Annotated in this window: 79 protein-coding genes, 1 pseudogene and 1 riboswitch (1 of these 81 cut by a window edge); of the genes and pseudogenes, 24 read left to right on the forward strand and 56 right to left on the reverse strand. The window is 72.9% G+C overall.

Annotated elements, in window-relative coordinates:
• The 9 genes from ACZ49B_RS11815 to ACZ49B_RS11855 all read right to left on the reverse strand — a co-directional run.
• Positions 1-12,306: the 5' portion of a type I polyketide synthase gene (locus ACZ49B_RS11815; RefSeq protein ID WP_468303733.1), read on the reverse strand. It extends 3,411 nt beyond the left edge of the window; only the first 12,306 of its 15,717 coding nucleotides appear in the window; its start codon is at positions 12,304-12,306; its stop codon lies beyond the left edge, outside the window.
• A gap of 43 nt (positions 12,307-12,349) precedes the next feature.
• The gene (locus ACZ49B_RS11820; RefSeq protein ID WP_468303736.1) at positions 12,350-13,546 is read right to left on the reverse strand and encodes a cytochrome P450; all 1,197 of its coding nucleotides are present in this window, start codon (positions 13,544-13,546) and stop codon (positions 12,350-12,352) included.
• A 44-nt stretch (positions 13,547-13,590) separates the two neighbouring features.
• Positions 13,591-14,217 carry an FMN-dependent NADH-azoreductase gene (locus ACZ49B_RS11825; protein WP_468303738.1) on the reverse strand — a complete coding sequence of 209 codons (627 nt, stop codon included), beginning with the start codon at positions 14,215-14,217 and terminating at the stop codon, positions 13,591-13,593.
• Between the two features lie 262 nt (positions 14,218-14,479).
• Positions 14,480-15,472 carry a Gfo/Idh/MocA family protein gene (locus tag ACZ49B_RS11830; protein ID WP_468303742.1) on the reverse strand — a complete coding sequence of 331 codons (993 nt, stop codon included), beginning with the start codon at positions 15,470-15,472 and terminating at the stop codon, positions 14,480-14,482.
• Positions 15,469-16,455 (reverse strand): Gfo/Idh/MocA family protein, encoded by a 987-nt coding sequence (locus tag ACZ49B_RS11835; RefSeq protein ID WP_468303745.1) that lies wholly within the window; start codon positions 16,453-16,455, stop codon positions 15,469-15,471. Before ACZ49B_RS11835 ends, ACZ49B_RS11830 begins: the two co-directional genes overlap by 4 nt.
• Positions 16,456-16,671: 216 nt before the next feature.
• Positions 16,672-17,322 carry a thymidine kinase gene (locus tag ACZ49B_RS11840; protein WP_468303747.1) on the reverse strand — a complete coding sequence of 217 codons (651 nt, stop codon included), beginning with the start codon at positions 17,320-17,322 and terminating at the stop codon, positions 16,672-16,674.
• 56 nt (positions 17,323-17,378) lie between these two features.
• Positions 17,379-18,581, reverse strand: coding sequence for an alkaline phosphatase family protein (locus ACZ49B_RS11845; protein ID WP_468303750.1), 1,203 nt, complete (start codon positions 18,579-18,581; stop codon positions 17,379-17,381).
• A complete protein-coding gene (locus tag ACZ49B_RS11850; RefSeq protein ID WP_468303753.1) occupies positions 18,581-19,186 on the reverse strand; it encodes a DUF5998 family protein in 606 nt (201 codons plus the stop codon). The genes ACZ49B_RS11845 and ACZ49B_RS11850 overlap by 1 nt, the downstream gene beginning before the upstream one ends.
• A gap of 62 nt (positions 19,187-19,248) precedes the next feature.
• A complete protein-coding gene (locus tag ACZ49B_RS11855) occupies positions 19,249-22,131 on the reverse strand; it encodes a bifunctional acetate--CoA ligase family protein/GNAT family N-acetyltransferase (protein WP_468303756.1) in 2,883 nt (960 codons plus the stop codon).
• Positions 22,132-22,315: 184 nt separating this feature from the next.
• Here ACZ49B_RS11855 and ACZ49B_RS11860 point away from each other — a divergent pair, with 184 nt between their 5' ends.
• A complete protein-coding gene (locus ACZ49B_RS11860; RefSeq protein WP_266635998.1) occupies positions 22,316-22,597 on the forward strand; it encodes an HPr family phosphocarrier protein in 282 nt (93 codons plus the stop codon).
• Between the two features lie 178 nt (positions 22,598-22,775).
• On the opposite strand, the gene ACZ49B_RS11865 is transcribed toward ACZ49B_RS11860, so the two are convergent.
• The 4 genes from ACZ49B_RS11865 to ACZ49B_RS11880 form a co-directional block, all read right to left on the reverse strand.
• Complete coding sequence (locus tag ACZ49B_RS11865; protein WP_468303759.1) at positions 22,776-23,441, reverse strand: GntR family transcriptional regulator; 666 nt, start codon at positions 23,439-23,441, stop codon at positions 22,776-22,778.
• Between the two features lie 199 nt (positions 23,442-23,640).
• Positions 23,641-24,435 (reverse strand): M23 family metallopeptidase, encoded by a 795-nt coding sequence (locus ACZ49B_RS11870; protein ID WP_468303761.1) that lies wholly within the window; start codon positions 24,433-24,435, stop codon positions 23,641-23,643.
• A 13-nt stretch (positions 24,436-24,448) separates the two neighbouring features.
• Positions 24,449-24,607: riboswitch (cyclic di-AMP (ydaO/yuaA leader) on the reverse strand.
• Positions 24,608-24,791: 184 nt separating this feature from the next.
• A complete protein-coding gene (locus ACZ49B_RS11875; protein WP_468303976.1) occupies positions 24,792-26,159 on the reverse strand; it encodes a M16 family metallopeptidase in 1,368 nt (455 codons plus the stop codon).
• 20 nt (positions 26,160-26,179) lie between these two features.
• Positions 26,180-27,529: a M16 family metallopeptidase gene (locus tag ACZ49B_RS11880; protein ID WP_468303763.1), complete on the reverse strand. Its 1,350-nt coding sequence runs from the start codon at positions 27,527-27,529 to the stop codon at positions 26,180-26,182.
• 235 nt (positions 27,530-27,764) lie between these two features.
• Between ACZ49B_RS11880 and ACZ49B_RS11885 the strand changes: the two genes are divergently transcribed.
• Positions 27,765-30,221, forward strand: coding sequence for a DNA gyrase/topoisomerase IV subunit A (locus ACZ49B_RS11885; RefSeq protein ID WP_468303766.1), 2,457 nt, complete (start codon positions 27,765-27,767; stop codon positions 30,219-30,221).
• A 102-nt stretch (positions 30,222-30,323) separates the two neighbouring features.
• Positions 30,324-32,405 carry a restriction endonuclease gene (locus ACZ49B_RS11890; RefSeq protein WP_468303769.1) on the forward strand — a complete coding sequence of 694 codons (2,082 nt, stop codon included), beginning with the start codon at positions 30,324-30,326 and terminating at the stop codon, positions 32,403-32,405.
• Here ACZ49B_RS11890 and ACZ49B_RS11895 read toward each other — a convergent pair whose 3' ends face one another.
• Complete coding sequence (locus ACZ49B_RS11895; RefSeq protein ID WP_468303979.1) at positions 32,406-33,560, reverse strand: CobW family GTP-binding protein; 1,155 nt, start codon at positions 33,558-33,560, stop codon at positions 32,406-32,408.
• 80 nt (positions 33,561-33,640) lie between these two features.
• Positions 33,641-34,807: a citrate synthase/methylcitrate synthase gene (locus tag ACZ49B_RS11900; RefSeq protein ID WP_468303772.1), complete on the reverse strand. Its 1,167-nt coding sequence runs from the start codon at positions 34,805-34,807 to the stop codon at positions 33,641-33,643.
• Between the two features lie 55 nt (positions 34,808-34,862).
• Here ACZ49B_RS11900 and ACZ49B_RS11905 point away from each other — a divergent pair, with 55 nt between their 5' ends.
• From ACZ49B_RS11905 to ACZ49B_RS11915, 3 genes are all read left to right on the forward strand, one after another.
• Complete coding sequence (locus ACZ49B_RS11905; protein WP_468303775.1) at positions 34,863-36,104, forward strand: citrate synthase; 1,242 nt, start codon at positions 34,863-34,865, stop codon at positions 36,102-36,104.
• Between the two features lie 131 nt (positions 36,105-36,235).
• Complete coding sequence (locus ACZ49B_RS11910; RefSeq protein WP_468303778.1) at positions 36,236-37,837, forward strand: sensor histidine kinase; 1,602 nt, start codon at positions 36,236-36,238, stop codon at positions 37,835-37,837.
• Positions 37,834-38,541 (forward strand): DUF7342 family protein, encoded by a 708-nt coding sequence (locus ACZ49B_RS11915; RefSeq protein ID WP_468303780.1) that lies wholly within the window; start codon positions 37,834-37,836, stop codon positions 38,539-38,541. Before ACZ49B_RS11910 ends, ACZ49B_RS11915 begins: the two co-directional genes overlap by 4 nt.
• 18 nt (positions 38,542-38,559) lie before the next feature.
• Here the strand turns inward: ACZ49B_RS11915 and ACZ49B_RS11920 are convergent, their stop codons facing one another.
• The 3 genes from ACZ49B_RS11920 to ACZ49B_RS11930 all read right to left on the reverse strand — a co-directional run bounded on the left by ACZ49B_RS11920 (position 38,560) and on the right by ACZ49B_RS11930 (position 42,899).
• Positions 38,560-40,152: a solute symporter family protein gene (locus tag ACZ49B_RS11920; protein WP_468303783.1), complete on the reverse strand. Its 1,593-nt coding sequence runs from the start codon at positions 40,150-40,152 to the stop codon at positions 38,560-38,562.
• Complete coding sequence (locus ACZ49B_RS11925; protein WP_468303786.1) at positions 40,149-40,640, reverse strand: DUF485 domain-containing protein; 492 nt, start codon at positions 40,638-40,640, stop codon at positions 40,149-40,151. Before ACZ49B_RS11925 ends, ACZ49B_RS11920 begins: the two co-directional genes overlap by 4 nt.
• Positions 40,641-40,778: 138 nt before the next feature.
• Entirely contained in the window at positions 40,779-42,899 is a 2,121-nt protein-coding gene (locus tag ACZ49B_RS11930; RefSeq protein ID WP_468303789.1) for a DNA gyrase/topoisomerase IV subunit B, read from the reverse strand.
• Positions 42,900-43,343: 444 nt separating this feature from the next.
• Between ACZ49B_RS11930 and ACZ49B_RS11935 the strand changes: the two genes are divergently transcribed.
• Positions 43,344-43,577: a DUF7455 domain-containing protein gene (locus ACZ49B_RS11935; protein ID WP_030154305.1), complete on the forward strand. Its 234-nt coding sequence runs from the start codon at positions 43,344-43,346 to the stop codon at positions 43,575-43,577.
• A 133-nt stretch (positions 43,578-43,710) separates the two neighbouring features.
• Here ACZ49B_RS11935 and ACZ49B_RS11940 read toward each other — a convergent pair whose 3' ends face one another.
• From ACZ49B_RS11940 to ACZ49B_RS11975, 8 genes are all read right to left on the reverse strand, one after another.
• Positions 43,711-44,694 carry a serine protease gene (locus ACZ49B_RS11940; RefSeq protein ID WP_468303792.1) on the reverse strand — a complete coding sequence of 328 codons (984 nt, stop codon included), beginning with the start codon at positions 44,692-44,694 and terminating at the stop codon, positions 43,711-43,713.
• 101 nt (positions 44,695-44,795) lie between these two features.
• The gene (locus ACZ49B_RS11945; protein ID WP_468303795.1) at positions 44,796-46,370 is read right to left on the reverse strand and encodes an RNA polymerase sigma factor; all 1,575 of its coding nucleotides are present in this window, start codon (positions 46,368-46,370) and stop codon (positions 44,796-44,798) included.
• 656 nt (positions 46,371-47,026) lie between these two features.
• A complete protein-coding gene (locus ACZ49B_RS11950) occupies positions 47,027-47,968 on the reverse strand; it encodes a FadR/GntR family transcriptional regulator (protein WP_468303797.1) in 942 nt (313 codons plus the stop codon).
• Between the two features lie 151 nt (positions 47,969-48,119).
• Positions 48,120-49,925: an ATP-binding cassette domain-containing protein gene (locus ACZ49B_RS11955; protein ID WP_468303800.1), complete on the reverse strand. Its 1,806-nt coding sequence runs from the start codon at positions 49,923-49,925 to the stop codon at positions 48,120-48,122.
• Between the two features lie 192 nt (positions 49,926-50,117).
• Positions 50,118-50,864, reverse strand: a complete 747-nt coding sequence (locus tag ACZ49B_RS11960; protein ID WP_468303803.1) for an NUDIX hydrolase — start codon at positions 50,862-50,864, stop codon at positions 50,118-50,120.
• 104 nt (positions 50,865-50,968) lie between these two features.
• On the reverse strand, positions 50,969-52,936 hold the full coding sequence (locus tag ACZ49B_RS11965; RefSeq protein ID WP_468303806.1) for a glycogen debranching N-terminal domain-containing protein: 1,968 nt from the start codon (positions 52,934-52,936) through the stop codon (positions 50,969-50,971).
• Between the two features lie 275 nt (positions 52,937-53,211).
• A complete protein-coding gene (locus ACZ49B_RS11970; RefSeq protein ID WP_468303807.1) occupies positions 53,212-54,474 on the reverse strand; it encodes a DUF4192 domain-containing protein in 1,263 nt (420 codons plus the stop codon).
• Between the two features lie 299 nt (positions 54,475-54,773).
• Positions 54,774-56,933 (reverse strand): RecQ family ATP-dependent DNA helicase, encoded by a 2,160-nt coding sequence (locus ACZ49B_RS11975; RefSeq protein WP_468303809.1) that lies wholly within the window; start codon positions 56,931-56,933, stop codon positions 54,774-54,776.
• Between the two features lie 419 nt (positions 56,934-57,352).
• Between ACZ49B_RS11975 and ACZ49B_RS11980 the strand changes: the two genes are divergently transcribed.
• Entirely contained in the window at positions 57,353-57,982 is a 630-nt protein-coding gene (locus tag ACZ49B_RS11980) for a hypothetical protein (RefSeq protein WP_468303812.1), read from the forward strand.
• A 144-nt stretch (positions 57,983-58,126) separates the two neighbouring features.
• Here the strand turns inward: ACZ49B_RS11980 and ACZ49B_RS11985 are convergent, their stop codons facing one another.
• The 3 genes from ACZ49B_RS11985 to ACZ49B_RS11995 all read right to left on the reverse strand — a co-directional run bounded on the left by ACZ49B_RS11985 (position 58,127) and on the right by ACZ49B_RS11995 (position 60,228).
• Positions 58,127-58,786: a hypothetical protein gene (locus tag ACZ49B_RS11985; RefSeq protein WP_468303814.1), complete on the reverse strand. Its 660-nt coding sequence runs from the start codon at positions 58,784-58,786 to the stop codon at positions 58,127-58,129.
• Between the two features lie 59 nt (positions 58,787-58,845).
• Positions 58,846-59,556, reverse strand: a complete 711-nt coding sequence (locus ACZ49B_RS11990) for a ribonuclease HII (RefSeq protein WP_468303817.1) — start codon at positions 59,554-59,556, stop codon at positions 58,846-58,848.
• A 69-nt stretch (positions 59,557-59,625) separates the two neighbouring features.
• Complete coding sequence (locus ACZ49B_RS11995) at positions 59,626-60,228, reverse strand: TetR/AcrR family transcriptional regulator (RefSeq protein WP_468303819.1); 603 nt, start codon at positions 60,226-60,228, stop codon at positions 59,626-59,628.
• Between the two features lie 141 nt (positions 60,229-60,369).
• On the opposite strand from ACZ49B_RS11995, the gene ACZ49B_RS12000 reads away from it, so the two are divergent.
• Positions 60,370-61,923: an MFS transporter gene (locus tag ACZ49B_RS12000; protein WP_468303821.1), complete on the forward strand. Its 1,554-nt coding sequence runs from the start codon at positions 60,370-60,372 to the stop codon at positions 61,921-61,923.
• Between the two features lie 104 nt (positions 61,924-62,027).
• On the opposite strand, the gene ACZ49B_RS12005 is transcribed toward ACZ49B_RS12000, so the two are convergent.
• From ACZ49B_RS12005 to ACZ49B_RS12025, 5 genes are all read right to left on the reverse strand, one after another.
• Complete coding sequence (locus tag ACZ49B_RS12005) at positions 62,028-63,737, reverse strand: DUF4153 domain-containing protein (RefSeq protein WP_468303824.1); 1,710 nt, start codon at positions 63,735-63,737, stop codon at positions 62,028-62,030.
• 234 nt (positions 63,738-63,971) lie between these two features.
• Positions 63,972-64,889 carry an ADP-ribosylglycohydrolase family protein gene (locus ACZ49B_RS12010; RefSeq protein ID WP_468303826.1) on the reverse strand — a complete coding sequence of 306 codons (918 nt, stop codon included), beginning with the start codon at positions 64,887-64,889 and terminating at the stop codon, positions 63,972-63,974.
• A gap of 11 nt (positions 64,890-64,900) precedes the next feature.
• A complete protein-coding gene (locus tag ACZ49B_RS12015) occupies positions 64,901-65,560 on the reverse strand; it encodes a histidine phosphatase family protein (protein ID WP_468303828.1) in 660 nt (219 codons plus the stop codon).
• 73 nt (positions 65,561-65,633) lie between these two features.
• Positions 65,634-66,239 carry a YdbC family protein gene (locus ACZ49B_RS12020; RefSeq protein WP_053787769.1) on the reverse strand — a complete coding sequence of 202 codons (606 nt, stop codon included), beginning with the start codon at positions 66,237-66,239 and terminating at the stop codon, positions 65,634-65,636.
• A 32-nt stretch (positions 66,240-66,271) separates the two neighbouring features.
• Complete coding sequence (locus ACZ49B_RS12025; protein ID WP_468303832.1) at positions 66,272-67,111, reverse strand: arylamine N-acetyltransferase family protein; 840 nt, start codon at positions 67,109-67,111, stop codon at positions 66,272-66,274.
• Positions 67,112-67,183: 72 nt separating this feature from the next.
• Here ACZ49B_RS12025 and ACZ49B_RS12030 point away from each other — a divergent pair, with 72 nt between their 5' ends.
• Positions 67,184-68,143, forward strand: a complete 960-nt coding sequence (locus tag ACZ49B_RS12030; RefSeq protein ID WP_468303834.1) for a DUF1152 domain-containing protein — start codon at positions 67,184-67,186, stop codon at positions 68,141-68,143.
• Between the two features lie 44 nt (positions 68,144-68,187).
• Here the strand turns inward: ACZ49B_RS12030 and ACZ49B_RS12035 are convergent, their stop codons facing one another.
• Positions 68,188-68,910 (reverse strand): nitroreductase family protein, encoded by a 723-nt coding sequence (locus ACZ49B_RS12035; RefSeq protein ID WP_468303837.1) that lies wholly within the window; start codon positions 68,908-68,910, stop codon positions 68,188-68,190.
• A 68-nt stretch (positions 68,911-68,978) separates the two neighbouring features.
• On the opposite strand from ACZ49B_RS12035, the gene ACZ49B_RS12040 reads away from it, so the two are divergent.
• A complete protein-coding gene (locus ACZ49B_RS12040) occupies positions 68,979-69,374 on the forward strand; it encodes a winged helix-turn-helix transcriptional regulator (RefSeq protein WP_468303840.1) in 396 nt (131 codons plus the stop codon).
• A gap of 102 nt (positions 69,375-69,476) precedes the next feature.
• Here the strand turns inward: ACZ49B_RS12040 and ACZ49B_RS12045 are convergent, their stop codons facing one another.
• A complete protein-coding gene (locus ACZ49B_RS12045) occupies positions 69,477-72,365 on the reverse strand; it encodes a vitamin B12-dependent ribonucleotide reductase (RefSeq protein WP_468303842.1) in 2,889 nt (962 codons plus the stop codon).
• A 129-nt stretch (positions 72,366-72,494) separates the two neighbouring features.
• Entirely contained in the window at positions 72,495-73,007 is a 513-nt protein-coding gene (gene nrdR, locus ACZ49B_RS12050) for a transcriptional regulator NrdR (RefSeq protein ID WP_468303845.1), read from the reverse strand.
• A 469-nt stretch (positions 73,008-73,476) separates the two neighbouring features.
• On the opposite strand from nrdR, the gene lexA reads away from it, so the two are divergent.
• The gene (gene lexA / locus ACZ49B_RS12055) at positions 73,477-74,268 is read left to right on the forward strand and encodes a transcriptional repressor LexA (protein WP_030301390.1); all 792 of its coding nucleotides are present in this window, start codon (positions 73,477-73,479) and stop codon (positions 74,266-74,268) included.
• 153 nt (positions 74,269-74,421) lie between these two features.
• Here the strand turns inward: lexA and ACZ49B_RS12060 are convergent, their stop codons facing one another.
• From ACZ49B_RS12060 to ACZ49B_RS12080, 5 genes are all read right to left on the reverse strand, one after another.
• Positions 74,422-76,392, reverse strand: a complete 1,971-nt coding sequence (locus ACZ49B_RS12060) for an ATP-dependent DNA helicase (protein ID WP_468303848.1) — start codon at positions 76,390-76,392, stop codon at positions 74,422-74,424.
• Positions 76,393-76,444: 52 nt separating this feature from the next.
• Positions 76,445-78,334 carry an IucA/IucC family protein gene (locus ACZ49B_RS12065; RefSeq protein ID WP_468303850.1) on the reverse strand — a complete coding sequence of 630 codons (1,890 nt, stop codon included), beginning with the start codon at positions 78,332-78,334 and terminating at the stop codon, positions 76,445-76,447.
• A 95-nt stretch (positions 78,335-78,429) separates the two neighbouring features.
• Positions 78,430-79,149, reverse strand: coding sequence for a GNAT family N-acetyltransferase (locus tag ACZ49B_RS12070; protein ID WP_468303853.1), 720 nt, complete (start codon positions 79,147-79,149; stop codon positions 78,430-78,432).
• 6 nt (positions 79,150-79,155) lie between these two features.
• Entirely contained in the window at positions 79,156-81,126 is a 1,971-nt protein-coding gene (locus tag ACZ49B_RS12075) for an IucA/IucC family protein (protein ID WP_468303982.1), read from the reverse strand.
• A 3,172-nt stretch (positions 81,127-84,298) separates the two neighbouring features.
• Entirely contained in the window at positions 84,299-85,735 is a 1,437-nt protein-coding gene (locus ACZ49B_RS12080; protein WP_468303856.1) for a diaminobutyrate--2-oxoglutarate transaminase family protein, read from the reverse strand.
• Between the two features lie 251 nt (positions 85,736-85,986).
• Here ACZ49B_RS12080 and ACZ49B_RS12085 point away from each other — a divergent pair, with 251 nt between their 5' ends.
• Positions 85,987-87,162, forward strand: a complete 1,176-nt coding sequence (locus tag ACZ49B_RS12085) for a trypsin-like serine peptidase (RefSeq protein ID WP_468303858.1) — start codon at positions 85,987-85,989, stop codon at positions 87,160-87,162.
• Between the two features lie 82 nt (positions 87,163-87,244).
• Here ACZ49B_RS12085 and hflX read toward each other — a convergent pair whose 3' ends face one another.
• The 6 genes from hflX to miaA form a co-directional block, all read right to left on the reverse strand.
• Positions 87,245-88,750: a GTPase HflX gene (hflX, locus tag ACZ49B_RS12090; RefSeq protein ID WP_468303861.1), complete on the reverse strand. Its 1,506-nt coding sequence runs from the start codon at positions 88,748-88,750 to the stop codon at positions 87,245-87,247.
• 141 nt (positions 88,751-88,891) lie between these two features.
• Positions 88,892-90,337 carry a M1 family metallopeptidase gene (locus tag ACZ49B_RS12095; protein WP_468303863.1) on the reverse strand — a complete coding sequence of 482 codons (1,446 nt, stop codon included), beginning with the start codon at positions 90,335-90,337 and terminating at the stop codon, positions 88,892-88,894.
• A 348-nt stretch (positions 90,338-90,685) separates the two neighbouring features.
• Entirely contained in the window at positions 90,686-92,815 is a 2,130-nt protein-coding gene (locus ACZ49B_RS12100) for a RelA/SpoT family protein (protein WP_468303866.1), read from the reverse strand.
• Between the two features lie 140 nt (positions 92,816-92,955).
• Positions 92,956-93,831, reverse strand: a complete 876-nt coding sequence (gene dapF, locus ACZ49B_RS12105; protein WP_468303869.1) for a diaminopimelate epimerase — start codon at positions 93,829-93,831, stop codon at positions 92,956-92,958.
• Positions 93,832-93,901: 70 nt separating this feature from the next.
• Positions 93,902-94,438, reverse strand: a complete 537-nt coding sequence (locus tag ACZ49B_RS12110; protein ID WP_468303872.1) for a hypothetical protein — start codon at positions 94,436-94,438, stop codon at positions 93,902-93,904.
• Positions 94,439-94,569: 131 nt separating this feature from the next.
• Positions 94,570-95,508 (reverse strand): tRNA (adenosine(37)-N6)-dimethylallyltransferase MiaA, encoded by a 939-nt coding sequence (gene miaA, locus ACZ49B_RS12115; RefSeq protein ID WP_468303873.1) that lies wholly within the window; start codon positions 95,506-95,508, stop codon positions 94,570-94,572.
• 242 nt (positions 95,509-95,750) lie between these two features.
• Between miaA and ACZ49B_RS12120 the strand changes: the two genes are divergently transcribed.
• Complete coding sequence (locus ACZ49B_RS12120; protein ID WP_468303876.1) at positions 95,751-95,900, forward strand: gliding motility protein; 150 nt, start codon at positions 95,751-95,753, stop codon at positions 95,898-95,900.
• A 23-nt stretch (positions 95,901-95,923) separates the two neighbouring features.
• A complete protein-coding gene (locus tag ACZ49B_RS12125) occupies positions 95,924-96,169 on the forward strand; it encodes an antitoxin (protein WP_468303879.1) in 246 nt (81 codons plus the stop codon).
• A gap of 61 nt (positions 96,170-96,230) precedes the next feature.
• On the opposite strand, the gene ACZ49B_RS12130 is transcribed toward ACZ49B_RS12125, so the two are convergent.
• The 3 genes from ACZ49B_RS12130 to ACZ49B_RS12140 form a co-directional block, all read right to left on the reverse strand.
• Positions 96,231-96,938, reverse strand: coding sequence for a class III extradiol dioxygenase subunit B-like domain-containing protein (locus ACZ49B_RS12130; protein ID WP_468303882.1), 708 nt, complete (start codon positions 96,936-96,938; stop codon positions 96,231-96,233).
• A gap of 155 nt (positions 96,939-97,093) precedes the next feature.
• Positions 97,094-98,620, reverse strand: coding sequence for a tRNA (N6-isopentenyl adenosine(37)-C2)-methylthiotransferase MiaB (gene miaB, locus ACZ49B_RS12135; protein ID WP_468303884.1), 1,527 nt, complete (start codon positions 98,618-98,620; stop codon positions 97,094-97,096).
• Positions 98,617-99,249 carry a maleylpyruvate isomerase family mycothiol-dependent enzyme gene (locus tag ACZ49B_RS12140; RefSeq protein ID WP_468303887.1) on the reverse strand — a complete coding sequence of 211 codons (633 nt, stop codon included), beginning with the start codon at positions 99,247-99,249 and terminating at the stop codon, positions 98,617-98,619. Before ACZ49B_RS12140 ends, miaB begins: the two co-directional genes overlap by 4 nt.
• A gap of 71 nt (positions 99,250-99,320) precedes the next feature.
• On the opposite strand from ACZ49B_RS12140, the gene ACZ49B_RS12145 reads away from it, so the two are divergent.
• Positions 99,321-100,277: a LysR family transcriptional regulator gene (locus ACZ49B_RS12145; RefSeq protein ID WP_468303889.1), complete on the forward strand. Its 957-nt coding sequence runs from the start codon at positions 99,321-99,323 to the stop codon at positions 100,275-100,277.
• 32 nt (positions 100,278-100,309) lie between these two features.
• The gene (locus tag ACZ49B_RS12150) at positions 100,310-101,305 is read left to right on the forward strand and encodes a TAXI family TRAP transporter solute-binding subunit (RefSeq protein ID WP_468303891.1); all 996 of its coding nucleotides are present in this window, start codon (positions 100,310-100,312) and stop codon (positions 101,303-101,305) included.
• Between the two features lie 21 nt (positions 101,306-101,326).
• Here the strand turns inward: ACZ49B_RS12150 and ACZ49B_RS12155 are convergent, their stop codons facing one another.
• From ACZ49B_RS12155 to ACZ49B_RS12165, 3 genes and pseudogenes are all read right to left on the reverse strand, one after another.
• Positions 101,327-102,325 (reverse strand): ROK family protein, encoded by a 999-nt coding sequence (locus ACZ49B_RS12155; protein ID WP_468303893.1) that lies wholly within the window; start codon positions 102,323-102,325, stop codon positions 101,327-101,329.
• A gap of 27 nt (positions 102,326-102,352) precedes the next feature.
• Positions 102,353-103,423 (reverse strand): LacI family DNA-binding transcriptional regulator, encoded by a 1,071-nt coding sequence (locus ACZ49B_RS12160; RefSeq protein ID WP_468303895.1) that lies wholly within the window; start codon positions 103,421-103,423, stop codon positions 102,353-102,355.
• 437 nt (positions 103,424-103,860) lie between these two features.
• Positions 103,861-105,195: pseudogene (locus ACZ49B_RS12165) on the reverse strand (NEW3 domain-containing protein); the annotation flags it as partial.
• A 148-nt stretch (positions 105,196-105,343) separates the two neighbouring features.
• Between ACZ49B_RS12165 and ACZ49B_RS12170 the strand changes: the two are divergent.
• Both ACZ49B_RS12170 and ACZ49B_RS12175 read left to right on the forward strand, forming a co-directional pair.
• Positions 105,344-106,609: a glycoside hydrolase 5 family protein gene (locus ACZ49B_RS12170; RefSeq protein ID WP_468303897.1), complete on the forward strand. Its 1,266-nt coding sequence runs from the start codon at positions 105,344-105,346 to the stop codon at positions 106,607-106,609.
• A 103-nt stretch (positions 106,610-106,712) separates the two neighbouring features.
• Positions 106,713-108,830, forward strand: a complete 2,118-nt coding sequence (locus tag ACZ49B_RS12175; RefSeq protein WP_468303984.1) for an endo-beta-N-acetylglucosaminidase — start codon at positions 106,713-106,715, stop codon at positions 108,828-108,830.
• A 33-nt stretch (positions 108,831-108,863) separates the two neighbouring features.
• On the opposite strand, the gene ACZ49B_RS12180 is transcribed toward ACZ49B_RS12175, so the two are convergent.
• Together ACZ49B_RS12180 and ACZ49B_RS12185 are read right to left on the reverse strand one after the other, a co-directional pair.
• A complete protein-coding gene (locus ACZ49B_RS12180) occupies positions 108,864-110,276 on the reverse strand; it encodes a sensor histidine kinase (protein WP_468303899.1) in 1,413 nt (470 codons plus the stop codon).
• A 12-nt stretch (positions 110,277-110,288) separates the two neighbouring features.
• The gene (locus ACZ49B_RS12185; protein ID WP_266636142.1) at positions 110,289-110,993 is read right to left on the reverse strand and encodes a response regulator transcription factor; all 705 of its coding nucleotides are present in this window, start codon (positions 110,991-110,993) and stop codon (positions 110,289-110,291) included.
• 276 nt (positions 110,994-111,269) lie between these two features.
• Between ACZ49B_RS12185 and ACZ49B_RS12190 the strand changes: the two genes are divergently transcribed.
• From ACZ49B_RS12190 to ACZ49B_RS12210, 5 genes are all read left to right on the forward strand, one after another.
• Positions 111,270-112,055 carry an amino acid ABC transporter ATP-binding protein gene (locus tag ACZ49B_RS12190; RefSeq protein WP_468303902.1) on the forward strand — a complete coding sequence of 262 codons (786 nt, stop codon included), beginning with the start codon at positions 111,270-111,272 and terminating at the stop codon, positions 112,053-112,055.
• Between the two features lie 87 nt (positions 112,056-112,142).
• On the forward strand, positions 112,143-112,994 hold the full coding sequence (locus tag ACZ49B_RS12195) for a glutamate ABC transporter substrate-binding protein (protein WP_468303904.1): 852 nt from the start codon (positions 112,143-112,145) through the stop codon (positions 112,992-112,994).
• Between the two features lie 80 nt (positions 112,995-113,074).
• Positions 113,075-113,749 (forward strand): amino acid ABC transporter permease, encoded by a 675-nt coding sequence (locus ACZ49B_RS12200; protein ID WP_468303906.1) that lies wholly within the window; start codon positions 113,075-113,077, stop codon positions 113,747-113,749.
• The gene (locus ACZ49B_RS12205; RefSeq protein WP_468303908.1) at positions 113,746-114,639 is read left to right on the forward strand and encodes an amino acid ABC transporter permease; all 894 of its coding nucleotides are present in this window, start codon (positions 113,746-113,748) and stop codon (positions 114,637-114,639) included. The genes ACZ49B_RS12200 and ACZ49B_RS12205 overlap by 4 nt, the downstream gene beginning before the upstream one ends.
• A gap of 424 nt (positions 114,640-115,063) precedes the next feature.
• Positions 115,064-115,231, forward strand: coding sequence for a hypothetical protein (locus tag ACZ49B_RS12210; RefSeq protein WP_468303910.1), 168 nt, complete (start codon positions 115,064-115,066; stop codon positions 115,229-115,231).
• The last annotated feature ends 112 nt before the right edge of the window (positions 115,232-115,343 follow it).

Below are 115,343 nucleotides of genomic sequence, written 5' to 3' on the forward strand. Positions count from 1 at the left end.
GCCCGCCAGCGGCATCCCTTCAGCGCCCTCGACGAACGACGCCAGCCGCCCGGCCTGGCCGGCCAGGGAACCGGCGCTCCGCGCCGACACCACCAACGGCACCACACCCGCAGACGCCGGCACCTCCTGCGGCTCTGCCGCGGGCGCCTCCTCCAGGATCAGGTGCGCATTCGTCCCGCTGGCCCCGAACGAGGAGACCGCGGCCCGGCGCGGATGGCCGTTACGGGTCCACTCCCGGGCCTCGGTCAGCAGCTCCACCGCACCCGCGGACCAGTCCACCTGGGTGGTGGGCTCGTCCACATGGAGCGTGGCGGGCATGACGCCGTGCTGCATGGCCATGACCATCTTGACCACACCGGCCACACCCGCAGCCGCCTGCGCATGGCCGATGTTCGACTTCAGCGAGCCCAGCCAGAGCGGCTGCTGCGGATCCCGGTCCCGCCCGTACGTGGCCAGCAGCGCCTGCGCCTCGATCGGGTCGCCCAGGGCCGTACCGGTCCCGTGGGCCTCCACGATGTCGACGTCCGCCGGAGCGAGTCCCGCCGTGTCCAGCGCCCGGCGGATCACCCGCTGCTGCGAGGGGCCGTTCGGCGCGGTCAGGCCGTTGGAAGCACCGTCCTGGTTGACGGCGCTGCCGCGCAGCACCGCGAGCACCCGGTGCCCGCGCTCCCGCGCCACCGACAGCCGCTCCAGTACGACGACACCGACGCCCTCGGCCCAGCCCGTGCCGTCCGCAGCCGAGGAGAACGCCTTGCACCGGCCGTCGGCGGACAGGCCGCGCTGCCGCGAGAACTCCATGAAGGCGTCCGGACTGGCCATGACCGTCGCGCCGCCGGCGAGCGCCATCGAGCACTCGCCCTGCCGCAGCGACTGTGCGGCCAGGTGAATGGCCACCAGCGACGACGAGCACGCCGTGTCCACCGTGACCGCCGGGCCCTCGAAGCCGAACACGTACGACACGCGGCCCGAGGCCACGCTCGCCGCCGTACCCGTCATGAGGTAGCCCTGGACGTCCTCGGGCACCTGGTGGAGCCGGGTCACGTAGTCGTGGTGGACGATTCCGGTGAAGACGCCGATGTCACTGCCCTTGGCGGACTGCGGGTCGATGCCCGCCCGCTCCAGCGCCTCCCAGGAGGTCTCCAGCAGCAGTCGCTGCTGCGGGTCCATCGCCAGCGCCTCACGCGGGGAGATCCCGAAGAGCCCGGCGTCGAACTGCGCGGCCTCGTGCAGGAACCCGCCCGAGCGCGTGTAGCTGGTACCCGGGTGCGCCGGGTCCGGGTGGTAGAGCCCCTCGAGGTCCCAGCCGCGGTCCAGCGGGAAGCCGGACACCGCGTCCCGCTGCTCCACCACGAGCTTCCACAGCTCCTCGGGGCTGTCCGCCCCGCCCGGCAGCCGGGTGCTCATGGCGACGATCGCGATCGGCTCGTCGGAGACGGAGACCGCCGCCGTGGCCGGGGCGGGCGCCGCCTGCTCGCCGAGCAGTTCGCCGCGCAGGTGGGCGGCGAGGAGGGTGAGCGTCGGATAGTCGAAGACCAGCGTGCTGGGCAGGTCCACCCCGGTGAAGTCGCGCAGGCGGTTGCAGAGCTTGACCGCGCTGAGGGAGTCGAACCCGAGGCTCTTGAAGGACTGCTCCTCGTCGAACCCGTCCGACGCGCGGTGGCCGAGCACGAACGCCGTGCTCTGCTGGACCAGGTCCATCACCACACGCTGCTGCTCCGCGGCCGACAGCCCGGCCAGCCGGCCGGCGATCGCATCGCCGGCGCCTTCGCTGCGCGACACCACGCGCCGGGTGAGGGCGCCGGAAGGCTCCTGCTCTTCGACGGCCGAGGTGCCCGGCCCGTCCGCGGTGACCGGCGCTTCGGCGCCGTCCGCGGGCGGGGTGTCCAGGGTCAACGGGCCCAGGACCGCGACCGGTTCGCCGGCCGGGTCCGCGAGCTCCAGCAGATGGCGGCCGTCCGGCGCCGGCGTGATCCGCAGCCGCAGCGAGGCGGCGCCTTCCGCGTACACGGCCAGGCCGTCGCAGACGGACAGGTCCGCGGTGCTACGGGCGTCCAGGACGCGCAGTGCGGTGTCGAGGAGCACCGGGTGGAGGGTGAACTCGGCTGCTTCGTCGGCCAGTTCGGCCGGAAGTGCGATCTCCGCGAAGGTCCGTCCGTCCTGCTGCCACGCGCGGTGCGCCCCCGGGAGGAGTGCGTCGCCGTCTGCCGGCAGCGGCCAGTCCCGCAGGTCGAACGCCGGCTGCGGCATTCCGGGGACCAGCACGGCGCGTGCGTGGCACGTCCAGGGCCCTTGCTCCGGGTCGAGGGGCCGGCCGTGGACGGCGGCCCGGCGGCGCCCGTCGGGACCCGGGGCGTCGACCGACACCCGCACCTGGGTGTGGCCGTGCTCCGGCACCGTCAGAGGCGCCTCGACGACGACCCCTTCGAGGCTTCCGCAGTCCACCTCGTTGCCGGCCCTGACGATCATCTCCAGGAGCGCGGCGGCCGGAACCCGGGTGGCGCCGTCCGTCGCCGCCGCGCCGGGGAGCCAGCCGCGGCTGCGCGGCGACAGCCGCCCGGTCAGTACGACGCCGCTTCCGCCGTCGTCGTCCGGCAGCTCGATGACGGTGCCGAGCAGCGGGTGCCCGGCGCCGGCGGTGCCGAGGGCTTCCGCGCCGCCCTTCGCCGTTTCGTCGGCTTCGACCCAGTACCGCTGGTGCTGGAACGCGTACGTGGGCAGGTCCGCCCCGGCCGCCGTGGCGGGCCGGCCGAGAACGGCCGTCCAGTCCACGGCCACACCGCGTACGTGCAGCTCCGCGAGGGCGGTCAGGACGCCGGCGGGCTCCGCGCCGTCCTTGCGCAGGGTGGCGATGCAGCTCTGCTCCCGGTCGCCGAGCGAGCCGAGCGCCATCGCGGCGAGGATCCCTCCGGGGCCCAGCTCGAGGAACGTCGTCGCTCCGAGGTCGCTCAGCGAGATGACGGCATCACTGAACCGCACCGCGTTCCGCGCCTCGTCGACCCAGTACTCGGGGGTGCAGAGCTGCCCCTCCCGGACGGGTTCGCCGGTCAGCGTGGAGACGAAGGGAAGGGCGCCCGGCTGGAACGACAGGCCCTCCAGGACCGTGCGGAACTCGTCGAGCACGGGCTCCATGAGCGGGGAGTGGAAGGCGTGGCTGACCGGCAGCCTGCGCGTCTTGTGGCCGCGGCCGGCCAGTTCGTCGGCGACGGCGAGCACGGCGTCCCCGGCGCCGGAGAGCACCAGCGAGTCGGGGCTGTTCACCGCCGCGACGCAGACCACACCGTCGGCCCGGGCCAGCAGCGGGGCGACGTCGGCCTCGGTCGCCTGGACGGCGACCATCGCGCCGCCTTCGGGCAGGGACTGCATCAACCGGCCGCGGGCGGCGATCAGTCGGCCCGCTTCGGCCAGTCCCAGTACTCCGGAGACGTGCGCGGCCGTGATCTCTCCGATCGAGTGGCCCGCGACGAGATCCGGTCGCACCCCCCAGGACTCGAAGAGCCGGAACAGCGCGGTCTCCAGGGCGAACAGGGCGCCCTGCGTGTACATGGTCTGGTCGAGCAGTTGGCTGTCGGGCGATCCCGGCGCGGCGAACACCACGTCGCGCAGCGGGCGCGCCGCGTACTCGTGCAGGTGCTCTTCCACGGCGGCGCAGGCGGCGGCGAAGGCCTCACGGAAGACCGGGTAGGCCTGGGCGAGTTCGCGGCCCATGCCGGCCCACTGGCTGCCCTGGCCGGTGAAGAGGACGGCCAGCTTGCCCGTGGTCGGGGTGCCGGAGAAGACGGCGGGGACCGCTTCGCCACGCCCGAAGGCGCTCAGGTCGGCGGAGAGCCGTTCCCCGTCGGACGCCAGGACGACGGCCCGGTGGTCGAGTTGGGCACGCGTGGTGGCGAGCGCGTGGGCGGCGTCCGTCAGGCGTACGTCGGGCCGGGCGTCGAAGAACCGGGCGAGCCGGTCGGCCTGGCCGCGCAGTCCGGCCGGCGTCCGCGCCGAGACGGGCACCGGTACGAGGGCGCCGGCCGGCTCGGGGCCGGGCTCCGGCGCGGTGGCCGGCGGCTGGTCGGGGGCCTCTTCGATGACGACGTGCGCGTTGGTGCCGCCGATGCCGAAGGAGGACACGCCGGCCCGGCGGGGCCGGCCGCTGCGCGGCCAGTCGCGGGCCTCGGTCAGCAGTTCCACCGCGCCCGCGGACCAGTCGACGTGGGACGACGGACGGTCCACGTGCAGCGTCCTGGGGAGGACGCCGTGCCGCATGGCCATGACCATCTTGATCACGCCTGCGACGCCTGCCGCCCCCTGGGTGTGCCCGATGTTCGACTTCACGGACCCCAGCCACAGCGGCCGGTCGGCCTCCCGGTCCTGGCCGTAGGTCGCCAGGAGCGCGTCCGCCTCGATCGGGTCACCGAGCGTCGTACCCGTGCCGTGCGCCTCCACGGCGTCCACGTCCGAGGTGCCGAGGCCCGCGTGGGCCAAGGCCTTGCGGATCACCCGCTGCTGCGCCGGACCGTTCGGGGCCGTCAGACCGTTCGAGGCGCCGTCCTGGTTCACCGCGGACCCCCGGACCACGGCCAGCACCTGGTGGCCCCGGCGACGGGCGTCCGACAGCCGCTCCACGAGCAGCAGCCCCGCGCCCTCGGACCAGCCGGTGCCGTCCGCGCCGTCCGCGAACGCCTTGCACCGGCCGTCGGGGGCCAGTCCGCGCTGCCGGGAGAACTCGACGAAGGTCTCCACGGTGCCCATCACCATCACGCCGCCGGCCAGCGCCATGGAGCACTCGCCCCGGTTCAGCGCCTGCGCCGCCAGGTGCAGTGCCACCAGGGAGGAGGAGCACGCCGTGTCGACCGTGAGGGCGGGGCCCTCGAAGCCGAAGTGGTAGGCGATGCGGCCGGAGGTGACGCTGCCCGAGCCGCCGGTGAGGCGGAACCCCTCGACACCGGAGGCCTGGTGCATCCGCACGCTGTAGTCGTGGCTGTTGACCCCGACGAAGACGCCGACGTCCTCCCCGGCCAGCGTGGTCGGGTCGATCGCGGCCCGTTCGAAGGCCTCCCACGACGTCTCGAGCAGCAGTCGCTGCTGCGGGTCCATCGCCAGCGCCTCGTTCGGCGAGATGCCGAAGAACGCGGCGTCGAACCCGGCGGCGTCGTCGAGGAACGCCCCGTGGCGCACGTACGTGGTGCCGGCGTGGTCGGGATCGGCGTTGAAGACCCGCTCGGTGTCCCAGCCGCGGTCGTCGGGGAACTCGCTGACGACGTCGACGCCGTCGGCCACGATCCGCCAGAGGTCCTCCGGGCTGTGCACGCCGGCCGGGAAGCGGCAGGCCATCGCCACGATCGCGATGGGCTCGTCGGTCGTCCCGGCGGGCGCCTCGGGCTCGGCCGGACGGTGCGGCGTACCGCCGAAGAGCTTGGCGCGCAGGCGCTCGGCGAGCGCCGTCGGCTTCGGATAGTCGAAGATCATCGCCGGGGAGAGGGTCAGCCCGGTCGCGATCGCCAGCCGGTTGCGCAGCTCCACTGCGGTCAGCGAGTCGAATCCGGCCTCCTTGAAGGTCCGGGTCGCGTGGACGGCCTCGGCAGTGCTGTGCCCGAGCACCTCGGCGGCGTGCCGCCGGACCAGTTCGAGCAGGGCCTCGGTCTGCTCGGCATCGCCCAGACCGGCGAGGCGCTCCTTCAGCGACGCGGGCCCGGACGGAGCGGCGGCCCGGGCCGCCGGCCGCGGCGACGGGGCCAGACCCCGCAGCAGCGGCGGGACCGGAGCCTCGGCTGCGGCCGCCCGCAGGGCGGACACGTCGAACTTCGCCGCCACCAGCGTGCCGGCGGTGCCCGCGTCGGCGGCCAGGGCTGCGTCGAGCAGGGCCATTCCCTCGCTCGCGGAGAGCCCGCTCATGCCGATGCGCCGGTTGCGGCGCAGGTCTGCGGCGCCCAGGTGCTCGGTCATGCCGCTGACCGTCGCCCAGTAGCCCCAGGCGAGGGAGACGGCGGGCAGACCGAGACCGCGGCGCCGGTGCGCCAGCGCGTCCAGGTAGGCGTTGGCCGCGGCGTAGTTGGCCTGCCCGGGGTTGCCCAGCACGCCCGCCGCCGAGGAGAACAGCACGAACGCGGCGAGGTCCAGGTCCCGGGTGAGCTCGTGCAGGTGGAGCGCCGCGTCCGCCTTGGGCCGCAGTACGGTGTCGACGCGGTCCGGGGTCAGCTCGGTGAGCACCCCGTCGTCCAGGACACCGGCGGAGTGCACGACGGCGGTGAGCGGGTGCTCGGCCGGTATCGCCCGCAGGAGGGCCTCGAGCTGGGCCCGGTCCGCCGTGTCGCAGGCGGCGATGGTGACGGACGCGCCCAGCGCGGTCAGCTCGTCGTGGAGCTCCGGGGCATGGCCGCGGCGGCCCGCCAGGACCAGGTGCCGGATGCCGTACGCGGTGACCAGGTGCCGTGCGGTCATCGCACCCAGCGTTCCGGTGCCGCCGGTGATCAGTACGGTGCCGTCGGTGTCCAGCGGTCGCGGGTGCCGGCCGGCTTCGGCCGGCGACCCGTCCTGCGCGAGGGGCACGCGGACCAGCCGCGGCACCTCCGCCACGCCCTCCCGCAGCCTCAGCTGCGGTTCGCCGCTCAGTACGACGGCCGGCAGAGCGGACCGGGAGCCGTCGTCGAGGTCCGCGAGGACGATCCGGTCCGGATGCTCCGACTGCGCCGAGCGGACCAGGCCCCACACCGCGGCCGCGTCGGGCTCGGCGCAGTCCCCGGTGACCACGGCCAGCCGGGTTTCCGCCAGGACGGGTTCCGCGAGCCAGGCCTGGAGCACGGCCAGCGCCGCGTTGACCGATGCGCGGGGGTCGGCCGCCGCGCTCACGGCCCCGGCCTCGTACAGCAGGACGTCGGGATTCGACGTGGCCGACCGGGCGGAGGCGGCGACGTCCTCGCCGGTCGCGACGGTCAGGATGTCGAGGGAGCGGTCCTGGGCGGGAAGCGCACACTGCGTCCACTCGACGCGGAACAGGGCGTCGTGCGGCAACGCGCCCGCGATCCCTGCCTGTTCGGGGGAGAACGGAGTTCCGCGCACCGCCTCGACGGTCATGACGGGCTGCCCCGTCGGGTCGGTCAGCTGCAGACCGGTTCCCTCGGCCGAGGTCCCGCCCGGGCGCACCTGCAGAGCGGCGGCGCCGGAGGCCAGCAGGGACACCCCGGTCCACACGGACGGGAGCATGCCGGCGGGGACGACGGTACGGACGGCGGCGTCCAGCAGCGCGGGGTGTACCCCGTAACGGCCCGCGTCGCGCAGAGCGGCGTCGTCCAGGGCGACTTCGGTGACGGACCGCCCGTCGCTCGCGGGGGTCACGGTGGCGCCGGCCGGAGCCAGCGTGCCGTGCGCGTGCCGCGTCCACTGCGCGTCCAGAGGGGCGTCCGCGGCGCGGGAGAAGATCTCCACCGACCGCCGTCCCGTCTCGTCGGGCCCGCCGACGATCACCTGGATGCTGCGGCCGCCCCGCTGGGGCAGCACCACCGGCATGTCGACCGTCAGTACGTCGAGTACGGGAGCGGCGGCCAGGTCGCCGAGCCGGATGGACAGCTCGACCAGGGCCGCGTTCGGCACCACGACGGCGTCGGAAACCTGGTGGTCCACGAGCCAGGGCTGCGACCGGAGCGACCAGCTCGACGTAGCCATGAGGCCCGCCGAGTTCGGCATGCCGACGACCGCGCCCACCAGGGGGTGATCGGCGCCGGCGAGTCCCAGCGAGGCCGCGTCGGTCGCCGAAGCGGCCGTCCGGAGCCAGTAGTGCTGGTGCTCGAAGGCGTACGTCGGCAGGTCCACGTGGGCGGAGGCTGCCCCGGCGGGCAGGACCCCGCTCCAGTCCACGGCCACACCGCGGACGAAGAGCTCGGCCATCGAGGCGAACAGCCGCCGCAGACCGCCGTCTTCGCGGCGCAGCGAGCCGGTCACCACCACATCGGCGTGGCCGGCATCGACGCTCTCGGTGATCGGCTGGACCAGCACCGGGTGGGCGCTGACCTCGACGAACACCCCGTGGCCCTGCGCCAGCAGCTCGGCCACGGCCGGGCCGAAGCCCACCTGGCCCCGCAGGTTCCGGTACCAGTACGCGCCGTCGAGGACGTCGGCGTCCTCCACCCAGGTGCCGGTCACGGTGGAGTAGAACGGCACCTTCGGGGCCTGGGCGCTGACCCCGGCCAGCGTTTCGGCGAGCGTGTCGCGGATCGCTTCCACGTGCCGGGTGTGCGAGGCGTAGTCCACCGCGACCCGGCGCACTCGGACGCCCTCACCGGACAGCGCTTCGAGCGCCTCGTCCAGCGCCTCGGCGTCTCCGGCGATGACCACGGAGGACGGGCCGTTGACCGCCGCGACCTCGACCCGGTCCGCCCACGGCACCAGCCGTACGAGCGCCTCGTCCACGCCCAGCGCGACCGAAGCCATGCCGCCGCGGCCGGCCAGCTCCTCGGCGATGGCCTGGCTGCGCAGGGCCACCACGCGCGCCGCGTCCTCCAGCGACAGCGCACCTGCGACGCAAGCCGCGGCGATCTCGCCCTGCGAGTGGCCGAGCACCGCGTCCGGCTCCACGCCCACCGACGACCACACCGCCGCCAGGCCGACCATCACCGCGAAGCTCGCCGGCTGGAGCACGTCGACCCGCTCGATGAGCTCGGGCTCGGCCTCGCCGCGCAGCACCTCGATCAGGGACCAGTCGATCCACGGTTCCAGCGCGGCAGCACACTCTGCGATCCGCGCCGCGAACACCGGCGAGGAGGCCATGAGTTCACGACCCATGCCCGCCCACTGCGAGCCCTGGCCCGGGAACACCCACACGACCTTGCCCGGCGTACCCGAACCGCTCACCACACCGGGCGCGCTCTCACCGCGCGCCAGCGCCTGCAGACCGGCCAGCGCCTCCTCGTGCGAACCCGCGACCACCACCGCGCGCTCGCCATGCACCGTACGGCCCGAGACCAGCGCCCCGGCGACCTCCGCCGGCGACACCCCCTCGGTGCTCTCCACGAAGGACGCCAGCCGCCCGGCCTGGCCCGCGAGCGAACCTGCGCTTCGCGCCGACACCACCAACGGCACCACACCCGCAGACACCGACGGCTGCGGCGCCTCTTCCGCGGGCGCTTCCTCCAGGATGAGGTGCGCATTCGTCCCGCTGACGCCGAACGACGACACACCGGCCCGGCGCGGCCGGCCGTTCTGCGGCCACTCCCGCGCCTCGGTCAGCAGCTCCACCGCACCCGCGGACCAGTCGACCTGGGGGGTGGGCGCGTCCACGTGCAGGGTCGCCGGCAGCACCCCGTGCCGCAGCGCCTGCACCATCTTGATCACACCGGCCACACCCGCAGCCGCCTGCGTGTGACCGATGTTCGACTTGAGCGAGCCGAGCCACAGCGGCTGTTCCGCGTCACGGCCCTGGCCGTAGGTGGCCAGCAGCGCCTGCGCCTCGATCGGGTCGCCCAGGGCCGTACCGGTCCCGTGGGCCTCCACCACGTCCACATCCGCCGAGACCAGGCCGGCACCGGCCAGCGCCCTGCGGATCACCCGCTGCTGCGACAGCCCGTTCGGCGCGGTCAGGCCGTTGGACGCGCCGTCCTGGTTCACCGCACTGCCCCGCAGCACCGCCAGCACCCGGTGCCCGCGCTCCCTCGCCACCGACAGCCGCTCCAGTACGACCACGCCGACGCCCTCGGCCCAGCCGGTGCCGTCGGCCGCCGAGGCGAACGCCTTGCACCGGCCGTCGGCGGCCAGGGCCCGCTGCCGGGAGAACTCCACGAAGTGGTCGGGGGTCGCCATGACCGACACACCGCCGGCGAGCGCCATCGAGCACTCGCCCTGCCGCAGCGCCTGCGCGGCCAGGTGCATCGCCACGAGGGACGAGGAACACGCCGTGTCCACCGTGACCGCCGGCCCTTCGAGGCCGAGCACGTACGACACGCGGCCCGAGGCCACACTCGTCGCCGAACCGGTGGTCGCGAAGCCTTCCAGCTCCGGCGCCACCGCAGCGGCGCCGGTCCCGTATCCCTGGCCGAACAGCCCGGAGAACACGCCGACGTCGGAGCCCTTCAGCGAGACCGGGTCGACACCCGCCCGCTCCAGCGCCTCCCACGAGGCCTCCAGCAGCAGCCGCTGCTGCGGATCCATCGCCAGCGCCTCACGCGGCGAGATCCCGAAGAACCCCGCGTCGAAGAGCCCTGCCTCGTGCAGGAAACCACCCTGATCCGTGTACGAGGTACCCGTACGGCCGGGGTCCGGGTCGAACAGGCCGTCCAGATCCCAGCCGCGGTCCTCGGGGAAGGCCGACAGGGCGTCCCGGCCCTCGGAGACCAAGCGCCACAGGTCCTCCGGCCCCGCCACGCCACCCGGCAGACGGCACGACATGCCCACGATGGCGATCGGCTCATCGGGGTCGGCCGCCGTGACCGACTCGGTCACCGGCCCGGTGATCCCGAGGGCCTCGGCCCGTATGCGGCCTGCCAGCGCCACCGGAGTGGGGTGGTCGAAGACGACGGTGGTGGACAGCGCCAACCCGGTGCTCTCCACCAGCCGGTTGCGCAGGGCGACGACGGCCATCGAGGTGAAGCCGAGGTCGCGGAAGGCCCGACCGGACGGGATGGAATCCGGGCCCGGCTTCTGCAGCACGACGGCGGCCTGCGTACGGACCAGGTCTTCCAGCAGGGCCAGCTGCGCGCGCTCCTCCAGACCGGACAACCGGTCACGCAGCGCTGCCGCGACGGTCGCGTCGGGCCGGCGGCCCATGAGCGCGTCGTGGTGTCCGATCGCCTCGTACCGCAGCCGGCTCGGCTGATCGGCCAGCATGCGACGCTTGATCTTGCCGGACGCGGTCCTGGGGATGGCGTCGACCTCGTGGACCTGCTCCGGCACCTTGTACGCGGAGAGCTGCTCGCGGCACCGGTCGATCAGCGTCGCGGTGTCGAAGCCGGAGGGGCCGGGGACCACGTACGCGACCGGAACCTCCCCGAGCGTCTCGTGCGGTACGCCGGCCACCGCCGCGTCGGCGACGCCCTCGACGGTGCGCAGGACCGCCTCGATCTCCTCGGGGTGGATGTTCTCGCCGCCGCGGATGACGAGTTCCTTGATCCGGCCGCAGATGGAGAAGTAGCCGGCGTCGTCCCGCCGGGCCAGGTCTCCGGTCCGGTACCAGCCGTCCTGCATAGCCGCGGCGGTCGCCTCAGGGCTGTTGTGGTAGCCGACCATGACGTTCGGTCCGCTGACCCACACCTCGCCCTCCTGTCCGGCGGGCACGTCGAGCCCGGTGTCGGGGTTGACGATGCGGACGCCGACGCCCGGCACGGGCAGGCCGCAGGAGCCGTCGACCCGGGCGCCGTCCGGCGGGTTGATGGTGATGGCCCCGCACGTCTCGGTGCTGCCGTAGGCGTCGACCAGCGGGACGCCGAAGATCTCCTCGAAGTCGCGGCGCAGCCGGGATCCGGTGACCGCTCCGCCGACCAGACCGATCCGCAGGTCGGGGGCGGAGAAACCGTTCTGCTGGGCGGCCGTCACCAGGTGGTGGTACGTGGTGGGAACGCCGGCCAGGAACGTCGAACCGTCCTCGCGCAGTGCCCCGATCACGTCCTCAGCGGAACTGCCGTCCATGAGCCGGGCCGTGGCGCCCACCACGGTGACGGACAGGACGCACGCGATGTGCGAGAGGCTGTGGAACAGCGGGAGGGGCCAGAGCACCCGGTCCTGGTCCGTCAGTCCCGGGATCGGCACGTAGCAAGAGGCGACGGACCAGAGGCAGTTGCGCTGCGTCGACAGGACACCCTTGGGGCGGCCGGTCGTCCCGGACGTGTAGAACATCCAGGCCACGTCGTCGAGGCCGAGGTCGTCGCGGGCGGGCACGGCCGGCTCGCGGACGGCGAGTTGGTCGTACGCGTGGGCTCCCACCCCCTCCGGGACGTCGCCGGTCACCAGCAGGGTGATGTCGGGCGCCACGGCCGGTGAACGCCGGAACCTTTCCGCCTGCACGGAATCGGTGATGACCACCGTGGCCCCGCTGTCGGCCAGCAGGTACTCCAGCTCGGCCAGGGCCGAAGCGGGGTTGAGCGGTACCCCGACGCCCGCGACCCGAACGACCGCGAGGTAACTCTCCACGGTGGACACCGTGTTGCCGAGGCAGATGGCCACCCGGTCCCCGCGCCGGACGCCCAGGCCCGCCAGATGTCCGGCGAGCCGGCGCGTCCGCGCCTCCAGGTCGCCGTAGGTGACCGCTCGCCGGTCATCCTGGAAGGCCACCTTGCGGGGGAAACGGGTCGCGTTCTCCAGGAGTGCGACAGGGAGTGGCTTGACGAGATCGGTGCGCACTGTGCCGCAGGTCCTTTCGGAGAAAATCAGAGAAGAAGAGAGCTCACCAGGAGACGGGCAGGCTCTTTACCGCGAAGACGGAGCCCTTGAGCCGGAGCGGTACCTCATCGACCGCAACGGCCAACCGCAGTTCGGGGAACGCCTGGAGGAGGGCCGACAGACCGGCCCGCAGTTCGACGCGCGCCAGGTTCTGGCCGAGGCACTGGTGGATGCCGAAGCCGAACGCCACGTGGCCCGAGGTGTCGCGATCGATGTCCAGCTGCGCAGGGCATCCGAATTTGGCCGGGTCGCGGTTGGCCGCAGGCAGCGACACCGTGACGGTGTCCCCCTTCTTGACCAGCTGCCCGTCCAGCTCGATGTCCTCCAACGCAGTGCGGTACATCTCGTACTGGTTGATGGTGATGTAGCGCAGGAGCTCCTCGATGGCGGCGTCGAGCTTCGACGGGTCCGCGCGGAGGGCCGCCAGCTGATCCGTGTGGTGCAGGAGGGCGAAGACCCCGACGGCCAGCGCGTTCTCCGTGGTCTCGTAGCCCGCGAACAGCAGGAGGGTGACGATGTTGCACACCTCTTCGGTGGTCAACTCCCCGTCGGCGACGAGCCGGCTGATGAGATCGTCTCCGGGCTCCTTCCGCTTTCCTTCCACCACCTCGACGATGAACGGCGTCAGCTGCGCGAAGGCGGCTCCGACCTGTTCCTGCGTCGAGTCCGGGTCGTGCAGGACGGCCGGTGCGTGGGCGTAGCGGTCACGCTCTTCGTAGGGCAGGCCGACCATTTCGGACAGCACCCTCAGGACCAGCGGCTCCGCGAAGCTCGCCACGAGGTCCACGGGGCCGCCGTGCTCGCGCATCACGGCGATCTGCTCGGCGGCCACGGCCTCGACGCGCGACGTCAGCCGGCTCGCCCGACGGGCCGTGAACTCGGCCGTCAGCAGGCGCCGGTACCGGGTGTGGTTGGGCGGGTCCATGTGGATGAACATCCCCGGGATCTCCGGAGAGGAGCCGACGGCCGGCTCTCCGAAACGCGTCACCGGGAAGTGGAAGTTCTCGAGGTTGTGGCTGAACCTCGGGTCGCTGAGGACCTTGCGCACCAGCTCGTGACTGCTGGCGATCCAGCCGACGTGCCCGTCGGGGTACACCATGCGCGCGAGCGGACGTTCTTCGCGCAGGGAATCGAATATGGCAGGGGGATCGAACGGATGGGTCCGGTCCCAATGCTCCTCGAAGGAAATTGCGTCGCTCATGGAGTCCTTCTCAATCGAGACTGCACATCGGAAAGGGGCCGGAGTTACTGGGCCAGCTTTCCGAGAGTGTCGTACGCGTTCGCCAGGGATGCTTCGGCAAGCGGCTTGAGATGCGCCATCTGCGGTGCGGCTGCCGCCATGGTGAATTCGGCCGTCACGAAGGTCAGGTCCTCGCCGAGACCGATCGCCTCCATGATCGCCTTCAGATAAGACCGCTGGAAGTCGTGCCCCTCACGCGGCGTTCCCGGCGCGTACGAACCACCCCTGGAAAGGATCGCCACGACCGTCTTCCCACTGAGCGGACCGGACTGCCCGGGCCGGACCATGTGGGCCGGGTGAACGACACGGTCCAGCCACGACTTCAGGGTCGAGGGGACCGAGAGGTTGTGCATGGGAACACCGAGGACCAGCACGGACGCCTCGAGCAGCTCATGGGTGATCGCCGCGGTGAGCTCCTGCTCCTCCGCACTCTGACCGTGGTCGCCGTCCGGGTAGACGAGGGCCTGGTGCACGGGATGCGTGATGTGCGGAATCGGCTGGGCCGAGACGTCGCGATAAACATAGCCACCACCAGGGTGGTTGTTACGCCACTCTTCAGCGAAATAGGCCGACAGCTGCCTCGATACGGATTCGCCACCGACACTCGAGTCAATGTGCAGGAGGTGTGACATGCGGACGTCCCCTTAGCGATCGGGAAATGTACGTCTACACATCCCGCGACATTTTCGATTCATCGCGAGGGTGCAGCCTTGATCTCTCACGCCAGACTAGGTCGGGGCCCTGCGGCAAAACATCCCTCAGGCTGGTAGGGCCGGTAGGCGGCGCCGGAGAATGGGCGAAGCTCCTGGTGAGCGGTGTCACGACCGAGGTCCACCGTTTCTCCAGGAGCTTCGCTTACGGCTGTGTCCGAGACGCAGTCGAGGTCGCTGCGCCTCAGCCGACGGGCGCTGCCAGATCGACGGGCCGGCCGGTGTGCGCCGACGCGCGGGCCGCCTGGATGATCCGCTGCGTACGCAGGGCGGCTGCGCCGTCCGGGCCGGCTGCGCGTCCCTCGCCGACGGCGGCGACGAACTCGCCGAGCATGACCGCGTACAGGTCGCTCCCGCCTGCTTCCCACCGTTCCCCGGACGTGGCGACGTCGAACCCGGCGAGCAGCCGCGGGCGGGCATGGAACTCCACGCTCGCCCGGTCACCGACGAAGCTCATCATCGGTCCGTCCACGGCCGACGGGTGCGCTGACACGCTCCGGCTGCAGTCGATGGATGCGACCGTCCCGCTCGGATAGCGCACCGTGACGAGTGCCGCGCTCTCGGCGCCCGGCTCTGCGCCGAGGAGGCTGTTCGACTGTGCGTACACCTGCTCCGCCGGTTCCCCGCCGAGCACCGCGTCCACCATGTCGAGCAGGAAGGCGGCGCTCGTACCCAGCGCTCCGCCGTCCTCCCGCCCCCCGGTCGCCGGGGTGTTGTACGCCCCGTGAACGGTCGTCAGCTTGCCGATGGCCTCACCGCCGGCGAGCCCTTCGCGCACGGCGGTGAAGGCCGGACTGAAGCAGGCCGGTGACACCAGGGTCAGCCGCACCCCCGCGTCCTCGCAGGCGCGCACCATGGCCCGGGCGTCGGCCTCTTCGGCGGCCAGCGGCTGCTCGCACAACACGTGCGCACCGGCCTCGGCCGCCCGCTCGACCAGTTCCCGGCGGTGGTCGATCCCGCTCGTGACCACGACGGCCTCGGGGCGCAGCGCGAACACCTCGTCCCAGCTGCCCGCGTACGTCGTGTCGAGCTGCCGGGCCACGGCCCGGCCCCGGGCCGGATCATCCGGCGAACCGTCGGGGTCCGCGATGACCAGGTCGACGCCGGGCATGTCGTGCAGCAGCCGGGCGTACGTCGCAGCGCGCTCGTGGGCGAAGGACAACACGGCGACCTTCATGCGGAGGCCCCCTTCACGGTCAGTTCCACGGCCCGCCCGGTCCATGCGGACTCCGCGGCGGCCTGGGTGATACGGATGGCGGCCAGCGCGTCGCGCGGTCCCAGTCGGGGCTCGGGACCGCCCAGGAACCCCTGGGCGAACTCGCGGATCTCGGAGACGAACGGCTTCTCCCCGAAGTGCCCGAAGTGCGCGGCCGCATCGCCGAACACCCGGATCTCCTGGGGCCATTCGGAGTCGTAGTGCACCGTCCCGCCCGTGCCCGAGACGCGGTAGGTGAGCCGGAAGGGGGGTTGCGGCGTAGCCGTCCACCGGCACACGACCTGGCTGAGCGCGCCACTGGCGTGGGTGAGGACGACGGTTCCGACGCCGACGGCCCCGGTCGGGGCCGGTGCGGCGATGTCCCCCTGGTAGGAGGCGTGCACCCGTACGACGTCCCCGAAGACCCAGTAGGCGATGTCGGCGCCGTGGAGCAGCTGGTCGGTCAGGATCCCGCCCGAACGTGCGGACGCGTGGCCGGTCCAGGGCCGCGGGTGGTAGCCCGCGACGGTGAACCGGGCGACCGTGCCCGTGCCCAGGCTGCCTGCCGCCACCAGCTCGTGGAGCCGGGCGTACGCCGGGGCGAACCGTACGTTGTGGGTCGGATAGAGCCGTACGCCGGCTTGCTCGGCCGCGGCGACGATCTCCTCGGCCTCGGCCGTGCTGGCCGCCAGCGGCTTCTCGCACACCACCCCCACGCCCGCGGCGATGGCGGTCATGGCGATGTCGTAGTGGCTGTCCGTCGGCGTGCAGATGTCCACGGCGTCCGCGCCGTCCAGCGCTTCGTCCAGGGAACCGACGGCCTTGGCGCCGAATTCGCTCGCGAGTTCCTCGGCGCGTCCGTCGGTGGAGTAGACGCGCACGGACGCCCCGACCGTGGTCCACGCATCCAGGTGGAAGCGTGCTATCAGTCCTGCGCCGATCAGTGCTACTTCAAGTTGCCGCATGGCATCCCCAGCCCTTTTTCCCGCTGCCGACCGTCAAGTGAAGCCTTCGGATGGCGTGCTGCTGCGGACGGCCAACAGGAAGGTCACTCCCGGCACGGCTGCCGACGCCCTGCACGTCTGAAGCCTGATCAGTCTCGCGCGCACCGCCGCCCGGGGACCATCACCAACGTGGGTAGTCCCAGCCGGGGCCCGGCCGGACCGCCTTCCGGCGTGCGGTCAGCCGTGGTTGACGGGGAGGACGTCCGGGGAGAGGGCGCCGGCATGAGCGGCGGCGCTGGTCATGCGGCGGCGGTGGTGGCGGCGGCAGAGGACCTCGTAGCCGATCTCCCCGGCCGGCCGGTTCACGTCACCGACGACGACCTGGGCACCCTCGACCACCATCTCCCCGTCCACCGTACGGGCGTTGTGGGTGGCGCGGGCGCCGCACCAGCACAGGGCCTCGACCTGGAGCTGCTCGATCCGGTCGGCCAGCTCGATCAGGCGCTGCGAGCCCGGGAAGAGCTTCGTACGGAAGTCGGTCGTGATGCCGAAGGCGAACACGTCCATTTCGAGGTCGTCGACGATGCGGGCGAGCTGGTCGATCTGCTCCGGAGCGAGGAACTGGGCCTCGTCCACGATCACGTAGTCGGCCTTGCCGCCCTTGGACAGCTGGTTCACCAGGTACGCGTACAGGTCCATGCCCTCGGTCGCCTCGACGGCCTCCGTCACCAGGCCGAGGCGCGAGGACAGCTTGCCCTCCCCCGCCCGGTCGTCCCGCGTGAAGATCACGCCTTGGAGCCCGCGGGCAGACCGGTTGTGCCCGATCTGGAGAGCCAGGGTGCTCTTTCCGCAGTCCATCGTTCCGGAGAAGAACACCAGCTCGGGCATGGGAAGTACGGGACCTTTCGGAGCGTTGGCGGCAGGGGCGGAGGAAGGGGGGTCGGTCAGGTGCGGATCTCGAGCAGCGGGACGAGCTGCTCGGCCGCGGTCATGGAGCCGTGCATGCCGACGAGGGCGGACTCGTTGGGCTCGTTGCGCGAGGCGGTGATGGCCGCATCGGCCTGGGCGGCCGCGACCACGTCGCCGATCCGGCCCAGCACGCGCTCGTCGCACTCCCCCGGCACGCCGAACCAGCCCAGTTCCAGGGCCTCTTCGCGGCTCGCGATCCAGAACCGGTCGCCCAGCACCTCGCGCCACACCGTCAGGACGTCGGCCTCGGCGCCCGGTACGGCGTACACGTGCCGGGCCCGGCCCTCGCCGCCGAGCAGGGCCACGCCCGCGCCCAGCTCCCAGTCCTCGTCGTAGTCGATACGGGAGTCCTCGTCGAACGGGACGTCCACCATGCCGTGGTCGGCGGTCACGTACAGCGCGGTCCGCGGCGGGAGTTGCTCGGCGAGCCGCTGCACCAGGCGGTCGACGTACATCAGCTGGCCGCGCCACGCGTCGGAGTTCACGCCGTGCCGGTGTCCGGCCCCGTCGAGCTCGCTGAAGTACGTGTACACCAGCGAGCGGTCGCCGGCCGCGAGGCGTTCGGCCGCGAGGTCCATCCGCTCCTCGCCGGTCATCCGGCCGAGGAAGGTGCCGCCGCTCAGCGCGATCTTGGTGAGCGGGGTGGTCTGGAACGCGGGCGAGGACACCTGCGCCGTGGCCACCCCCGCCTTGTCGGCCTGCTGGAAGACGGTCGGGTACGGCTGCCAGGGCTTCGGCTGGGTCCAGGGGTACCAGCGGAGCTGGTTCATCAGCTCGCCGGTGGCCGGGTTCCTCACCGCGTAGCCGGGCAGGCCGTGCCGCGCGGGCGGCAGGCCCGTGCCGACGGAGGCCAGCGAGGTGGCGGTGGTCGCCGGGAAGCCCGCCGTTATCGGCCGGCCGGTGCCTCCGCGCGAGGTGCCGAGGAGGGAGGTCAGGTACGGGGCCTCGTCCGGGTGGGCCTTGATCTGCTCCCAGCCCATGCCGTCGACCAGGAACACGCAGTTCCGGTCGGCCGGCGTCAGCTCGGGGATCGCGGCGGTGAACCCGGGGACGCCCTGGCCGGCCACGAGGGTCGGCAGCAGATCGGCGAGCGAGCCGGTGCCGTACTCCGGAACGGGGGCGCCGGCGAGGTCCAGCAGCTCCGGCTCGTCCCAGTTCGACGGTGCGGAGTAGGCCATCAGCGGGCGGAGGTGGAGGTGGCTGCCGTTGCTTCGCTGAGTGCCTGCGCGAAGACGAGGGTCTGGCGGACCGCCTCCGGGCCGTCGCCGGCCTCGCTGACGCGCAGGCTCAGGTCGTCGGCGGTGGAGTTGCCGGTGTAGCCGTGGTCGGAGTCGCAGTTCGGGTCGCCGCAGGCGGCGGGCTCCAGGTCGATCCGCGAGACCGCGCCCCAGCCGATGGTCAGGACGACCTCGCGGGGCAGGGTGCCGGGGGTGTAGGACTCGGGGTTGGCGACGACGCGGCTGAGCACCACGGAGGAGATCGCGCCGATCTTGACCGACTCGGTGGAGGTGGTCGCGTACGGGGAGGGGGACCCGGCGTCGGCGGCCTGCTCGTCGGTGTGGCTCACGATGAAGCGGTTCCCGGTCAGGACCAGGACGGTGACGTGCCGGCGCACCTCGTTGGCGTCGAAGGTCGTCTCCTGGTGGACCAGGTACGACGAGATCGGCTCGCCGCCGACCGCGGCCTCCACGGCCTCGGCCACGAGGGCCGGGTAGTAGCCGCTGCGCTCGATCGCCGTGCGCAGCCCCTGGGTCGTCGTACCGGATTTCGCCATGGGGTCCATCCTAAGGCCCGCACGGGGCACCCCGGGCGCCTGAGGTCCGGACGACAGGCCCGCGCACCCGCTCAGTAGCTGGGCAGTGTCCGGGGGCCGAGATCGGTGCGGGCGGGCGGGTGGGCCACGCGGACCGTGGCGCTGAGGACGGAGAGGCCCTCCGTGGCGACGACGACGGGCTCGAGGGTGACTCCCACCACTTCGGGATGGTCGTCCACGAGCCGGGACAGCCGCAGCAGGAGCTCCTCGAGAGCGGGGGTGTCCACGGGGTCGCTCCCGCGCCAGCCGAAGAGGAGGGGGGCGGTCCGGATGGACCGGATCAGCCCGGCGGCGTCCCGGTCGGTGGCGGGGACGAGCCGGTGGGCGGTGTCGCCGAGCAGCTCGGAGGCGACGCCGGCGAGCCCGAAGGAGAGGACGGCGCCGGCTGCGGGGTCGATGACGGACCGCACGACGGTGTCGACCCCGCGGGGCACCATGGCCTGGACGACGGGGAGCAGCTCGCCGGGCGTCCCGAGGAGCTCGGTGAGCTCCTCGTACGAGCGGCGCAGGTCGGCCTCGGTCGCGAGGTCGAGGCGTACGCCGCCGAGGTCCGCGCGGTGGCGCAGGTGCGGGGCGGTGGTCTTGAGGGCGACGGGGTAGCCCAGGGTCCGGGCGGCCACGACCGCGTCGTCCGCGGTGGGCGCGGGCAGGGTGGGGAGCAACCGGATCCCGTACCGGGCGAGCAGCGCGGCGGCGTCGGCCTCGGTGAGGGTGAGGACGGCGTCGCCGGCGCCGTCCAGGAGGTCGGCGAGCTGCGCGGCGGCTCCGGCCTCGTCGATGTCCTCGTACTCGGGCACCTGCCCGGCCTCGGCGTTGGCCCGCCGCCACTGCCCGTACCGGACGGCCTCGGCGACGGCCCGTACGGCCCGCTCGGCGGCCGGATACGCCGGAATCCGCACCTCGATTCCGGCCGCGTCGACGCCCCCGCTGTCACCGCCGGCCCCACCGGCCTCCGCACTCGCACCGCCAGCCCCGCCCGCACCCTCAGCCCCGCCGGCGTTGGAGGCGCGGGGGCGCGGGGGCAGCGCCCCCGGAAGCGGCGCCGCACCGGACGAATCCGGCCGCACGGAGGCGGGCCCGGGCAGGCCCCCCGCCGCGGACAGGGCGTCGACGAGCTCCGCCAGCTCCACGTGCACCACCGCCACCGGCTTGCCGGGATGCCCGGCCACCGCGTCCCGAAGGGCCTCGGCCAGGTCGTCCTGCGGCTCCTGCTCGTTCACCCACGGGATGACCGTGACGATCACCGCATCGTTCTCTGCGGAGCCCAGCGCCGCGCCCAGCGCCTCCCCGAAGTCCTCCGGCGTCGCCGCCGTGGTCAGGTCCAGCGGGGCCGCCGGCCGCAGCCCCTGCGTGAGGCAGGCGTCGTACGTGAGGACGCCCAGCGACTCCGAGTTCCCGAGGATCGCCACGCGCGGCCCGGCCGGCAGCGGCTGCGAGGCCAGCAGCAGCCCGACGTCCACCAGCTCCGTCACGGTGTCGACGCGGATCACCCCTGCCTGCCGCAGCAGCGCCGAGACCGTGGTGTCCGGGAGCCTGGTCCCGGGGACCACGTGGCCGGCCGGGGTGTGGCGGCCGCCCTTCGCGACCACCACCGGCTTCACCGCTGCCGTCCGCCGCGCGAGACGCGTGAACTTCCGCGGGTTGCCCAGGGTTTCGAGGTACATCAGCGCGACGTCGGTGGCCTCGTCCTCGTACCAGTACTGCAGGATGTCGTTGCCGGAGACGTCCGCCCGGTTGCCCGCCGAGACGAAGGACGACAGCCCTTCGCCCCGCCGCAGCAGTGCGGAGAGCAGCGAGATGCCGATCGCCCCGGACTGGGTGAACAGCCCGATGCGGCCCCGGATCGGCGCGGGCGCCGGGGTGAGGGAGGCGTTGAGCCCGACCTCCGGCGCGGTGTTGATCACGCCGTACGCGTTCGGCCCGATCAGCCGCATCCCGTACGAGCGCACCTGGCGCACCAGTTCGCGCTGCCGGTCGAGCCCGGCCGCGCCGCTCTCCCCGTAGCCGGCGGACAGCACCACCAGCCCCTGCACCCCGTGCTCGCCGCACGCGGCCACGGCCTCGGGGACGCGCTCGGCGGGGACCGCGATCACCGCGAGGTCGACCGGGGCGTCGACGTCACCGAGCGCGCGGTAGGCCCGGACGCCCTCCAGCAGGTCGGTGGTGGCGGCCTCGTTCACGGCGTAGAGGTGGCCCTGGAAGCCGCAGTCGCGCAGGTTCCGCAGGGCCGCCGCGCCGACTCCCCCGCCGGAGCGGCTGACTCCGATCACCGCCACCGAGCCGGGGGCCAGCAGCCGCTGCACGGAGCGGGCCTCGGCGCGCTGCTCGCGGGCGCGCTGCACGGCCAGGGACTCGGCGGTGGGTTCGAGGTCGAGGGTGAGGTGGACGGAGCCGTCCTCGAAGCTGCGCTTCTGCTGGTAGCCGACGTCGGTGAAGACCTTGATCATCTTGTTGTTGGCGGGCAGCACCTCGGCCGCGAAGCGGCGGATGCCCCGCTCGCGGGCGACCGCGCCGATGTGTTCGAGGAGGGCGGAGGCGACCCCGCGGCCCTGGTGGGCGTCCTGGACGAGGAAGGCCACCTCGGCCTCGTCGGCGGGGGCGGACGCGGGCCGGCCGTCGGGGCCGATCCGGTCGAAGCGGACGGTGCCGATGAACTCCTCGCCGATGGTCGCCGCGAGGCCGACCCGGTCCACGTAGTCGTGGTGCGTGAAGCGGTGCACGTCGCGGTCGGACAGCCGGGGGTAGGGCGCGAAGAAGCGGTAGTACTTCGACTCGTCGGAGACCTGCTCGTAGAAGCTGACCAGTCGGCCCGCGTCCTCCGTGGTGATGGGCCTGATCCGGGCGGTGCCGCCGTCGCGCAGGACGACGTCCGCTTCCCAGTGGGCCGGGTACGAGGGGTCCGACGGGGTGGTCATGCGGCGATCTTAAGGCCAGGACCGGCCGGACAGCTCCTGCGCGGCGCGTAGGGCAAGCCGGTGCAAACACGTGCAAGCTGGGGTAGGTCGAACGGCGGAGGCTTCGGGCCGAAGGTCGGTCGGAGCATTCGAGGCGTCGTGAGAGACTGGTCTAGACAACCGTAAGAACCTGAAGGGCATCACCATGGCAGAGCGCCGCGTCAACGTCGGGTGGGCCGAGGGCCTGCACGCTCGTCCCGCCTCGATCTTCGTCCGCGCGACGACCGCTTCCGGCGTCCCGGTGACCATCTCGAAGGCCGACGGGAACCCCGTCAACGCCGCGTCCATGCTCGCGGTGCTGGGCCTGGGCGCCCAGGGCGGCGAGGAGATCATCCTCGCGTCCGACGCCGAGGGTGCCGAGGCGGCGCTGGACCGCCTCGCGAAGCTGGTCGCCGAGGGCCTCGAGGAACTTCCCGAGACCGTCTGACCCTTCGGGTTCGCCCCCGGACATGCGTCGAAGCCGCGGCCGCCGGAATTCCGGAGGCCGCGGCTTCCTCGTTTTCGTGAATTCCGTGGATGCACCGGGCGACCGTGAATGCACCACCATTGCACCGCTCATGCGACGCGAATTCAGCCAAGGCTCCCCCATTCATACGCGCTATTTGTTAATGCGGACCGCCCGCCATGTTTACGGCATGTTGCGAAGGCCTCACGCGCAGCCGGTGCGCCCCGGCCGCCCGGTCCGCGTGGACCGCCGTCAGCGCCCGCGCCCGCTCGGCGTCCCCGCGCGCCACCGCGTCCACGATCGCCCCGTGCTCCGCCCAGGACTCCACGGGCCGGGCCGGCGCCTCCACTGCGTACATCCAGGCGACCTTGTGCCGCATCTGCGTGAGCAGCGCGATCAGCCCGGGGCTGCCGGAGGCCTGGGCGAGGGTCTCGTGGAACCAGCCCCCCAGGGACCGCAGGTCCTCCCCCCGGCCCTGCCTGGCCCGCTCCTGACCCAGTCTGACCAGCCCGCGCAGCACCTTGAGGTGGGCCTCGGTGCGTCGACGGGCGGCCCGGGCGGCCGCCAGCGGCTCGAGCAGCATCCGCAGTTCCAGGAGGTCGGCCGCCTCCTGCTCGGTGGGCTCGGCGACGCAGGCGCCCGCATGCCGCCGGGTGGTGACGAAGCCCTCGGACTCCAGGGTCCGCAGCGCCTCGCGGACCGGGACGCGGGAGACCCCGTAGCGCCGCGCCAGCAGCTCCTCGGTCAGCCTGCCGCCCGGCTCGAAGACACCGGAGACGATGTCGTCGCGGATTGCCGTGCATACCGCGTGCGCAGGAATACGCAAGTCCGGACCTCCGCCTATTTCCGACTGCCGACGCCATTGCCGCGACCGCTGGGATCGTAAGGCGACTCTATTGCAACAAGCGATGTTTTCCGAGCGCGGACGGAAATCGCGAATATTTACAGCCACCATGCGGCCACATGCGGCCACAACGCGAAGGCCCCGGCTCGGGGAGCCGGGGCCTTCGGTGAAGTGCTGCGGGTCAGACGTCGACGCCGTGGTTGCGCAGGTACGCGACCGGGTCGATGTCCGAGCCGTACTGGGCGCCGGTACGGGCCTCGAAGTGCAGGTGCGGGCCGCTGGAGTTGCCGGTGGAGCCCGACAGGCCGATCTGCTGGCCCGGGGTGACCTGCTCGCCGACGGAGACGCTCAGCGAGGACATGTGGCCGTACTGGGTGTAGGTGCCGTCGTTGTGCTTGATGACGACGTTGTTGCCGTACGCGCCGCCCCAGCCGGCCTCGACGACGGTGCCGGCGCCGACCGCGTGCACCGAGGTGCCGGAGGCCGCGTGGAAGTCGATGCCGGTGTGGCTGCCGGAGGACCACATGCCGCCGCCCGCGTGCCACTGGGTGCTGACGTAGGAGCCGTCGACGGGGGCGACGAAGGTGTTGAGGCGCTTGCGCTCCGCCTCGCGGGCGGCGCGCTCGGCGGCCTCGCGCTCGGCCTTCGCCTTCTCCTCGGCCTTCTGCTTGGCCTCGGCGGCGCGCGCCTTCGCGTCGGCCTCCGCCTTCGCCTTGGCGGCCGCGGCCTCTGCCGCGTGCTCCTGGGCCTCGGCCTGGGCCTCGATCTGGACCGGGAGGTCCTCGGCCGTCACGACGGCGTTCAGGCCGGTGTCCTCCATGGAGGGGGCCTTGTCCGACGCGGCGAACGCCGGGCCTGCGAGGGAGCCGACGACACCGGTGGTGGCGAGGGCGGCTATGCCGGCGTAACCGGCGGTCTTGCGGCTCAGACGACTGGAACCACGGTGCTTACCGGCGGCACGACTGCCAAACGCCATGAAGGGGTTGATCCTTTCCTTCCTTCTCGCCTACCGGGTTAGCTGACGGGTTCGGAGCAGGAAGGTCTCCTACGGGCCCCCTCTGGCGAGGCGGTCCGATTCACCCCAGGGACACATGTGGGTCCCCGGCTCCCCAGGCTCGCGCCTGACGGGGACTCGGCGATCGCTGCCCGGTGCCGCGGATGCGGCGCGTACAACTGACGGACAGCACGGCCGACGCTAGGCGGATCATCAGTCAATCGCCAAACAGACACGCCTTTTTGTTGCGTACGCCACACCGCATACAAGCAACCTCTCCACTAAACAGACAAAAGGGGCTCCGGTGGACAAGCCACCGGAGCCCCTTGGGATGTCCGTCAGTTGGTGACGACGGTGACCTCGCCGATCCCGAGCGCCCGCACCGGCGCCTCGATCTGCGACGCGTCGCCCACCAGGACGGTGACCAGGCGGTCCACCGGGAAGGCGGCCAGGACGGCCGAAGTCGCCTCCACCGTGCCCGTTTGGGCCAGCTGTGCGTACAACCGGGCCTGGTAGTCGTCCGGGAGCTCCTGCTCGACCTGGTCGGCGAGCGTGCCGGCCACGGCCGCGGCCGTCTCGAACTTCAGCGGGGCCACCCCCACCAAGTTCTGTACCGCCACGTCCCGTTCGGCGTCGGTCAGCCCGCCGTCCGCGAGGGTGCGGAGCACCTTCCAGAGGTCGTCGAGCGCCGGGCCGGTGTTGGGGGTGTCCACGGAGCCGCTGATGGCGAGCATCGAGGCGCCCTTGCCGTCGGCGGTGGAGCGCAGCACTTGGCCGAAGGCGCGCACGCCGTACGTGTAGCCCTTCTCCTCGCGCAGCACCTTGTCCAGGCGCGAGGTGAGGGTGCCGCCCAGGCAGTACGTGCCGAGCACCTGCGCCGCCCAGACCCGTTCGTGCCGGTCCGGCCCGATCCGGCCGATCAGGAGCTGCGTCTGCACCGCCCCGGGCCGGTCCACGATGACCACGCGGCCGGCGTCGTCGGCGGTCACCGGCGGCACCGGCAGCGCCTCGGCGAAGTTGCCGGTCCAGGTGCCCAGGGTGTCCGCCAGTACGGCGTCCAGGTCGATGCCGGTCAGGTCGCCGACGACCACCGCGGTGGCGGTGGCGGGGCGTACGTGGGCCTCGAAGAAGGCGCGTACGGCCGCCGAGTCGATCCGGGCGACCGTCTCCTCGGTGCCCTGGCGCGGGCGGGACATCCGCAGCGTGGCCGGGAAGAGCTGCTTGGAGAGCTCCTTGGCGGCGCGGCGCTGCGGGTTGGCCAGCTCGTGCGGGATCTCGTCGAGCCGGTTGCGCACCAGGCGGTCGACCTCGCTGTCGGCGAAGGCGGGCGCGCGCAGCGCCTCGGCCAGAAGGCCCATCGCCTTGGCCAGCCGGGAGGCCGGGACCTCCAGGGAGACCCGCACTCCCGGGTGGTCGGCGTGCGCGTCGAGCGTGGCGCCGCAGCGCTCCAGCTCGGCCGCGAACTCCTCGGCGGAGTGCTTGTCGGTGCCCTCGGACAGCGCGCGGGCCATGATGGTCGCCACGCCGTCCAGGCCCTGGGGCTCGGCGTCCAGCGGGGCGGCGAGGTTGACCTCGACGGCGACGACCTGCTGGCCCGGCCGGTGGCAGCGCAGCACGGTCAGGCCGTTGGGCAGCGAGCCCCGCTCGGGGGCCGGGAAGGCCCACGGCCGGGCCTCGCCGGCCTGCGGCTGCGGGTGGAAGGTCATCGTGACGGCTGCGGTGTCGCTCACTGCTCCGCCCCTTCGTTCTCGTCGTTCTCGTCGGCCCCGTCGGCCTCTGCCGGGAGCGGCTCGTACACCAGCACCGCGCGGTTGTCGGGGCGCAGTCGGGCCGCGGCCACGGCCTGCACCTCCTCGGCGGTGATGTCGAGGACCCGCTGGACGGCGCTGAGGGCCAGCTGCGGGTCGCCGAACAGCACGGCGAAGCGGCAGAGTTCGTCGGCGCGGCCGGCCACCGTGCTCAGCCGGTCCAGCCACTCGCGCTCCAGCTGCGCCTGGGCGCGCTCCATCTCCTCGGCCGTGGGGCCCTCGGCGGCGAACCGCGCGAGCTCCTCGTCGACGGCCGCCTCGATGTCGGGCACCTCGACCCCGCTGGAGGTCTTCACGTCCAGCCAGCCCAGCGAGGGCGCGCCGGCGAGCCGCAGCATGCCGAAGCCGGCCGCGACGGCCGTCTGGTCGCGGCGTACCAGGCGGTTGTGGAGCCGGGAGGACTCGCCGCCGCCCAGGACGGTGAGCGCCACGTCGGCGGCGTCGCACTCGCGGGTGCCGTCGTGCGGGAGCCGGTAGGCGGCCATCAGCGCGCGGGCCGGAACCTCCTCGACGATCTCCTCGCGCAGCTGGCGGCCCATGATCTCGGGCAGCGTGCCGTCGCGCGGCGGCTGCTTGCCGTCGTGCCCGGGGATGGTGCCGAAGTACTTCTCGATCCAGGCGAGCGTCTGCTCGGGGTCGATGTCGCCGACGACCGACAGCACCGCGTTGTTGGGTGCGTAGTTCGTACGGAAGAAGGCGCGGGCGTCTTCGAGGGAGGCCGCGTCCAGGTCGGCCATGGAGCCGATCGGGGTGTGGTGGTACGGGTGGCCCTCGGGGTACGCCAGGGCGGTCAGCTTCTCGAAGGCCGTGCCGTACGGGACGTTGTCGTACCGCTGGCGGCGCTCGTTCTTGACGACGTCGCGCTGGTTCTCCATGGACTCGTCGTCCAGGGCGGCCAGCAGCGAGCCCATCCGGTCCGCCTCGAGCCAGAGCGCGAGCTCCAGCTGGTGGGCCGGCATGGTCTCGAAGTAGTTGGTGCGCTCGAAGCTGGTCGTGCCGTTGAGCGAACCCCCGGCGCCCTGGACGAGCTCGAAGTGGCCGTTGCCGGGTACGCTCGCCGAGCCCTGGAACATCAGGTGCTCGAAGAGGTGAGCCAGACCGGTTCGCCCCTTGACTTCATGGCGCGAGCCGACGTCGTACCAGAGGCAGACCGCGGCGACCGGGGTCAGGTGATCCTCGGAGAGCACCACGCGCAGGCCGTTGGCCAGCCGGTGCTCGGTCGCTGTCAGGCCGCCGGAGCCGGCCTGGGCTGTGGCCGTGTGACCCATGGGCATGTGGTCCCTTCGATCGCGATGCAGAGATTTCCGTCAGACCTGCCACTGTATGCAAGCGCGTCGGGGACCGGAGAAGTTCCCGGCTCAGACCTGGGTCGGAGTCGGCGTTGTCGGTGCCTCGGGCCACAATGGTCCGCGACAACCCCCGTCAGCCCCTGTCACACCACCCGCCAGACCACCCGCAAGACCCCCAGCACACCTTCATTCTTGGTTAAGGAGCCGCGCAGCGATGGCCCGCCGCAGCACGAAGACCCCGCCGCCGGAGGATTTCGAGGAGAAGATCCTCGACATCGACGTCGTCGACGAAATGCAGGGCTCCTTCCTCGAGTACGCGTACTCGGTGATCTACTCCCGCGCCCTGCCCGACGCCCGCGACGGCATGAAGCCGGTGCACCGGCGCATCGTCTACCAGATGAACGAGATGGGCCTGCGCCCCGACCGCGGCTACGTGAAGTGCGCCCGCGTCGTCGGCGAGGTCATGGGCAAGCTGCACCCGCACGGTGACGCGTCGATCTACGACGCCCTCGTGCGCATGGCCCAGCCCTTCTCGATGCGGCTGCCGCTGGTCGACGGCCACGGCAACTTCGGCTCGCTCGGCAACGACGACCCGCCGGCCGCGATGCGTTACACCGAGTGCAAGATGGCGGACGCCACGTCACTGATGACGGAGTCGATCGACGAGGACACCGTCGACTTCACCGCCAACTACGACGGCCAGGAGCGGGAGCCCGTCGCGCTGCCCGCGGCGTACCCGAACCTGCTGGTGAACGGCGCCTCCGGGATCGCGGTCGGCATGGCCACCAACATGCCCCCGCACAACCTGGGCGAGGTCATCGCGGCCGCCCGCCACCTGATCCGCTACCCGCAGGCGGACCTGGAGGCGCTGATGCGCTTCGTGCCGGGTCCCGACCTGCCCACGGGCGGCCGGATCGTGGGCCTCTCGGGGATCAAGGACGCCTACGAGAACGGCCGCGGAACGTTCAAGATCCGCGCCACGGTGGCCGTGGAGAACGTGACGGCCCGCCGCAAGGGCCTGGTCGTCACGGAACTGCCCTTCACGGTCGGCCCCGAGAAGGTCATCGCGAAGATCAAGGACCTGGTCGGCTCCAAGAAGCTCCAGGGCATCGCGGACGTCAAGGACCTCACGGACCGCGCGCACGGCCTGCGCCTGGTCATCGAGATCAAGAACGGCTTCCACCCGGAGGCCGTGCTCGAGCAGCTGTACAAGCTGACGCCGATGGAGGAGTCCTTCGGCATCAACAACGTCGCGCTGGTCGACGGCCAGCCGCTGACGCTCGGCCTCAAGGAGCTGCTCGAGGTCTACCTCGACCACCGCTTCGAGGTCGTGCGGCGGCGCAGCGAGTTCCGCCGCGGCAAGCGGCGCGACCGGCTGCACCTCGTCGAGGGCCTGCTGGTGGCCCTGATCGACATCGACGAGGTCATCCGGATCATCCGGGACAGCGACAACTCGGCGCAGGCGAAGGAGCGGCTCGTCGAGCACTTCTCGCTGAGCGAGATCCAGACCCAGTACATCCTGGACACCCCGCTGCGCCGGCTCACCCGCTTCGACCGGATCGAGCTGGAGTCCGAGCGCGACCGCCTCACCGGCGAGATCGACGAGCTGACCGGGATCCTCGACTCCGACACGGAGCTGCGCAAGCTGGTCTCCACGGAACTGGCCGCGGTCGCGAAGAAGTTCGGCACCGAGCGGCGTACGGTCCTGCTGGAGTCGGCCGGTACGCAGGTCGGGGCGGTTCCGCTGGAGGTCGCGGACGACCCGTGCCGGGTGCTGCTGTCCTCGACGGGCCTGCTGGCGCGCACCGTGACCGGCGAAGCGCTGCCGGAGGAGGAGGGCGGCGCCCGCGCCAAGCACGACCTGATCGTCTCGCAGGTCGCCGCCACCGCCCGGGCCGATGTCGGCGTGGTCACCTCGTACGGGCGCCTGCTGCGGCTGTCGGTGATCGACCTGCCGCAGCTGCCCGACACCCACACCGCGCCGAACCTGGCGGGCGGCGCCCCGGTCGCGGAGTTCCTCTCCGGGCTGGAGGCGGACGAGAAGGTGATCTGCCTGACCTCGCTGGACGAGTCCTCGCAGGGCCTGGCCCTGGGCACCGAGCAGGGCGTGGTCAAGCGGGTCGTGCCGGACTACCCGGCGAACAAGGAGGAGCTGGAGGTCATCACCCTCAAGGAGGGCGACCGGATCGTCGGCGCGGTCGAACTGCGCACGGGCGAGGAGGACCTGGTCTTCCTCACCGACGACGCCCAGCTGCTGCGCTACCCGGCGGGTCAGGTGCGCCCGCAGGGCCGCCCGGCGGGCGGCATGGCGGGCATCAAGCTCGCCGACAACGCCAAGGTGATCCACTTCTCGGCGGTGGACCCCGCGCGGGACGCCGTGGTGTTCACGGTGGCGGGCTCGCACGGGACGCTGGACGACTCGATGCTGTCCGGGAAGCTGACCCCGTTCGACCAGTACCCGCGCAAGGGCCGGGCCACCGGCGGCGTGCGCTGCCAGCGGTTCCTGAAGGGCGAGGACCTGTTGGTGCTGGCCTGGGCCGGCAACGCACCGGTCCGCGCGGCCGCGGCGAACGGCACCCCCGCCGAACTGCCGCCCGTGGACCCGCGCCGCGACGGCTCGGGGGCCGCCCTGCCCGCGGTCGTCGCCGCTCTGGCGGGGGGCGCGCTGTAGGACGTACGGCGGCATTCGGGTGGTGCGACCGGGGGGACGTACCACCCGAATGCCGACTAGTGTTTTCCCGTTGGGGCTTGTGGTGGGGGCGGGGGAAAACTGTTGAGCCGTCAGTCGAACGGGATGATCGGGGACTGGGCCGAGGCTCAGCGCAGGCAGCAGCGGACGCTGGTGATCCAGCAGCGCGAGGCGGAGCGCCGACGGCGGGCGTGGGACCGGGACGTGGCCCGGGGCGAGCGCGAACAGCAGGCCGCCTACCGGCAGCATCGCGAGGCCGAGGCCCGGCGCCGCACGGAGGTCATCGAGGCCGAGGTGGCGGCGCTGCAGAACCTGCTGGTCACGGGCTGCCGGTCGACGGCATTCCGAATGGCCTCGCTCGTGCGGAACGAGGAGCTCGAACCGTTCCGTCCGGGGTCGTTGGCGCAGCCGGTGGCGATACCCCGCATCGAGCAGTTCCTGCAAGAGAGCAGTGGCATGGCGCTGGGTTCCTACCGGCGCGCCGAGGCGGAGCGCGAGGCGCACGCCCAGTACACACGGGCTCATCAGAAGGCGAGAGCGGCGGAGACGCGGCGCCAACAGCAGCTCGCTGAGCACCGGCGGCAGTACGACCGGTGGGCGGCCGAGCAGCTCGCCGGGATCCGCGCGCACAACCACGGGCTGAGCGAGCTGGCCGGAAGGCTGCGCGCGGGCGAGGCCGAGGCCGTGGTGGAGTACTTCTCGGCCGCCCTGTACGCCTCCACGGCCTGGCCCGAGGAGCTGCCGAGGCAGGTCTCGGCCGCGTATGACCCGGCGGCCCGGCAGCTGGTGCTCGACTGGGAGTTGCCCCGCTACGGGGTGGTGCCCGAGGCCAAGTCGGTGCGGTACCTGCCGAGCACGGACCAGGACAAGGAGACCGCCCGCCCCGTCACGCAGCGACGGGCGCTGTACCGGGACCTGCTGGCGCAGTGCGTGCTCCTGGTGGTGCGCGAGCTCTACGCCGCGGACGAGTTCGGCGCGCTGGACTCGGTGGTCGTCAACGGGTTCGTGGACGACCACGATCCGGCGACGGGCCGGGAGGCGCAGATCATCCTCGCCACGGTGTCGGCGGCGCGGTCCGCCTTCGAGGGACTGCGACTGGAGCAGGTCAGCGCGGTGGAGTGTCTGGTGGAGGGTCTGCGCGGGCAGCTGTCGGCGCGACCCGACCAGCTGGCCGCGGTACGGACAGGGCGCCGGCCGGGCGAGGTCGGCGGCGTCGTCAGCCACGGCGGGCAGTCCGGCGACGGGGATGACGAGCCGGACCTCTTCGCGATGGACCCGATCGCCTTCGAGAACCTGGTGGCGGAGCTCTTCCGGGCGATGGGCATGGAGGCGGTGACCACGCAGCGGTCGGGCGACGGCGGGGTGGACGTGGAGGCGCTGGACCCGGCCCCGATCCGGGGCGGGCGGATCGTGGTGCAGGTCAAGCGCTACCGGAACACGGTGCCGCCGACGGCCGTGCGTGATCTGTACGGCACGGTCCAGGACAAGGGGGCGAACAAGGGGGTGCTGGTCACCACCGCGTCCTTCGGACCAACGTCGTACACCTTTGCCAACGGCAAGCCGCTGGAGTTGGTTCCCGGGGCGGACCTCGTCGAGCTGCTCCACCAGCACGGCCTGCGCGGCCGGCTCGGCGGCGGTCCGGCGCAGCGCGCGCCCGAGCCGGAGCCTGCCGCCCCTTCGGCGGACCACAACGTGCTCGGCATGTCATGGTCCGGCCGCGTGGCGCTGGACGTGTGCGCCCTCGTCTGCGCGGGCAACCGGGTGCTGAGCGAAGACCACTTCGTGTTCTTCAACAACCCGCGGACCCCGGACGGTTCGGTACGGGCCCGCACCCACTCGGCCCCCGACAAGGCCGCGTTGGAGGTCTCCTTCGACGCCCTGCCCGAGCCCGCCGACCGGCTGGTCCTCGTGGCCGCGATCGACCCCGAGGTCGATCCGCACGCCGACCTCGCCGGGTTCACCGACGCCCACATCCGCCTGCTGTCCGCCGGCGGCGAGGAACTCGGCCGGCTGGACGTCTCCGACGGGCGCGCCGGCGAAACCGCCCTGGTGCTGGGCTCGTTCCGGCGCCGCTCCAACGGCGACTGGGACTTCGTCATCGGCGGCAAGGGCTACCGCGGCGGCCTCGAGGACCTCCTGCGTGAATACGGCGTCGAGGTCGCCTGATCAATCGGAGTCGGGATCGCCGTACGGCTCGGGGTCGTACGGCTCCGGTTCCGGCACCGGTTCGGCGTCCGGCTGCGCCGGGCGGTCGACGTAGCGGAGCACGCCCCACATGCTCTCCGGGGGCGCGTGCTGCGGGGCCGGTTCGCGGCAGGCCTGCAGCTCGCGGAGCAGGGCCGGGCCGTCCGTCCCGGCGCCGATCAGGACCAGCTGCGTCAGCCGGGCCTCGCCCCGGCCCCAGGGCTGTGGGGCGAACCGGAGGAAGCGGCCGACCGCGTGCACCTCGTAGCGCTCCTCGTGGCCGGGGACGCCGAAGTAGGCATGGCCCTTGATCCGGTACAGCCCGGCCGGCCGCCGGTCGAGGAAGTCGATGAACCGGCGCGGGTTCATGGCCTGCTCGGACACGAACTCCGTGCTCTCGTACACCGTGTGGGCGTGTCCGGTGTGGTCCCCGTGCCCCTCGTGGTGCGCGTCATCGGCGTCGTCGGCACCGCCTGCATCGTCCGCGTCCCTGGCCTGCGCGATCAGGTCCTCGAACGACAGCTGGCCCTGGGTCTCGGTCCACGGGCGGCGGTCGAAGAGCAGCTCCGGGTCGATGCGCCCGTGGTCGGCGGCCACCACCGGCGTCCCGGGGCAGAGCCCGCCCAGCTCGCCCTCGATCCGCGCCCGCTCGGCGGCGTCGACCCGGTCCGTCTTGTTGAGGACCACCAGGTCCGCGACGGCGAGGTGGCGGTCGGTCTCCGGGTGCCGGCCCCGGGTCGCGTCGAACTCCGCCGCGTCCACGACCTGGACCAGCCCGCCGTACCGGATCGCCGGATTCTCGCTGGCCACCAGCATCCGGATCATCTCCTGGGGCTCGGCCAGCCCGCTCGCCTCGATGACGATCACGTCGATCTGATGCACCGGCGCGGAGAGCTTCTCCAGGTACGCGTCGAGCTCGCTGCCGTCGACGGCGCAGCACAGGCAGCCGCCGCCGAGCGAGACCATCGAGTCGCCCACTTGGCCCGCCACGGCCATCGCGTCGATCTCGATCGAGCCGAAGTCGTTGACGACGACCCCGATCCGAGTGCCTCCCCGGTTGCCGAGCAGGTGGTTGAGCAGCGTGGTCTTGCCGGATCCGAGGAACCCGGACAGCACGACGACGGGAATCGGCTGCACGGGCGGCTGTACGGGCTGCTGTGCGGGCGGCTGGACGGGCTGCTGGACGGGCTGACTGCTGTTCACCCCGCCGATCGTAGTCAGCCCGGCACCGGAACCGGCTCCGGCGGGTTCGGGCCGACGTAACGGGCCGCCGGACGGATGATCTTCGAGTCGGCGGCCTGCTCCAGGACGTTCGCGCTCCAGCCGACCACACGGGCCGCGCAGAACGTCGGGGTGAACATCTCGCGCGGCAGCCCGCACAGTTCCATGACCACGCCCGCGTAGAACTCCACGTTGGTGTGCAGCTCCCGCCCCGGCTTGAGCTCGGCGAGGATCTCCTCGACGTGCCGCTCGACCTCGACGGCGAAGTCCACGAGCGGGCCGCCGAACTGCAGCGCGATGTCCCGCAGCATCCGCGAGCGAGGGTCCTCGGTCCGGTACACGGGATGACCGAAGCCCATGACCCGGTCCCCGGCGAGCACCCGCTCGCGGATCCACGGGTCGATGCGGTCCGCCGTCCCGATGGCGTCCAGGGTGTCCAGGGCCCGGCTGGGCGCGCCCCCGTGCAGGGGCCCGGAGAGCGCACCGATCGCCCCGGTGAGGCAGGCTGCCACGTCCGCGCCGGTGGAGGCGATCACGCGGGCGGTGAAGGTCGAGGCGTTGAAGCCGTGGTCGACGGTGGAGATCAGGTACTGCTCGACCGCCCGCGCCTTGACCGGGTCGGGCTCCTGCCCGGTGAGCATGTACAGGTAGTTGGCGGCGTACGGGAGGTCTGCGCGCGGCTCGACCGGCTCCAGGCCCTGCCCCAGCCGGTGCAGCGCGGTGAGCAGGGTCGGTACGGCGGCGCAGGCGGCCAGCGCGTCGGCGGCCCGCCGGGCGGGGTCGAGGTCGTACACCGGGCGGAACCCGGCGGAGGCCCCGAGCAGCGAGAGCGCGGTCCGCAGCCCGGCGAGCGGGCCGGAGAGCACCGTGGCCCGGGCGAGGGCGGGCAGCGCCTCGCGCACGGCGTCGGGCAGTCGGCGCAGCGGGGCGATCTCGGCGGCGAACGCGGCCCGTTCTGCGGCGTCGGCCGGCAGGGCGCCGCGGAACATCAGGTGCCACACGTCCTCGAAGCTGCGGCTCGCTGCGAGCTCGACGGCCGAGTACTGGCGGTAGTGGTAGAAGCCTTCGCGGCCTCGGACGTCACCGAGTTCGGTCTCGGTGACCACGACTCCCGCGAGACCGCGGGGCACATCGACGGTGGTGTTCATGCGTCGACCATCCATGATGGATTGAATCCCTGTCAATATTGATTGAATCAATATATGTAGGGTGGGCGTCATGAACGACCAGGCGGAGGGCGAGCGCCGGATCAGCACCCGGCAGGCGGCGGAACTGCTGGGGGTGAAGCCAGCGACCGTGTACGCGTACGTCAGCCGCGGCCAGCTCACCAGCCGTCGCGACCCGGTCGGCCGCGGCAGCAGCTTCGACGCGCGCGAGGTGGAGGACCTGGCCCGGCGCAGCCGCCGCGAGGCGGCTTCGTCCCCCGGCGCGGAGCTCTCCGTACGCACCTCGCTCACGCTCATCGAGCCCGACCGGTACTACTTCCGGGGCGTGGACGCCGTCGAGCTGGCCTCGCGACACCGCTACGAGGAGGTCGCCGAGTGGCTCTGGACCGGGACGCTGCCGCGCGGGGTACGGTTCACCGCTCCCCCGCAGGCGCTGGCCGCCGCCCGGCGCGCGGTGGCCGCCCTGCCCGAGCACAGCGGCCCGATCGACCGGCTGCGGGTGGCCACCGCGGCCGCCGCCGTGACGGATCCGCTGCGCTTCGACCTGTCCGCGGAGGCCGTCCTGGGGTCCGCGCGCTGCCTGATCCCGACCCTGGTCGGAGCGCTGCCCGAACTGGGACCGTCCGGCTGGCGCGGGGACGGCCGGCTGGCGCGCCAGCTGTGGCCCCGGCTGACGGCGCGTGAGCCGGACCCGGACGCGCTGGCCACGCTGGACCTGGCCCTCGCACTGCTCATCGACCACGATCTGGCCGCCTCGACCCTGGCCGTACGGGTGGCCGCGTCGGCGCGGGCCCATCCGTACGCGGCGGTGTCGGCCGGCCTCGGCGCGCTCGAGGGCCCGCTGCACGGCGCGGCCGGGCGGCTCGCGCACCGGATGCTGGTGGAGGCCCTGGAGCGGGGCGGCGCCGCGCCGGTGGTCGCGGACCATCTGCGGGCGGGACGACGGGTCCCCGGACTCGGGCACCGGCTGTACGAGGGCGAGGACCCGCGGGCGACGGCGCTGTTCGCGCGGCTGGAGAACGTGCCGCAGGCCGGGCCCGCACTGGCGGCCGCCCGGGAGGTCGTCGCCACGACGGCGGCGCGGCGGGGCGGCCTGCACGCCAACGTCGACCTGGCGCTGGCGGTGCTGACGGTGTCCTGCGGGATGCCCGCGGAGGCCGGGGAGACGGTGTTCGCGGTGTCCCGGACCGCGGGCTGGATCGCGCACGCGCTGGAGGAGTACCAGGAGCGGCCGCTCCGGATGCGGCCGAGCGGCCAGTACCAGGGGCCCCGCCCGCCGCAGCCGATGCCGTGAGAGACCGGCGGCCCGCGCCCGCCGGGTGCCGAGCGCCACCGGCCGGCGATGTCCGGGACGGTTGCGTACACATCGGATGTTCCGCTCAGGCCGAAGGCGACCTACGGTTGCTGGTCATGCGGTTCCTCCCCATGAGCGCTCGGCGCCTCGGGCTGCCCAGACGGGCCGTCTCGCAGATCCTGCTGACCCAGCTGGCCATCGCCGCCGGGGTCGCCGTGCTGGCCACCGGGCTCTTCCTGGCCCCGCTCGGCGCGCAGCTCGACGACCAGGCCATGCGGCGCGCCCTGGCCATCGCCCAGAGCGCGGCGGCCGACCCCTCCCTGGCCGCCGACCTCCTCGACTCCGGGCCCACGGCCGACAGCCCCGTACAGGCCTCGGCCGAGCGGATCCGCCGCGCCACGGGCGCCGAGTACGTCGTCGTCATGGATCTGGACGGGATCCGCCGCTCCCACCCCGGCACCGACCGGATCGGCCTGCCCGTCTCCACCGACCCGAGCGACGCCCTCGCGGGCCGCGAGGTCATGGAGATCGACGAGGGGACGCTCGGCCGCTCCGCCCGCGGCAAGGTCCCGCTCCTCGCGGCCGACGGGGAGATCGTCGGCGCCGTCTCCGTCGGCATCGCCTACGACAGCGTCCACGACCGGCTGCTCGGCGCCATCCCGGGCCTGCTCGCCTACGCGGGCGGCGCCCTCGCGGCAGGCGCGCTCGCCGCCTACCTGCTGTCCCGCCGGATCCAGCGGCAGACCCGCGACCTGGCCTTCTCCGACATCGCCGGACTGCTCGCCGAGCGCGAGGCGATGCTGCACTCCATCCGCGAGGGCGTGATCGCCCTCGACCGCGACGGCCGGGTCCGGCTCGTCAACGACGAGGCGGCCCGGCTGCTGGGCCTCGCGCCGGAGACGGCCGCCACCCTCGCCGGGCGCCCGCTGGACGACGTACTGGGCACGGGCCGCACCACCGACGTCCTCGCCGGCCGCGTCACCGGCCGCGACCTGCTCACCGTCCAGGGCCCCCGGGTGCTGGTCGCCAACCGGATGCCCACCGAGGACGGCGGCGCCGTCGCCACCCTGCGCGACCGCACCGAGCTGGAACACCTCGGCCGCGAGCTCGACTCCACCAAGGGCCTGATCGACGCACTGCGCGCACAGGACCACGAGCACGCCAACCGCCTCCACACCCTCCTCGGCCTGCTGGAGCTGGGCCTGCACGAGGAGGCGGTGGAGTTCGTCACCGAGGTCGTCGGGGTGCACCGCACCACCGCCGAACAGGTCACCGAGAAGGTCCACGACCCCCTGCTGGCCGCCCTTCTGGTGGGCAAGGCGACCGTCGCGGCCGAGCGCGGCGTCCCGCTGCGCCTCGCCGACACCACTTTCCTGCCCGACTGCCTCGTCGACCCCGGTGGCCTCGTCACCATCACGGGCAACCTGGTGGACAACGCCCTGGACGCGGCGGCGGGCTCCCCCGCACCCCTGGTCGAGGTCGAGCTGCGCGCCGAAGGCCGTGCGGCGATCCTCCGGGTACGGGACAGCGGGCCCGGCGTCCCGGCAGCCCGCCGCGAGGAGATCTTCACCGAGGGCTGGTCGACCAAGCAGCCCAAGGCCCACCGCGAGCGCGGGCTGGGTCTCGCACTCGTACGCCGCCTCGCGGAGCGGCAGGGCGGCACGGCCCGGGCCGGCGAGGCAGCGGACGGAGGGGCGGAGTTCTCCGTCGTACTCCCGGAGGCCCTGCGATGAACGAGACCCCGATCCACGACATCCACGTATTGGTCGTCGACGACGACATGCGTGTTGCCCGGATCAACGCGGCGTACGTGGCGAAGGTTCCCGGCTTCCGCGTCTGCGCCCAGGCCCACTCGGCGGCCGAGGCACTGGCCTACCTCGACACCCACCCCGTCGACCTGGTCCTCCTCGACCACTACCTCCCGGACGAGAACGGCCTGGACCTGGTCCGCCGGCTGCGCCAGCTCGGCCACCGCACCGACGTGATCATGGTCACGGCCGCCCGCGACCTGGCCACCGTCCAGTCCGCCATGCGCCTCGGCGCCCTCCAGTACCTCGTCAAGCCCTTCACCTTCGCCGGCCTGCGCACCCGGCTGGAGGCGTACGGCTCCCTGCGCCGCACCCTGGAGACGGGCGGCGAGGCCGAACAGGCCGAGGTGGACCGGATCTTCGGCGCCCTCGCCGCGGCCGGCTCCCCGAACGAAATGCCCAAGGGCCACTCCGCCACCACCGCCGAACTGGTCCGCCAGGTCCTGCGCTCCGCCGAGGGCCCGCTCTCCACCCAGCAGATCGCCGACCGCGCCGGCATCAGCCGCCAGACCGCCCAGCGCTACCTGAAGCTCCTGGAGCGCACCGCCCGGGTCACCCTGGCCCTGCGCTACGGCGAGACGGGCCGCCCCGAACACCGCTACTCCTGGCTCCCGTCCGAGGGCGCGTAACCCCGGACGGGAGCGCGCTCAGACGGCCCCGGCGCCGGTCAGGGACCGGACCTCCGTCTCCGCGTGCTTCGCCCCGTCCGGCTCCTCCGCCGAGGTGACCGTGCCCAGCCAGCCGGCCAGGAAGCCCAGCGGGATCGAGACCAGCCCCGGGTTCTGCAGCGGGAAGAACTGGAAGCTCACCCCCGGGAAGAGGGAATCCGGGCTGCCGGACACCACCGGCGACAGGACGACCAGCACCACCGCCGGAATCAGGCCCCCGTACACCGACCAGACGGCGCCCCGCGTGGTGAAGGAACGCCAGAACAGCGAGTACAGCAGCACCGGCAGATTGGCCGAAGCCGACACCGCGAAAGCCAGCCCCACCAAGAACGCCACGTTCAGGTCCTGGGCGAGCAGCCCCAGGGCGATCGCCACCGCCCCGATCCCGACGGCCGCGACCCTGGCCACCGCGACCTCGCTGCGCTGGCGCGCATGGCGGCGCTTGAGCGACGCGTACAGGTCGTGCGCCACCGAGGCCGAGGAGGCCAGCGTGATCCCGGCGACCACGGCCAGGATCGTGGCGAAGGCGATCGCCGCCACGAAGGCGAACAGCACCGCGCCCCCGGTCGAGCCGGCCCCGCCGCCCAGGAAGGCCGCGAGCAGCGGAACCGCCGTGTTCCCCGAGGCGTTGGAAGCCCGCACCGCGTCCGGACCCACCAGCGCGGCCGCCCCGAACCCGAGCACGATGGTCATCAGGTAGAACCCGCCGATCAGCCCGATCGCCCACACCACCGACCGGCGGGCAGCCCGCGCGGTCGGCACCGTGTAGAAGCGCGACAGGATGTGCGGCAGCCCGGCCGTCCCCAGGACCAGCGCGAGGCCGAGGCTCATGAAGTCGAAACGGGCGGTCCAGTCGCCGCCGTACTTGAGCCCCGGGCTCAGGAACCGCTGCCCGTGCCCGCTGCGCTCGGCAGCACTCGTGAGCAGCTGGTCGAAGTTCCCGTGGAAGCGCAGGAGCACGAGCACCGTCAGCGTGACGGCCCCGCCCATGAGCAGCACGGCCTTCACGATCTGGATCCAGGTGGTGGCGCGCATGCCTCCGAAGGACACGTAGACCACCATCAGCGCCCCGACCCCGATCACGGTCAGCGTCCGGGCCGCGGTGCCCGAATCACCGAGCAGCAGGCCCACGAGGCTGCCCGCGCCGACCATCTGTGCGACGAGGTACAGCACCGACACGGTGACGGAGGAGGTGCCGGCGGCGATCCGGACGGGCCGCTCGCTCATCCGGGCCGCGACCACGTCCGCGAGGGTGAAGCGCCCGCAGTTGCGGACGAGTTCGGCGACGAGGAACAGCACGACGAGCCAGGCGACGAGGAAGCCCACCGAGTACAGCAGGCCGTCGTAGCCGAAGAGGGCGATCAGGCCGGAGATGCCCAGGAAGGAGGCGGCGGACATGTAGTCGCCGGCGATGGCGAAACCGTTCTCCAGGGGAGAGAACAGCCGCCCGCCCGCATAGAACTCCTCGGCCGAGCCGTGCCGGTTGCGGCTGACCCAGGTGGTGATGCCCAGGGTGACCGCGATGAAGAGGCTGAACAGGATCAGCGCGAGGGTCTGGTGCTCGGTGGTCACCGGCCGGCCTCCCGGGCCCGCATCCGCTCCTGGCCGCGCTCCTGCTCGAAGACCGTCCAGCGCAGGTCCAGCGCGGCACGGTCGCGGCGCAGCCGAGCGTGCCGGGCGTACGCCCAGGTCAGCAGGAAGGTGCTGAGGAACTGGCCGAGCCCCGCCAGCAGGGCGACGTTGACCGCCCCGAAGACGGGCCGGGCCATGATGCCCGGCGCCATGGTGGCCGCGACCACGTAGGCGACGTACCAGAGGAAGAATCCGGCGGTCGCCGGGACGACGAACCCGCGGTAGCGGCTGCGGACCTCCTGGAAGGCGGCGCTGCGCTGCACTTCGAGGTAGATGTCGGATGCCGCGGGCGCGGCCCGGCCGCCGGCGGCGGGACGCGGGGGCGCCGGGTCCTCGCCCTCGCCCTCCCCCCAGCCGACGGCGAGCGCGTCGTACCAGGGGTCGTCGAGCCGGATCGTTCCGGCATCGGGACCTTCGTGCTTGTCCACCGAACTCTCCTTGTCCGCTGCCGCATTGGCCGCGTGCCCACAAGGATGTGCGGTATGGACGTTTTCCGGACTGGTGTCCCGGTGCTCTTCACTCCAACAGGTGATGGAGCGAAGAGCACCGGTGTGCCGGTGCGCCCGTCAGGCGTCGATGCGCGAGCGGTCCAGGGTCGCCGCGGAGCTCGTGATGAACTCCTTGCGCGGCGCCACCTCGTTGCCCATGAGCAGGTCGAAGACCTGCTCGGCCGAGTCCAGGTCGCCGATGTTGATCCGGCGCAGCGTGCGGTGGCGGGGGTCCATGGTCGTCTCCGCCAGCTGGTCCGCGTCCATCTCGCCGAGACCCTTGTAACGCTGGATCGAATCCTTGTACCGGACGTTCTTGCGCTGGAATTCGAGCAGCGTCTGGCGCAGCTCGTTGTCCGAATACGTGTAGACGTACTTGTCCTGGCCCTTCTTGGGCTGGACGAGTTCGATCCGGTGCAGCGGCGGCACCGCGGCGAACACCCGGCCCGCCTCGACCATCGGCCGCATGTACCGCTGGAAGAGCGTCAGCAGCAGGCAGCGGATGTGCGCGCCGTCGACATCGGCGTCGACGAGTAGGACGATCTTCCCGTAGCGCGCGGCGTCGATGTCGAAGGTACGGCCCGAGCCGGCTCCTATGACCTGGATGATCGCTCCGCACTCGGCGTTCTTGAGCATGTCCGAGACCGACGACTTCTGGACGTTCAGGATCTTGCCGCGGATCGGCAGCAGTGCCTGGAACTCCGAGTTCCGCGCGAGCTTGGCGGTGCCGAGGGCGGAGTCGCCCTCGACGATGAAGAGCTCGCTGCGCTCCACGTCGTCGCTGCGGCAGTCGGCCAGCTTCGCGGGCAGCGAGGAGGTCTCCAGTGCCGTCTTGCGGCGCTGCGCCTCCTTGTGCTGGCGGGCGGCGATCCGGGTCCGGGCGGCCGCGACGATCTTCTCCATCACGGCGCGGGCCTGCTGCTTGTCGTCACGCTTCGTGCTCGTCAGGAAGGCCTTGAGCTCCTTGGCGACCACGGCCGCGACGATCCGGGCGGCCGCAGAGGTGCCGAGCACCTCCTTGGTCTGGCCCTCGAACTGCGGCTCGGCCAGCCGGACGGTGACGACCGCCGTCATGCCCTCCATCGCGTCGTCCTTGACCACGTCGTCCTCGGCGACGCGCAGCAGCTTCGCCGAGCGCAGCACCTCGTTCACGGTCTTGGCGATCGAGCGCTCGAAGCCGGTGATGTGGGTGCCGCCCTTGGGCGTGGCGATGATGTTGACGAAGGACTTGACCTGCGTCTCGTACCCGGTGCCCCAGCGCAGGGCGATGTCCACGCCGAGCTCGCGGGTGACCTCGGTGGGGGTCATGTGGCCGCGCTCGTCGAGGACGGGGACGGTCTCCTTGAAGGTGCCCTGGCCGGTCAGGCGCAGCACGTCGCAGACGGCCTTGTCCTGCGCGAGGTAGTCGCAGAACTCGCTGATGCCCCCGTCGAAGCGGAAGGTCTCCTCGGTCTTGCCGGCCCCGTCGATGGCGCGCTCGTCGCGGACGACGATGGTCAGGCCGGGGACGAGGAAGGCGGTCTGGCGGGCGCGCTGGTACAGCGTCTCCAGCGAGAGCCGGGCGTCCTTGAGGAAGATCTGCCGGTCGGCCCAGTAGCGGACCCGGGTGCCGGTCTTGCCCTTGGCGACCCGCTTGACCTTGCGCAGGCCGTTGGCCGGGTCGAACGGGCTGTCGGGGCCCTGCTCGGTGAACATCCCCGGGACGCCGCGGCGGAAGCTGATCCCGTGGGTGGAGCTGTTGCGGTCCACCTCGACGTCCAGCCGGGCGGAGAGGGCGTTGACCACGGAGGCGCCGACGCCGTGCAGGCCGCCGGAGGCCGCGTACGAGCCACCGCCGAACTTGCCGCCGGCGTGCAGCTTGGTCATGACGACCTCGACGCCGGACAGCCCGGTCTTGGGCTCGACGTCGACGGGGATGCCGCGGCCGTTGTCGCGGACCTCGACCGAGGCGTCCTCGTGGAGGATCACCTCGATGTGGTCGCAGTAGCCGCCCAGGGCCTCGTCGACGGCGTTGTCGATGATCTCCCAGAGGCAGTGCATGAGGCCCCGGGAGTCGGTGGAACCGATATACATGCCGGGGCGCTTGCGGACGGCCTCGAGGCCTTCGAGGACGAGCAGGTGCCGCGCGGTGTAGTTGGAGCCGTCCCGGTCTGCTCCGGACAGCAGTGCGCTGGAAGGCACGGACGTGTCGGCGGTCACGCAGTTCGCTCCTCGCTGAATTTCTTTTTCTGGCCCGTCGGGCGCAGGGTGGCTCGGTTGCCGGTCGAAGGGTACCGAGGCCTGGTAGAGCCGATGCAACGCCACCCTCGCGCTTCATCAGCCTAGTGCAGGGCCGCACGGGTGTTCGATCCCCCGGGGGAGTGAAGCAAACATCACGTTCCCTTCCAGGCATGAACCATTTAGGGTTCGGGCACGTCCTCATGAACAACCGGCACTCACGCCGGGGAGGACGGAACTGCTACAAGCGAACGACTGACAACGCGAAACCGTAAAGCAACGCAATACGGCTCCTTCGCCGCCAACCGGCAGCAGCCGGCCAGCTTCGGAAGGAAGTTTCGAGGAAAAGCCGCGAGCGGGAACGTTTTCGGCCTGGTTGGATGTTGACCCTGGTACGACAGCTCGTCGAGCTAGAGAAGAGGCGACGTGACTACTGTTCTGACACCCGCGACCCCGCTGACGGCCGCTGACCGATGCGACCGTTGCGGCGCCCAGGCATATCTGCGCGTCGTCCTGCTGAGCGGCGGTGAACTGCTGTTCTGCGCCCACCACGGGCGTAAGTTCGAGCCGGAACTCAAGAAGATCGCCGCGGATATACAGGATGAGACCGAGCGGCTCACGTCCGCTCCGACGGCCAATGCCGACACCGAGGACCGCTGACACAGGCCTATACCTCGCATCCGACGAGCCAGGACCGGCCAGGCCGGTCGACGGGCGGCACCTCTGAGACCCAGGGGTGCCGCCCGTCCTCACGTCCGGAGCCCCGCCGGGCTCCGACGGTCCACGGGCTCGCCTAGGGGGTGTCCGCGAAGTCGTGCCGGGCCCCATGCGCTCCCGCGGCCCCCTGCGGCTCCCCCGCCACATGCCCCCGTACGGGTCGTGCAGCCGGTCCGGAGCGCCTTCGGGCACCCCACGCGACGTCCTGGCCGACGCTTTCCCGCTCGGCCGTCTCAGGGGCTGTCACGAAGCCGGTGAGCGGCGCGATCTTCGTGTACACCCCCGGACTGTCGGGGCGCCCGCAGCCCCGCCCCCAGGACACGATCCCGATGAGGCGTCCCTGGGCGACCAGCGGCCCGCCGCTGTCCCCCTGGCAGGCGTCCTTCCCTCCCTCGCGGTGCCCCGCGCACACCATGGACTCCGCCCGGAACTGCCCGTCCGCGTCCCCCGGGTAGGCACGCCGGCAGACCTCGTCCGCCAGGACCGTGACCCGCGCGGCGCGCAGCGCGTACGCATAGTCACCGAATCCGCTGGTGTCACCCCAGCCGTAGACGGCCGCTTCGCCGCCCGCCGCGTAGGCGGGATGCCCGTCCTCGGCCATGGGGAGCACGGAGTGGGCGGGTACGGCCTCCGCGAGCTCCAGCACGGCCAGGTCACCGGCGTTGCTCCGCGTCTCGTAGCCCGGGTTCACCCGGGCCGAGCGGACCGCGATCTCCCGGCCCTCGGCAGCCCGCAGCTGCGTACGCCCGGTGATCACCCGGAAGTCGGGGACGGACTCGATCGGGCCGCCCAGCACCTGGCGGCTTAGGCAGTGGGCCGCGGTCAGCACCTTCGTCGGGCCCACGATGACGCCCCCGCAGAACTGGCCGCCCCGCGTACCCCCGAACCGGTCACGACTGGCGAGGGCCACCACCCATGGGCTGTCGGCCGCCTTCACCGGCTTCCCGCCGATCACCACACCGTCCGCAGCCGCGTGCGGTGCCTGGGCCAGCGGCGCCGCGGCCGCTCCCGCCACCAGGGCCAGCGCGCCCGCCAGAACACGGGAAAAGGGACGACGCATGAGGCCTCCTGACTCTGAGTGTGCATGGCTCCACCCAGAGTGGGACGCCCGGTGGCCGAGCGCACCCGCGCGCGGCCACCGCCGTACGGTCCCCGGCCCGGTCAGTCCAGGTAGTCGCGCAGGACCTGGGAGCGGGACGGGTGGCGCAGCTTCGACATCGTCTTGGACTCGATCTGACGGATGCGCTCGCGCGTGACGCCGTAGACCTTGCCGATCTCGTCGAGGGTCTTCGGCTGTCCGTCGGTGAGGCCGAAGCGCATCGAGACCACACCGGCCTCGCGCTCACTCAGCGTGTCGAGCACCGAGTGCAGCTGCTCCTGCAGGAGCGTGAAGCTCACGGCGTCGGCCGGGACGACCGCCTCGGAGTCCTCGATGAGGTCGCCGAACTCGCTGTCGCCGTCCTCGCCGAGCGGCGTGTGCAGGGAGATCGGCTCGCGGCCGTACTTCTGGACCTCGATGACCTTCTCGGGGGTCATGTCGAGTTCCTTGGCCAGCTCCTCCGGGGTGGGCTCGCGGCCCAGGTCCTGGAGCATCTGGCGCTGCACGCGGGCGAGCTTGTTGATGACCTCGACCATGTGCACCGGGATGCGGATGGTGCGGGCCTGGTCGGCCATGGCGCGCGTGATCGCCTGGCGGATCCACCAGGTCGCGTACGTGGAGAACTTGTAGCCCTTGGTGTAGTCGAACTTCTCGACCGCACGGATCAGACCCAGGTTGCCCTCCTGGATCAGGTCCAGGAAGAGCATGCCGCGGCCGGTGTAGCGCTTGGCCAGGGAGACCACGAGGCGGAGGTTGGCCTCCAGCAGGTGGTTCTTGGCGCGGCGGCCGTCTTCGGCGATGATCTCCAGCTCGCGCTTGAGCTTGGGCGCCAGCTTGTCGGAATTGGCCAGCTTGTCCTCGGCGAACAGGCCCGCCTCGATCCTCTTGGCGAGCTCGACCTCCTGCTCGGCGTTGAGGAGGGGGACCTTGCCGATCTGCTTGAGGTAGTCCTTGACCGGGTCGGCGGTGGCGCCTGCCACGGCGACCTGCTGGGCCGGGGCGTCGTCCTCGTCGTCGGAGATGACGAAGCCCTTGCTCTCGCCGCCGTCCTCTTCTTCCTCGGCCTCCGCCTTGACCCCGCCGGGGCCCTCCTCGGTGGACTCCTCCTCGCCGGCCTCGTCGGCGTCCTTCTTGGAGGCGGTCTTCTTCGCCGCCGTCTTCTTGGCAGCGGTCTTCTTGGCGGGCGCGGCCTTCTTGGCCGCCGTCTTCTTCGCCGCCGTCTTCTTCGCGGCGGGCTCGGCTGCGGGCTCCTCCGCGAGAGCGTCCACGGGCTCCGGGTCCACCGTCTCGGCCGCCGGTGCCGCGGCGGCGACGGTCCGCGCAGCCGTCGTCTTCGCCGCGACGGTCTTGGTGGCCGTCCGCTTGGCCGGGGTCTTCGCTGCGACGCTCTTGCGGGTGGTGCGCTTGGGCGACTCCGCGGCACTGACCATCAGCGTCACACCCTCTTCCTCGAGGATCTGGTTGAGGCTGCGCAGAACATTCTTCCACTGGGTCGCAGGAATCTGGTCAGCCTCGAAGGCCCGACGCACGTCATCGCCGGCGATCTGCCCCTCGGCCTTGCCCCGCTCGATGAGCGCCATCACAGACTCGGAATCGGCGATCTCCGGCGGGAGCGTACGGGATGTGCTGGCCGACACGAACAACCTCTCGGAACGATGGAAACGGCTTCCGACCCCGGCCGGGTGGTGCTGGACCGGAGCCGACGACCACCGACTGGGGATGGGCCGGGGGCGCGGGCAGGGGCCGGGGAGCTGTACAGCACCCGCACGGGCTGCTGTCTTCCCTCCGTCGGCCATCACCTCTCTAGGTCATCGCTTGACCTCGCGGAGTGTTACGCCCAATTCTTCGTGGCCCGAGTCACACCCCGATTGCCCCGATGCCGGTCATACGGTCGTACACACGGGCCGGACGCGGCCGGATGCCGCCGTACGAGGTCGCCGTACGAGGTCGCCGTACGAGGTCGCCGTACGAGGTCGCCGTACGAGGTCGCCGACGGTGGTGCAGGGTCGGCCCCGCAGGGGCCCCTGCCCGCCGGAGGTCGCCGTACGAGGTCGCCGTACGAGGTCGCCGTACGAGGTCGCCGACGGTGGTGCAGGGTCGGCCCCGCCGGGGCCCTGCCCGCCGGCCTGCGGTCGAGGGCCTGCGCATGCCGGTGTCGCCGGGGCGCCTCCCCGGCCTCCACCGGGAGGTACCCCACCGGACTGCGTCCCGGATACCTCCAGGGCGTCGGCGCCACCGCCAACGCCCTCCGGCGGCACGTGCGAGTACTCCCGCGCCGCCGTACGTCCGCCCGTCAGTGCTCGCGCGGGGCGGGGACCACGCGCTCGACCTCCGGGTGCACCATCAGGAGCTGGCGCATGGCGTTCTCGGCACCCGTCGCGTCCCCGGCGGCGAGGGCCTCGACGATCCGCGCGTGGTGCGCGACGCACGCCTCGCTGGGACGGTCGCAGGCGGTGACGGGGCTGCCCGAGACCTGGAGCGCGGAGGAGACGATGCCGGAGAGGTGCTCCAGCATGCGGTTGCCCGCGAGCTGGATGAGGAGCGCGTGGAACTCGTTGTCGGCGCGCGCGAAGGTGATCGCGTCGCCCTGGCCGAGGGCGTGGCCCATGATCTCGACCATGTCGGCGAGGCGCTGCTGGATGTCCGGGCGGCCGTGGCCGGCGGCGAGGCGGGCGGCGAGCGGCTCGATGGTCCAGCGGAGCTCGTTGAGCTCGCGGCGCTGGTCGTCGCGCTGGGGGCCGAATGCGCGCCACTCGATGATGTCGGGGTCGAGCAGGTTCCAGTCGGCGACGGGCCGGACGCGGGTGCCGACGTTGGGGCGGGCGCTGACGAGGCCCTTGGCCTCCAGCACGCGCAGCGATTCGCGGACCACCGTGCGGGAGACCTCGAAGCGCTGGCCGATCTCCTCGGGGACCAGCGGGCGGTCTGCGCCGAGGTCGCCGGAGACGATCATCTGGCCGAGCTGCTGGACGAGTTGGCCGTGCAGTCCGCGGCCGCGGCTGCCTGCCGCGCGGCGGCCGACCCGGCTCAACTCGACGTCGGCTCCGTCCCAGTGGGGCGCTCCGACGCGGTCGGCCCCGGAGGCTTCCGCGTAGGGGTAGCGGTCGAGTTCGCCCGGCCCGGCGAGGCCGGAGTCGGCGTGGCGGGCGGCGGTCATCATGGTGTGCGCAAGGGTACTCACGAATCCTTTGTCGGCCTTGCCTCGATGACCCTTGAGGTCTTTGGTGAAAAGCACACGAAAGGGTGATCGGTGCCACCTACGCAATTGACGACTTATCGTAAAGAACCGGGCCCTTTGCGCGGAGTTGTGGTCCGGTTCACGTGATGTGGACCGGATCGGTCCCGTTGGGACCTCCTCCGGCACCGGAACGATCACGAACGGTCCCTTACCAACGGACGCGGCTGCGCAGTCCTGTGAACCCATAGGCGCACAACAGGACCATCAGCGACAACAGCAGCGCGGCGCCCACGGGTTGGGCCATCACCCGCAAGGCCCCCAGGACCAGTCGGTCCGCCTCCGGGGGCCACTGCGCCCAGGCCAGCCCGCGCAGCCGGGCCGCGAGTCCGCTCGCCGGGTACGCGGAGGGACCGTCCAGCGCCTTGCGGACGAGCGGAACGACCATGACCGGGACGGCGAGCACGGCGGCCAGGCCGGCAGTGGCCGAGCGGAAGACGCCGGAGGCCAACACGCCGGCCCAGGCGCAGCCGATGAGCAGTCCGGCCCAACTCGCGGCCGGGGAGACCCATTCCGCGGGGGTGCGCAGCGGGCCGCGGTCGAAGACGAGCTTCAGGGCGGCCGCGTCGGCGGTGACCGCGAGCGCACCGAACGCCAGGGCGAGACCGGCACTGACGGCCAGTTTGGCGGCGAGCAGGCCCATCCGGCGCGGCACGGTGCCGCGGTCGGCGGCGAGCACGGGGTAGCGGTACTCCTCGCCGAAGGCCAGGGCGCCGAGCAGTCCCGCACCGAGGGCGGCGGGGGGCAGGGGCAGCAGCTCCGGCCAGGCGGCGAGCAGCCGGTTCTGCGGGGTGCCGCCGGCCCGGGCCAGCACCAGGGCGGTGACGGCGGAGACGGCGACGACGACGACCGCGGTGAGGACGGGCATGGCGGTACCGAAGACCCGGCGCAGCTCGTAGCGCAGCGGCCGCAGCGGCCCGCCGACCCGGCGTACCGCCGAGGCCGGGATCCCGCTGCGGGCAGCCGACCGACGGCCGCCCTGGGCGGGCAGGGACCCGGCGTCGGCCGGGGCGGCGTCGCCCGCAGGGTCCGCGCCGGGCTCGGTGCGCGCCTGCGGCACCGGCGGTACGGGCGGGCAGGGCGCCCCGGCGTCCCCGGTCTCGTCGGCGAGCTGGTGGACCAGCACGCCGTGCCGGAACGCCGCTTCGCCGACCTCCGCGCAACTGCTGCCGTACACCGACAGGCGGCTGCCGGACTCCTCGACGATCTCCACCGCACGCTGGGCGTCCCGGGCCTCGCGGCCGAGTACGTCGGCCAGCCGGGCGGCGTGCGGGCTGCGCACGGCGACCCGCGGCCGCAGCCGGGTACGGGCGAAGTCGGCCGCGTCCTGGTCGGCGACGAGCCGGCCCGCCTCGATGCTCACGACCCGGTCCGCGCTGCGGGCGGCCTCCTTCGCGTCGTCGGTGGTGAAGAGCACCGCACCGCCGAGGGAGGCATGACCACGCAGCAGCCCGTGCAGCCAGCCGCGTTCGCGGGGCGAGAGTCCGGCGGCGGGCTCGTCGAGGAGCAGCGTGCAGGGATCGGCGAGCAGCGCAGCGGCCAGCGCCACCCGGCGGTCCATGCCGAGCGAGAGCGAGCCGAGCCGCTGGTCACGCAGGCCCGCGATGCCGACGACCTCCATCATGGTGTCGGCCCGGGAGGCCGGCACCCCGGCGGCGGCGCACAGCATCCGCAGCTGGCCCCGGACGGTGCGCGCCGGATTGCCGGGGACGTCGCCGAGCAGCACGCCGACCTCACGGCCGGGATGCGGGATCCGGTGCAGCGGGCGTCCGCGGAAGTAGGTGACGCCGCGGCCCGGTTCGAGTTCGAGCATGAGCCGCAGCGCGGTGGTCTTGCCCGATCCCGGTTCGCCGAGGAGGGCGGTCACGGTCCCCGGGCGGGCCTCGAAGGTGAGGTCGTCCACGAGGGGCGGGAGGTCTCGACGGGGTTTGCTGGTGAGTCCGATGGCCTGGAGCATCGCTTCTCTCGCGGGGGGTGAGACCGCTCTGCGGCAGCGTGAGTACCGCAAACAAGATAACGCGATATGTCCGATTTTCGGCGCAACCAGGGTGCGTTCGCGGCCGTGTCGGCGACGGCCGGGGGCGCGAGGGCGGGGGTGGCGGGGGCGCGGGTGGGGGGCGCGGGTGGCCGAAGCGCTGGTGGCGGGGCCTCAGACTTCCGGGCGCAGCATGGGCGGGTTGAGCAGGTTCGCCCCGCCGGCCCGGAACAGCTGGGCGGGCCGACCGCCCTGACGGGTCGTCGTCCCTCCGGCCGGCACCAGGAACCCGGGGGTCCCGGTGACCTTGCGGTGGAAGTTGCGGGGGTCGAGAGCCACTCCCCACACGGCCTCGTAGACCCGGCGCAGCTCGCCGACGGTGAAGGCGGGCGGGCAGAACGCGGTGGCCAGCGAGGAGTATTCGATCTTGGAGCGGGCCCGCTCCACGCCGTCGGCGAGGATCCGGGCGTGGTCGAAGGCCAGCCCCGAGGCCGCCTCGTCCTCGACGGCCAGCAGCTCGTCGACGGGGGCCCAGCGCGCACTGTTGGCGTCTCCGCCGGCCCGGGGCGCGGGCAGGTCCGGAGCCAGGACCAGATGCGCGACGCTGACGACACGCATGCGCGGATCCCGCTTCGGATCCCCGTACGTGGCCAGCTGTTCCAGGTGCGCCCCGTTCCCCGCGCCCGGCTCGGCCGGATCGTGGGCACACAGGCCGGTTTCCTCGGAGAGCTCCCTGGCCGCAGCCGCGGCCAGGTCCTCGTCTTCGCGCACGAAGCCGCCGGGCAGGGCCCAGCGTCCCTGGAACGGCTGCTCACCCCGCCGGACGACCAGCGCACAGAGCGCGTGACGCCGCACGGTGAGCACGACCAGGTCGACGGTGACAGCGAAGGGCGGATAGGCCGACGGGTCGTAGGGCGACATGCCGCGATCATAGTCGTCTGCCTGACGATAAACAGAGCTTTCGTGATCCCGACGACAGCCATCGGTGAGCAGGGGGTGTCCGACCCCGGTCCGCCGGACACCACCTAACCGCCCAGTTGGAGCGCATCGGCCGCCTCCTCCACCATCGCGAGCCCGAGCCGACTGATCCGGACGGCGAAGGGTTCCCCCGAGACCCGCAGTCCGGCGAACCGGAGGGCGCCGAGGGGAGCACCGGGCAGCGGGACGAGGGCGACCGTGCCGGCAGGGGCGTCGGGACGGATCCCGGCGAGGGCGGTCAGCGCATGGACCCCGGCGGCCGCCGCCACCGCCGCGGGGCGGCAGGCCGCCGGGTGCGGAAGCGGGGCGCTGCCCACCGTGCGCTGCTCGGCGGCGTACATCTCCGGCAGCCGGTACCCGAAGCTCTCCGCAGCGTCCAGCAGGCCCCGCAGCAGTCCGGCGGCCTCCTTCTCGAAGCCGGCCTGGGCCAGCCCCGCGACCGCCACCGCGCTCTCGTACGCCCGCACCGCGCCCGAGCGGTGGCCGAAGGGGTTGTGGCCCGGCTCCCGGAACGCCATGCTGCGCAGCCCCCATCCGGAATCCATGGCGGGGGCCCCGAGGAGGCGGGCGAGCTGTTCGGTGCGGACCCGGTCCAGCAGCCCCGGCGCGAGCCGGCCGCCGCTCAGCAGGCCGGTGTCCAGGAGGTGGGCGGCGGCCCCCGTCAGGCGGGGCAGCGGCCGCCCGTCGGGGTGCAGGGCCGCCGCGGGCCGTCCGCCGTCCGGGCCGTCGATCCAGAACGCCTCCCGGAAGCGCTGCCGCAGCGCGGCCGCCCGCTCCCGCCACTCCTCGGCGCCGGGCCGCCCGCAGCCGGCGAGCAGGTCGGCCCCGAGCAGCGCGGCCCGGTGTGCGTGAGCCTGGGTCTCGCAGCGACGCGGACCGGGATCGGGATCGGCCAGGAACCCGTCCTGCCCCAGGGCTCCGCGCAGCCAGTCCAGGCACCGCTCGGCCGCGGGGAGGAGCCGGGCCACCTCCTCCTCGGGCAGCCCCCAGCACCGGGCCTCCGCGAGGACCGCCGGGAAGGCGAGGGTCGCCTCGGTGCCGGTGCACCCCGGCGGCAGCTGCGGACCCGCCCCGCGCAGCGGCCCCGGGATCTTCCCGGCGTCGGGGCCGCGGCCGCCGGTCTGGGTCCGGGCGAGGGTGCGCAGGGTGGCCGCTGCGAGCCCGGTCCCGAGCGGCAGCGCCATCCGGGCGGCCCAGAGGGACTCCGCCGGGGCCAGTCCGAGCCGCCACGGCACCCCGGCCGCGGCGAACGCGGCGGCCGGCTCCTCTCGGTCCCGCATCAGCAGCGCGCCGAGGTCCTCGACGCTCGTGCGGAACCAGGCCTCGACCCGCGGGTCGTCGCTCTCGGCCCGGGCGTCGGCCAGGGGATTGGCCACCTGCCCGGCCGGCGCCCGCGCCGTGCGGTCCTGCGTGGTCCGCAGCTCGATGGTGCGGGACTCCCCCGGCCCCAGCTCGAGCTGCCAGCGCAGCAGTCCCGCCGAGGCGAGGGCGTCGTCCGGAGCCGGCTCGGCCGCGGTGACGGCCTGCGCCTCCCCGGTGCTCCAGCGCAGCCCGGCGGCATGCACCCCGGCCGGCAGTTCGGGCCGGGTCCGGCCGGCGGCCACCGCGGCCAGCTCCGCCAGGTCGGTGCCGAGCGCCACCTCCACCGGGACGCGCATCGGCCGGGCCGTGAAACTGCGCAGGGTGATCCGCTCGGTGCCGTCCGCGTGCCGGACCCGTTCCACGCCGATGTCGGGGTCGGGGCCCGCTTCGGCCCCGGTACGGACGGTGGCGGTGAAAGAGGCCCGGTCGGGGCCGAGGCTGCGCCCCTGGACGGCGACCGGGTCCCGGCCGCCGACCCGGAGCACGCAACGGGACAGCAGCCGCCGCCCGGAGCGGTAGATCCCGTCGATCCCCCGTCCGGTCAGCTGGCCGTGTTCCGGTGAGATGACCAGGCAGGGCGCGGCGACGCAGATGACGGCGCCGTGCACGGGCGGCAACTCGGTCCTGCGGGCGGGCGGTACGGAGAGGGCCATGGGTCGCCTTGTCTGGGCTGTCTGCGCTCCGGCCGGTTTCGCTGGGCGGCGGCGCGGCCGGGCCCCCGCCACCCTCCAGCTGAACGCCCCCGCCCCCGCCCGGGTCACGGGCCCCGGGGGCGGCTGCGCCCTGACTGGGCCGTGCCGGTGACGCAGTCGCCGCCGCAGGGCGGTGATCGCGGCGTCCCGGATCCGCCGCACGGGAGTCCCGCCGTCGCGGCCCGGACCCGCACCCCGTCGCCGAGCCCACCCCCCGTTCCGGCCCCGGCCCCGGCTCACTGTTCGCTCCCCGCGGTGCGGCGCGACGCGCGGCGGGGCTGCGTCGCCCGGCGGCCCGGCGGGCGGGTGGTGGCGGCTGCACGCTTGCGGCGGGGTTCCCGGCGCCGCCTCTCCTCCCGCAGGCAGGACCGCAGCCCCTCCGGGTCGATGCCCTCGTTGCAGGCGTGGTGGAGCAGTTGGGCGAAGCGGTACTCGGCATCGGCCCGCAAGGCCAGCGCGAGGGCGATCCGGGCGGTCGGCTCGTCGCCGGTGGACCACGAGACCCAGCCGGCGAGCGTGAGCGGGGCCGCCGCGTGCTCCCCGTAGGCCCCGACGCAGCGGCGGGCCAGCGCCCGCCACAACCGCAGCGCGGGGGCTGCTTCTTCGCCCTCCATCCACTCGGCCGCGACGTCCCGGATCTCGCGGTCCTGGAGGCCGAGGATCACGGTGGCGGCCTCGTCGTGGCCGAGCAGGGCGTCGTCCCACTCGTCGGCTCCGGGGCCGCCCTCGACGGGCGGGGCGAGGGTCATCCGCCGCATCAGGGTGCGGGCCAGCGTGACGGTCTCCGCACCGACCTCCTGCCGGGTGGCCCCGTCGAGGATCTTCGGCACGAGGGCGGCGGCCGCCCGGTCCAGGGCCCGCTCCATCTCCATCGCCACACCGCCGCGCAGCGGTGTCAGCCGGCCCTCGATCTCCCGGAGGGAACCCCGGACCTGGAGCCCGGCGAAGGTGGCCGTCGCCGCCATCACCGAGGTGCCGGTCGCGGCCAGAGGGCTGCCCTCGGCCGGGCAGCACCGCTCGTCGGGGCAGCAGTAGGACCAGTACCGCCCGCCGGAGATGCAGAGCGCCTCCATCACCGGCACGTCGAGCGCACCGCAGGCCAGCCGGATGCGTTGGGCCAGCGGCCGCAGCCGGGTCATCACCCGCTGGCCGCTCTCGCCGTCGGCCGGGTCCTGGCAGAGGAAGACGACGATGCCGTCGGGCTTGTCGCCGCGCCGTTCGCTGCCCCGGACCAGGCAGTCGGCGACCTGCCGGGCGGTGTCCTCCCACTCCGCCGGGGCCGAGGGGATGCCGACGCGGAGCCGGCCGCCGAAGCGCCCGCCCTCGCCGTGCACGGTCACCATGACGAGGGAGTCGGTGGGATGGAAACCGAGCATGTAGGGCAGCGCGTCGGCCAGTTCGGCCGGGCTGCGCAGGGTGATCCGAGGGTCGAGGGCGGGTCCGGACGGGCTGATGGAGGGGCGGTCGGACGGGGTGCGTGATTCGCGGTCGTTCGTCATGCCCCGACGGTCCCGCGGACGATCGGATCCCGAAACCCCTGTGGATAACTGTTGACGGTTCAATATCCACAGGTTCGGGGCGCCATTGGCGCGATGTCGGAACCATCGCGTTGCATGGGTGCATGAACGCAGATCACCGACCCACGCCCGCACCGTCAACTCCGCCCATCGACCGGCCCGGTGTGCGGTGTCGCGGCGCGCCGGGCGCCGCCCTCGCGCAGCACCCGTTCGGCCACGGCGCGCAGCCGGAACGCGATGCGTTCGCCGCCACGCAGGTCGTCTCCGTCCGGTCTGAAACGTCAGCCCGCCGTCGCCAGGATCAGCGGAAGGACCGGCCCGCTGCCCGCCTGGCGCAGCAGGCGCGCGGCGACCGCGAGGGTCCAGCCGGAGTCGGAGTAGTCGTCCACGAGAAGGACGGGCCCGGGCGACTGCGCCAGGGCGGCGGCCAGTTCATCGGATACGGCGAACGTGCCGGACAGCGCCCTGAGGCGCTGGGCGGAGTTGCTGCGGCGTGCTCCGTGCGCGCCGTCCGGTCCGGCGTAGGTCAGGGTGCCCAGGTACGGGAGGCGGCCGATGCTCGCGATCCCTTCCGCGAGGGAGCCGACGAGCTGCGGACGGGTGAGGGACGGCACGGCCACGACGCCCACGGGCCGGGCGGAGGCGTCCGGGACGTCGGGTGCCCAGCCACCCGGAGAGCGCGCCCAGTCGGCGAGGACCGCCACCGCCGCGTGCAGGACGTCGTCGGGGACCGGTCCGTCAGGTGCGTTCTCGGCCAGCAGCGGGCGCAGGCGGTTGCCCCAGCCGATGTCCGAGAGCCGGCCGAGGGCGCGCCCGGTGGAGCACTGCTCGCCGACCGGAATGCGTCCCTTGAGGTTGATGCCCAGTGCGGACATGCCCGTCGGCCACATCCGGCGCGGCTCCACCTCCACCCCCGGGCGGTCCAGCTCCTTCGTCGCCCCGCTCAGCGTCTCCGCCGACACGGAGGAATCGGCCCAGGCGCCCGCGCAGTTGTCGCACCGGCCGCAGGGGGCGGCCCCCTCGTCGTCCAGTTGCCGGCGCAGGAACTCCATCCGACAGCCGGACGTGCCCACGTAGTCGCGCATGGCCTGCTGCTCGGCGGCTCGCTGGCGGGCGACCCATGCGTACCGCTCGGAGTCGTACGTCCACTCCCGGCCGGTGGAGCTCCAGCCGCCCTTCACGCGCTTGACGGCTCCGTCCACGTCGAGCACCTTGAGCATCGTCTCCAGCCGGGTGCGCCGGAGCTCCACCGCCGCTTCCAGGGCCGGTACGGACAGCGGCCGTCCCGCATCGGCGAGGGCCGACAGGGTCTGGCGTACCTGGGCCTCGGGCGGGAAGGCGGTATCGGCGAAGTAGCGCCAGATGGCCTCGTCCTCCTTGCCCGGCAGCAGCAGCACCTCGGCGTGCTCCACACCGCGCCCGGCGCGGCCGACCTGCTGGTAGTAGGCGATCGGCGAGGACGGCGAGCCGAGGTGGATCACGAACCCCAGGTCGGGCTTGTCGAAGCCCATGCCCAGCGCCGACGTCGCGACCAGCGCCTTGACCCGGTTCTCCATCAGGTCGACCTCGGCCTGCAGCCGGTCGGCGTTCTCCGTCTTCCCCGTGTACGAGGCCACCGGGAAGCCGCGCTGCCGCAGGAACGCGGCGGCCTCCTCGGCCGCGGCCACCGTCAGCGTGTAGATGATCCCCGAGCCGGGCAGCTCGTCCAGGTGCTCGGCGAGCCAGGCCAGCCGGTGCGCGGCGTCCGGCAACTGCACCACGCCCAGACGCAGGCTTTCGCGGTCCAGCGGGCCGCGCAGCACCAGGGCCTCGCCGGCGCCCGTTCCCAACTGCTCCGCCACGTCCGCGGTGACACGGGCGTTGGCGGTCGCGGTGGTGGCCAGGACGGGCACACCGGGGGCGAGGTCGCCGAGCATGGCCCGCAGCCGGCGGTAGTCGGGGCGGAAGTCGTGGCCCCAGTCGGAGATGCAGTGCGCCTCGTCGACCACCAGCAGGCCGGTGGTGGCCGCGAGCTTGGGCAGCACTTGCTCGCGGAAGTCCACGGAGTTGAGGCGTTCCGGGCTGACGAGGAGGACGTCGGTCTCGCCGCGCTCGACCTCCTCGTAGATCGTGTCCCACTCCTCCGGGTTGGCCGAGTTGATGGTGCGCGCCTGGATACCGGCCCGCGCCGCCGCCTCGACCTGGTTGCGCATCAGCGCAAGCAGCGGCGAAATGATCACCGTGGGGCCGGATCCGCGCCGTCGCAGCAGGGCGGTGGCGACGAAGTACACCGCCGACTTGCCCCAGCCGGTGCGCTGCACCACCAGGGCCCGCCGGCGCTCCTCCACCAGGGCCGCGACCGCCTGCCACTGGTCCTCCCGCAGCCGCGCCGAGCCTCCCGGCGCGCCCACGAGCTCGGCGAGGACGGCATCGGCTTCGGTGCGGAGCTCCAGGTTGTCCATGCCCCCATGCAACCCGATGGCGCGGACAAACGGCCAATTCACCCAACGTGACGAGCTCGTCGCGGATGGCCAACCCCTCGTACGGCGCGCGCGGGCTCCACCGGGGAGCGCGCCTCCACCAGGCCTGGACCGGGACCCTGGCGCCGCCGTCGACTCTGGCCCGTAGCGAGTGCCTCCACTGGTACTGCGCGGCTTCGGCCGTAGCCGAATGAGTCATCTTCGGTGTGACGGGGCAAGGATATGAACGGCATACCGGCGAATTCCGGTCGGCGGCGCCAATTGCTCGTTGCCGCATGCTCACGGGCCACGCGAGAATTGGAGTGCTCCCGCTCGGCTCGACGGCGCTCTCCTGGGCCGCGCCGCGGCGTGCCCGCACTTCAGCTGTGCCCGTCCGCGGGCGTGTACCCGAAGGGAGGACCGTGACCTTCGGATTCGCCCGGCCCTCGACCACGCCTCTGACACAGGCAGCCGGCGGCGCCAGCCGGCACGGCCGACTGCTGGAACCCGCCGAGTGGACGTCGTCGGACATCCCCCTGCTGCGCAATCCGCGCGAGGTGGTCAGCGGGCTGCACTCCCGGCACGGACCGGTGCCCTCGACGGCGGTGATCGCCGTCCTCGGGCCGGAGGAGCAGCTCGTCGCGAGCGCCTCCTTCGTCCAGCGCTCGGCCTCGGCCGACGGCTGGGAGTACCGCAACGCCCTGCTCTCCGCGCTGCGCCGGGTCATCCCGCACGACCTGCGGCGCCGGACCCCGGTGCGGACGGCGGTCCTGCTGTACTGCCGCGAGGGCGACGAGCGGTGGACCGAGGAGGACGGCGCCTGGATGTGGGGGCTGCGGGACGCCTGCACCCTGCACGGGCTGCGCTGCGGCGCGTACATCACGCTGACCCGCGGCGGCTGGCAGGTGCTGGGCGAAGGCCGGGGCGGCCGGCGGCCCAGTTCCGAATCACGGCGCGAGCGCCTCGGCGACACCGTGGCCGAGTTCCCCGCGGTGTCCCTGCGCACCGGCGGCGGCGCGACCGAGGTCCTGCGCCGTACCGCCGCACGCTGAGCCCGCCGCACCCGTACGCCGGCCCGCCCGCGGGCAGCCCTCACGGCCGCACACCCTGGAGCGGGCGTACGGCAGGTCAGGCCTCGGGCGTCAACGGGGCCGGCTCCGCCGGACACCCCCTCGCCCGCGCCGGGGCACGGGGCGTCAGACGCCCGTGCCCAGCACGGAGTTGATCTGCTGCGGGTCGCCGCACACGATGAGCAGCGCACCGGCCCGCGTCAGCGCGGTCGGCAGGGCGGCGGCGGTCGCCTCGGCCGGTCCGCCGTTGGCCGCGAAGACCACGACGGGACGGCCCGCGGCGCGCTTGGCCTGCGCCGCGTCCGCGTAGAAGACGTCGTCCTCGGCATCATGCAGGGCCCAGTACGCGGCCTCGCCGAAGGACAGCTCGTGAGCGGCCCACGGGTGCGGGTCGCCGGTGGTCAGCACCAGGATGTCGCCGGGCGCGCGCCCGGTGTCGAGCAGCAGGTCGACGGCCTCTTCGGCCGCGTCCAGCGCACCCTCGGCGGAGGCCGGGATCAGCTGGATCTGCGGCACCGCCGCGGAGACGGACGGTGCGGTGGGGGCGGCGGGAACGGGTCCGGGGGTGGCCTGCGGCGCACGCTGGGCGGGCGGGGCGGGCCTTGCGGCACCTCCTGCGCGGCTTGCCGCTGCGGGGGAGGGACCGGGGCGTCCGGGCCGCGGCACGGCGGCGGGACGCGGACCGGGTACGGGGCGGGGGGTCTGCGCGGTGCGGCTCGCAGCCGGCGTGACGCGGGGACCCTGGGCACTCTCGTGAATCTGAGGCTCCTCGGGGGTGAGAGGCATGAGTTGATGTCTATCAAACACCGGTACGAAACGTACCGGCGGGTGGCACGTGGGTGCGATCAGAAATCGAAGCCGAGTTGGCCTCCGTTTTCCAGCTCCACCGACTCCTCGCTGCGGCGCACCTTCTTGAGGTGGCGCCACTTGGGCAGCCCGTCGAGGTACGACCACGAGAGCCGGTGGTACGGGGTGGGCCCCAGCTCCTCGAGCGCGGCCCGGTGCACCGGCGAGGGGTATCCGGCGTTGTCGCCGAAGGCGAACTCCACGCAGCCGCCGCCCTGCTGGCCGAGTTCGGCCATCATGCGGTCGCGCCTGACCTTGGCGATCACCGAGGCCGCCGCGACGGCGACGCAGGACTGGTCGCCCTTGATCACCGTACGAACCCGCCAGGGCGAACCGAGATAGTCGTGCTTGCCGTCGAGGATCACCGCGTCGGGCCGCACGGGCAGCGCCACGAGGGCGCGCTCCGCGGCGAGCCGCAGGGCGGCGGTCATGCCGAGTTCGTCGATCTCCTCCGGGGAGGCGTGCCCCAGGGCGTAGGCGGTGACCCAGGTCTCCAGGACGTCGAGGAGCGCGTCGCGTCGTTTCTGGGTGAGCAGTTTGGAGTCGGTGAGCCCTGCGGGCGGCCGGCGCAGACCGGTGATCGCCGCGCACACGGTGACCGGACCGGCCCAGGCCCCTCGTCCGACTTCGTCGACCCCGGCGATGATCTTGGCGCCGGTGGTTGCACGGAGGGAGCGTTCGACGGTGTGGGTGGGTGCTTCGTACGGCATGGCGCCAGCAAGGGTACGCCGCCCCGAGCCGCCTGCACACCCCGGCCCGGGTGGAGCCGGTACGGCATCTCACGCCCTGAGCAGCGGCACCATCACCTGATCGACCATTTCCGTGATGTCCTGATCCTTCCATTCGCTCCCGCACACCTTCGCGCCGTACATCATCATCGCCGGAATGACGTCGGCGACGAACGGACCGGTCGCATCCGGTCGCACGTCTCCCCGCTCGATCCCCCGCTGGACAAGCTCCCTGATCAACCGGTGGGCGGGCTCGTGCAGCCCCGCCCGGATGACGTCGTGGAACCGCCCCGCATGGGCGTGGTCGCATTCGTGAAGGACGGCACGCAGCGCCTGGCCGGCCCGCGACTCCATCACGTCCCGCATCCGCACACACAACCGGACGAGGTCACCCCGGATCGATCCGTGGTCGGCGATCCCACCGATCGGCGGCAGTCCGGTCCGCAGCACGTCGGCCACCAGGTCCGCCTTCGAGGGCCAGCGCCGGTACACCGCCGCCTTGCCGGTGTGCGCGCAGGCCGCGACGCCCTCCATGGTGAGCGCGTTCCAGCCCACGGTGCTGAGCTGCTCCAACGCCGCTTCGAGAATCGCCCGTTCGAGTTCCGGGCCCCGCCTGCGCCCCGGCGACGTCGCTGACCAGCGCGAACCCACCATCACCTCTACCTCCGACCGACCCACGCGCCCCTCGCACGCGTTTTCAGCCTTAGTGAACGGTTGCGTTCACTATCAAGGGCCTCCTACCGTGGACCCGCAGTGAACGAATGCGTTCACTATTTCACTATGGGGGGTTCCACGGTGAAAGGCTCTCAACTCGCCACGCCCCGGATACCGGGCGCGGCCCGCCGGGAAGGCCGCCCGGGCGTGGCCCTCACGGTCATCGCCGCCTGCCAGCTGATGGTCGTCCTCGACGCGACGATCGTGAACATCGCACTCCCGCACATCCAGACCGCCCTCTCCTTCTCCACCACCGACCTGTCCTGGGTCATCAGCGCGTACACGCTGGCCTTCGGCGGCCTCCTGCTCCTCGGCGGCCGGGCCGGCGACATCCTCGGCCGGCGCCGCGTGTTCCTGACCGGAATCCTGGTCTTCACCCTGGCGTCCCTGCTCGGCGGCTTCGCGCAGGAGCCCTGGCAACTGCTCGCCGCCCGCGCACTGCAGGGGGTCGGCGGCGCGATCGCCTCGCCGACCTCGCTGGCCCTGATCACCACCACGTTCGCCGAAGGACCCGAGCGCAACCGGGCGTTCGGGGTGTTCGCCGCCGTCTCCGCGGGCGGCGGCGCGATCGGCCTGCTGGCCGGCGGGATGCTGACCGAGTGGCTCGACTGGCGCTGGGTGCTCTTCGTCAACGTGCCGATCGGCCTGCTGATCGCCGTGCTCACCCCGCTCTACATCACCGAGTCCGAACGCCACCCGGGCCGGTTCGACATCGCGGGGGCGCTCACGTCCACCGGCGGCATGGCCTCGCTCGTCTACGGGTTCATCCGCGCCTCCGAGGACGGTTGGCGCGACGGGCTCACCCTCGCCTCCTTCGCCGCGGCCGTCGTCCTGCTCGCGCTCTTCGTGGCCATCGAGTCGCGGGCCCACGAGCCGATCATCCCGCTGCGGATGTTCGCCGACCGCAACCGCGCCGGCACCTACCTGATCATGCTCGGCCTCGCCGCCGCGATGTTCGGCATGTTCTTCTTCATCGTCCAGTTCGTCCAGAACGTGCTGGGCTTCTCGCCGATCCAGTCGGGGCTCGGCTTCCTGCCCGTGACCGTCGCGATCGTCACCGCCGCCGGCCTCTCGCAGCGGTTCCTGCCGCGCTTCGGCCCCAAGCCGTTCATGGTCGCCGGATCCGGACTCACCGGCATCGGACTGGCCTGGCTGACCCTCATCCGCACCGACAGCTCGTACGTCTCCGGAGTCCTCGGGCCGATGCTGGTCTTCGGCTTCGGCATGGGCCTGAACTTCGTGACGCTCACCCTCACCGCCGTCTCCGGGGTCGACCAGCGGGAGGCGGGCGCGGCGTCCGGGCTGCTCAACGCCAGCCAGCAGGTCGGCGGCTCACTCGGGCTGTCGATCCTGGTCACCGTCTTCGGCACGGCCAGCCGGAGCGAGGGTGAGAAGCAGGTCCCGGACTTCATGGCCCACGCGGACCCCGATCAGATGGCGGCGTTCAAGGAGACCGGGCGGCTGCCCGACCCCTGGGGTGACCTCGTCCTCACCCAGGGCATCTCCACCGCGTTCATCGCGGCCGTCGCCATGGCCGCGCTCGCCCTGGCCACCGCGCTGCTGGTGATCCGGGTGCGCAAGAGCGACCTGGAGGCCCTCAACGGCGCCGCCGCGGAGGCCGGTCCGGCCGCCTGAGCCCGGTCCGGCGGCCGGAAGCAGTGCCCCGGTCCGGCATACGGAGGCCCGGGCGCGGGGAATTGATCCCGCGCCCGGGCCCTCGTACGACCGCCGCCGGGCGGCTAACCGGTGCGGCTGTGGAAGGTGCCCAGGCTCGAGCAGACCTCGTACGAGGCCTTCACCGGGCGCTCGCGGAGGATCTGCCGGGCCCGGTACTCGCCGAGGCTCATCGCGTACCAGGGCACCCGACCGCTCCTCGACAGCTCGTTGTTGATGCCGCGCAGGGCGCAGGAGCGGCGGGGTTCGGGCAGCCGGTCCAGGGCGGGCACCGCATCCGCCGACAGGGACTGGAAGTACGCCAGGTCGATCTTGCCGTCCTCCTGGAAGCGGGCCACGTTCCTCTCGGCGACCATCCCGTCCGGGGACAGCAGCCCGAACGCCAGGACGGCGGCGGCCGCGCTGCCTGCGACCGCGCGCGGCAGCCGGCGGGTGCCGAACACCCCGGCAGCCATGATCAGTACGATCACCAGCCCGAGCCAGAGCTCCATCGCGGCCACCGACACGCGCAGCCGGGTCAGTCCGTACGCGTCCACGTACAGGTCCATCCGGCGCAGCGCGGAGGCGACCACGACCAGGGTCAGCGCGCACAGCGTGCCCAGCACGACGCGGACGAACCGCCGGTCGCCGGCTCCGGCGCGCGGGGCCCAGCGCAGGGCGAGTGCGATCACGGCGAGGGTGAGCAGGGTGGCCCAGAGCAGCTGCCAGAAGCCCTGGCGGGCGTACTCGGCGTAGGTGAGCCCGGTGCTCTCCAGGACCTTGTCGTAGCCGCCGAACAGGACGGCCAGCTGGACGGCGTTGAAGCCGGCGAACAGCAGGTTGAGCACGACGAGCGGAAGCGCCCATTCGACACGGGAGCGCGGCTTTCCGGGCGCCACCCGGATCCGGTCCCAGCGCGAGGGGGCCGCGGCGGCGCGGGCGGCGGCGAGTGCGAGGAGGGCTCCGAGCAGGAACAGCAGGAAGCGCACCGGGCTGTCGCCGAGGGAGACGTCGGGGGTCAGCCCGTTCAGCAGGTCCGCGAAGGCGGCGTCGGCGGAGGCGAAGAGGGCGCCGAAGAGCACCAGCAGGACCACGGCCACCAGCGCTGCCTTGGCCACGGGCAGCCACCGGCTCCGGTCGACCCCGCTGCCGCGCGAGCGCAGCCCGCTCCAGGCCCAGCGGATCCCGAGCACGGTGGCGTCGACGAAGCCGAGCGGGCTGAGCAGGACGCCGGGCCAGGTGCGGCTGCCGTGCAGGGCCAGGGCGCCGAGCAGGACGGCGGCGAACAGCGCGAGGGTGGACGGCCAGCCGGCGTCGCGGAGCGCCGGTACGGCGAGGAGCGCGATGCAGCCGATCGCCCAGACCAGGGTCCAGGGGCGGGCGGTACGCCGGGCCGCGCGGGCGGCGGCGTACGCGGCGGCGATGGCGGGTACGACGGCGAGCAGCAGGCCGGGGCCCAGGCCGTCGCCGAGGAAGAGGGCCGAGGCGATGCCGGCGACGACGGCGCAGACCAGCACAGCGGTGGGCACGGGTCCGGCCTGCCCCGGCCGCGCGGCTTCGGCCCAGGCGAGCGGCGCGATGGACCACGCCCCGGACTGGGCCCGCTGCTGCCGCACTTGATAGGCCCGCCACGCCTTGGGATCCCACCCGGTCGGCGCAACGCCCGCCGCCGCCCCGCCGGTCGGCCCATGGCCCGGCCCGCCCTTCGGCGGAGCCGGCTGCGCCGGATCGGCAGCCGAGCCTCCGGCCGCGTTCCCGGCCGCGGCGTCGGCCACCGCGTCGGTGTTCTCTGACATCGGGTTCCCCTCCCCTGTCGGCCGCCCCCGTCATCACGACGCAGGCGGCAGCGCGCGGACAGGGTAGGCCCGTGACGTGCGGTTTCAGCCAGGCCGGAGCGGTCCCTGTGGCAGGACCGTGACAATGGCAAAGGGGCGTATCGCCCCCCTGCGGACGCCCGCCACCGATGCCCGCTCCCGCGGCCCGGCCACCAGGCCGCAACGCCACCCGGCCACGGGGCACCGCGCCGTCGGCTAACGCGCCGCCGTCTCCGGCAGCCAGGCCGGCAGGGCCTCCGTACGGGCCAGCCAGGCGGCGGGCAGCACCGCGTCCCCGCGCGCCCCCAGCACCCCGCCGACGATCGCGCAGGTCGTGTCGACGTCGCCGCCCACCTGCGCGGTAGTCCAGAACGCCCGCTCGTAGTCGTCCAGCGACCGTGCCGCCGACCACAGGGCGAACGGCACGGTGTCGTGGGCGCTCGTGCGCCGCCCGCAGCCCAGCACCGCCGCGACCGTGGTCGCGTCGCCGTAGTCCAGCATGTCCCGCGCCCGCCGCAGCCCCGCTCCCACGGCGCTGCGCGGAACCAGCGCGATCACCCCGTCCAGCAGGTCGGCGGCCTTCGGCGGACCGGCCGGAGCCGCCGCCAGTGCGGCCGCCGCGGCGACGGCCATCGCCCCGCACACCGCCTCGCGGTGCTGGTGGGTGGTGTAGGCGGAGATCTCCGCCTGGTGCGTGGCCTGCTCGGGGTCGTCGGCGTACCAGGCGCCCAGCGGCGCGATGCGCATGGCTGCGCCGTTGCCCCACGAGCCCTGCCCGTTGAACAGCTCGGCGGCCAGCGTGCGCCAGTCCTCGCCCTCCCGGACGAGGCGCAGCATCCGGTTCACGGCGGGCCCGTAGCCGCGGTCGAAGTCGTGGTGGTGGGCGAAGGAGCTCGCCAGGGCGTCCTGGTCGATGCGTCCGTGCGCGGCGAGGACGGCGACCACCGAGCAGGCCATCTCGGTGTCGTCGGTCCACTGCCAGGTTTCGGTGCCGGCGGGCAGCTCGCGGCGCTTGAGGAGGGGGTAGTTCACGGGGACGAAGTACTGGGAGCCCAGGGCGTCACCCAGAGCCAGCCCGCGGAGGCTGGCCATGGCGCGTGCGTAGCGCCTTTCGGAGGAGGAGTCAGCGGTCATCCCGCGTCACTTTAGCCGTCCAGGTCATAAGGCTCCGGTGTGGTCCACCGCTCAAATGGGCGGTCCATCCGGTATCGGCCGTCCGGACCCAGCAGAAGCACCCGGAATTCGCCGTTCCCGGGGTTGGAGAGCGCCTCGAACTCGGCCACCGACCAGTGGAACCAGCGCATGCAGAACAGCCGCATGGTCAGACCGTGCGTCACGAGCAGCACGTTCGGCGGATGGTCCGGAGCCTCGAAGCTGCGGTAGAGGCTCTCGAGGAAGGAGCCGACCCGGTCGTACACGTCCGCGCCGGACTCGCCCTGCGCGAAGCGGTAGAAGAAGTGCCCGTACGCGTCGCGGTACGCCTTCTGCAGCCGGACGTCGGCCCGGTCCTGCCAGTTCCCCCAGTCCTGCTCGCGCAGCCTCGGCTCCTCGCGCATCCGGACCCGCCCCGGGTCCAGCCGCAGCTCCCGGAACGTCTGCAGGGTACGGCGGTAGGGGGAGACGTACGCGCTGACGGCTTCGTCGCCGAACAGCTCGCGCAGCCGTACGCCCGCCTCCGCGGCCTCTTCGTGCCCCCGGCGGGTCAGGCGCAGGGCGTGGTCGGGCTCCCGCTCGTACACCGTGTCGTCGGCATTGCCCTCCGATTCCCCGTGCCGGACAAGGACGATGCGCCGTGGTCGTGCCATTCCATGACCCTATTCGGCCACCGGCGGGTCCAGCACCCGGGCACGCCGGTCGGGCCCGCCGATCGTCGTACGGTCATACCGTCCAGGACGATTCGAGGTCGACGACGTCACCGGTGAGGGCTTCCACGTCGGCCTCGGTCTGGGCGCGCAGCGACAGCCGCTCGACCCGTTCCTGACGGTACTTGCCGTGTTCGGCAGCGGCGTGCCACATCGACAGCACGAGGAACTCCCGGCCCGGCGCCTCCCCGAAGAGGCCCCGGATCATTCCGGGCGAGCCGGCCATGGCGGGGTTCCACACCTTCTCCTGCATGAGGGCGAAGTGGTCCACGCGGCCCTCCCGCACCCGGGTGTGGGCCACGCGCACCACGTCCGCGTCGGTGAACCGCGGCTCGAAGCCGGTCTTCACGTCGAAGCGGTGGTCGAAGAGCGTGACCCGGGCGTTGGTGTACGTGCCGGTCTGGGCCGCGGCCAGCCGGTCGTACGACCGGGCCATGAAGGAGTCGTAGAAGGAGCGGCTCTCCCAGAACGCAAAGACATGCGCGACCCCCTGCCTCCCCCGGCTCCAGCCGCCGCCCTGTCCCCGGAATCCCGGCTCGCCAGGCAGCCCCGCCCATTTGCGCTGCCCGCGCTCGAACCCGCGTCGGTCCGTCACCGTGCAGCGAATCCACTTGACCAGCACCGCGCCATCGTACGGGCCCGGCGCGGCCCCGGTCAGTCCATATGGCGGTTGATCCGCGCCAGTTCCTCCGCATCCCGCCCGGACAGCCGAAGCCCGAACTCCCGGTCGAGCAGCGCGAGCAGCTCGTCGGGGGCCACCGACTGCCGCTCGACCCGCCCTTCCGGATACAGGCGGCTGAGCTCCCGCCCCACGAGCGCCCGGCGGACGGGAGCGCCCGGGTGCTGGACGATCACCTGTCCGACGAAGGCGGAGCGGGGGTGGGAAGAGCTGTAGTGGTTGAGCAGGACGTAGTCGACGGGGTAGTAGGGCTGCGGGGAGAACGCGTACAGGTCCCGCCAGGTCCCCTCGCGCAGCATGCACAGCGCGAGGATCCCGTCGCCCTCCTCGCGGACGGCGTACGTCCAGTCCCCCTGCACGACTTCGGCTCCGGGCCGTGCGAGCGGGACGGGCTCGCGCGGGCCCTGGTGGCCGAACCCGGCGTCGCACAGCCAGGGTTCCCCTTCGACGGTGGCGACGAGGACGGCGTGCGTCACCGCGAGCAGGGTGTCCCCCCGGGTGCGGTTGCGGGCGCCGCGCCCGGACACCTCGAAGCCGATCCGCTCCAGGGCAGCGGCCAGCAGCGAGTTCTGCTCGTAGCAGTAGCCGCCGCGGCGGCCGTGCACGAGCTTGTCCTCCAGGGCCTTGACGCCCAGCTCGACGGGGCGGCCGAGCAGCACGTCCAGGTTCTCGAAGGTGATGGCGCCGGTGTGGGCCCGGTGCACTGCGTACAACGTCTCGAGGTCCGGCCGGAGTTCCCCGTCGTCCCCGACGGGCCCGTCGTAGCCTATCCGCGCCAGATAGGCATCGAGATCCAGCTCGTCACCGCTCCACATGTCTCCCCCGCTCCCGCACCCGCTCGTGAAACTCCGGGCACCCGATCGCGCCCGCTGCGCACAATGATCACCATGACGGCCCTGCACACCAACCCGCTCTTCGCCCGGCTCGCCGAAGCCGAGCGCATCCTGATCGCCGGCGCGGGCGGCGGATTCGACATCTACGCCGGCCTCCCGATCGCCCTCTCCCTCCTGCACCAGGGCAAGGAGGTCCACCTGGCGAACCTCTCCTTCAGCGCGCTCGCGGGCCTGCCCGTCGAGGACTGGGCGGCCCCCGACCTCGCCGCCGTCACCCCCGAAACCGCCCCCCACCAGGCCTACTTCCCGGAACGGACGCTGGCCCGCTGGCTCGGGCTGCACGGCTACCCGGCCACGGTGTACGCGTTCCCCCAGGTCGGGGTGCAGCCGCTGCGCGCCGCCTACCGGGCGCTGATCGACCTCCACCGGATCGACGCCGTCGTGCTGGTGGACGGCGGCACGGACATCCTGATGCGCGGCGACGAAGCCGGCCTCGGCACCCCCGAGGAGGACCTGACCAGCGTCGCCGCACTGGCCGCACTCGACGACGTACCCGAACGGCTCGTCGTCTCGGTCGGCTTCGGCGTGGACGCCCACCACGGGGTCAGCCACGCCCTGGTCCTGGAGAACATCGCGGCGCTGGAGCGCGACGGGGCGTACCTGGGCGCGTTCTCGATCCCCCGCGCCACCCGCGAGGGCGCCCTCTTCCTGGACGCGGTGGCCCACGCCCAGGAGAACACCCCGGAGCGGCCCAGCATCGTCAACGGTTCCATCGCCGCTGCCGTCCGCGGCTCGTTCGGCGACGTCCACTTCACCGAGCGGACCCGCGGCAGCGAGCTGTTCGTGAACCCGCTGATGTCCCTGTGCTTCGCCTTCGACCTGCCCGGTCTGGCCGCCCGCTGCCTCTACCTGGACCGCATCGAGGACACCCACCTGATGCGCCAGGTCCACTCCGAGATCGCGGCCTTCCGTGAGGAGACCGTCACCCGCCCGGCCCGCCGCATCCCCCACTGACGGAGGGGACCGGCCCAAGGCCGGTCCCCTCCGTGAGCTACAGGTCAGCTACCTGCGCGGGCTGCGCCCGGTGTACTGGTGGAGATCACTTGTTCCTGTCGTGCGGTATCCCCCGCGCCGCGGGGCCCGTGCGATCCGCGGAAGACGTTGCGCTCCGTGGCACGCCGACCTGGATGGCGCCGTTCCTCCGCCGGGTAGCCGACCGAGACCAACAGGGCGATGGCCAGGTCGTCACGGCCGTCGATCCCGATCACCTTCTTCACTTCGACCTCGTCCCAACCGTTCATGGGCGAGGTCGCCAGGCCCATCTCCGTAGCGGCCAGCATCAGGAACGAGGCCGCGATCACGGCGTCCTTGACCGCGTACTCCCGAAGCAGACCGCGCCGATCGAGATCCTCCTGGAAGGCCCTCGACGCGGCGGAGAACATCGCGATGAACTCGTCGTTCCACGCTCCGCTGCGCCGCGCCTGCTCATAGACGTCGCTGTGGTCATCACGCCAGGACTGCGGCTCGGCGACGAAGACCAGTACGACCGGGGCCTCTTGGGGCTGGGGCTGGCCTCCGGTGGCCCGTGCCAGCCCCGCACGGCCTTCTTCTGCGGACACCACGACGATCGACCGGTCCTGCAGGTTCCAGCTGGTGGGGGCCTCGACCGCGAGATCAAGGAGCGCTTCGAGCGTGCTCGGCGGAATCGGGTCGGGCCGGTAGTGGCGGACGGTGCGGCGGGTGCGGATCGCCTCTGCGACGGACATCGTGTGGCTCGTCATGTCACTCACTATTGGAGAGTGACTCTCCATCGGGAAGAGGGCACCTTTTGGTGCGCTACTCTCCCGGCATGAAGACCACGGTGGAAGCATCCGGACTACCTGCCGACGTCTACTCCGCAAAGTGCCCGACGCGCCAGGTCCTCGACCACATCTCCGGCAAGTGGACGATCCTCGTCGTGGACGCCCTCCTCGAAGGAACCCTGCGGTACACCGACTTGACGCGGCGCATCGAGGGTGTCTCACAGAAGATGCTCACCCAGACGCTGCGCGGCCTGGAGGCCGACGGGTTCGTCACCCGCACCGTGTACCCCACCATCCCGCCGCGGGTCGAATACGACCTCACGGAGCTCGGTCGCAGTCTGGCGGAGCCGATCACTGCACTCCGCCACTGGACCGAAACGCACATCAACGAGATCGTGCGGGCCCGAGCCCGGAGCGCCTCGGCGGCGGCGGAAGCCACCTGAGCAGTTACATCGGAAGCAACGGGCAATGACGCCGACGGGGAGCCGGCATTTCGCCGACTCCCCGCTTAGACCAGGCACTTCATGCCTGGTGGGCGCCTACTTTCAGCTGCAGCCGCTGGTGGAGCCGCAGCCCTCGCAGATGTAGCAGGAGCCTGCGCGCTGCATCTTCGTACCGCACGAGAAGCAGAGCGGGGCGTCGGCGGAGACGCCCAGCTGCATCTCGACCAGTTCGGCGTTGGAGTGCGCCGTCTTCGGGGCCTGGACCTCGGCGACCGCAGCCGGCTTCGGGGGCGCCGGGACGGCGGCCAGCGGCGCCGACTGGGCCAGGGACTCCGTGTCGAGGTCGTCCTCGAGCGGCTCGTACGAGCCGGTGTCCAGGTGGCGCTGACGCTCCTCGGCGGTGTGGATGCCGAGCGCCGAGCGGGTCTCGAAGGGCAGGAAGTCGAGCGCCAGGCGGCGGAAGATGTAGTCGACGATCGACTGCGCCATCCGCACGTCCGGGTCGTCCGTCATGCCGGCCGGCTCGAAGCGCATGTTCGTGAACTTCGAGACGTACGTCTCCAGCGGGACGCCGTACTGCAGACCGACCGAGACGGCGATGGAGAAGGCGTCCATCATGCCCGCGAGGGTCGAACCCTGCTTGGACATCTTCAGGAAGACCTCGCCCAGGCCGTCGTCCGGGTAGGAGTTCGCGGTCATGTAGCCCTCGGCGCCACCGACCGTGAAGGAGGTGGTGATGCCCGGGCGGCCCTTGGGGAGGCGCTTGCGGACCGGACGGTACTCGATGACCTTCTCGACCGCCGCGCGGATGGTGTCCTCCGCCTTGGCGGTGACCTCCTCCTTCTCCTCTTCCTTCTTCTTCGCGGAGAGGGGCTGGCCGACCTTGCAGTTGTCGCGGTAGATCGCGAGCGCCTTGACGCCCATCTTCCACGCCTCGAAGTAGATCTCCTCGATCTCCTCGACACTCGCCGACTCCGGCATGTTGACCGTCTTCGAGATCGCGCCGGAGATCCAGGGCTGGATCGCGGCCATCATCCGAACGTGGCCCATCGGGGAGATGGAACGCTCGCCCATCGCGCAGTCGAAGATCGAGTAGTGCTCGGTCTTCAGACCCGGGGCGTCGACGACCACACCGTGCTCGGCGATGTGGGCGACGATCGCCTCGATCTGCTCCTCCTGGTAGCCCAGGCGGCGCAGGGCCTGCGGGACGGTGCCGTTGACGATCTGCATCGAGCCGCCGCCGACGAGCTTCTTGAACTTGACCAGGGCCAGGTCCGGCTCGACACCGGTGGTGTCGCAGGACATCGCGAGACCGATGGTGCCGGTCGGCGCGAGGACGGAGGCCTGGGAGTTGCGGAAGCCGTTCTTCTCGCCGAGGCGCAGGACGTCCTGCCAGGCCTCGGTGGCCGCGGCCCAGATCGAGTTGTCCAGGTCGTCGGTGCGCGGCGCGACACCGTTGGCGTCGGCGTGCTGCTTCATGACGCGCTTGTGCGCCTCGGCGTTGCGGGCGTAGCCGTCGTACGGGCCGACGATGGCGGCCAGCTCGGCGGAGCGCTTGTAGGCGGTGCCGGTCATCAGCGAGGTGATCGACGCGGCGAGGGTGCGGCCGCCGTCCGAGTCGTACGCGTGGCCGGTCGCCATCAGCAGGGCGCCGAGGTTGGCGTAGCCGATGCCCAGCTGGCGGAAGGCGCGGGTGTTCTCGCCGATCTTCTGCGTCGGGAAGTCCGCGAAGCAGATCGAGATGTCCATCGCGGTGATGACGAGCTCGACGACCTTGGCGAAGCGCTCGGCGTCGAAGGACTGGTTGCCCTTGCCGTCGTCGTTCAGGAACTTCATCAGGTTCAGCGAGGCGAGGTTGCAGGACGTGTTGTCCAGGTGCATGTACTCGCTGCACGGGTTGGACGCGGTGATGCGGCCGGACTCGGGGCAGGTGTGCCAGTTGTTGATCACACCGTCGTACTGGATGCCCGGGTCGGCGCAGGCCCACGCGGCCTCGGCCAGCTTGCGGAAGAGCGCCTTGGCGTCGACCTTCTCGATGACCTCGCCGGTCATGCGGGCGCGCAGGCCGAACTCGGTGCCGTTCTCGACGGCCGTCATGAACTCGTCGTTCACGCGGACGGAGTTGTTGGCGTTCTGGTACTGGACGGACGTGATGTCGTCGCCGCCCAGGTCCATGTCGAAGCCCGCGTCGCGCAGGGCGCGGATCTTCTCCTCTTCCTTCACCTTGGTGGCGATGAAGTCCTCGACGTCCGGGTGGTCCACGTCCAGGACGACCATCTTGGCCGCGCGGCGGGTGGCGCCGCCCGACTTGATCGTTCCAGCGGATGCGTCGGCGCCGCGCATGAAGGAAACCGGGCCGGAGGCGTTGCCACCGGACGAGAGGAGCTCCTTGGAGGAGCGGATGCGGGAGAGGTTCAGGCCGGCGCCGGAGCCGCCCTTGAAGATCATGCCCTCTTCCTTGTACCAGTCGAGGATCGACTCCATGGAGTCGTCGACGGCCAGGATGAAGCAGGCGGAGACCTGCTGCGGCTGGGGCGTGCCGACGTTGAACCACACCGGTGAGTTGAAGCTGAAGATCTGGTGCAGGAGGGCGTAGGTCAGCTCGTGCTCGAAGATCTCCGCGTCGGCGGGGGACGCGAAGTAGTCGTGGTCCTCGCCGGCCTTCGTGTACGTCTTCACGATGCGGTCGATGAGCTGCTTGAGGCCGGTCTCGCGCTGCGGGGTGCCGACCGCCCCGCGGAAGTACTTGCTGGTGACGATGTTGACCGCGTTCACCGACCAGAAGTCGGGGAACTCGACGCCACGCTGCTCGAAGTTCACCGAGCCGTCGCGCCAGTTGGTCATGACGACGTCACGGCGCTCCCAGCTCACCTCGTCGTACGGGTGCACGCCGGGGGTGGTGTGGATGCGCTCGATCCGAAGGCCGCTCTTGGCAGTCTTGGTCCCCTTGGCGCGGGAACCTCGTGCCGAGCTGCTCGCCGTCTCTGTCATGCCGCTTCCTCCCATATGCGGGCAAAAACGCCCTAAAGTGCCAGCGATATTCCGCGGCACGGTCTGTCTTCTATCTACGTTTCTTCGCCTGAGCCCTCCGGGCGGCCGCGCTGCGCTGCGGCCGGCCGGTCAGTCGGCGGCGGAGGCGGGCACCGGGACCGAAGTGGTCCGACGGGGCTCGCACTCTTCGGGGTGAGGCCGTGGCACGCGGAGTTCCGCGATGGCGGTCTCGAAGTCTTCGAGTGTGTCGAACGCCTTGTAAACGGACGCGAACCGGAGGTACGCGACCAGGTCGAGCTCCTGCAACGGGCCGAGTATGGCCAGACCCACGTCATGGGTGGTCAGCTCGGCACTCCCGGTGGCGCGCACCGCCTCCTCGACCCGCTGGCCGAGCTTGGCGAGGGCGTCCTCGGTGACCGGCCGCCCCTGGCACGCTTTGCGCACGCCGGAGATGACCTTGGTACGGCTGAAGGGTTCGGTCACCCCGCTGCGCTTGATCACCATCAGCGAGGCCGTCTCCACCGTCGTGAAACGACGGGAGCAGTCGGGGCACTGACGGCGCCGACGGATCGACGTGCCGTCGTCCGTGGTGCGGCTGTCGACGACGCGGCTGTCGGGGTGCCTGCAGAAGGGGCAGTGCATGGTTCCCTCACCCTCCCTCTTGGCACGACTGAATCACCTCACGAGGCCCCTGAACGACGGGACGGGGTCCCTGTCGGGGGCTCGTGAAGCAGCCACCAGCATATGCGATGCCGAGGGCCTCGACGGACCGAGGACCACAACTTCTGGGCGGCAGCGCACATCCAACCACTAGATCTTGGGTTGTGGTGGATTTGGTTCGTTCCGCGTGTCGTCGAGTCCGCTACCCGGACCCGGGCATTCCCGGTGCCACACTGGGCACGGGACCGGAAGGCGGCGATCCGACCGGGAAGGGTACCGTAAGCAGCGGAGGCGGGATCGAACCCGCGTTCGGCAGACCGATCGTCCATACACCCCTTGATCTGACCACGCTGGACGATCTGCGATTTTTCACTCGAACGTGTGTTTGGCGCAACCTTTCGAAAGCTACTACCGTTGTCCAGCTAGGGAGAACATTTCGAGAGGGGCCGACGTGACCACCACCGCAGACAGTGCCACCATCACTGCCCAGAACCGCTCCCAGAGCCGACTCGAGCCGGTGCATCCCATGAATGACGCAAGCCTGAACCCGGAGGCGGAGCCCGTACGCCCCGCACGATCGCTGCCAGGTCGACCTCCAGGCATCCGCGCCGACAGCTCCGGGCTCACTGACCGGCAGCGGAGGGTCATCGAGGTCATTCGCGATTCGGTGCAGCGTCGGGGCTACCCGCCGTCGATGCGGGAGATCGGCCAGGCGGTCGGCCTGTCCAGCACGTCGTCGGTCGCGCACCAGCTGATGGCCCTCGAGCGCAAGGGCTTCCTGCGCCGGGACCCGCACCGCCCCCGGGCCTACGAGGTCCGCGGATCCGACCAGCCCAGCTCGCAGCCCACGGACACCACCGGCAAGCCCGCCGCCTCGTACGTCCCCCTGGTCGGCCGGATCGCGGCCGGCGGCCCGATCCTCGCCGAGGAGTCGGTGGAGGACGTGTTCCCGCTCCCCCGCCAGCTCGTCGGCGACGGAGAGCTCTTCGTCCTCAAGGTCGTCGGCGACTCGATGATCGAGGCCGCCATCTGCGACGGCGACTGGGTCACGGTCCGTCGCCAGCCCGTCGCGGAGAACGGCGACATCGTGGCCGCGATGCTCGACGGCGAGGCCACCGTCAAGCGCTTCAAGCGCGAGGACGGCCATGTCTGGCTGCTCCCGCACAACGCCGCCTACCAGCCGATCCCCGGCGACGAGGCGACCATCCTCGGCAAGGTCGTCGCGGTACTGCGCCGGGTCTGACCCGCGTCGCTTCCCAGCCAGCCCCCGGGACCCACTGCGCCGGTCCCGGGGGTTGTTTCGTTCTTTGCGGCTGAACCGCCGCCGCTCTCGCGGATGTGGTTGCTCGCCGTTCGGGTTGCTCCATTGATGGTCGCTACTCGTGCTCCCTGAGAACTATTTGCCATCAGCCTGAGCGGCAGCGTCGATCGCGGCCAGCGAGCGGCGGGCCTGGTTGCGGTCCGTGGTGTACCAGAAGTCCGGCAGCGTGGCCCGCAGGAAGGTCCCGTACCGGGCCGTGGCCAGCCGGGGGTCCAGGACCGCGACGACACCCCGGTCGTCGCCGGCCCGTACGAGCCGGCCCGCGCCCTGGGCCATCAGGAGCGCCGCATGCGTGGCCGCGACGGCCATGAAGCCGTTGCCGCCGTGCTCCTCGACCGACTTCTGCCGGGCGCTCATCAGCGGGTCGTCGGGACGCGGGAACGGGATCCGGTCCATGACCACGAGCTGGCAGCTGGGACCGGGCACGTCCACGCCCTGCCAGAGCGACAGCGTTCCGAACAGGCAGGTCTTCGGGTCCGCCGCGAAAGCCTTGATCAGCTCGCCCAGCGTCTCCTCGCCCTGGAGCAGGATCGGGTTGTCCAGCCGCCCGCGCAGCTCCTCGGCGGCGGCCTTGGCGCCCCGCATGGAGGAGAACAGGCCGAGGGTGCGGCCGCCGGCCGCCTCGATCAGCTCGGCGAGCTCGTCCATCATGTCGCCGCGGGTGCCCTCCCGGCCGGGCGTGGCCAGGTGCTTCGCGACGTAGAGGATGCCCTGCTTGGGGTAGTCGAACGGCGAGCCGACGTCCAGGCCCTTCCAGACCGGCGCGTCGTCCCCCTCGACCCCTTCGGGAGACAGGCCCAGCGAGGCGGCGACCCCGTTGAAGTCGCCGCCCAGCTTGAGGGTCGCCGAGGTCAGGACCACCGAGCGGTCCTCGAACAGCTTTTCGCGCAGCAGCCCGGAAACCGACAGCGGGGCGACCCGGAGGGTCGCACCGAAGCGGTCGTGCCGCTCGTACCAGACCACGTCGTACTCGGAGCGCAGCAGGATCCGCTCGGCCACCCCGTGGACGCTCTCCACCGCGGCCAGGGCCTGCTTGCGGACGGCGTCCTCGTCGTGGACGGACTTGTCGCGGGTCGCACCGATCGCCGAGATGACGTTGCGCGCCGCGTCCCGCAGGGCCGCCAGCGCGTAGCCGAGGTCCTCGGGGACCTCCTCCAGCCGGCCCGGCAGGGCCAGCTCCATGACCCGCTCGAAGGACTCGGACGCCGTCTGCAGCGAGTCCGCGGTCTTCTCGTCGACCAGCTTGGCCGCGCGCTTCACGGCGCGGTTGACCTGGCCCGGGGTGAGCTCGCCGGTCGCGACCCCCGTCACCCGGGAGACCAGCTCGTGCGCCTCGTCCACGATCAGCACCTCGTGCTGCGGCAGCACCGGCGCACCCTCGATGGCGTCGATGGCCAGCAGCGCGTGGTTGGTGACGACCACGTCGGCGAGCTTGGCCCGCTCGCGCGCAGCCTCGGCGAAGCACTCGGCGCCGTACGCGCACTTCGTCGCGCCCAGGCACTCCCGGGAGGAGACGGAGATCTGCGACCAGGCCTTGTCCGAGACGCCCGGGGTCAGGTCGTCCCGGTCGCCGGTCTCGGTCTCGTCGGCCCAGTCGCGCAGGCGCAGCAGGTCCTGGCCGAGCTTGCTGGTGGGCGCGGCCGCCTCGAACTGGTCGAAGAGGCCCTCCTCCTCGTCCTGCGGCGCGCCCTCGTGGAGCCGGTGCAGGCACAGGTAGTTGGACCGGCCCTTGAGCATGGCGAACTGCGGGCGGCGGCGGAGCTGCGGATGCAGCGCGTCGACCGTCCGGGGCAGGTCGCGCTCGACCAGCTGCCGCTGGAGGGCGAGGGTGGCGGTGGCGACGACCACGCGCTCGCCGTGCGCGAGGGCCGGCACCAGGTAGCCGAGGGACTTGCCGGTGCCGGTGCCGGCCTGGATGAGCCGGTGCGTGTTGTCGTCGATCGCTTCGGCGACGGCTTCGGCCATGGCCACCTGGCCGGGCCGCTCCGTGCCGCCGACGGCGGAGACGGCGGCGTGCAGCAGGTCGGGGAGGGAGGGCTTCGTCATAGCAATGACAACCCTACGGGGCGCCACCGACAGTGACCGCCACGATGATGGTTCATGGCCGGTACAAGGGGTTGGGCACGGTGCCGTACTCCACCGCGTGAGGCCGGTCGGGGCGGTCGCGGTAGCCGTCCTCGTACAGCCGGTTCCGGTTCAGGCAGAGCCGCCCGATGCGCTCGCCGAGCAGGTCGAAGAGCTCGTAGCGCTCCTTGAGCTCGGGGAAGCGGGCCTGGTGGCGCAGGATCTCCGCCCGTACGAGCGACCAGAACTCCTGCTCCGGGACGCCGAGCCGGTCCTCGCACAGGGCGGAGAGGTAGCGGAAGACTCCGACGAAGAGACCGGAGTGGATGTACTGCGGCAGGAAGTCCGCGGGCTTGTCGCGCAGCGCGGCGCGGACCTCGGCGGGCACGGAGGCGAGCTCGGGCAGCGGCTCGCGGCAGATGTTGACCTCGCCCACGAAGTCCTTGAGGGCGAGGCGGGCGGGGACGTCGCACCCGTCGAAGATCACGGTGGTGTTCTCGCCGTGCGGGGAGAAGACGGTGCCGTAGCGGTAGAGGAAGTGGAGCAGCGGGGGCAGCAGGGCGGCGAAGAGCCGCTGGAGCCAGCGGCCCGGGGTGAGCCCGGAGCGGGCGACGAGCTCGGCGGTGAAGGACCGGCCGCGCGGGTCGACGTGGAGGAGGGAGGCGAGCGTACGGGCCCGCTCACCGGGGGCGAGCCGGCCGGTCAGGGGCTCGCGCCAGATCGCGCCGAGGAGCTCCTTGTACTGGTACGGGGCCTCGGGGAGCTCGTCGTAGACGGGGTGGCGGACGGTGACCGAGGCGACCTCGCCGAGGAGGACCACCCCGCATTCGTCGCGCAGGAAGGGGTCGGCGTCGTGGAGGGACCGGATCCAGGCCGTGACGGCGGGGGCGGCGGCGGACTGGTCGGAGGGCAGGCCGCGCCAGACGAGGGTGTTGAAGACGGAGAGCGGCAGTTTGAGGCTGTGCCGGTCGGGGCGGGAGAGGTTGAGGAAGGTGCGGACCGACTGCTGGGGGATGCGTATGTCGGGGTCGGCGGGGAGCGGCACCAGGGCGCCGGAGGCGAGGGCGGGCGCGAAGAGGGGGAGCACGACCTCGTCCCACTGCCAGGGGTGGACCGGGAGGTAGAGGTAGCCGAGCGGGTCGAGGCCGCGGGCGCGCAGCGTCTGGTCGAAGGCGGCCCGGGTGACGGGGTCGAGTTCCTGGGCGTAGAGCCGCGCGGGGTCCTCCAGGCCGGCGGTGCCGCTGTAGGCCGCGAGCGAGGTGTGGGCGGCGAGCCAGGGCAGCCGCTGGCGGGTACGGGCCTCGGGGGCCCAGGCGGCGGTGTCGGCGGCGGACAGTCCCAGGCGGCCTTTGTTGAGGACGAGCCAGGGGTGGCCGGTCTGGTGGCCTTCGAGCTCGGCGTGGTCGAGATCGGCGAGGACGTCGGCGGTGAGGGCGGTGTGGTCGATGCGGGCGTCGGCGGCGAGGGTGGCGCTGAGCTCGCGGACCAGGTGGCCGAGGGTGGCGCCGTCGAGGCCGAGGAGGGTGCGGGTACGGATCAAGAAGGCGTACGGGTCCGCGAAGGCGGTCGGGGGCTCCGGCGACGGGGGCTCCGGCGACGGGGGCGGCGGGGTGAGGGTGATGGTGTCGGGGGCGACGTGCCAGCTGCCGTACGCGCGGCGGCGGGCCCGGAAGCCGAGGCTGCTGCCGTCGTCGAGGGCCAGCTGCCAGGCGTCGCCGGAGGTGGTGCCCGGGGCCGGGACGGGCCTGACGATCTCCTCGTACGCGAACTCGCCCAGCATCTTGGCGAGCAGCCGGCGGGCGGCGGACTCCCAGGTCGCGCCGTTGAGCTCGGGCGGCGTGCAGGGGTGCTGGGGGGACGGCGGAACGGCGGCGTCCGAAAGGTGGGGGCCGGTGGAGTCGGGGGTGGCGGGGAAATTCGGCACGGGACTCCTCGGGGATCGGGAACTTTGCTGCGCGACGCAGAGTTTTCGAAGGGTGAGGCGTGGAGCGGCGGGATCCGGGGACTTGGGGCGGCAATTCAGATGAGATTGCGCAGCGCCCGCTCCCGGATCATCAAGGCGGCGCGCTTCTCGGGGAGGTCGATCTCCGCGGAACAGCGGAATCCGGAATTGAGAAAGGCTGAGACGGAGGGGGTGTTGCGGATGTCCGGTTCGGCGATCACGCGGGTGCAGCGGGGGCGGTTGTCGAGCACGAGGTTGGCGACGGCGCGCAGCAGGGCGGTGCCCAGACCGCGGCCGCGGTTCGTGCCGTCTCCGATGAGCAGGTGGATACCCGTGTCGTGGGGACGCGCCGGGTAGTGGCGGGAGAGCGGGTCGAGATCGGCCCGGTAGATCTCCCAGTAGCTCATCGGCGTGCCGTCGAGGAGGCCGAGGCAGGGGATGCTGTGGCCGTTCCCGTCGAGCTGGGTCCGCAGGTGGGTGGCGGTGACGGCGGCGGGACCGGCGAGCTCCCAGTAGGCGGCCACCTCGGGGTCGTTCATCCAGCCGGTGAGCAGCGCCAGGTCGCGGCCGAGGCGTACGGGTTCGAGGCGGAAGGCTCCGGCGGGCGTGGGGGCCGGGCCCCATCCGGCCGGGGAGTCGAGGAGTTCGGCCTCGGCGAGCAGGGGCAGCAGCCGGGGGGTGAGCCGTCGTCCGGGGATGCGGGTCCCGAGGGCGGCGGTGGCGATGGCGGTGCCGATTGCCGTGGGGGCGGCGGTGACGGGGGCGAGGGCTGTGGTGGAGGTGTCGGTGGAGGGCATCGGCACTCAATCGTGGAGGGGGTTGGTGAGGGTGACGTAGACGGACTGGGAGTCGACGGGGCCGACGAGTTCGTCGAGGCCGCCCAGGCGGGTGAGCAGGTTCGCCTTGCAGCGCAGGGTGGGTGAGTCGAGCAGCCGCGCGGGGAGCGGTCCGAGTCCGGAGGCCTTGCCGAGGAACCGGCGGAAGGCGGCGAGCAGGACGCGCTCGTCGGCGAGCCGCTGGGATCCGAAGGCGCCGATGAGGCCGAGCACGTTGTTGATGCCGAGGTAGTAGGCGAAGCGTTCGTCGGTGACGGCGTCGGAGACGAAGGTGTCGCTGGCGCTGCCGATACCGGGGAGCCGGCGCTCGAGTTCCGCGCGGTGGGACGCGCGGAAGTAGTAGCCCTGGTTGTCGCGGTAGCGGCCGCCGACCGGCCAGCCGGCCGGGTCGAGGAGGACCAGCGTGTTCTGCTGGTGCGCTTCGAGGGCGATTCCGGCGAGCGCGTCGAAGGCGAGCACCGGCAGGACGACGTGCTCGAGGTAGCGCAGGAACCACTCGGCGGCGACTGCGGAGGTCGTGCGCCCGGTGGTGGCGGCGAGCCGGGAGACGGCCTCGGCGAGTCGGGAGCGCATGGTGGTCCGGCCCGGCCACGGGCGGGGCGCGGTGAGTGCGGCGATGCAGACGGCGTCGTCGTGGGAGCGGAAGGGGTTGTGACGCAGCACGGCGTCGAGTCCGGGGACGGGGGTGCCGTCCGGGGCGTCGACGGCGATCCAGGCGGGGTCGCGCACGATGTCGAAGCCGGGGTGGGCCGCCTGCCACTGTTCCGCGAGGCCGGTGCGGAGCAGCCGGTGCACCTCGACGCCGCGGTGGAGTTCCTTGCGGAGGTTCTCGCGGCGGGAGTTGGTGATGCGCAGGCCCAGGGAGAGCTTGAGCATCGCGGGGGTGCCGGGGCGGTGGACGGTACGGACGGAGGAGGTGGGGTACCAGGGCTCGCCGTACGGGCCCAGGTCGTGCAGGAGCCCGGCGTCGCGGAGGGCGGTGACGGCGGGACGCCGGAGCAGGTCGCCGGCCTGCCAGGGGTGCAGGGGAAGGGGGGTCGTGCCGTCGGGCAGCGGAAGTCCGGGGGCGAGCCGGCCGAGCAGCCGGGCGGCGGAGACGGGGCGGCCGCGTTCGGTCCAGGCGGAGTCGGTGGCGAGGACGGAGGGTTCGACGGCGAGCCAGTGCAGGGGGAAGGAGCCGTGGAGTTCGGGTGAGTAGCGGCGTGCTTCGGTCTCGGAAAGTCCTTCGCGGCTCTTCGGGTCCGGCTGGAGGGGGTGGCCGAGGAGCAGGGACTGTTCGGCGGTGAGGAAAAGGTCCCCGGCGACGGGTTCGGGCGGGGTGGGGCGTTCGCGCCGGTCGGCGATGAACTCGGCGGTGCGGCGCACCGAGTCGGCGACCCGGCCGACGAGGTCCGCGCCGCCGCGGCCGCCGCTGTCGCCCTCGCGGGCGAGCAGTGAGGCGAGGGTGACGGCGTCGACGGCCGGGGCGTGGGCGGGTGCGCCTTCGAGCCGGGCGGGGGCGAAGCGGTGCCAGCCCGCCGGGGACCAGTAGCGGACGGCGACGAGCAGGGCGACGCCGGATGCGGGGAGGGGGATGCGGAGCAGGGTTCCGACGGGCCCGTCGGGACGGCCGATGCCGCTTTCGCGGACCCAGCACCGCAGCAGGTTCTCCACCGCCGCGGCCTCGGCGGCGATGGCCGGGTCGGCGTGGTCCAACAGGTCGGGCAGCATGGCGGGTTCGGGCCCGACCTGCCCGCCGGAGCCGACCCGCGCCCGAAGCGTCCCGTCCTTCTGCCGCGGCACGGTGGGCGTTCCCCCCGGCCCGCCCCTCCCCGAGGCACTACCCTCCGGCTCGGGCTCCGGGACCAACCCCCCAAGGCCTCCGGCACGGCCGCCACTCCGGGGACTACCGGGCCCCTCGAGGCCGTCCGTTCCACCGGCCCCGGGGGTCGGCCACAACATGGGCTGCGGGGCCGGAGCGCTCTCCTCCGGCCCGGGGTCCGAGGTGAACCCGCCAAGGCCGCTGGACGCACCGAGGCCGACCGCTCCGCCCCCACCGTCGGCCTTGGTGGTAGGCCGAGGCGTGGCCTGCGCGGCCGAAGCGGTGCCCTCCGGCCCCGGGTCCGAGGGGAACCCGCCAAGACCGCTGGACGCACCGAAGCCGACCGCTCCGCCTACACCGTCGGCCTTGGTGGTAGGCCGAGGCGTGGCCTGCGCGGCCGAAGCGGGGCCCTCCGGCCCCGGGTCCGAGGGGAACCCGCCAAGACCGCTGGGGACACCGAGGCGGGCCGCTCCGCCCCCACCGTCGGCCTCGGTGGTAGGCCGAGGCGTGGCCTGCGGGGCCGAAGCGGTGCCCTCCGGCAAGGCCTCGTGGGCGGACCGGACAACACCGTCGGCACCGCCCGTCCCCTGGGTGCCACCGGGGACAACGGAACCGCCCATCCCTACGACCTGGTCGGCGCCGCCCCCCTGGCAGCCCGACCCACCAGGGGCACCGAGGCCATGGCCGGCGCCGCCAGTCCCCGGGGCCGGCCATGGGGTGGCCTGCGAGCCCGCGCCCAGGGGGGCTTGTGGGGCCGTGCCGGAGTCCGCCGACTCCGACCACTCCGCCGACTCCGGCGCGTGGCCGCCCTGCGCGGTGGAGCCGTCGCCGCTCCCGGCGGCACCGGGACTGGCGGTCCCTGAGGTCTCGTCGGCCCAGCTCCCACTCGGGCCGTCGGACCCACCGGGGACCCCGGGGCTGCCGGCTCCACCCGGGCCCCTGGTCCCTGGGGCCGGCCATACTGCGGCCTGCAAGGCCGAGTCGGACAGGGTCTGCCGGGCCCGGACGGAGCCCTCCGACTCCACCGGCTCGGGCGCTTGGCTTCCCAGGCTGGTGGCAACGCCGTTCCACGGGACGTCGGGGGCACCGGGGCTGCCCATTCCGGCGGTCCCGTCGGCGCCGCCCGGGAGCGACTTGCCACTGGTCCCGGCCAGACCACCGGAGGCATCGAGGCTTCCGGCCCCGGCGGCCGAAGCAAGCGGGAGCTGCCGGGCCGGGGTGAGGCCCGCCGACTCCGGCTCCTGGGTGGATCCGCCGAGGTGGGTGGCATCGCCCGGGCCGTCCACTGCACCCGTCCCACCAAGGGCACCAGAACCGGGGGGCGGCATCCGATGCGGCTGGGACGTCGAAGCCAACGGGGGCTGGGGGTCCCGGGTCGCCCCCGGCGCCTCCCGCTCCGGCGGGGGCTCGCCGAGGGCGCCGGTGCCTCCGAGCGGGTCGGGCCCGTCCAGGGCGTCGGTCCCGGCAGGGACACCGGACCAGCGCCGCGACCACGGGTGGGCCGGGCCCGACGGCTGCGGCGTGGGCTCTCCGGTGCCGGGAGCCGGCCACACGGTGGGCTTCAGGGACGAGCCCAGCGGCTGCTGGTCCGGTGTCGGGGCAGGACCACCCGGGGCGCCGGTCACAGGAGGCAGCGACCGAAAGGCCTGCGAGGCCGAGCCCACCGTCTCGTGGTCCCGGGCGGAGTCACCGGCCAGGGCGAGCCCGTCCAAGGCGGCAGTGCCAGCAGGTAGCCAGCGGAAGGCCTGCGAGGCCGAACCCTCCGGCTCGTGGTCCGGTGCCGGATCGCCGACCCGGATGGGACCACCTGGGTCACCGGGCGCAAGGGGGAGCTGGCGGGGGGCCTGCAGGGTCGGGCCCGCCGGGTCGTGGTCAGGTGGGGAGTCGGCAGCGGTTCCCGGGAGCAGCCAGCGGGCGGAGCCCGGCTCCGGCTCCGGGGTGGAGCCGGGCTCCGTGCCGCCCGGGCCGGCGGTGGCGGGGGGCCGGTGCGGGGTGGCCTGGGCGGAGCCCGATGACTCCGGCTCCGCCACCGAGCCGCCACGGCTGACCGCGACCGGGCCGGCGGGCCTGCCCGGCCCAGCGGACCCGCCCGGCTCTGCGCGGGTTCCAGGGACGCCAGGCCCGCCCGGGGCGGCGGAGGCGCCAGGCCCACCCGGATCCGCAGGGGCGCCGGGCCGGCCAGAGCTGACGGTGGCGCCCGGCGTACCGAGGGGGGCGGCAGGAGCAGCAGGCCCGCCCGGGTCCGCAGACCTGCCGGGGTCGGCAGGGGCGCCGGGCCTACCCGGGACGACGGAAGCACCGGGCCCGCCCGGACCAGCGGAGGCAGCGGGCCCACCCAGGACGGCAGAGGCGCCAGGCCCGCCCGGATCCGCAGCGGCGCCGGGCCGGACGGGGCTGGCGGTGGCGCCCGGTGTGCCGAGGGGGGCGGCAGGAGCAGCAGGCCCGCCCAGGTCCGCAGACCTACCGGGGTGGGCAGGGGCGCCGGGGCTCCTCGCGGCGGCGGTGCCAGACCCGCCCGGGACGACGGGAGCACCGGGCCCGCCCGGGACAGCGGAGGCGCGCGGCCCGCCCGGGTCCGCAGCCGTAGCGGGCCGGCCCGGGCTGGCGGGGGCAGCGGCGGCAGCGGACCCGCCCGGGACGACGGGGGCGCTGGGGCCGCCCAGGACGGCAGAGGCGCCCGGCCCGCCCAGGACAGCAGAGGCTCCCGGCCCGCCCGGGACGGCGGAGGCGCTGGGGCCGCCCAGGACGGCAGAGGCGCCCGGCCCGCCCAGGACAGCAGAGGCTCCCGGCCCGCCCGGGACGGCGGAGGCGCCGGCTCTGCCCGAGCCGACGGGAGCAGCCGACCCGCCCGGGCCGTTGGGGGAGCCGGGCCCGCCCGGGGCAGCGGAGGCGCACGGCCCACCCGGGTCCCCAGCGGTAGCGGGCCGGCCCGGGCTGGCGGGAGCAGCGGCGGCGGCGGACCCGCCCGGGACGACGGGGGCGCCAAGCCCGTGCGGGACGACGGGGGCACCGGGCCCGCCCGGGCCGGCGGAGGCAGCAGGCCCACCCAGGACGGCAGAGGCGCCCGGCCCACCCGGGACGGCAGAGGCGCCGGCCCTACCCAGGACGGCAGAGGCGCCAGGCGCGCCCGGCCCCGCAGCGGCGGCGGACCCGCCCGCGCCGGCGCCAAGCCCGCCCGGGTCTGCAGGCGCCGCGGGCCGGCCCGGGGTAGCGGCGGCCTGCGGAGCCGCCGACGGGTGGGGGCGTGAGGGGGTGTGCGGGGTGGCGGGGTGGCGGTGCTGCGAGTCGGACATCGCGGGTCCTTGCGGGTCAGTGGAGCCGGCAGGCTGCGGCGGCGGCGGGGATGGCGTCGGCCAGGCGGTCGAGAACGGCGGAGGCCTGTTCGTCGGTGAGGGTCAGCGGAGGCAGCAGGCGGACGACACTGGCGTGGCGGCCGCCGAGTTCGACGATCAGGCCGCGGTTCAGGCACTCCTGACGGACCGCCGCGGCGAGGGCCTGCGCCGCGGCCCCCGTGTCCGGGTCGACGAGTTCGATGCCGATCATCAGACCGCGGCCGCGGACCTCCCCGATGCAGGGATGGTCGGAGCCCAGCCCGCGCAGTGCCGTCAACATCCGCTCGCCCAGGGCCCCGGCGCGCTCGGCGAGACGGTTCTTCCGTACGTACGCCAGGGTCGCGGCCCCGGCCGCCATGGCCAGCTGGTTGCCGCGGAACGTTCCGGCATGCGCCCCGGGGGCCCACACGTCCAGGCCCGACCGGTACACGATCACCGCCAGCGGGAGGCTGCCGCCGATCGCCTTGGACAGGACCATCACGTCCGGCACCACCCCGGCATGGTCGACGCCCCAGAAGGCACCGGTGCGGCCGACGCCCGTCTGCACCTCGTCGGCGATCAGCGGGATCCCCCGGGCCTCGGTGATCTCGCGCATCCGGCGCAGCCACGCGTCCGGGGCCGGGAAGACCCCGCCCTCGCCCTGCACCGGCTCCACGATCATCGCGGCGGGCGTCGGCACCCCGCCCTTGGGGTCGTCCAGCAGGCTCTCCGTCCAACGGGCCCCGAGCCGGGCGCCCTCGGGGCCGCCGACCCCGAACGGGCAGCGGAAGTCCTGCGGGAACGGCAGCCGGGTCACCCGAACGTCCGGGGCTCCGCCCGAGGCACCCAGGGCCCCGGCGGTCATGCCGTGGTAGGCCCCGGTGAAGGCGAGCAGCCCCGGGCGCCCGGTGGCGGTGCGGACCAGCTTGAGCGCGGCCTCCACCGCATCCGTACCGGCGGGCCCGCAGAACTGGATGCGGGCGTCGGCCGCCAGAGCCGGCGGAAGGCAGGCGAACAGCTCCGTGGTGAAGGCGTCCTTGACCGGTGTCGCGAGGTCCAGGACGTGCAGCGGGGCCCCGGAGTCGAGGACGCCCCGCACGGCTTCGAGCACCACCGGGTGGTTGTGCCCCAGCGCGAGGGTGCCGGCGCCGGAGAGGCAGTCCAGGTAGCGCCGCCCGTCCGCACCCTCGATCGTCAGCCCCCGGGCCCGCACGGGGACGATGGGCAGCGAGCGCGCGTACGTCCGGGCGGCGGACTCCCGCAGCGCCTGCCGGCGCAGGATGCCCTCCGCCGTGGCCGGACCGCCGGGTCCCACCGGCCCCGCTGCCCGGCTCCCCTGCGGCGGCACCTGCGCGGCGGCCGCGCCCTGCTCGGTCAAAGCCACGACTGTCGGACCTCCCGCACGGACTGCTCCACCGGATTGCGCCTCGAACATGAACGCTGCTCCCCCATCCCCCGTACGTACCAACGACGGTGGCGGCGGCGGATCACGGGTGGGCCCAAGATCCTTGTCCCGTTCGGAGTTCGGGGCGTCCTTCCGGGACCGGAACCGCGGCCCCGGGCTGTGCCGTCCCCAACGGCAGCGGCATAGTGGGGTGCTGCACTCGGCGGCACGCACCTCGCGTGCCCCGTGCACCTCAACTGCACCGCGTCTCACGCCCAGAATTCACCAGGGGGATTCACGACATGCGACCGAACCGACCGGTCACCGCGATCCTGTGCGCGGCGGCACTCGCCATGACCGCCGCGGCCTGCGGACCCGGCGACGGGGAGGCCGGCGGCGACGCCAAGCCGACCGTGGCGGCGAGCCTCCCGTCCGGAGCCGACGGGATCAAGATCCCGGACCAGCTCAAGGACAAGCTCAAGCAGCACGGCATAGACCTGGAGAAGTGGAAGGGGGGTGCGTGGAAGAACTGGAAGCAGGAGGACTGGCTCCGCGAGGCGGGCGACTACATCAACCCGATCATCGAGGACCTCTGGGACCCGGACCGGATGCGCGAGGCCGACAAGACCCCCCAGCCTCCGGCCGTCGACCAGGACGCCGGCAAGGACCAGGGCGTCACCGACCCGACCCCGGCGCCGGTCCAGGCCAGGGCCGCCAACGCTCCGTACCACACGAGCGTTCCGGTCTCCGGCAAGGTCTTCTTCGACGGCCCCGAGGGCTCCATGGTCTGCTCGGCGACCGTGGTCAAGGACCCGGCCCACCCCGGCAAGTCCAACATGGTCTGGACGGCCGGCCACTGCGTGCACGCGGGCAAGTCCGGCGGCTGGTACCGCAACATCGCCTTCGTCCCGTCGTACAACAACGCGGGCAAGCCGGCGGCGCAGCTCAAGGGCGCCCCGCGCGAGCAGGTGGCCCCGTACGGCGTGTGGTGGAGCGACTGGGCGCAGACCTCGGACCAGTGGATCGCGAGCGGCGGTCCGACCGGTGGCGCGGGCGCCCCGTACGACTTCGCCGTGCTCCACGTGACCCCGGAGAAGCGCACCGGGAAGTCCCTGGAGGAGACCGTGGGGTCGGCGCTCCCGGTGGAGTTCAACGCCCCGGCGGTGCCGAAGGTCGCGAGCATCACGGCGACGGGCTACCCGGCGGCGGCGCCGTTCGACGGCCAGAAGGCCTTCCAGTGCACGGACAAGCCGGGCCGGCTGTCGCTGGCCGCGAGCGCGCCGGTGATGTACCGCATCGGCTGCACGATGACCGGGGGCTCCTCCGGCGGCGGCTGGGTGGCCGCGGGCAGTGACGGCAAGCCGGCGCTGGTGTCGAACACCTCGATCGGCCCCGCCAAGGCGGGCTGGCTGGCCGGACCGCGGCTGGGCCCTGAGGCCAAGGGGATCTTCGACGCCGTGAGCGCCAAGTTCAAGTAGTCCGCACCCACGTACCCACGTGAAGAAACCGAGGGCCCCCTGCATCGCAGGGGGCCCTCGGTTCGTTCTCACCGCGTACGCGTCACCGCTTCGCCGGTACGTACGGCGCCAGGTCCGCCGCCAGTTCCTGGTGGACCCGCACCTTGAGCAGGGTGCCCTCCGGGGTGTGCTCCTCGGAGATCACCTCGCCCTCGGCGTGCGCCCGGGCGACCAGCGAGCCGCGGGTGTACGGCACGAGGGCCTCCACCTCGACCTCGGGCCGCGGCAGTTCGGAGTCGATGAGCCCGAGGAGCTCCTCGATGCCCTGCCCCGTGCGCGCCGAGACGGCGATGGAGTGCCGCTCGATCCGCAGCAGCCGCTGCAGTACGAGCGGATCCGCGGCGTCGGCCTTGTTGATCACCACGATCTCGGGCACGTTGACCGCGCCGACGTCGCGGATGACCTCGCGCACCGCCGCCAGCTGCTCCTCCGGCGCCGGGTGCGAGCCGTCCACGATGTGCAGGATGAGGTCGGAGTCGCCGACCTCCTCCATCGTGGAGCGGAACGCCTCGACCAGGTGGTGGGGCAGGTGCCGGACGAAGCCGACCGTGTCGGCCAGGGTGTAGATCCGGCCGCTGGGCGTCTCGGCCCGGCGCACGGTCGGGTCGAGGGTGGCGAACAGCGCGTTCTCCACCAGTACGCCCGCGCCCGTGAGGCGGTTGAGCAGCGAGGACTTGCCGGCGTTGGTGTAGCCGGCGATGGCGACCGAGGGCACCTTGTTGCGGCGCCGTTCCTGCCGCTTGATGTCGCGGCCGGTCTTCATGTCCGCGATCTCCCGGCGCATCTTCGCCATCTTCTCGCGGATCCGGCGCCGGTCGGTCTCGATCTTGGTCTCACCGGGGCCTCGGGTGGCCATGCCGCCACCGCCGCCGCCACCCATCTGCCGGGACAGCGACGCACCCCAGCCGCGCAGGCGCGGCAGCATGTACTGCATCTGCGCGAGGGCGACCTGCGCCTTGCCCTCTCGGGACTTGGCGTGCTGGGCGAAGATGTCGAGGATCAGGGCGGTCCGGTCGACGACCTTGACCTTGACGACGTCCTCGAGGGCGATGAGCTGGCCAGGGCTGAGCTCGCCGTCGCAGACGACGGTGTCGGCTCCGCTCTCGAGCACGATGTCGCGCAGCTCGCGGGCCTTGCCCGAGCCGATGAAGGTGGCCGGGTCCGGCTTGTCACGGCGCTGGATCACGCCGTCGAGTACGAGGGCGCCCGCCGTCTCGGCGAGGGCGGCGAGCTCCGCGAGGGAGTTCTCGGCGTCCTGCACCGTGCCGGAGGTCCATACGCCCACCAGCACGACGCGCTCGAGGCGCAGCTGCCGGTACTCGACCTCGGTGACGTCTTCGAGCTCGGTGGAGAGGCCGGCCACACGACGCAGCGCCGCGCGCTCGGAGCGCTCGAACTGCTCGCCGTCCCGGTCTCCGTCGACCTCGTGGCTCCAGGCGACGTCCTCTTCCATCAGGGCGTCGGCCCGAAGGCTCTCGGTGAAGCTCTGCGGGTCCGGCACGTCCCGTGCGTCCCGCGCGTCCTGGGAAGGGGAAGAAGAGGAGGTCATTGGATCCTTACGTCGATATCGAATGGGCCGTGGCCACGCGTGAGCGCAACCCTCACACTGTCACGTCCAACGTGTCACATCGCCGGGAGATTCCCCCTGGCGTGCGGCCCTGTCGATGGTGACATGCCCGTTCCCCGCCGGTCACACGCTTTTCGGGCCGCCCCACTCCGGGTGGCCGGGCATCGCCGGGGTCGTCTTCCCGTACAGCCACGGCTTCAGGAAGGCCTCCAGGTCCCGTCCGGCCACGTCCGAGGCGAGGCGTACGAAGTCGTCGGTGCCGGCGGTCCCGTCCCGGTGCTCCGCCACCCAGCGCCGCTCCAGCCGGTCGAAGGCCTTCGCGCCGATCTCCTGCCGCAGGGCGTACAGCACCAGCGCGGCCCCGTCGTAGACCACCGGCCGGAACAGCCCGATCTTCTCTCCGGCGGCGGCGGGCTTCGGCGCGGCCGGGGGCCCGCCGGCCGCCCGCCACTGGTCGGAGCGCTGGTACGCCTCGCGCATGCGCCGCTCCAGGGAGTACTTGCCGAGGCCGTCCGCGTACAGGGCCTCGTACCAGGTGGCGTGCCCCTCGTTGAGCCACAGGTCGGACCAGGTCCGCGGGGTGACGCTGTCGCCGAACCACTGGTGGGCGAGCTCGTGGACCATCACGGCCTCCACGTACCACTCGGGGTAGCCGGCTCCCGAGAACAGGCCGTTCTCGAAGAGCGAGAGGGTCTGCGTCTCCAGCTCGAATCCGGTCTTCGCCCGGGCGATCAGTACGCCGTAGTTCTCGAAGGGGTAGCGGCCGACGCGCTGCTCCATCCACTCGACGTGCCCTGCGGTCTTCTTCAGCCAGGGCTCCAGCCGCTGCCGGTCCGCGGCGGGGACCACGTGGCGCAGTGGCAGCCCGTGCGGACCGGTGCCCGCCACCACAGCGGAGTCGCCGATGGAGACCTGCGCGAGTTCGGTGGCCATCGGGTGCAGGGTCCGGTACGTCCAGGTGGTCGGGCCTGCGGCCCGGGGGGCCGGGAGCGCGCCGGGCACGCCGTTGGCGACGGCGGTGAGACCGGCGGGGGCGGTGATCCGGAAGGTGAAGTACGCCTTGTCCGCCGGGTGGTCGTTGCACGGGAAGACCCGGTGGGCGGCGTCGGCCTGGTTGGCCATGGCCAGGCCGTCGTCGGTGGGCACCCAGCCCCCGTCGGCGATGCCGCGCGGATCGCTGGTGTGCCGGATCGCGATGTGCAGCGGCACGTTGGCCGCGACGGGGCTCGCCGGGGTGAGCACGAGGTCCTCCCCGGCGCTCTCGAACTGCGCCGGCTCGCCGTTGACCTCGGCGGACGCCACCGTTCCGTGGGTGAAGTCCAGGTTGATCCGCTCCAGCGGCTCGAGGGCGCGGGCGTCGATGACGGTGACCGCGTCGAGCGGGCTCTTGTTGTCCTTGTACGTGAAGGACAGGTCGTACGAGAGGACGTCGTACCCGGGGTTCCCGAGCTCGGGGAACAGCGTGTCGCCGATGCCCAGCGGCTTCGGCGGGGGCAGCACGGCGGCGACGAGGGTGAGGGAGGCCGCGGCGAGCAGGGCGGCGCGCAGGCGCGGGGAGGAGAGCTGCATCCCCCACCGCTTACCAGCGCCCGCCGCCCGCCCGGGCACGACGCGCGACGGTTCCACCCGAACGGGACCTTCCGGCGACGCCCCGGCCTAGGGGGTGTCGTCAAAGTAGCGTCGTCCGCCCGTGAGGGCGGGGCCGGCGGGGTCTGGTGCGTGTGATCGCAAGGCGGAGGAGGGAGGCGACGCTCGCGTCGTCGACCGACGACAACGCGGCGAGCGCGCGTGCCGGGCCCCGCCGGCCAGACGAGACTTTGACGACACCCCCTAGGCACGACCCCGGTCCGAGCCTGTCTCGGCCCCGGTCCGGGGCCCCGCTCGGCCTCGGTCCGGGCCGCTCTCCCCCGGTCCGGCCTAGGCTCGGCGCACGTCGTAGACGCCGGGTACGTCCCGCATCGCCCGCATCAGGGCCGGCAGGCCGGTCGCATCGGGCAGTTGCAGGGTGTACGTGTGCCGGACGCGCTGCTCGACGGGCGGTTCCACGGTCGCGGAGACCACCTCGACCCCTTGGCGGGCGATGGCCTCGGTCAGGTCGGCCAGCAGGTGCGGGCGGCCGAACGATTCGGCGAGCAGCGTGACCCGGCAGTCCGCCGTGGCCCGCCAGTGCACGGCGACGGAGGTCCGCCCCAGCGCACGCATCTGGGCCACCGCCGCGCAGTGGATCCGGTGGACGGTGACGGCCCCGCCCCGTACGACGAACCCGGCGACGGCGTCCGGCGGCACCGGCGTGCAGCAGCCGGCCAGCCGTACGGTGGCGTCCGGCAGGTCGGCGACCGCGTTGCCGCCGCCGCCCCGGGCGCCGACCACGGACAGCGGTGCCCGGGCGGGCGCGGTGGTGGGTTTCACCGAGTCGGGATGCGCCTGGAGCCAGCTGCTGATGGCGATCCGGGCCGCCGGGGTCTTGGCGTGCTCCAGCCAGTCCGCGGCGGGGCCCGAGGAGGCGTCCTGGGCGAGCAGCAGCTGGACGGTGTCCCCGTCGGACAGCCGGGAGGCCAGGGAGGTGAGGCGCCCGTTGACCCGGGCGCCGATACAGCCGTGGGCCGCCTCGCCGTACTGCGCGTAGGCGGCGTCGATACAGCTGGCCCCGGCCGGCAGGCTGATCGTGCCGGGGGCACCGCCGTCGGCGCGGAACACGGTGATCTCCCGGTCCTGCGCCAGCTCGGCGCGCAGCACGCTCCAGAAGGTGTCGGGGTCGGGCGCGGACTGCTGCCAGTCGAGGAGGCGCGACAGCCAGCCGGGCCGGGTCGGGTCGACGCGCTCCTCGTCGCAGTCGGCGCTGTCGGCCGGGGAGCCGGAGCCGGCCTCCGCCGGCGCGGGGGCCTCCGCGGCGATGTGGGCGTACGGATTGCCGAGGGCGACCACGCCGGCCTCGGCGACGCGGTGCATCTGGCGGGTGCGGACGATGACTTCGGCGACGTGCCCCTCGGGCGTGGCGACGGCGGTGTGCAGCGACTGGTAGAGGTTGAACTTCGGGGCGGCGATGAAGTCCTTGAACTCCGAGACGACCGGGGTGAAGCAGGTGTGCAGCTCGCCCAGCACGGCGTAGCAGTCGGCGTTCTCGCCGACGAGCACGAGGATGCGGCCGAAGTCGGAGCCGCGCAGTTCGCCGCGCCCCAGGGCGATCCGGTGCACGGAGACGAAGTGCCGCGGCCGGACCTGCACCTCGGCGGCGATGCCGGCGTCGCGCAGGACGGCCTTGACGGAGTCGGCGATGGCGGGCAGCGGGTCGCGTTCCCCGGCGTGGGCCGCGATGAGCGCGCGGGTGTGCTCGTACTCCTCGGGGTGCAGGATCGCGAAGACGAGGTCTTCCAGCTCCGTCTTGAGGGCCTGGACGCCGAGGCGTTCGGCGAGGGGGATGAGGACGTCGCGGGTGACCTTGGCGATGCGCGCCTGTTTCTCGGGGCGCATCACGCCGAGGGTGCGCATGTTGTGCAGCCGGTCGGCGAGTTTGATGGACATGACGCGGACGTCGTTGCCGGTGGCGACGAGCATCTTGCGGAAGGTCTCGGGTTCGGCGGCAGCCCCGTAGTCGATCTTCTCGACCTTGGTGACGCCGTCGACGATGAAGCAGACCTCGTCGCCGAATTCGGCGCGGACCTGATCGAGGGTCACCTCGGTGTCCTCGACGGTGTCGTGGAGCAGAGAGGCCGTCAAGGTGGTGGTCTCGGCGCCGAGTTCGGCCAGGATCAGGGTGACGGCGAGCGGGTGTGTGATGTACGGCTCACCGCTTTTCCGCATCTGGCCGCGGTGCGAGGACTCCGCGAGCACGTACGCGCGGCGCAGGACGGACAGGTCCGCGTCCGGGTGGTGGGCGCGGTGCGCCTCGGCGACGTGGCCGATGGCATCGGGGAGCCGGTCTCGGGACGTGGGCCCGAGAAGGGCAGCGCGCCCGAGTCGTCGCAGGTCAAGGCGGGTCCGGCCCCGTCTGCGGAGTTCGGGGCGCGCTTCGGGTCGTGCTTCGGGGTTCGTGGCCTCTGCACTCATGGGCACCTCCGGCGGCTTCGACCGGCGGTGGTGGGCATGGGGTGAGCCCTCAGGGCCGGTGCCTGATGCTACCGACCCCACCACGTGGCGCAGTCCGCCTCTCGCTCAGCGTGAAACGGATCACCCATTAGAGGGAAGCTTCAGCCGAAAGCCGTTTCGGTGAGCCAGGCCGCGTCGAACTCGCCCGCGGCCACGATCACGGCCGGTCCGGTCATGTCGACCTGCCCGTCGGGGTGTTCGGCGATGACGAGGGTACCGCCGGGGAGGTCGACGGTGTACGTGACGGGCTCGCCGGTGACGGCCGGGTCGGCGCCGTCGCGGCGGATGGCGGCCACGGCGACGGCGCAGGCGCCGGTGCCGCAGGAGCGGGTCTCGCCGGAGCCGCGCTCGTGGACGCGCATGGCGACGTGCCGGGGGCCGCGGTCGACGACGAACTCCACGTTGACACCCGTCGGGTAGACCTCGGCGGGGCTGAACGGGGGCGGGTCGAGCAGCTTTCCGGCGTGGTCCAGGCTGTCAACGAAGGCGACGGCGTGCGGGTTCCCCATGTTGACGTTGCGGGCGGGCCAGGCGTGCTCGCCGACCGTCACGGTGACCTGCTCCTCGGGGAGGACGGCTCGGCCCATGGAGACCGTCACGTCGCCGCTCTTGTCGAGGTGCACCCGCTTGACGCCGCCGCGGGTGGCGACGGCGAGGTCGCCGGGCTCGACGTGGCCGGCGTACTGGAGGTAGCGGGCGAAGACGCGGACGCCGTTGCCGCACATTTCGGCGACGGAGCCGTCGCTGTTGCGGTAGTCCATGAACCACTCGGCCTCGTCGGCCAGGTGCGCCGCCTCGGGGTGCGCGGCAGACCGGACGACGTGCAGTACGCCGTCCGCGCCGATCCCGGCGCGCCGGTCGCAGAGCTTCGCGACGGCGGTCGCGGGCAGCTCGACGGCGTTGTCCGGATCCGGGACGATCACGAAGTCGTTCTCGGTGCCGTGGCCCTTGAGGAAGGAGAGGCTCGTCTGCGTCACCCGCCCATGGTACCGAGCGGGGCGTTCGGGCAGGTCGGCGGCACCTACGGGAGCCGCAGCCCGACGGCGGCTATCGCAGCCGCGCGACCCGGTACACGGCCAGCGCCACGAGTGCCAGCGCGACCAGGGCGTACAGCCCGGCCATGCGCCAGTCGGGGCGGCGGCCGCTGCCCCGGGGCGGGAGCCCGGGCCAGGTGTAGCCGACGCGGCGCGCGGCCATCATGCCCCAGCCGCCGGCGCAGGAGCTGATGAGGAAGCCGAGCATGGCGACCACGGCTCCGCCGTCGCCGAACTCGAAGGCGAGCGGGAAGGCGAACATCAGGGAGCCGGCGGCGGCCAGCATCACGATGGGGGCGATCTGCCAGATGCGCAGCCGGCGCTGCGGGCGCAGCTCGACCTCGAACTCGGGACCGGCGGCGGCCTCCGCCTCGGCGGTGTCCGGTGCGTCCGGGCCGTCGGGGGTCAGCCGTGCCGGGTCTGCGGGCAGCCCGAGGCCGTCGGGCTCGGGCGGCTCTCCCCCAGCCACTGCTGGGAGGTGCCCGAGAATCGTCGGGTCCGCTTCCCGTCTCGTCCCGTCCTGCCCGGTGTCGCGAGGGCCGGCCTCCATTGCCACGCGCCCTCCCCACTCGGACTTCGCACGCCGTCGTTCACCGCCGGTGACCGCACCTGCGGAATTTGATGATGGCACGGCCCAGGCCCCCGAACGGGCGCGCGGGGCGTCCCGATGCCATCACGTGATCAGGCTGTAACCGCTCGTTCGACCAACGACTGCGCGAGTCCGACGAGTTCCCCGCGGTCGGCGACGGCGCCGCTGAGCCAGTGCACGCGGGGGTCCCGGCGGAACCAGGAGTCCTGCCGCCGGGCGAACCGCTTGGTGGCGCGGACGGTCTCGGCCCGGGCCTCGTCCTCGGTGCACCCGCCGGCGAGGGCGGCCAGCACCTGCTGGTAGCCGAGCGCCCTGGATGCGGTGACTCCGTCGCGCAGGCCCCGGGCCTCCAGCGCGCGCACCTCGTCGACCAGCCCGGCCTCCCACATCCGGTCCACGCGCAGGGCGATCCGCTCGTCGAGCTCCGGCCGGGCCACGTCGACGCCGATCTGCACGGTCTCGTAGACCGACTCGTGGCCGGGCAGGTTGGCGGTGAACGGCTTCCCGGTGATCTCGATGACCTCCAGGGCGCGGACGATGCGGCGGCCGTTGCTCGGCAGGATCGCCTGGGCGGCGGCCGGGTCGGCGGCGGCGAGGCGGGCGTGCAGGGCGCCGGGGCCGCGCAGCGTGACCTCCGCCTCCAGCCGGGCCCGGACCTCGGGGTCGGTGCCGGGGAACTCCATGGCGTCGAGGGCGCCGCGGACGTACAGGCCCGATCCGCCGACGAGGACCGGCGTACGGCCCTGGGCGAGCAGCTTGTCGATCTCGGCGCGGGCCAGGCGCTGGTACTCGGCGACGCTCGCGGTCTCGGTGACGTCCCAGATGTCGAGGAGGTGGTGCGGGACGCCGCCGCGCTCCTCGGTCGTCAGCTTGGCGGTGCCGATGTCCATCCCCCGGTACAGCTGCATGGAGTCGGCGTTGACGACTTCGCCGTCGAAATGGCGGGCCAGGGCTACGCCCAGATCGGACTTTCCGGCCGCGGTGGGACCGACGACGGCGATGACCCGCGGGGCGGGGGCTGCATTCCTCACCGCACCAGTCTCGCAGCCCCCGGTCAAGGCACTGCCATGTACCCGATCGAGTGACGTGACGGGGTGTTGGCGAGGTCGTTGCCCTGGCGAGGTTCCGCCCGGCGTACGCCCGGCGGAGGCCGGGCCGTACAGGGCGGAACTTCACCCGCACGAGTAACGTTATAGGAGTAGACATGGGCGTTTTTGATCGGTTTTTTCGTCGTAAGGGCGAAGATGCGACCGCAGAGGTCGCGTCGGAGGACGTGACGACGGAGTCCGAGGCTGCGGTCGGCGAGACCGAAGCCGAGCCGGCCGCGACGGATGCTCCTGCGGCGGAAGCCGTGGAGATTCCGAAGCAGCAGTCGGCGGACGCCGCCGCGGACAGCGAGGCCGGCGAGAGCGCCCGTACGTAGACACCGCCACTGGAAGGTGACCCATGGGCCTGCTGGACACGCTGAAGGCCAAGCTCGCACCGGCGAAGGAAAAGGTCGGCGACCTCGCACAGCAGCACGAGGGCAAGATCGGCCACAACCTCGACAAGATGGCGCAGGCCGTGGACTCCAAGACCAAGGGCAAGTACCACGGCAAGATCGAGACCGGCACGAGCAAGGCGAAGGACGCCCTGGGCAAGATCGCGCACAAGGACGCCCCCGGCGGGCCGACGCCGCCGGCGTCTTCCTGACGCGGTCAGCGGAAGGGGCGCGGGTTCGACCGAACCCGCGCCCCTTCCTCGTTCCTCCCGGTCAGGACCAGGCGGCGACGAAGTAGCCGACCCCGTACGGGGCGTCCTCGTACAGCAGCCGCCCGTCGAGGCCCGCGCCCTCGGCGGCGCCGGCCAGCACCTGCCAGGGGGCCCGGCCGGCGGCCTTGAGCTCGGACGCGAGCTCGGCGTCGAGGTCGGCGAGCGCGGCCACGTCGGCGGCGCCCAGCGCGCGGGCAGCGGCGGCGTCGAAGGCGGCGGCGCGGTCGTCGAGGTAGCCGGGGGCCTTCAGGGTGCGGCAGGCGCTGCCGTCGCCCATGACGAGGAGCGCGACGCGCTCTTCGCGTGCGGCGAGCCCCCGGCCGGCCTCCAGGCACCGGGCGGTCTCGAGCGGTTCCGCGACCCCGAGGCCCTCCACGGGCGCCGAGCCCCAGCCGGCGCGGCCGAGCAGCCAGGCGCCGACGGCGAGGGACGGCGGCAGCAGGCGCGGCCCCTCCTCCCCGTCCCCGAGTCGTACGTCGGCCTCGACCCCGAATCCGCGGAAGTTGCCGCGGGCGCCCTGCGGGTAGGCGCCGCGGTGGTCCTGGTCGGCGGCTCCGACGACGACCAGGAGGTCCGGGCGGGAGGCGGCGAGCACCGCGAGCGCGTCGGAGCAGGCGGTACGGGCGTCGCCGAGTTCGGCGGCGGCCCCCGCGGCGACCTCGGGCACGAGGAGCGGCGGGGCGGGGCAGACGGCGGCGGCAACGAGCATGATCCGCAGCCTAGTCCCGCGCGGCCTCCCGTGTGGCCCCGCCGGGCCACTCCTCCCCCGCGGGCCCGGCCCGGGGCCCCGCGTGGCGCCGTGGCGGCGCGGATGCGGAGGCTCCGCCCCCGCCTCGAACGCCGACAGGGCTGAAGTGCGGGCCGTCAGGAAGACGTCGGCACGGCACAGCCCGAGGTGGCCACCGGGAGGGGGGCCGGGACGCCCAGGGTGGGGATGCCCAGCATGACGCCCTGGGGCTGCGCCGGGGCCGCATTGCGCTTCTCCCAGGCGTCACCCGCCCGAGTGCGCCGCACCGACTGCGTCGGGCCCTCCGCCAGGAGGTGGTGGGGGGCCGCGTACGTGATGTCGACGGTCACCACGTCACCGGGACGGACCTCCGCCTCCGGCTTCGTGAAGTGCACCAGGCGGTTGTCGGGGGCCCGCCCGGACAGGCGGTGCGTCGCGCCGTCCTTGCGACCCTCGCCCTCGGCGACCATGACCTCCAGCGTGCGGCCGACCTGCTTCTTGTTCTCCTCCCAGGAGATCTCCTCCTGGAGGGCGACCAGGCGCATGTACCGCTCCTGGACGACTTCCTTGGGGATCTGCCCGTCCATGTCCGCGGCGGGGGTGCCGGGGCGCTTGGAGTACTGGAAGGTGAACGCGTTCGCGAAGCGGGCCTCGCGCACGGCGTGCATCGTCTGCTCGAAGTCCTCCTCCGTCTCACCGGGGAAGCCCACGATGATGTCGGTGGAGATCGCGGCGTGCGGGATGGCGGCGCGGACCTTCTCGATGATCCCGAGGAACCGCTCCTGGCGGTACGAGCGGCGCATCGCGCGGAGGATCGTGTCCGATCCGGACTGCATCGGCATGTGGAGCTGCGGCATCACGTTCGGGGTCTCGGCCATCGCCGCGATCACGTCGTCCGTGAAGTCGCGCGGGTGCGGGGAGGTGAAGCGGACCCGCTCCAGGCCCTCGATCTGGCCGCAGGCGCGCAGCAGCTTCGAGAAGGCCTCGCGGTCGCCCAGGTCGGACCCGTACGCGTTCACGTTCTGCCCGAGCAGGGTGATCTCGGAAACGCCCTCGGCGACCAGGGCCTCCACCTCGGCGAGGATGTCGCCGGGCCGTCGGTCCTCCTCCTTGCCGCGCAGGGCCGGGACGATGCAGAAGGTGCAGGTGTTGTTGCAGCCGACGGAGATCGAGACCCAGGCGGCGTACGCGGACTCGCGGCGGGTCGGCAGCGTGGAGGGGAACGCCTCCAGCGACTCGGCGATCTCGACCTGCGCCTCCTCCTGGATGCGGGCGCGCTCCAGCAGGACGGGCAGCTTGCCGATGTTGTGCGTGCCGAAGACCACGTCGACCCAGGGCGCCCGCTTGACGATGGTGTCGCGGTCCTTCTGCGCGAGGCAGCCGCCGACGGCGATCTGCATGCCGGGGCGCTTGGTCTTCATCGGGGCGAGCCGGCCGAGGTTGCCGTACAGCTTGTTGTCGGCGTTCTCGCGGACGGCGCAGGTGTTGAACACCACGACGTCGGCGTCGCCGTCGGAGCCCTCGGGCGCGCGCGTGTAGCCCGCGCCCTCCAGCAGACCGGACAGCCGCTCGGAGTCGTGCACGTTCATCTGGCACCCGTAGGTGCGCACCTCGTATGTTCCCTTGACGTCCACTGCCGTGCTCCGGTCGCTGCTGCTGGTCATGCAACAAGGGTAGGCGGTACCCGGAACCCCTCCGGCCCCCCGTGCAGCCGGCCCGCGGGCAGGCGCCGCCCGAAGAGGACGAGCAGCAGGTCCTGGGCTGCGCCGTGGACGGGGGTTCCGCTGCCGTGGGACCAGTCGAGGTCGTCGGCGCACAGCCGGATGCCGGTCAGGTCGACCCCGAAGAACCGCAGGCCGCGCGGGGTGACCGCGGACAGCAGGGGGCGCACCCGGTCCTCGGGGACGCGACGCGGGTGGCCGAGGGCGACGGTGATGTCGAGGCCGTGGACCACGTCGTGCGCGAGACCGGCGGTGGGCCCGCCCGCCGGGGGCTTCCACGGGTGGGCGGCGTTCTCGCGCAGCAGGCCCGACAGCTCGTGCGGGGTGAAGGCGGCGGAGTCGCGGCGGGCGGTGCGGTCGGTCATGCGGTGCAGGCTGCCGCGGGCCTTGGCGAACTCGGCGGCGAACCGGGGCAGGGAGTAGCGGAAGCCCATCGACATGTGCGCGGCGACCTCGCGGACCCGCCAGCCCGCGCAGAGGCTCGGGGCGTCCCACTGATCGGGCGTGAGGGTGTCGAGTACGTCGGCCAGTTCGCGGCGTTCGGCGGCGGTGGCCGCGGCGATGTCGGTCATGGGTTCAGGGTGGGCGGGCCGGTGGCCATAAGTCCAAGAGCAGGTTCTTCTCCGATCTAGAATCCGCGGTTATGGAGCTGGGGCAGCTGCGGTATTTCGTGGCGGTGGTCGAGGAGGGCGGGTTCACCCGGGCCGGGGCCCGCCTGCACGTGTCCCAGCCGGGGGTGAGCGCACAGATCGGGCAGCTGGAACGGGAGCTGGGACTGCGGCTGCTGGACCGGTCGGGGCGGCGGGTGACCCCGACGGAGGCGGGCGAGGCGGTGCTCTCGTACGCGCGGGCCGCGCTGGCGGCGGTCGAGGGGATCCGGCGGACGGCGGACGAGGTCCGCGGCCTGCTGCGGGGGCGCGTGTCGATCGGGCTGGTCCCGGGGGCGGCCGGGGCCGTGGTGGGCGGCTCCGACGTGGTCGGTGTGCTGGGCGACTTCCACGACGCGCACCCCCAGGTGGAGATCGCGCTGGCCGAGGACACCTCGGAGCGGATGCTGGCCGCGCTCCGGCAGGGCGGGCTGGACCTGGCCGTGGTCGGGCTGGGCGGGGAGCCGCCGGCCGGGATCTCCGTACAGGTGGTGATCGACGAACCGCTGGTGGCGGCGGTCCGGTCCGACGACCCCCTCGTACGGGACAGCACGGACGGCGGGATTCCGTTGGCGGCCCTGCGCGGGCGGGCGCTGATCGGCCTGCCGCGCGGCACCGGGCTGCGCGGGGTGCTGGAGCGGGCCTGTGCGGAGGCCGGGTTCGCGCCGCGGGTGGACTTCGAGGCGGCGGCTCCCGCAGTGCTGGTACGGCTCGCCGCGCGGGGGCTGGGGGTGGCGGTGGTGCCGGCCGGGGCGGAGTCGGGGGTCGCGCAGGGGCTGGTCGCGCTGCGCATCACCGAGCCGGCGCTGCACGGCCGGGTCGCCCTGGCCTGGCCCGCGGACGGCCCGGCGGGCCCGGCGGCGCGCAAGCTGCTGGACCAGCTGCGGACCAGGTTCGCCCCGGGGGCCGCACCGGCCCCCGGCTCCGGGGGCGCAGGACCGGGCCGGCCGTGACAGGGCGGCGGGTCGGTGGCAGGATCGCGGCCATGGCTCACGTACCGCCCCGCATCCGCAGGCGCACCGCCCTGTGGGGGCTGGTGGCCGTACTCGCGGTGCTCGCGCTGCTCACCTGGTGGCTGAAGCCCTTCGGCGAGCCGGAGCTGAAGGGCGGGCTGAGCATCAGCACGGGTGTCCGTACCGGGGTCTACCACCGCTACGGCCAGCTGCTGGAGCAGGCGCTCGCCCAGGACATGCCCGAGATGAAGGTGCAGCTGGAGACCAGCCAGGGCTCGCAGGAGAACCTCCAGCGGCTGGCCTCCGGCGAGGCCGATTTCACCATCGCCACGGCCGACGCGGTCTCCAAGTACCGGGCCGACGGCAAGCCCGGCGCGGACCGGCTGCGCGGCGTCGCGCGGCTGTACGACGACTACGTGCAGCTCGTGGTGCCGGCCGGCTCGACGGTGCAGTCGGCGCGGGACCTGAAGGGCAAGCGGGTCGCGATCGGCCAGCCGGGATCCGGGGTGCGGCTGGTCTCGGAGCGGCTGCTGACGGCGGCCAAGCTGGACCCGGCGCGGGACATCACCCCGGTGTCCATCGGCATCGACACCATGCCGGCGGAGCTGGAGGCCGGTCGGATCGACGCGTTCTTCTGGTCCGGCGGCCTGCCGACCAACGCCGTGCGCGAGCTGTCGGACCGGTTCGAGATCCGGCTCGTACAGCTCGGCGACCTGGTGGAGTCGCTCCAGGCGAGCGGGAGCCCGGCGCGGTACTACCGGGCGGCGGTGATGCCCCAGGACGCGTACACCCGGGCTCGGAACACCTCGGCGGTGGCGACCCTGGCCGTACCGAACCTGCTGGTCACCACCGAGGAGACCGACCCGCAGCTGACCGAGCAGTTCACGCGGACGGTGATCCTCAGCCGCGACCGCATCGGGCACGAGGTGCACGCGGCGCAGCTGGTGGACCTGCGCACGGCGATCTACACGGACCCGCTGGACCTGCACGAAGGGGCCCAGCGGTACTACCGCTCGGTCAAGCCGTAGGAAGGCGCGCCGGAGGGACGCTCACGCGGCGGGCAGCAGCATCAGCGCCGCCGCAGCCGCGCCGATCAGTCCGGCGTGGGTGCCCAGGGCCGCCGGGACCACCTGCAGGGCCTGCACGAACGAGAGCGTGGCGTAGTCGGCCAGGTGGGCGCGGATCGGTGCGAAGAGGGTGTCGCCCGAGGTGGCCACACCCCCGCCGATGACCGCGATGTCCGTTTCGACGAGGGTCGCGGTGGCCGCGATGGCGGCGGCCAGGGCGCGGCCCGCGCGGTCGAAGGCGGCCACGGCGACGGGGTCCCCGGCCTCGGCGGCCACGGCCACACCTGCTGCGGTGGCGTCCCCGTCCGGGCTCGCCGGGGTCCAGCCCTGGGCCTTGGCCCACCGGGCGATGGCGGTGCCCGAGGCGATGGACTCCACGCAGCCGTGGCCGCCGCAGACGCACGGCTCACCGTCGAAGGCGACGCTGATGTGGCCGATGTGGCCCGCGTTGCCCGTGGGGCCGGGGTGGAGCTGGTTGTTCAGGATCAGCCCGCCGCCCACCCCGGTGGAGACGACCATGCACAGGGCGTTCGCGTGTCCCCGGGCCGCGCCCAGCCAGTGCTCGGCGGCGGTCATCGCCGGCCCGTCGCCGGCGAGCACGGTGGGGAGGGCCGCGCCGTGCCGGGCCAGTTCGGCTTCCACCCGGGCCAGGACCGGGAACTCCCGCCACGCCCCGATGTTGACCGGGCTCACCGTGCCGCGGGAGGCGTCCACGGGGCCCGCGCTGCCGATCCCGCAGCGGACCGCGGAGGACCAGAGCGGGGAGCCCGCGAGCTCGGCGACGACCTCGGCGACGGCGGCGAAGACCGCGTCGCCGTCCGCGCCCCGCGGGGTCGGACGGCGGGTGGTGGCCGTCATCGTGCCGTCGGGGTGCACCAGGGCTCCGGCGATCTTCGTACCGCCGATGTCGATCGCGACCGTCAGGCCGGTGGCCGAGGCGGTGGCCCGCGGTGCGGGGAAGGCGGGGTGGGGACTCGTCACGGCAGCGGCTCCAGGAAGGGGTCGGGTTCAGTATGCGGCCGGCGGCGGAGCCGTACTCTCCCGGGGCTCCAGCCGAGGCTGCTCGCTCTCGCGGGCCCGCGGCGGGCCCCCGGCGAGCACGGCGAGGAGCTCCTCGGCGGCGAGCCGGCCGAAGCCGGCGGTGTCGCGTACGAGGGCGGTGAGCCGGGGGTGGGTGACCCGGCACAGCGCGGAGTCGTCCCAGGCGACCATGGAGATCCGGCCGGGGACCGCGATCCCCAGCTCGGCGGCGACGGCAATGCCGGCCACCGCCATCACGTCGTTGTCGTAGACGAGCGCGGTCGGCGGTTCGGGCTCGGCGAGGACCCGGCGGGTGGCGGCCGCCCCCTCGGCGTCGGAGTAGTCGGTGACCACCGAGCGCACGTGCTGCGGGCCGAGCCCGCGCGCCTCGGCCTCCGCGCGCAGCGAGGCCATCCGGCGGGCGGTGTGGGCGAGGCCGGGCAGCCCGGCGATGTGGGTGATCCGGCGGTGGCCCAGCCCGTACAGGTGGTCCAGGACCTGGGCCATGGCCCGGGCGTCGTCGGCCCAGACGGAGGACAGCGGGCCGGCCCCGGTCCCGTCGGCGCACACCGAGGGCAGGGGCCCGGTCCCGCCCGTTCCGCCGATCATGACCGCCGGGAGCCCGAGCCGCGCGAGGAGTTCCGGGCGCGGGTCGTCCGTACGCGGGTCGACGACGAGGACCCCGTCCACGCGTCGCTCGGCCCACCAGCGGCGGTAGACGGCGCACTCGGCGTCGATGCCGTCCACGACCTGGAAGAGCAGGGCGACCCGGCCTGCGGACAGCACCTCCTGGATGCCGGAGACCAGTTGGAGGAAGAAGGACTCGACGCCGAGTGTCTGCGCGGGCCGGGCGAGTACCAGTCCGACCGCGCCGGAGCGTTCGCCGGACAGGGCGCGGGCGGCGCTGTTGGGCTGCCAGCCGAGTTCCTCGGCGACCCTGCGGATGCGGGCGCGGGTGTCCTGGGACACGCCGGGCCGGTCGTTGAGCGCGAAGGACACGGCGCTCTCGGACACCCCGGCCCGCCGGGCGATGTCCTTGATGGTGGGTCTGCGGGCCATGGCCTGCCTGCCTCTTCCTCATCCCTGGGGTACGTCGGGCACGCCGGACACGCGGACGGCGATGGCGGGACCGTACGCGATCCTGCCCTGGCAGGCGGCCTTGACCAGCATCCAGTACGTGCCCGGCACGGCTCCCGGCGGCGGCCGCAGCTCGAACTCCACCTCCGCCGGACGGTCCGCCGGTACGTGCACGGCTGTCCTGCGGGACCGGTGAACTGCCAGGTCCCGTACGGGGAGACGGCGTACGCCCGGCCCGTCAGCCGGCTCCGGATCCCGGTGCTGCCGATCCGGGCCCGTACGAGGGCCCGCCCGCCGGGGGCCACCTCCACCTCGGGATCGGGCGCTTCCACCCACAGCGCGGCCGGGGCGTCCGGGGCGCCGGGCACGTCGACGGCGAGGACGTCCTCGAACTCCCCCGCCGGGGTGCTCGCGAGGACGCGGAACAGGTGGGTGCCGGGCCGGGCGCCGGCCGCGGGGATCACCGTCAGCGGGAGCCGCTCGTAGCCGCCGGGCGGCAGTTCGACCGTGCACCGGGTCCAGGAGGGCTGCCAGCCCTCGGGGGCGCGGACCTCCAGCCCGACCGGGCCGCCGGCGCCTTCGCCGTGCGCCGCGACCGTCACCACGGCTTCGGCCGGTACACCCGTGCACGTCACCGCGTACGGGGCGTCGCCCAGCGGCGCCGTCCCCGTGTTGTGCAGCCAGTACCGGCTGAACACCGGCTGGTGCGGCTCGCGTTCGCCGCTCCGCAGCGGCATGCCCGACGCGGCGGGCAGCAGCACGGTCGTCGTCGCCGCGCCGTCGATGCCGCCGGGGAACGGGCCGAGCGGGCGGTCCAGCAGATCGGCCTCGGCGGCGGGCGGCGCGGGCCAGTGCAGCCGGACCCGCGTCGGGCGGCCGTGCGTCTCGTGCAGCCGGACCGCCAGAGCGCCCGAGCCGCCGGCGGCGCGCTTGACCGCCTCGACCAGGACCCGGTCGGCGGGTTCGACGCCGAGCAGCGAACGGGCGGGCGGCTGCGGGCCGGCCTCCGGCGCGGCGGTGAGGGCGGTCAGCGGCTTGTCGAACTCCCGGCCCTGGCGGACCAGATCGGTCTCCCGCCAGTCCCCGGCTCCCGCGACCAGGGCGTGCTCGAAGACGTGGGTCCAGTGCTGGAGCTGGAAGGAGCTGCCGTCCGGGGCCGTGCGCCGCGGCGGGTCCATCCACTCCCCGGCGGGTCGGCCCGTGCAGGAGCGCATCAGGCCGGCGTGCAGCCGGCCCTCGGTGTCGACGGCGAAGCCGGGCGCCCCCCTGACCAGGATCCCGACGGTCCGGCCGGAAGTGCGGGACGAGGCGGACGGTCCAGCCCGGCTCGGCGACGGCCAGGCCAACGGGAGCTCGGCGAGCGGCCGCCCGTCGGGGGTGGCGACGCGGGCGGTGGCGGGCATGACGGCCCCCGGAGCGGCGCCGCCGGTGCGGACGGCGACCTCGACGGTGGACTCCACCGCCGGGCCGGTCCCGGCGCCGGCGGCGTCCCGGGCGTCGGCGTTGTCCCGGGCGTCGGCGGTGTCGGCGCGCAGGATGCGCGGGTGCGGGGTGGTGACTCCGGGGCCGTGCACGGCGACGTACAGCGGGCCGGCCGGACGCCCTCTGCGGATCCGCATGCGGACCACCTGCGCAGGGCATTGCGCAGAACCGGTGAAGAGGGCCGGGATGGCGACGTCGGTGACCGAAATCCCGCTGTCCATTTCCGCACGCTTTCCTGTGTCAGAAGTAAACCCGTCAGAACTAAAGCGCATTAGCTCGATCAGCTTGGGAGGCCCGGAGCCCTTCTGTCAACGGGACTGAAGCGCATAAGTTCCCGTCCCTGAGGCCCTGTTGACTTAACCCGTGGCACGCGGCAGGTTGTGCTCACCCGGCGTATTTCCGAGAACTCCAGGACGCCTTGTGCACGACGAATCCGCCCCCCGTCCGCTCCGTTTCGGCGCCAACTACACCCCGTCCCGCGGCTGGTTCCACCACTGGCTCGATTTCGACCTCGACGAGGTCAGGGCCGACCTCGACTCGGTCGCCGCGCTCGGCCTGGACCACGTACGGGTCTTCCCGCTGTGGCCGGTGTTCCAGCCGAACCGGACGCTCGTCCGGCCGCGCGCCGTCGAACAGCTCGTCGCGCTCGCCGACGCGGCCGCCGAACGCGGGCTCGACGTCAACGTGGACGGCCTGCAAGGGCACTTGTCGAGCTTCGACTTCCTGCCCGCGTGGACCGGGACCTGGCACCGGCGCAACATCTTCACCGACCCGGACGTCGTCGCCGGGCAGGAGGAGTACCTGCGCACGCTGGCCGCCGCCCTCGCCGACCGGCCCAACTTCCTCGGCATGACCGTCGGCAACGAGATCAACCAGTTCTCCGACGCCCCGCATCCGGACCCGGACCGGATCACCCGCGAGCAGGCGGGCCGCTGGCTGGAGCGGATGCTCGCGGCCTGCGAGAAGGGCGCCCCGGGCCGGTTCCACCTGCACGCCGAGTACGACGCCGCCTGGTACCAGGACGGGCACCCCTTCACGGTCGCGCAGGCGGCCCGGCTGGGCGCGGCCACGGCCGTGCACTCGTGGGTGTTCAACGGCACCGCGCAGCGCCACGGCCGGACCGGGACGGCGACCGAGCACCACGCCGCGTACCTCGTCGAGCTGTCGAAGGCCTGGGCGCTCGATCCGCACCGGCCGGTGTGGCTCCAGGAGGTCGGGGCGCCCGCGCCGCTGATCCCGGCGGAGCACGCGGCCGCCTTCACGGAGGCGACCGTGGCGAACGTGCTGGACTGCCCGGACCTGTGGGGCGTGACCTGGTGGTGCTCGCACGACGTGTCCAGGGAGCTCGCGGACTTCCCGGAACTGGAGTACGGGCTCGGCCTGCTCACCAACGACCGCAAGGCCAAGCCGGCCGGCGCCGCCGTCGCCCGGATCGCCGCGCAGTGGCGGGGGCGGGAGCACCGCCCGGCCGTCCGGTCCACGGCGCTGGCCGTGGACGTCGGCGGGGCGGAGGCCGCGCCGAGGCGGTCGGTGTGCGCCCCGGGCGGGGCCTTCTTCGAGGCCTGGGCCGCGCTGACGGCCCAGGGGGTCCGCCCTGCGGTGGTCCTGGCGGAGCTCGCCGGGGATCCCGCCCATCTGTCCGCGCGCGGCATCACCGAGGTGCTGCGCGTGCACGACGTCACCTGACGATCAGCGTCACCCGTCACCCGTCACCGAGGAGCCCCGCATGTCCGAGACCGGCAACGGCGCCGACCCTCGCACCGCCCGTTCCCTCCGTACGGCACCTCCGATGCGTTCGGCCCGGACAGCCCCGCCGACCCGGCGCGGGCTGCTCGCCGCCGGGGCCGGGGCAGGCGCCGCCGCGCTGCTCGGCGCGACCGGCTCGGCCACCACGGCGCAGGCCGCAGCGACCGCCCGGGGCACCCGGGCCGGCGCCACTCCGCCCCCGGCCGACCTGGCCCCGTACGCCTCCTACTGGTTCCCCGACTCGCTGCCCCAGGGCGCCCCCGGCCCGGGCATCACCTGGCGCTCGCTGAAGCAGTGGACCCCCGAGTCCGACCCGGACCTCGCGTACAACACCGCGACCGTGCCGCTCGCGTCCCGCTTCACCCCGGTGCCGCCCAACGCGGGCGCCCGCAGCGGCCAGGCGCGGATCTCCTCCCTCGTCTCCTTCGGGCCCACCGCCCAGAACCCCTCCCAGGGCTCCGCTACCGCCGACCACTACGCGTTGACGCACTGGGCTTACCTCGACGAGCTGGTGTTCTGGGGCGGCTCCTCCGGCGAGGGCATCGTCCTCGCCCCGAACGCGCCCGTGGTCGACGCGGCCCACCGCAACGGCGTCCCGGTGCTGGGCACCGTCTTCCTGCCGCCCGTCGCCTACGGCGGCGACCTCCGGTGGACGCGGGACCTGGTGCAGCGGGACGCCCTCGGCCGGTTCCCGATCGCGGAGAAGCTCGTCGAGGTGGCGCGGACGTACGGGTTCGACGGCTGGTTCGTGAACGCCGAGACCGACGGCGGGGACAGCGCGCTCGCCGCCCGGATGCGGGAGTTCCTGCGCGCCCTGCGGGCGGCCGGCGCCCCGTACGGCCTGCGGATCACCTGGTACGACGCCATGAACAGCACCGGCCGGGTCGGCTGGCAGGGTGCGCTCAACCCGCTCAACCAGGAGTTCTTCGAGGACCGGGCGGGCCGGGTCGCGGACACGATGTTCGTCGACTTCCGCTGGACGCAGCAGACCCTGGCCGCCTCCGGCGCGCTCGCCGACCGGCTGGGCCGCTCCCGCCACGAGCTGTGGGCGGCGCTCGACATGGAGTCCAACGGCTGGAATTCCACCGTCCCTTGGGATGCGATCGTCCCGCGCGACCGCGACCACGTCGTCAGCATCGGCTTCTACCGGCCCGAGTGGACCCGCAACCACCTCACCGACCGCTCCCCCGGCGCCTTCCACCGCGCCGACGACCGGTTCTGGACGGGCGAGTCCCTGGACCCGGCGCACCCCGCGCCCGAGGGCACCTGGCGGGCGCCCGCCACGGCCGTCGCGGACCGGTCGACCGTCGCCGCGCTGCCCTTCGCCTGCGCCTTCAACACCGGGCACGGGGAGCGCTGGTACGAGGACGGAAAGGTCACCTCCGACGCCCCCTGGAACCACCTCGCACTCCAGGACCGGCTCCCGGGCCGCCGCTGGGCCGTGCAGAGCGCCGGTCCGCGCCCGAGCGTCACGCTGGACTTCGCGAAGGCCTGGCGCGGCGGCTCCAGCCTCCTCGTGGCGGGCAGACTCACCGCCCCGGCCGCGATCGGGCTGCACGCGACCCGGCTGCCGCTGACCGGCTCCACCGTGCTGGAGCTGGTGCACGCCACGGAGGCGGGCGTGCTCACCGTCGAGGTGGGCGTGGCCACGCGCGAGCCGGCCGCTCCGGGCGAGCCGGTCCCGTACACCTGGCTGAAGACGCAGGTCCAGGGCTCCGGCCGGGGCGGCTGGCGCACCTCCCGGGTCGGGCTCTCGTCCCTGGCGGGCCGGACGGCGTACGGGCTGGCCGTACGGATCACGGCCCGCGGGAGCACGGCGGTGGCGTGGCGGCTCGGCGCCCTGTCGGTACGCGACGACACCGCGCGGCGGCGCCCGGCGTCTCCGAGTGCGCTGACCGTGGACGCCCAGACCCAGCAGGACGGCAAGGCCTCCGTGCGACTGTCCTGGCGCCGGGCAGCCGGGCCGGTCCGCCACTACGAGCTGTACCGCCTGCTCCCGGACGGCGCCCGCCGCTTCCTCGGCGGCACCTGCGGCACGGCCCTCCACCTCCCGGCCGTCACCCGCGCCGGCCGGGAGCGGGCGGCCGCCTTCGAGGTCCGGGCCGTGGACGAGCTGTACGCGGCCTCCGCCCCGGCCGGCACGACCCTCGTCTGGATCTGAGCCGACCGGGCCCGGGAGCCGGCCGCGGCGGCGTCAGGGCGTGTGCGGATCGCTGCGCGGCACGGCCACCGTCACCCGCAGCCCGTGCGGTGGGTTCGTCTCGTACGAGAGGGACCCGCCGCCCGCGGCGAGCAGGGCCCGGGAGATCGACAGGCCGAGCCCGGAGCCCTTGATGTTCTGGTGGCGGCCGCTGCGCCAGAACCGGTCGCCGACGCGCAGCAGCTCGTCGTCGGTCAGGCCGGGACCGCGGTCGGCGACGACGACGTGCACGAAGGGCCCGGCCGCGGCGACGGACACCTCGACCTGTTCCCCCTCAGGGGTGAACTTGAGGGCGTTGTCGATGACGGCGTCGAGCGCGCTGGACAGGGCGATGGGGTCGGTCCAGCCCGTGACGGCGGCCCGGCCCGTCTCGGTGAGCCGGACGCCCTTCTCCTCGGCATACGGACGCCAGGCGGTCACCCGTTCGGCGGTCAGCGCCGCGATGTCGGTCAGGCTGAGCTCGGCGGAGGTGTGCTCGGCCAGCGCCAGGTCCAGCAGGTCGTCGAGGACCTGGGTCAGGCGCTTGCCCTCGGTCCGCACGGAGGCGATCTCCTCGTTGCCCTCGGGCAGTTCGAGGGCGAGCAGCTCGATCCGCAGGAGCAGCGCCGCGAGCGGGTTGCGCAGCTGGTGGGAGGCGTCGGCGACGAACGCCCGCTGCTGCTCCAGGACCTCTTCCACGTTGTCGGCCATCTCGTTGAACGAGTGCGCCAGGCGTTGGAGTTCCGGGGGCCCGCCGGCCGCTGCGACCCGGGAGTTCATCCGCCCGGTGGCGATGCCGTGGGCGGCCGCGTCCAGGGTCCGGACGGGCTTGAGCACCCAGCTGGTGAGCCGCAGGGCGGCGCCGAAGGCCACCAGCATGGCCGCGGCGAGCCCGGCGACGATCAGCAGCCAGCCGCTCAGGATCCGGGCCCGCATCTGCTCGGTGGGCGACTCGGTGACGACGACCGCGACGACGTCGCCGTCGAGGACGACCGGGGAGGCGACGAGGAGTTTGCCGTGGGTCTGCCAGGGCCACACCTGGGCGGGGTCGTGGCTGCGCCGCCCGGCGAGGGCCTCCTCGAAGGCGAGGCGGCCCTCGCCCTCCTCCGGGAGCTGCCACCAGCCGGGGGCCCGGACCATGGCGTTGTCGTCGCGGTAGAAGATGCCGACGCGGATGCCGTAGAGCTCCTGGTAGCGGGCGAGTTCGAGTTGGAGGGTGTCGCGCCGGTCGGTGGCGCCGGTGGACCCGGAGCCCTCGGCGTCGATGACGAACTGGGCGAGGGCGGCGAAGCGGGCGCTGTCGTCGATCCGGTCGACGACCACGCGCTGCTGCTGCCCGGCGGCCAGGCTCACGGCGAGCGGGAAGCCGAGGGCGAGCAGCACGCCCGCCATCAGGACGACGAGCAGCGGGAGCAGGCGTGCGCGCACGACGGGGCCCCGCTAGGAGGCGGCCGGGGCGACGAGCCGGTAGCCCACCCCGCGGACGGTCTCGATGAGGGCGGGCATGCGCAGCTTGGAGCGCAGCGAGGCGACGTGGACCTCGAGGGTCCGCCCGGTCCCCTCCCAGCTGGTGCGCCACACCTCGCTGATGATCTGCTCGCGGCGGAAGACGACCCCGGGGCGCTGCGCGAGCAGGGCCAGCAGGTCGAACTCCTTGCGGGTGAGCGGTACGTCGGTGCCGTCCACGCTGACCCGCCGGGTGGGCAGCTCGATGCTGACCGGACCGAGCCGGACCACGTCGAGGGCGCCCGTCCCGGTGGCGGCGGCCTCCTCGGAGGCGCCGGTGCGCCGGGCGACGGCGTGGATGCGTGCGAGGAGTTCACCGGTGTCGTAGGGCTTGACGACGTAGTCGTCGGCGCCCATGTTGAGGCCGTGGATGCGGGAGCGGACGTCGGCGCGCGCGGTCACCATGATGACGGGCGTCGCGGTGCGCTTGCGGATCTTGCCGCACACCTCGTAGCCGTCCTGGTCGGGCAGGCCGAGGTCCAGGAGGACGACGCCGAAGGGCGGCGCTCCGGCGGGCAGCAGGGCCTGCAGGGCCTCCTCGCCGCTGCGGGCGTGGGTCACCTGGAAGCCGTGCCGGGCGAGGATCGCGGACAGGGCGGCGGCGACGTGGTCGTCGTCCTCGACGAGCAGCAGTCTCATTGCGTCCCCCGTTCCTGTTTTCTTCCGATCAGGGCCCGCGGTCAGGGCCACCCTGCATCCATGCCGATGGAGAGGCCCACGTCAAGGGGGGTTCCGGTCCGGCGCGTCTTCCGTTATGCACCCGGTACGGGCAAACCGGCCCGGGTCGCGTGGTGCGCACGGAGCGTATCGGAGCGAGGCCGTTTCGTTATGCTCAATTCTCCCTCAGATGTGATGACGGTGTGCGCGCCACGTCACTACTGTCCTCCCAACCGAGGAGGACGGAGCAAGTTGCCGATGAGCGGAGTATCAGTGACCAAGGACGTGCAGGATGCGGCCGGGGCCGCGGACGACCTGGTCGTACTGAGCAACGTCAACAAGCACTTCGGCGCGCTGCACGTGCTTCAGGACATCGATCTGAGCATTGCCCGCGGTGAGGTCGTCGTGGTGATCGGTCCCTCGGGATCGGGCAAGTCCACGCTGTGCCGGACCATCAACCGCCTGGAGACGATCGACTCGGGCACCATCACCCTCGACGGCAAGGAACTGCCGTCGGAGGGCAAGAAGCTGGCCGAGCTGCGTGCCGATGTCGGCATGGTCTTCCAGTCGTTCAACCTCTTCGCGCACAAGACGGTGCTCCAGAACGTCATGCTGGGCCAGCTCAAGGTCCGCAAGACGGACGAGCCGGCCGCGCTGGAGAAGGCGAAGGCGCTGCTGGACCGGGTGGGCGTCGGCTCGCAGGCCGACAAGTACCCGGCGCAGCTCTCCGGCGGCCAGCAGCAGCGCGTGGCGATCGCCCGCGCGCTGGCCATGGAGCCGAAGGTGATGCTGTTCGACGAGCCGACCTCGGCGCTCGACCCGGAAATGATCAACGAGGTGCTGGAGGTCATGCAGCAGCTCGCCCGGGAGGGCATGACGATGGTCGTCGTCACGCACGAGATGGGCTTCGCCCGGTCTGCGGCCAATCGGGTCGTCTTCATGGCCGACGGAAAGATCGTCGAAGAGGCCGCCCCCGAGCAGTTCTTCAGCAACCCGCGCAGTGACCGCGCGAAGGACTTCCTTTCGAAGATCCTGCACCACTGACGGTCTTGTCTGGTAGTGATCCCCTGGCGGCTCAGAGCACGCGTGTCGCTCGTCGTCCAACAACGTCTCATCCGAGGGAAGTTCACCATGAAGGTTTTCAAGGCCGGTGCGGCCGCGGCCGTGGCCGCAGTACTCGCTCTGACCGCGACCGCCTGCGGCGGCAGCAGCGACAAGGCGAGCGGTGACGGCGGCGCGTCCGGCGGCTCCAAGGACAAGATCGTCATCGGCATCAAGTACGACCAGCCGGGCCTGGGCCTCAAGACCCCCGACGGCAAGTTCACGGGCTTCGACGTCGACGTGGCGACCTACGTCGCCAAGGAGCTCGGCTACAAGCCCGAACAGATCGAGTTCAAGCAGGCCGTCAGCGCCGAGCGCGAGAACCTCATCGCCAACGGCGACGTGAAGCTGGTCGTCGCCACCTACACGATCAACGACAAGCGCAAGGCGAAGGTCGACTTCGCCGGACCGTACTTCAAGGCCCACCAGGACCTGCTGGTCCGCGCCGACGACACCTCGATCACCAAGGCCGAGGACCTCAACAAGAAGAAGCTCTGCTCGGTCACCGGCTCCACCTCGGCGCAGAACGTCAAGACCAAGCTGGCTCCTGACGCCGACCTGCGTGAATACCCCGGCTACTCCGAGTGCCTGACCGGCCTGGAGAACAAGGCCGTCGACGCACTGACCACGGACGACTCGATCCTCGCCGGCTACGCCGCGCAGGAGAAGAACAAGGGCAAGTTCAAGCTGGCCGGTCTGAAGCTGAGCGACGAGCCCTACGGCATCGGCCTGAAGAAGGGCGACACCGAGCTCCAGACCAAGGTCAACGCCGCGCTCAAGAAGATGGTCGAGGACGGCTCCTGGCAGAAGGCGGTGGACGCGAACTTCGGCCCCGCCGGCTACAAGGCCGAACCGGCCCCGCAGATCACCGAAGGCAGCTGATTCATCGGTGAGGGGCGCCACTGCCCGCCTGTCACGGGCGGCGCCCCTCACCGGCCATCCTGGGGAGAGCGCAGGGCAACGTGTTCGACTTTCTTAATTCCGGGCAGTACGACGTGCTCGGAGCCTTCTGGGTGACGGTTCAGCTCACCCTCTACTCGGCGGCCGGATCACTGATCTGGGGCCTCGCCTTGGCGGGGATGCGGGTCAGCCCGGTCCCACTGATGCGGTCCTTCGGCACCGCGTACGTCAACGTCGTGCGCAACACGCCGCTGACCCTTTTGGTACTCGGCTGTTCGCTGGGTCTGGACCAGACCCTGGGCATCACGCTCGCGGGCGGGACCTCCAAGGAGATCGGCTTCCGCCTCGCGATCCTGGGGCTGATCGCCTACACCGGCACCTTCGTCTGCGAGGCACTCCGCTCGGGCATCAACACCGTGCCTGTGGGACAGGCCGAGGCCGCACGCGCGCTGGGGCTGAGTTTCTTCCAGGTGCTCACCCTGATCGTGCTCCCTCAGGCCTTCCGTGCGGTCGTCGGACCGCTCACGAACGTACTGATCGCCCTCACCAAGAACACCACGGTGGCGGCGACCATCGGTGTGGCCGAGGCGGCCCTGCTGATGAAGGAAATGCTGGAGAACGAGGCGGACGCGATCTTCGCGGTCTTCGCGGTCTTCGCTCTCGGCTTCGTCCTGCTGACCCTACCCACCGGCCTGCTGCTGGGCTGGGTGGCCAAGCGAGTGGCGGTGAAGCGATGAGCTCCGTTCTGTACGACACCCCCGGACCCAAGGCCAGGACGCGCAACTGGATCTACACCGGCATCTTCGCGGTGGTCCTCGCGCTGGCCCTGTGGTGGGCGCTTTCCCTCATGGCGGAGAAGAACCAGCTCGAGGCCGACAAGTGGGCCCCGTTCGTCACCGATAGCCAGATCTGGACGACGTTCCTGCTGCCGGGCCTCGGCGAGACCCTCAAGGCCGGCCTGATCGCCATGGTGATCGCACTGCCGCTGGGCGCGCTCCTCGGCATCGCCCGCCTCTCCGACCACGCGTGGGTCCGCGTCCCAGTCGGAACTGTCGTGGAGTTCTTCCGCGCCATCCCGGTCCTGATGCTGATGTTCTTCAGCTCCGCGCTGTACGTGATGCTCGGCACCGTCAGCTCCGACCTGCGGCCGCTGTACGCGGTGGTCACCGGCCTGGTCCTGTACAACTCCGCGGTCATCGCCGAGATCGTCGTCGCCGGCATCCAGTCGCTGCCGCGGGGCCAGACCGACGCGGCCAAGGCGATCGGCATGCGCAAGGGCCAGATCATGGCGAACGTCCTGGTCCCACAGGCCGTCACGGCAATGCTGCCGGCTCTGGTGAGCCAGCTCGTGGTGATCCTCAAGGACACGGCGCTCGGCGGCGCGGCCCTGGGCTTCGCCGACCTGATGTCGATGAACCGGCAGATCTCCGCCAACTACAGCAACACCATCGCGACCATGGTCGTGATCGCCCTGATCTACATCGCGGTGAACTTTATGCTCACCACCTTCGCCTCCTGGATCGAAGGGCGGCTGCGGAAGTCGAATAAGGGCTCCGGCGCGGTCGTCGCCGGGGACGTGGCCGAGGTCGACGCGGGCGGCGCGGCCGGCGTGGGCGAGGCTCCCTGATCCCCGGCGGACACGGCTCCCCGAACACGGGAGCCTGACACCTGGTCAGTACACGGGCGTGACAGCTATGGTGCGGCGGAACTCATCCGCCGCACCATACGCATGTCCCGTTCTTGTCTCACGTGACGCAGGCGCCCGAGTCGTCATCAACGCGGGGCCCATCGGGCTGCCCTACCCCTCGCCCCAGCCAGGGCCTTCTCGGCGAGGGGCCCGGAAAGGGTCCCCGCCGGCCCGCGCCGTCGTCCTCTACTCCGGCACCGCCACGATGGCCGAGCGCCCGGGCGGTACGCCACTGTGCGACGACGGTGCGTACTACGTGGCTTGGCGCATCATGCCCCCCGGCCAACACTAGGCGGCTTCGCCTTCCGCCTGCGATAGAACCAGCTCATCATGAGCGTGCTGCCGCCTCAGGAAGTCCCGAGCGATGCTTCCGACCATCATCAGCCAACTGGTGGTCACACTCATGGACACCTCACTCGGTTTCGTCACCCTTTGTCCGGAAACTGCCTCAAACGGCACGGCTCGTCACCGAACACAGGTCAACATCCATTACCCGCAGGCCTCGACCATCGCCGCGATCGGTACGATCTAATCCCGCTCTGCCTGCCGCTCTCAAGCCTCGCGACATGGATCGGGAAGCACGGTCGCCGTGTGGCGAAGAGCGTCCGCCGGACGTCGCCCCGCTGGCGAATATGTAATCTCCA

It is taken from the genome of Streptomyces sp. NPDC031132, assembly GCF_055570595.1.

Coding starts and splice junctions, on each gene's coding strand:
- ACZ49B_RS11820 (WP_468303736.1), bottom strand. CDS start 13,546: ATGAGCGACGCAATTTCCTTCGAGGAGCATTGGGACCGGACCCATCCG.
- ACZ49B_RS11825 (WP_468303738.1), bottom strand. CDS start 14,217: ATGTCACACCTCCTGCACATTGACTCGAGTGTCGGTGGCGAATCCGTA.
- ACZ49B_RS11830 (WP_468303742.1), bottom strand. CDS start 15,472: ATGAAGGTCGCCGTGTTGTCCTTCGCCCACGAGCGCGCTGCGACGTAC.
- ACZ49B_RS11835 (WP_468303745.1), bottom strand. CDS start 16,455: ATGCGGCAACTTGAAGTAGCACTGATCGGCGCAGGACTGATAGCACGC.
- ACZ49B_RS11840 (WP_468303747.1), bottom strand. CDS start 17,322: ATGCCCGAGCTGGTGTTCTTCTCCGGAACGATGGACTGCGGAAAGAGC.
- ACZ49B_RS11845 (WP_468303750.1), bottom strand. CDS start 18,581: ATGGCCTACTCCGCACCGTCGAACTGGGACGAGCCGGAGCTGCTGGAC.
- ACZ49B_RS11850 (WP_468303753.1), bottom strand. CDS start 19,186: ATGGACCCCATGGCGAAATCCGGTACGACGACCCAGGGGCTGCGCACG.
- ACZ49B_RS11855 (WP_468303756.1), bottom strand. CDS start 22,131: ATGACCACCCCGTCGGACCCCTCGTACCCGGCCCACTGGGAAGCGGAC.
- ACZ49B_RS11860 (WP_266635998.1), top strand. CDS start 22,316: ATGGCAGAGCGCCGCGTCAACGTCGGGTGGGCCGAGGGCCTGCACGCT.
- ACZ49B_RS11870 (WP_468303761.1), bottom strand. CDS start 24,435: ATGGCGTTTGGCAGTCGTGCCGCCGGTAAGCACCGTGGTTCCAGTCGT.
- ACZ49B_RS11875 (WP_468303976.1), bottom strand. CDS start 26,159: ATGACCTTCCACCCGCAGCCGCAGGCCGGCGAGGCCCGGCCGTGGGCC.
- ACZ49B_RS11880 (WP_468303763.1), bottom strand. CDS start 27,529: ATGGGTCACACGGCCACAGCCCAGGCCGGCTCCGGCGGCCTGACAGCG.
- ACZ49B_RS11885 (WP_468303766.1), top strand. CDS start 27,765: ATGGCCCGCCGCAGCACGAAGACCCCGCCGCCGGAGGATTTCGAGGAG.
- ACZ49B_RS11900 (WP_468303772.1), bottom strand. CDS start 34,807: ATGGATGGTCGACGCATGAACACCACCGTCGATGTGCCCCGCGGTCTC.
- ACZ49B_RS11905 (WP_468303775.1), top strand. CDS start 34,863: ATGAACGACCAGGCGGAGGGCGAGCGCCGGATCAGCACCCGGCAGGCG.
- ACZ49B_RS11910 (WP_468303778.1), top strand. CDS start 36,236: ATGAGCGCTCGGCGCCTCGGGCTGCCCAGACGGGCCGTCTCGCAGATC.
- ACZ49B_RS11915 (WP_468303780.1), top strand. CDS start 37,834: ATGAACGAGACCCCGATCCACGACATCCACGTATTGGTCGTCGACGAC.
- ACZ49B_RS11940 (WP_468303792.1), bottom strand. CDS start 44,694: ATGCGTCGTCCCTTTTCCCGTGTTCTGGCGGGCGCGCTGGCCCTGGTG.
- ACZ49B_RS11955 (WP_468303800.1), bottom strand. CDS start 49,925: ATGCTCCAGGCCATCGGACTCACCAGCAAACCCCGTCGAGACCTCCCG.
- ACZ49B_RS11960 (WP_468303803.1), bottom strand. CDS start 50,864: ATGTCGCCCTACGACCCGTCGGCCTATCCGCCCTTCGCTGTCACCGTC.
- ACZ49B_RS11965 (WP_468303806.1), bottom strand. CDS start 52,936: ATGGCCCTCTCCGTACCGCCCGCCCGCAGGACCGAGTTGCCGCCCGTG.
- ACZ49B_RS11970 (WP_468303807.1), bottom strand. CDS start 54,474: ATGACGAACGACCGCGAATCACGCACCCCGTCCGACCGCCCCTCCATC.
- ACZ49B_RS11975 (WP_468303809.1), bottom strand. CDS start 56,933: ATGGACAACCTGGAGCTCCGCACCGAAGCCGATGCCGTCCTCGCCGAG.
- ACZ49B_RS11985 (WP_468303814.1), bottom strand. CDS start 58,786: ATGCCTCTCACCCCCGAGGAGCCTCAGATTCACGAGAGTGCCCAGGGT.
- ACZ49B_RS11990 (WP_468303817.1), bottom strand. CDS start 59,556: ATGCCGTACGAAGCACCCACCCACACCGTCGAACGCTCCCTCCGTGCA.
- ACZ49B_RS11995 (WP_468303819.1), bottom strand. CDS start 60,228: ATGGTGGGTTCGCGCTGGTCAGCGACGTCGCCGGGGCGCAGGCGGGGC.
- ACZ49B_RS12005 (WP_468303824.1), bottom strand. CDS start 63,737: ATGTCAGAGAACACCGACGCGGTGGCCGACGCCGCGGCCGGGAACGCG.
- ACZ49B_RS12010 (WP_468303826.1), bottom strand. CDS start 64,889: ATGACCGCTGACTCCTCCTCCGAAAGGCGCTACGCACGCGCCATGGCC.
- ACZ49B_RS12015 (WP_468303828.1), bottom strand. CDS start 65,560: ATGGCACGACCACGGCGCATCGTCCTTGTCCGGCACGGGGAATCGGAG.
- ACZ49B_RS12025 (WP_468303832.1), bottom strand. CDS start 67,111: ATGTGGAGCGGTGACGAGCTGGATCTCGATGCCTATCTGGCGCGGATA.
- ACZ49B_RS12030 (WP_468303834.1), top strand. CDS start 67,184: ATGACGGCCCTGCACACCAACCCGCTCTTCGCCCGGCTCGCCGAAGCC.
- ACZ49B_RS12035 (WP_468303837.1), bottom strand. CDS start 68,910: ATGACGAGCCACACGATGTCCGTCGCAGAGGCGATCCGCACCCGCCGC.
- ACZ49B_RS12040 (WP_468303840.1), top strand. CDS start 68,979: ATGAAGACCACGGTGGAAGCATCCGGACTACCTGCCGACGTCTACTCC.
- ACZ49B_RS12045 (WP_468303842.1), bottom strand. CDS start 72,365: ATGACAGAGACGGCGAGCAGCTCGGCACGAGGTTCCCGCGCCAAGGGG.
- nrdR (WP_468303845.1), bottom strand. CDS start 73,007: ATGCACTGCCCCTTCTGCAGGCACCCCGACAGCCGCGTCGTCGACAGC.
- ACZ49B_RS12060 (WP_468303848.1), bottom strand. CDS start 76,392: ATGACGAAGCCCTCCCTCCCCGACCTGCTGCACGCCGCCGTCTCCGCC.
- ACZ49B_RS12070 (WP_468303853.1), bottom strand. CDS start 79,149: ATGCCCTCCACCGACACCTCCACCACAGCCCTCGCCCCCGTCACCGCC.
- ACZ49B_RS12080 (WP_468303856.1), bottom strand. CDS start 85,735: ATGTTCGAGGCGCAATCCGGTGGAGCAGTCCGTGCGGGAGGTCCGACA.
- ACZ49B_RS12085 (WP_468303858.1), top strand. CDS start 85,987: ATGCGACCGAACCGACCGGTCACCGCGATCCTGTGCGCGGCGGCACTC.
- hflX (WP_468303861.1), bottom strand. CDS start 88,750: ATGACCTCCTCTTCTTCCCCTTCCCAGGACGCGCGGGACGCACGGGAC.
- ACZ49B_RS12095 (WP_468303863.1), bottom strand. CDS start 90,337: ATGCAGCTCTCCTCCCCGCGCCTGCGCGCCGCCCTGCTCGCCGCGGCC.
- ACZ49B_RS12100 (WP_468303866.1), bottom strand. CDS start 92,815: ATGAGTGCAGAGGCCACGAACCCCGAAGCACGACCCGAAGCGCGCCCC.
- ACZ49B_RS12110 (WP_468303872.1), bottom strand. CDS start 94,438: ATGGAGGCCGGCCCTCGCGACACCGGGCAGGACGGGACGAGACGGGAA.
- ACZ49B_RS12125 (WP_468303879.1), top strand. CDS start 95,924: ATGGGCCTGCTGGACACGCTGAAGGCCAAGCTCGCACCGGCGAAGGAA.
- ACZ49B_RS12130 (WP_468303882.1), bottom strand. CDS start 96,938: ATGCTCGTTGCCGCCGCCGTCTGCCCCGCCCCGCCGCTCCTCGTGCCC.
- miaB (WP_468303884.1), bottom strand. CDS start 98,620: ATGACCAGCAGCAGCGACCGGAGCACGGCAGTGGACGTCAAGGGAACA.
- ACZ49B_RS12140 (WP_468303887.1), bottom strand. CDS start 99,249: ATGACCGACATCGCCGCGGCCACCGCCGCCGAACGCCGCGAACTGGCC.
- ACZ49B_RS12145 (WP_468303889.1), top strand. CDS start 99,321: ATGGAGCTGGGGCAGCTGCGGTATTTCGTGGCGGTGGTCGAGGAGGGC.
- ACZ49B_RS12150 (WP_468303891.1), top strand. CDS start 100,310: ATGGCTCACGTACCGCCCCGCATCCGCAGGCGCACCGCCCTGTGGGGG.
- ACZ49B_RS12160 (WP_468303895.1), bottom strand. CDS start 103,423: ATGGCCCGCAGACCCACCATCAAGGACATCGCCCGGCGGGCCGGGGTG.
- ACZ49B_RS12175 (WP_468303984.1), top strand. CDS start 106,713: ATGCGTTCGGCCCGGACAGCCCCGCCGACCCGGCGCGGGCTGCTCGCC.
- ACZ49B_RS12185 (WP_266636142.1), bottom strand. CDS start 110,993: ATGAGACTGCTGCTCGTCGAGGACGACGACCACGTCGCCGCCGCCCTG.
- ACZ49B_RS12190 (WP_468303902.1), top strand. CDS start 111,270: ATGAGCGGAGTATCAGTGACCAAGGACGTGCAGGATGCGGCCGGGGCC.
- ACZ49B_RS12195 (WP_468303904.1), top strand. CDS start 112,143: ATGAAGGTTTTCAAGGCCGGTGCGGCCGCGGCCGTGGCCGCAGTACTC.
- ACZ49B_RS12205 (WP_468303908.1), top strand. CDS start 113,746: ATGAGCTCCGTTCTGTACGACACCCCCGGACCCAAGGCCAGGACGCGC.
- ACZ49B_RS12210 (WP_468303910.1), top strand. CDS start 115,064: ATGCTTCCGACCATCATCAGCCAACTGGTGGTCACACTCATGGACACC.